We start from the raw sequence: 115020 nt of genomic DNA, 5'->3' as shown, positions 1-115020 counted from the left end.
AAAGCCAGGGCCACGAAGTGCAGGTCAGCGACCTGTACGCCATGCAGTGGAACCCGGTGGCATCGGCCGCTGACTTTTCCACGCGGGAGAATCCGGATTATCTGGTGTATGCCCTGGAGCAGCGCCTGGGCGTGAAAAATCAGTCGATTGCGGCGGACATCCAGGGTGAACTGGACAAGCTGCTGTGGGCCGACCTGCTGATCCTCAACTTCCCGATCTTCTGGTTCTCGGCACCGGCCATGCTCAAGGGCTGGATCGACCGGGTGCTGGTGTCCGGCGTGTGTTACGGCGGCAAGCGTTTTTACGATCAGGGCGGGCTGGCGGGCAAGCGCGCGCTGGTCACCGTGACCTTGGGCGGGCGCGAGCATATGTTTGGTGAGGGTGCCATTCACGGGCCGTTGGAGGAGATGCTGCGCCCGATTCTGCGCGGCACCTTGGCGTATGTCGGGTATGACGTACTGTCGCCGTTTGTGGCGTGGCATGTGCCGTATATCAGTGCCGAGGCGCGGCAAAATTTTCTGCTGGGATATGAACAGCGGCTGCAAGGGCTGGCGGATGAGCAGCCCTTGGTATTTCCGAAGCTGGCGCAGTTTGATGAGGCGTTGTATCCACTGTTCTGAACGCAACGATATTCAAATGTGGGAGCTGGCTTGCCTGCGATGCAGACACCTCGGTGTGTCAGGTACACCGAGTTGATGCTATCGCAGGCAAGCCAGCTCCCACATTTTGATCTGCGTGGATCAGTTGGGTTTGTGCTGTGCCCGCAACCGCTCAGCCGCACTGCGCAGCAATTGCTCGGTCCCGCTCCACCCCAGGCAACCATCGGTCACCGATACCCCGTACTTCATCGACGCACTCAACGGTTGGCAGCCTTCGAACAGATGGCTTTCGAGCATCATGCCGATCAGCGACGTATCGCCTTGCAGGCGCTGTTGCAGCACGTCGTTGAACACTGCCGGCTGACGCAGCGGGTCTTTGCCGCTGTTGGCGTGGCTGCAATCGACCATGATGCGCGCCGCGACCTTGGACTTGGCCAGGTCGTGCTTCACCTGCGCCACGCTTTGCGCATCGTAGTTCGGCCCACGGTGACCGCCGCGCAATACCAGGTGCGTGTCGGGGTTGCCCGGTGTCTGGATGATCGCCGGATGGCCCTGGCTGTCCACCCCGAAGTGACGGTGCGGGTGGGACGCTGAGCGCATCGCATCACAGGCAATCGCGACGCCGCCGTCGGTGCCATTTTTGAAGCCGACCGGCATGCCCAGGCCGCTGGCCATTTCGCGGTGGATCTGCGATTCGGTGGTGCGTGCGCCGATGGCGACCCAGCTGAGCAGGTCATCGAAGTAGCCGGCGGCCATGGGTTGTAGCAGTTCGGTGGCGACCGGCAAGCCCAGGCGCAGCATCTCGCGCATCAGTTCGCGCGACAGCGTGAGGCCGGCGGCCATGTCGTCGCTGCCATCCAGGTGCGGGTCGTAGGCCAGGCCTTTCCAGCCGATGGTGGTGCGCGGTTTTTCGACGTAGGCGCGGATTACCAGCAGCATCTGGTCGCTGACTTCCAGCGCGAGCTTCTTCAAGTTGCGCGCGTATTCCATGGCTGATTCGGGGTCGTGGATCGAGCACGGGCCGACAATCACCAGCAAACGCGAGTCTTGGCCATTGAGGATGGCGCGCACGGCTTGGCGATGGGCGTGGATCTGTTCATTCAGGAACGGGCTCAGAGGCAATTGGTGCTTGAGTTCAAGCGCGCTGGGCAGGCGCTGGGTCAGGGCTTCATTGGCGCTGGACAGGTTGGCAACAGGCAAGGCGGCGGTGGCAGAGTTCATATTCAAGGCTTCCTGGGCAAGCGGCGGGCTGTTCCCGCACGCTCTGCCCTACTGGGGTGTTCGACAATTGGCCGTATTGGCTACGTGTGCTGGCTTGCCACCAATAGGTGACCGATCGGAGGCGGCAGGCTGTCCCGAACGGAGCTTGCTAAATCGCCATGCAGTCGAAGTGTCGTAACGGTAATAGGTGGCGTAGTTCATGTCGTGAGTCCTTTTAGTGTTCGGTGTGAAGCAGAATTATTGGGGCCTGAAAAAACAAAACCCCCGGTCGGGGAGCCGACCGGGGGTTAGATTTCTCTGGTAGGCGACCCCTTGAGTAGTGGGCGCCGATTTCAGGTATCAGGCGCGCCAGTGGCTAAACCAATACCCAAAATAAAAGCTGACCAGTGCGCTCAAACCGCTCACACGGGTAGCCGACACCGAGCGCGGGGCGCTGGCAGCAGGGCAAACCTGAGTGTGGGTGAGTTGCAACATGGTGTGTCTCCAAATGATGGGGGGAGCTTACTAGAGGCACGCGTGTGGGTTCAATCAGTAATTTCTATCGCGTGACCTACTTACGGCTATGGGGTGAGTACCGATATGCTGTTCACACGTTAATAATGATTGCCAGGACGCGACCATGACTGCCTTGACCCTCGCCGCTGCTCAAACCACCTCCATCGCCGGCGACGTGCCGACCAACCTCCAGCGGCATTTGGCGTTTATGCAGGCAGCGGCGGAGCAGGGCGTGCAATTGCTGGTGTTTCCGGAACTGTCGTTGACCGGCTATGAGCCGGCCCTGGCAGCCCAACTGGCGATTGCTCCCGAGGACGCGTTGCTGGCACCGCTGCGCGAGATGGCGCAGGAACTGCGAATGACCGCAGTGGTGGGCATGCCGATTCGTCTGGCACCTGCGACGGGTGTGTTTGTCGCAGCCCTGGTGCTGGGCGCGGACGGTTCGCTGGCGGTTTACACCAAGCAACATCTGCACCCGGGCGAAGAGGTGGCGTTTGTCGCAGGGCAGGGCGGCGCAGCACTCGAATGGGCGGATGATCGGATTGCACTGGCGGTCTGTGCGGATTTTTCCCACGCCAGCCATCCGCGTCTGGCAGCAGAGGCCGGTGCTACGGTGTACGCCGCCGGTGTGTTGATCGGCGAAGGTGGGTACGCAACCGACAGCGCGCTGCTTCAGGGGTATGCCGCCGAGCATCGCATGCTGGTCCTGATGGCCAACCATGGTGGTCCGTCCGGCGGCTATACCTGTGCAGGGCGCAGCGCTATCTGGACTGCGGATGGGCGCCTGCTTGCCGGCGCACCGGGCATTGGCGAGGCCCTGGTGATTGGGCGTCGCGACGGCCAGCACTGGACTGGCCAAGTCGTAGCCCTCTGAAATGGTTTTTCACCTGCGCGCGGCGACGGACCGTGACCTGCCATTCGCGCGAACGCTGACCCATGAAGCCATGAATCGCTACTACCTGCAGTACGATTTGTTGTGGTCTGACCATGGCTTTGATGTCGCCTGGGCTTCGCGTGAAAACTGGCTGATTTGCCAGGGTGAAGCCGTAATGGGGTTTATCAGCGTCAGCCGTGACAACCGGGCGCTTTATATTCGCGAATTGCACCTGCTTGAGCGCTGTCGTAAACAGGGCGCGGGCAGTTGGGTGTTGCAGCAGATGGTACTCAAGGCGCACGCGCAGGGCTTGGGCCTTTTACGCTTGACCGTGTTCAAGACCAATCCGGCGAAGCGCCTGTATCAGCGCCAGGGTTTGAGCATTGTCGGGGAGGAGGATTGCTTTTGGCGCATGGAGCGCGAGTGTCAGGCTGGCGCTGTGGACTAAATCAAGCACAGCGTAGGAATAAGCGCATACTGCGCTCAGGACACGCTGCTTGGATCGCGGTGTTGAGCCACGGGCTCATCCACGATAATCCCTTCTTTCATGCCCAGCAGGACCGCTACTTTATGGGCTTCCCCACGCCGTCCCTTTTTACGCCCAGCGAGCACTTGATACGTGGTGGCCGGATCAACGCCATGTTCACGTGCGAACGCTTGAACTGACTTTCCTTGATGTTCCAGCCAAGCCTTGGCTTGTGCGGCAGTACGGATTCCGGGCATAGTTCAAAACCGTTCAAGTTTGTGTAAAACGAGATGAGTGTGTCACCTCTTGGGGTGTGCCAGATAGGATGATACATCCAAATGAGTGGAATCGGTTCGCGTTTAAGGCAAGAAAGAGAGCGACTTGGCCTGTCGCAAAAAGTGTTTGGTGAAATTGGAGGGGTTGAGGCCAATGCCCAGGGCAAATATGAAAATGGAGGGCGGGCGCCCAAAGCCGACTACCTGTCACGGGTAGCCGAAAAAGGCGTGGACATCTTGTATGTCCTGACCGGCAATGCCACGCCGATTCAATTGGAAAACCTCAGCCAGATCGAAGAGAAGGTGTTGGTCGATTATCGCGCCATGTTCAAGGAAGACCAGGATGCAATCCGCCGCCTGACCTCCACCCTGGCCGAACATTCAGTCGCGTTGAATGGGAAAATCAAACCGCAACCCCAGGATTCCTGACCTTTTACCCAGGAAACAGCGCTGCTCGTCATCCGATGGGCAGCCTTATCGCGTTGAAACTCTATATATATGACGCTTGCAGCTAGGTCTGCGCCTTGGTTTTTTGCTAAGGTGTTCAGCAACCTATAAGACCATATCGCGAGGTGTCTGCTTGATTAGGGTGCTAGTAGTCGATGACCATGATCTCGTTCGTACGGGCATTACACGAATGCTGGCTGACATCGATGGCCTGCAAGTAGTCGGCCAGGCCGAATCGGGGGAGGAATCCCTGATCAAGGCCCGGGAGTTGAAACCCGATGTGGTATTGATGGACGTCAAGATGCCCGGGATTGGCGGTCTTGGCGCCACGACCAAATTGCTGCGCAGCCATCCGGACATCAAGGTCGTGGTGGTCACTGTGTGCGAGGAAGATCCGTTTCCTACCCGGCTTCTGCAAGCGGGAGCCGCCGGCTACCTGACCAAGGGCGCAGGCCTGGCCGAGATGGTGCAAGCCATACGCCTGGTATTTGCCGGCCAGCGCTATATCAGCCCGCAGATTGCCCAGCAGTTGGCGATCAAATCGTTCCAACCGACCAGCGACTCGCCGTTTGATGCGTTGTCGGAGCGGGAAATCCAGATCGCCTTGATGATTGTCGGCTGCCAGAAAGTCCAGACAATCTCCGACAAGCTGTGCCTCTCGCCTAAAACCGTCAACACCTACCGCTATCGTATTTTCGAGAAGCTCGCCATCAGCAGTGATGTTGAATTGACCCTGCTCGCGGTACGCCACGGCATGGTGGACGCCAGCGCCTGACATGACCACACCGTTTGATCCGAGTGCCTTTCTCTCAACCTGCAGTGGCCGCCCTGGCGTGTACCGCATGTTCGACAGCGAGGCACGCCTGCTTTACGTGGGCAAAGCCAAGAACCTGAAGAACCGCCTGGCGAGCTACTTTCGCAAGACCGGGCTGGCGCCGAAAACCGCCGCGCTGGTGGCGCGTATCGCCCAGGTTGAAACCACCATCACCGCCAATGAAACCGAGGCGCTGCTGCTGGAGCAGACGCTGATCAAGGAATGGCGGCCGCCCTACAACATCCTGCTGCGTGACGACAAATCCTACCCCTATGTGTATTTGTCCGACGGTGACTTCCCGCGCCTGAGTATTCACCGAGGCGCGAAGAAGGCCAAGGGCAAGTATTTCGGCCCGTACCCGAGCGCCGGTGCGATTCGCGAAAGCCTGAGCCTGCTGCAAAAGACTTTTTTTGTGCGCCAGTGCGAAGACAGCTTCTACAGGAACCGCACGCGGCCGTGCCTGCAATACCAGATCAAGCGTTGCAAGGCGCCCTGTGTCGGCTTGGTTGAAGCGGCGGAATACGCCGAAGATGTGCGCCATTCGGTGATGTTCCTCGAAGGGCGCAGCAATGCCCTCACCGATGAACTCTCAGGCGCCATGGAGCAGGCCGCCAGCACCCTGGATTTCGAACGGGCTGCCGAGCTGCGCGACCAGATCTCGCTGTTGCGCCGCGTGCAGGACCAGCAAAGCATGGAAGGTGGCACCGGTGATGTCGACGTGATCGCCGCCTTCGTCAACCCCGGCGGCGCCTGCGTGCACCTGATCAGCGTGCGTGGCGGGCGAGTGCTGGGCAGCAAGAATTTCTTCCCGCAGACCGGTATCGACGAGGAAGTGGCCGAAGTCATGGCGGCGTTCCTTGGCCAGTACTACGTGAGTAGCCCCGAGCGCGACTTGCCGTCCGAACTGATCGTCAACGTGGTGCATGAGGACTTCCCCACGCTCATCGAGGCGATCCACGGATTGCGCGGCCGTGAACTGGACATCAGTCACCGTGTACGCGGCACCCGCGCGCGCTGGCAACAATTGGCCGTGACCAATGCCGAACAGGCCCTGGGCGCACGCCTGGCCAATCGTCAGCACGTTGCCGCACGTTTCGATGCCCTGGCCGAAGTCCTTAACCTGGATGAACCGCCCCAGCGCCTGGAGTGCTACGACATCAGCCACTCCAGCGGCGAAGCCACCGTGGCTTCCTGCGTGGTATTCGGGCCGGAAGGACCGATCAAATCCGATTACCGGCGCTACAACATCGAAGGCGTCACTGCCGGCGATGACTACGCTGCCATGCACCAGGCGCTCACACGGCGCTTCAGCAAACTCAAGGACGGCGAGGGCAAGCTCCCCGATATCCTGCTGGTAGACGGCGGCAAGGGCCAGTTGTCCATGGCCCGTGACGTGCTCAACGAGCTGGCGGTGCCTGACCTGATCCTGCTTGGCGTGGCCAAGGGCGCCACGCGCAAGGCCGGTTTCGAGACGTTGTACTTGAATGATGCCGCCCATGAGTTCACTTTGAAGGGCGACTCACCCGCGCTGCACCTGATTCAACAGATTCGCGACGAAGCTCACCGCTTTGCCATTACCGGCCACCGTGCCCGCCGTGGCAAAACCCGGCGAACCTCAACGTTGGAAGGGGTGGCAGGCGTTGGCCCGACCCGCCGTCGCGACCTGCTTAAACATTTTGGTGGCTTGCAAGAGCTATCCCGTGCCAGCATTGACGAAATAGCCAAAGCACCCGGTATCAGTAAAAAGCTCGCAGAATTGATTTATGCAAGTCTGCACAGCGAATAGAATGCCTTCTCACCTCGTAGCCAGTTGTGCCGATGAATATCCCTAATCTGATCACCGTTCTACGCGTCCTGCTTATCCCGATTTTCATTTTGTTGTTCTATTTGCCCTACGAATGGAGCTACGCCGCCTCCAGTTCGGTGTTTGCCTTCGCTGCTGCCACCGACTGGCTTGATGGCTACCTGGCACGCCGCCTGGAGCAAAGTACGCCATTCGGCGCGTTCCTCGACCCTGTGGCCGACAAGCTGATGGTCGCCGTGGCCCTGGTCCTGCTGGTGCAGGAACATGGCAACCTGTGGCTGACCCTGCCGGCTGCCGTGATCATCGGCCGCGAGATCGTCGTCTCGGCCCTGCGCGAATGGATGGCCGAAATCGGCGCCCGCGCCCACGTGGCCGTCTCCAACATGGGCAAATGGAAAACCGCCGCGCAAATGCTTGCGCTGGTGATTTTGCTGGCCAACCCATCGGACTTCTCGATGTGGGTGCTGATTGGTTACGCTTTGCTGCTGATCGCCGCCGGCCTCACGTTGTGGTCCATGCTTCAGTATTTGCGCGCTGCCTGGCCGCATCTGCGCACCACCGTTGAAAAGAAATAAAACTTTTTTGAATCAAGGGGTTGACGGGGGTTCTGGATTCTATAGAATGCACACCACCAAGACGCGGGAATAGCTCAGTTGGTAGAGCACGACCTTGCCAAGGTCGGGGTCGCGAGTTCGAGTCTCGTTTCCCGCTCCAAACACAAAGAAAAAGCCACTCTAACGAGTGGCTTTTTTTTGCCTGGGATTTAAGGAATAGACGCTTCGGCGTCTTTTTTTTGGACGACAGCGGGTAACCGCCGAGTTCCAGCGCCAATGTTCTGCGCGCATATTGCCTCAGTCGCCACTTATGTGTCGGCGCACGTCGAGCAGATCCTGTCGGATCAGGGTATCGGCACGGTGGGAGATGATCAGGCTGCCGATGGGAAATCGGGTTAGGAGAGTCGCTAAGGCGGGCATGGGAATACGTGGATTCTCCACGGAGATGGGCTTGGTACTCTAGCAAGGTAGAGCGTTTGAGGCCTCGGTCATAATCACGCTCACAACGCGACGACTTGTAGAACCATCCAGCTCACGGCAATGAGCTCAATTCTGTAGGAAAACAGGTAGCTACGTCGCGTCCCGCAGACTAGCGCGCAAGGATCTGGCTGGTTTCCTTGACCACAAACAGAAGGCAGCGCATCGCCTCACGATCCCTGTCCGACAATGAACGGTAGTAGTGCACCAGCCGCTCTTCCTCTCGATTGAGCTGGCGAGGTCGCAGGGATGTGCCGGTGGCTGTACGCAGTGGAGGAGAGAATGAGGCGTTTGACATGATCCTGGCTCTTCATGAGATGAATGTAGGCGTGGGCTTCTTGCCCAGAACATCTCAATAAATAACGTTAATCGTGGAAGTAGGCTCGTCATTTTTTGCGATTGCGAAGTCTTTCGGAAGGGGATGTCGGAAGGGGTTGGTAGAAGTGTAAGAGTGGTCTTTCGATAGAGGTAAAAAAGATACGCGATTGGGGAGCGGTTCTGTCAATTTGACGTCCATGTCTCATTCCGTCAGCGACACCTTTGCTGAGCCGGCATGTGGAATAGAGCCAATCTGGACTGCTTGTGGGAAAACTCGACAATCGCTTGTCGAAAGTTCCCGAGCGTGCTTCAGGGGCTAGTAAAAATTGATTGAGATGCCTCATTCTTGCGATGAAGGAGCTAAGTGCACGTTTTGTAGCACTTTGACCTCATGAAATGGAATTTATGTACTTTGGGTGGTGGTCTGTATCGCGCCGGTCAAGGATGTGGGTTCCAGTCTTGCTTGCTTTGCAGCAGTAACTGCTGTTGAAGAGGTATCTGGAGGGGTGGGTCATGGCTTCAAATAGCTTTCAAAATGAAGTGCCTAAAGCACGGGTCAACATCAAACTTGATCTGCACACGGGTGGGGCGCAAAGAAAAGTTGAGCTGCCACTTAAGCTGATGGTGCTGGGTGATTACAGCAACGGCAAGGAACAACGCTCGCTGTCCGAAAGAAGTAAGGTCAACATCAATAAAAATAACTTCGACAGTGTCATGGCTGAGTTCTCTCCTGGCCTGAAGTTTTCGGTGGCGAATACGCTGGCCAATGACGATTCAGAAGCCTCTGTCGAGTTGAAGTTTCAGCGCATGAAGGATTTCGAGCCGGAGCAAGTAGTGCGGCAGATCCCGCAGCTGCGTGCCCTGTTGGCCATGCGCAACCTGCTGCGCGATCTCAAGTCCAACCTGCTGGATAACGCAACCTTCCGTCACGAGTTGGAGAGCATTTTGAAGGATGACGCATTGAGCGATGAGCTGCGCGCTGAACTGGCTGCGCTCGCTCCGAGCGACGATCGTTAATCTATCTCGGTTCGCTTAATAAGGAAGTTATCACATGTCTGTTGAAAGCTCTAACGTGCAATCGCGCGACGCTGTTGTGTTGTCTGAAGAACGTTGCGGTGTCTACAGTTCACTGTTCAGTAAGATCAACTTGAACCCGGTATCAGAGCTGGGTGATATTGACATGTTTCAGTGTACGGAAGCGTTGTCGGAGGCTTCTGCCGATGAGCGGGTCACTGCTGCAGTCAGTGTGTTCTTGAGAGTGCTCAAAGAGTCGTCGCAAAAGGTTGAGCGTTTGGATAAGACGCTACTGGATGAGCACATTGCATCCTTGGATGCACAAATAAGTCGCCAACTGGATGCGGTGATGCATCACCCTGACTTTCAACGTGTTGAGTCGATCTGGCGTGGCACAAAGTCGTTGATTGATCAGACGGATTTTCGCCAGAACGTGAAGATTGAGTTGTTGGACGTCAGTAAAGATCACTTGGTGCAGGACTTTGACGATGCGCCGGAAATTGCCCAGAGCGGTTTCTATGCGCATACGTACACCCAGGAGTATGACACGCCAGGTGGTGAGCCCATTGCCGCAGCCATTTCCAACTACGAGTTCGATAACCAGCCGCAGGACATCACCCTGTTGCGCAATATTTCCAAGGTGGCTGCCGCTGCGCACATGCCGTTCATTGGTTCCGTCGGGCCAGCATTCTTCGGTAAGAAATCCATGGAGGAAGTTGCCGCTATCAAGGATATCGGTAACTTCCTGGATCGTGCCGAGTATATCAAGTGGCATAGTTTGAGCGGCAGCGATGATGCGCGCTATCTCGGGCTGGTCACGCCGCGGGTGCTGGGCCGTTTGCCTTACGGGCCGGACACTGCTCCAGTGCGCATTTTCAACCATGTTGAGAGTGTTAAAGGGCCTGACCATGAAAAGTACCTGTGGGTCAGCGCAGCCTTTTCCTTTGCTGCAAATATGGTCAAGAGCTTTATCGCCAATGGTTGGTGTGTGCAGATTCGTGGACCTCAGTCCGGTGGCGCGGTCACTGACCTGCCGATTCACTTGTACGATCTGGGTACCGGCAATCAAGTCAAGATTCCGTCCGAAGTGATGATTCCGGAAACCCGCGAGTTCGAATTCGCCAACCACGGCTTCATTCCGCTTTCGTACTACAAGAACCGTGACTACGCATGCTTCTTCTCGGCCAATTCTGTGCAAAAACCCGCGTTGTATGACACCGCTGATGCGACCGCCAACAGCCGCATCAATGCCCGCTTGCCTTATATCTTCCTCTTGTCGCGCATTGCCCATTATTTGAAGGTGATTCAGCGCGAAAACATCGGCACCACCAAGGATCGCCGTTTGTTGGAGTTGGAACTCAACAAATGGATCGGCGGGTTGGTGACCGAAATGACTGATCCAGGCGACGACCTGCAGGCCTCACACCCGCTGCGGGATGCGAAGGTGACGGTTGAAGATATCGAGGATAACCCCGGCTTTTTCCGTATCAAGTTGTACGCCGTACCGCACTTCCAGGTCGAGGGTATGGACGTGAACTTGTCGCTTGTTTCGCAGATGCCCAAGGCCAAAGCCTGATTCAGTCGTAGGGAAACGATGCCATGAAGATCGATCGCCCTCTATGGGCTGCCGGGGCGTTGCTGTGCCCGCAGCAATTCCAGCAGCAGGCGCGCTGGGAGGCCTGGGCCAACGAGCAGCTCGCTCGTCTGACCTTGGCCCATCCTTGGGGTGTCCAGGTTGTTGAGTTTGACCCGGAGGCTTTGCGGCTGGGCAAACTCAAGGTGACTCAACTGCGTGTGCGAATGCCGGATGGCACGTGGATTGACACTGAGCGGGTGGACCGCCTGCCTCCCGCCTTGGAGCTGGCTCAGCTCTTGGCTGACGACGATCAGCAAGCGTTGTTGCACTTGGCCTTGCCGCTGGAGCAGGCCAACGGCAACAACTGCCTGTTTGAGGGTGGTAGGGCTGATCGACCGATGCGCTACCGCCAGGTATGGCGCGAGGTTCAGGACATCTATGCGGATGAGGTTCAGTCAATCGGTGTGATGGAGCACGCACTGAGCCTGCGTCTGCATCACGATGACAATGCCGATTACCTGACCTGCCCGATTGCGCGTCTAGTGCGTGACGGGCAGGGCGCCTGGAGCCTCGACCCAGCCTATGTACCTCCGCTGCTGAGCTTCGCTGCGCATGCGGGGTTGGTGAGCCAGTTGGACAACCTGTTGACGCAATTATCGGCCAAGCGGCAACGGCTGATGGGCATGCGCCGCGAAAGCAATCAGCGCATGGCCGATTTTGCCGTGGCCGATGTATCGCTGTTCTGGTTGCTCAATGCCTTGAATACCTATCAGCCGGTATTGGCGGACCTTCAGGCGTTTCCCGCACGGCACCCCGAGCAGGTGTATCAGCAGCTAATAAAGCTGGCTGGCAGTCTGCTGACGTTCTCATTGGAGCACGATATCGACAAGATTCCAGCCTACCGGCACGAGTCTTTAGAGGCAGTTTTCCCGCCATTGATGCACACCATTTCTCTGTTGCTGGAAGCCAGCCTGCCGTCGCGGGTGATTGCCTTGGAACTGGAAGAACAGAGCGCCAATCGCTGGCAGGTCACGCTGAATGACCCGCGCTTGCGCGAGCGCGAGGGTGCTGATTTTTATCTGTCGGTGCGTTGCCGGTTGCCCGCCGCGCAGTTGCAGGACCAGTTCCCACGCCTGTGCAAAGTCGGCACGCCCGACGAGGTCAATTACCTGGTCAACGCCGCACTCGACGGCGTTCCCCTGCAATCCCTCAGTCATGTGCCGGCGGCGATTCCATTGCGTCTGGAAAACCAGTATTTCGCGCTGGACCTGGATCATTCCAAGGGGCAGGCGGTGTTGGACGAAGGGGTCTGTGCGTTCTACGTGCCCAGCACCTTGGCCGATGTGAAGCTTGAACTGTTTGCGGTACTGCGCTCATGAACCTGACGGCTTCCAAAGAACGCACAGCAGCGGCTGTGGACATCGATGCGCTGTTGCAGGACACCTACCTGTTGGTGGTCGAGTTGCGCCAGGGCGCCTCCGTGCCGCGCAGCCAGGACCTGTCGCAACTGTGTGTTGAGCAGGTTGAACACGTTCGGCAGCAGTTGAAAGCGGCGGGCCTGAGCCAGCGCAGCATCGATCACATCAGCCATGCGCAATGCGCGTTGCTCGATGAAACCGTCCTCACTTGCGCCGACGGTGACGCGCACGCCTCTTGGGCCAGCGAACCATTGCAGACCAAGTTCTTCAATCGCCATCAGGCGGGCGAGTTTCTGTACGAGGATATGCGCGACGTCTTACGCGAGCCTGCGCCCGATCGGCATGTGCTGACGGCCTTTCAACGAGTACTGATGTTGGGTTTTCGTGGGCGCTACCTTGATGTGAGTGATCCCGAGCGGGAGCAGTTACTGCTTGACCTCAGTGCACGGATCACGCCACTCCGGGTCAGTCAAAGCCTGATAACCCAGGTGCACGGCAGTGAGCTGATCGCAGGTCTGGCTTGGCTGCGCTCACCTCTGGTCCATGTAGTGGCCGTGGGGATGTTGCTTACGGCCACATGGTGGGGATTGGATCATCTGTTGAGCGATGCTGTTGCCTCGCTCTTGCCGGATCAGGGGTGAAGGCGAGATGACCTTGAACCTGCATCGAGTCCTTTGCCTGTGGGCAGGCGCTCTGACCTTCGCTTTGCTGGTCATCATGCCACTCGACCTGTGGGCGCGAGCGTTGGGTGTATTGATCACAGTGGGTTGTGTTGCGTGGGCGTGGGTACTGTTGGGGCGTCGTGCAGTTCAACACCGTGGATTGGTTTCATTGGCCGATAACAGGATCCTGCCTGCGGCAGCATTTCGTCATCCTGTCGTGCTGGTCTGCGGTGATAGCCTGGATGGATTATTCGACAGGGTTCCAGTCGAACAGATGGCCCTGCGCGTAACCGAACAAGGTTGCTATGTCCGTGTTCCAAGCCTGGAACAACTGCTGGCCGTCACCGATGGGATCCTGGAACTACGCCCAAGCTGGCGCGCGCAACTCAGTGTGATGTTCACCGTTAACCCCAGTGCGCACAGTGACCGTGCTGTACTTGCCGGTCAGGTGCGGGCCTTCAGCCACCAATTGTCTCTGGTACGTAAACGCGGCATTGCCCTGCCGTTATTGCTGGTGAGCTACCTGCAAACGTTGCACGGCGAGGAGCCTTGGTTCAGTTGGGACAATGATCAAGCCGACGCATTCGTGCGTGATGCGGGTGCTTGCGTCAGGTTGGATGAGTGGCAACAGCATACCGCCGACTCGTCCGTACAATCGGCGCGGATGCATACCGGTGTACAACTGAACAGTGTCGTGGCGTGGTTGCACGACGCAGTGCTGCCGTACCTTGCCACGCGCCGCTCCCCAGGGTTGGCGACGGTTTGTGCGGTCAGGTTGGTACCGGCTTTGCCCTCCGCCGCTGAGGGCAATCTGTGGCAGCAATGGTTGCGCAGCAGAGTGGCTCTGGCTGACAACAGGTCGGCAGTGACGGATGTGGTCTTACCGTTCCCGGACGCTTTGCTCAGCCTGCTCCCGTGCGGCTCGTCGCGTTCCCCGGTACACCGCGCAAGCATCGCTGCGCTGTGGTTACTCGCTGTCGCGAGTGTCATCGCGCTCGCCAGTTCTGCTTGGCAGAACACCTTGTTAGTGCGCCAGGTTACCGATGATATACGGCGTTATGCGGCCATTCCCCAGCCGACCCAGCGGGAACAAAAAGAATTCCTTTGGCGTGAAGAGGCTGTGACCATTCTTCGTCAGGACGCCCAGCGCCTGGACGATTATTACCGTCACGGCGTGCCCCCGGCATTCGGCTTGGGCCTGTATCGCGGCGAACGCCTGCGCGCGCCGCTGCTGGCAGTACTGGCCGCTCATGTTGAACCTGCGTCGACTGCGGCTCCCTTGCGCATTGCCAAGCCGGTGCGGCTGGACAGTCTGTCGCTGTTCGCCACCGGCAGCGCCCAACTCAAGCCGGGCTCGACGAAGATCCTGATCAATGCGCTGGTCGACATCAAGGCGCAGCCCGGCTGGCTAATTGTGATCGCCGGGCATACCGACGCCACCGGCGATCCGCAGAACAACCTTCGCCTATCCCACGCCCGCGCCGCGGCCGTGCATGCCTGGATGCAGCAGATGGGTGGCATTCCCGACAGCTGTTTTGCCGTGCAGGGCTTTGGCGCCAGCCAACCGATCGCCCGTAACGACACCGAGGCGGGGCGTGCAGCCAATCGCCGCGTCGATATCCGTCTGGTACCAGAGGCAGGGGCGTGTGCGCTCTCTACCGCCGGGCCGGACAGGCAACCCCCAGTCGCATCCCGCGACAGTTAAATTTCCGAGAAAAGGAGCTTCACATGGCAATTCCCATTTATCTCTGGCTGCAAGACGACGGTGGCGCAAACATCAAGGGTTCGGTGGATGTGCAAAAGCGCGAAGGCAGCATCGAAGTGGTGGCCCAAGACCACAGCCTGTACATCCCCACCGACAACAACACCGGCAAGTTGACCGGTACCCGGATACATACGCCGTTTCTATTTACCAAGGAAATCGATGCGTCCAGCCCATACCTTTACAAGGCGGTGACCACCGGACAAACCCTCAAGAGTGCTGAGTTCAAGTGGTATCGCATTGACGACGCCGGGGAGGAAGTCGAGTACTTCATCACCACGCTGGAAAACGTCAAGGTGGTTAAAGTCGCGTCGAAAATGCACGACGTCAAAGACCCAAGCAAAGAGAAGCACAACCACCTGGAGCAGGTCGAGTTACGTTACGAGAAGGTCACCTGGACCTACAAGGACGGCAACATCATCCACTCCGACTCGTGGAATGAACGTCAGAGCGCCTGATGCGTGTGGAGCAGTCGGTGGCTTTTCACCTGCTGCTCCCGGGGTGCTGGGTTGAGCGTCCGTTCGCGGGCGTTCAGCCAAACACATCGAATTGCAATTCCACGGCCGGTTTTATTGACGACACACCCAGCTCCCCGAACAAGGATGTAACCGTATGGCACCCAATTCCACTCGCTTGCTTCGCCGCCTCAACCCCTACTGCGCCCAGGCATTGAGTGCAGCGGCCTCGCTGTGCCAAAACCGGGCGCATGCGCAGATCACCATTGAACACTGGCTGCTCAAGTTGCTGGGGCAGGGGGACGGTGATTTGACCGTGATCGCGCGTCGTTACGAATGGAATATGGAGACGCTTTGGTACGGGCTGCTGGAGCATATCGACCGTCTGCCACGAAGCGTACAGAGCAAGCCGCAGCTGTCGGAGCCGTTGCAGCAACTGATCAAAAACGCCTGGTTGCGGGCCTCGCTGGACGACAACAACGACAGCCTGCGTTCTGTGCACCTGCTGAGCGCGTTGATGGAAACACCCAGCTTGCTGGTGTGTGAAGCCGCCTGGCCTTTGCTCAGTCTCAGCGAGGCTCAGTTGCAGCGTCTCTTGGTGTTGTTGGATCAATCGTCCGAGGAGCGGCCCGAGGTGCAGGCTTCTGCCGCGTCGGACAGCTCCGCAACGTCTTCAGATGAGCCCGTCATATTCCCACCCAGCGCAACGAAAAAAGTGGAGGCGTTGCAGGCGGTGCTGGACAGGTTCACCCATGACCTCACTGCCAAGGCAGCGCAAGGGCAGATCGACCCGGTGTTTGGCCGTGACGACGAAATCCGCCAGGTCGTTGATATCCTCAGCCGTCGGCGCAAGAACAATCCACTTCTGGTGGGCGAGCCGGGGGTTGGCAAAACGGCATTGGTCGAAGGCCTGGCGTTGAGCATCGCCCATGGCAGGGTGCCGGACAGTCTCAAATCGGTCAGTGTACGCACCCTTGACTTGGGGTTATTGCAAGCGGGCGCAGGCGTCAAAGGCGAGTTTGAACAACGTCTGAAAAACGTGATCGACGCCGTGCAACAGTCCGAACAGCCGGTACTGTTGTTCATTGACGAAGCCCACACCCTGATCGGCGCCGGCAACCAGGCTGGGGGCGCCGATGCAGCCAACCTGCTCAAGCCCGCCTTGGCCCGTGGCGAGTTGCGCACCATCGCCGCGACCACCTGGAGCGAGTACAAACAGTATTTTGAGCGCGACGCGGCCCTGGAAAGGCGTTTTCAGATGGTCAAGGTCGATGAGCCGGATGATGCCAGCGCCAGCCTGATGTTGCGCGGCCTCAAAGGGCGCTACGCCGCCCACCATGGCGTGCACATTCAGGATGCGGCCGTGCAGGCTGCGGTCAGCCTGTCGCGGCGCTACCTGACCGGTCGCCAACTGCCGGACAAAGCCGTCGACCTACTGGACACCGCCAGCGCCAGGGTGCGTATGAGCCTGGACTGCGAACCGCAGGCATTGATCCACCTGAGTGCCCGGCAAGTGGCCCTGGAGTTGGAGGGCCAGGCGCTGGAACAGGATCAGCGTCTCGGCGGGCACGGCGCCGATGAGCGTCTGGCGGTGATCGCCGCACAACACGCCGAGCTGCAGCGCCAATACATCGATCTGGAGCAGCAATACCGGAAAGAACTTGACCTGACCCAGCAACTGATCGATGCGCGTCAAACGCAGCCGCAGCAGCGGGAGACCTGCGCGCAGTTGCAGCGGCAGTTGAGCGATGTCCAAGGCAACCAGCCGCTCCTGTCGCTGGATGTCGACGCACGTAGCGTGGCCGAAGTCATTGCCGATTGGACCGGGGTGCCCCTGGGCAGTTTGCTCAAGGACGAACAGGCCAACTTGCTGATGTTGGAGCAGCAACTGGGTGAGCGTGTCATCGGACAGGCGCCCGCCCTGAGCGCCATGGCCCAGCGCCTACGCGCAGCCAAGACCGGCCTCACCGATGACAAGGCGCCGCTGGGCGTGTTCCTGCTGGTCGGCACCAGCGGCGTGGGCAAAACCGAAACCGCCCTGGCCCTGGCCGACAGCCTGTTCGGTGGCGAAAAATCGCTGATCACCCTCAACTTTTCCGAGTACCAGGAAGCCCACACCGTCAGCCAACTCAAAGGCTCACCACCCGGCTATGTCGGTTACGGCCAGGGCGGTGTGCTCACCGAAGCCGTGCGCCAACGCCCCTACAGCGTCGTGCTGCTCGACGAGGTAGAAAAGGCCCATCGCGACGTACTGAATGTGTTCTACCAGGTCTTCGATCGCGGTTTTATGCGCGACGGTGAAGGGCGCGAAATCGACTTTCGCAACACCGTCATTCTCATGACCTCCAACCTCGGCAGCGACCTGCTGCAAACCTGTGTGCATGAACAGCCGGATGCGCCGGACAGCGTGCTGCATGAACTGCTGCGCCCCATCCTGCGCGAACACTTTCAACCCGCGCTGCTGGCACGCTTTCAAACCCTGATCTACCGCCCGCTGCAAGCCGATGCACTCAAGCGCATCGTGGCGATCAAACTGGCCCAGGTTGCCAAGCGCCTGGAGCGCCATTACGGCCTGGCGTGCCAGATTGACAACGCCCTGAATGACGCACTGGTTGCCGCCTGCCTGCTGCCCGATTCAGGTGCACGCAATATCGACAGTCTGCTCAACGAGCAGATCCTGCCGGTACTCAGTCAACAGTTGCTGGAGCGCCGCGCGGCGCAGCAACGTACCCACGGCGTGCGCCTCGGCTACAGCGACGATGAAGGCATCAGCCTGCAGTTCACTGATGTTCAAGACACGGCTCAGCCCGTCGCCCTGGAGGTGTGAGCATGTCCAGCGAATTGCAAAACTTTTTCGACCACAGTCGGCATACCCTGAATGTGCGCAATGTCGGGGCTCGGCTCGATGTTCTGGCCTTTGAGGGCCAAGAACACCTGAGCCAGCCGTTCAGCTATCGCGTGGAATTCACCAGCACCGAGCGTGATCTGGCAGCGGAAAGTATGCTCGGCCAGGAGGCCAGTTTCAGCCTGCACGCCGCACCGCAAAAGCTGCCGGTCGCCGGGCTCAGCGCACCGGAGGTCAAACCGCTGCGCACCCTGCATGGCGTGGTCACCGGTTTCAAGCGCCAGTCCGGCTCCAACGACCAGGCTACTTATGCGATCACCCTGCAGCCGCGCCTGGCCCTGCTCGGTCGCGGCCAGCAGTTTCGCATCTACCAGCACCAATCAGTGCCGGAGATCGTCGAAAGCATTCTGCGCGGCCGCCATGGCTTGGAAGGTCAGGATTTCCTGTTCAGCCTGAAGCGTGAATATCCCAAGCGCGAACAGGTCATGCAATACGGCGAAAGCGACCTGGCCTTTATCGCCCGCCTGCTGGCCGAGGTCGGCATCTGGTACCGCTTCACCAGCGACGAGCGTCTGGGCATCGATGTGGTCGAGTTCTGCGACGATCAACGCCTCTACCAGTTCGACATCGAGCTGCCCCTTCGCCCGCAATCCGGGCTGGGCAGCAGCGGGCAGGATGCGGTATGGCAGCTGCAATCGCAGCACCAGGTGGTCGAGCAGCAGGTGCATTTCCGCGCCTACCAGCACCGCGATGCCAGCGCGCACCTGAGCGGTGAAATCGACCAGAGCCGGGGCGCGACCACCACCTATGGCGAGGCCTACCACTACGCCGAACCCTACTGTGTACTCGGCGATGCGCAGTCCCAGGACGAAGACCTGGAAGGCGAAAGCGGCTACTTCTACGCCCGTCTGCGCCACGAACGCTACCTGAATGGGCAGACCCAGCTCAGCGGCATCAGCAGCAGCGCCACTCTTGCGCCGGGGCAGGTGCTCAAGGTCTCCGGCGGCGCTCCCCAGGCCTTCACGCCCGGCGCAGTGATCACCGGGCTGACCACCAAGGCCGCCCGCGACCAAAGCTTTGAGGCCACCTTCCAGGCCATGCCCTATTCAGAAACTGTGTGCTTTCGCCCCGAACTGAAGGAAAAACCACAAATCGCCGGCACCGTCCCGGCCCGCGTCACCAGCCCGCAGGCCAACGACCCCTACGCGCATATTGACCTGGAAGGGCGCTACCGGGTGAATTTCCTGTTCGATCGCGACAGCTGGAAAGCCGGTGAAGAAAGCGCCTGGCTACGTCTGGCCCGGCCCTACGCCGGCGACACCCATGGCCTGCATTTACCGCTGATTGCAGGCACCGAGGTAGCCATCGCTTTCGAGCAGGGCGACCCGGACCGCCCCTACATCGCCCATGCCCTTCACGACAGCCAGCATGTGGACCACGTTACCCTGCGCAACGACAAGCGCAACGTGCTGCGCACCCCCGCCAACAACAAACTGCGCATGGACGATAACCGCGGGCAGGAGCACATCAAGCTCAGTACGGAACACAGCGGCAAGAGCCAGCTCAACCTCGGCCATCTGGTCGATGCCGAGCGCCAACCCCGAGGGGAGGGCGCGGAATTGCGTACCGATGGGCATGCCGCGATCCGTGGCGGCAAAGGCCTGTTTATCAGTGCCGACGCCCAGCGCCGCGCGCAGGGGCCGATGCTGGAGATGACCGCCGCCGTGGGCCGGTTGCAGCAGGCCGGTGAGCAGTTGCAGGCCCTCTCCGTGGATGCCGAAGCCAGCCAAGCCGATCCGGCGGATGTGCAGGCGCAACTGAACCTGCTGCAGCAAAACCTGGAACAGCTCAAATCGGCGGTACTGCTGCTGAGCGCCCCACAGGGCATTGCATTGACCAGCGGCCAGCATCTGCAACTAGCCGCTGAGCACAACCTGATGCTCAACGCCGGCGGGCAAGCCGATATCAGCGTGGTCAAGCGCCTGTTCATGGGCGTGGGGCAGGGGCTGAGCGTGTTTGTGCGCAAGCTGGGCATCAAGCTGATCGCCAACCAGGGCGCGGTAAGCATCCAGGCGCAGAACGACAAGCTGGAAGCCAACGCAAGGCAAGGATTGGAGATCACCAGTACCGAGGATGAAATCCGCATCGTCGCGAAAAAGAAAATCACCCTCAATGCCGGCGGCAGCTATATCAGTCTCGACCAGAACGCCATCGAGTCGGGTACAGAAGGGGACTACCTGATCAAGTCCGCGAGCGTTGACCGCCCCGGTCCCGCCAGTATGAAGGCTACTCATCCGGACTATCCGAAGCAGTTGGCCAAGCAAGCCTTGCGACTCAATGTTCCGCAAGCGCCGAATGCCTCAAGCCACGGCTGGGCGGGCATGCCGTACAAGCTCTATGCCGATGGCGCTTTGCTCCAGCAAGGAGTCATGGATACGTCCGGGCAGTTGCTGATTGATCATCAAGTGGTGACGCAGGGTTACCGGCTGACGATGGCCAACGGTGTGAACTTCAACATTCCCGTGCCCACTGAGTACCGCAATGCTGAACAGGCCTTGCTCGCCAATCGCGGCATTCACAACCACCCCTCCCAGACCGATACCGAAGTGAGTATGCCCTCAGCGCATACGGATCATCGCGCAGTGTATGCCGCGATGCTGGATGGGCTCAGTGACACGCAAAGGAACAGCCAATGACCCAAGATATCGTTGTGCCAGTTGCCCTGCAGCATACACAAGAGGCCTCCTGTACCTCGCCGTGGTTTGTCTGCGACACCGAATACCACCCTGTGGCCGCGACGTATCACCCTTTGGTGAACGGTGAAGAAGCCTTTAGGGCTGTGCATTTGGCCATAGCCCAGGCTAAGAAGTCCGTCGATATCATCTGCTGGGGGTTCCAGCCATCGATGTACTTTATTCGCGACGGCATAGCGCCCAGCATTGGTACGTTGCTCAAGACAATCGCCCGTGAAAAAGGTGTTCGTGTGCGCGTGCTGGGTTGGGAAATGCCGCTCAATTCTGCGGGCATGGCGGGTGAGGGCAATCTACCGGGCAAGGGGTTTATCCGAATCAGAGATCGCAAGTTGCAAAGCTCCACCAGGGCGCAATATCGCGAAGACCTCCAGTGGTTTGCCGACTGCGCGGTTGCTGACCGCAAGGCCGCTCAGCGAGGCATGGGCTCACTCCCCGTGTTTGTCAGCCGAGGGTTCAGCATGCGAGAAAGAGCTGAAATCGCCCGGCAGGTGAAGAGCGGCAGCCTTGATCCGGAAGTCAGTGCAAAAACACGAATCTTTTTGAAGTGGGCTGCTACTCATCACCAAAAGAGCGTGCTGGTCGACTACGAGCTGGCGGACCGCGCCGTGGGCTTTGTCATGGGCCACAATATGCTGGACGAATACTGGGACACCGATGCGCATTCCGCCTTGTTCCGGGAAAAACACACCAAGCCCGCCCCCAATCTCGGCCCTCGTGGTGTCCTGCCACGGCAGGATATTTCCAGCCGAGTCACCGGGCCAATCCTGGAACACCTGCACCACAACTTCGCGAGCGCCTGGCGCAAGGAAACCGGCGAGGACCTGTTGCAGAGCCGACAGGCCAAGCAGGTAGCCCCACAACTGGCGTTCGACAGCGGTACGCCCTTGGTCGCCCAGTTGCTACGCACCCAGGCGCAAGCAGGCAAGCGCGATATCGAAACGCTTCACCTGCAGGCGGTCAACAACGCGACCCAATTCATCTATATCGAAAACCAGTACTTCCGCTGGCCGCCCTTGGCTGAAGCCATCAAACAGGCTGCTCTCGTTCAGACGGCCGAAGGTCGCGACCCTGGCTTGCATGGCGCCTTGCATCTGTTTGTGATTACCAACGCCACCAACGACGGCATGGGGGCTGGCACCGTGAACACCCAGCGTATGCTCGAAAGCCTGGGGCGTGAAGACACCATCCCCGAAGTGACCAAGTTGCGGCGTATCAAGCAGGTAAAAAAAGACGCTCCGCCACGGCCCCGACCGGAGCCGCGTGACCATGTCGGGAAGCGGGAGCTTGACCAATGGCAAAGCGAGCTTGATGAGCAAATCAAGAAGATCACGGAACTCCCGATTAGCCCGACTCCGGTGGCCGGTCTGAAGGTGCATGTTTGCTCGCTGGTGGCACCTGACTCGCCAGCCGGTAAGGACTGGGTGCCGGTGTACATCCACTCCAAGCTGATGATCATCAACGACGTATTCACCACCCATGGCTCGGCCAATATCAACACCCGCAGCATGCAGGTGGACAGTGAGCTGAATATTGCCCATGAGTGGATGAGTGTGACGCAGGCGTTGCGGAGGCGGTTGTGGGATCTGCATACGGATAAAAGAGGCGCACAGGATGACCCGGAGGAGGCGTTCGATGCCTGGCAGGACATCATGAATAGAAACAAGAAACGCCAAAAATCGAAGAAGGCACCTTACGCTTCTCTCGTTGAATTTTATTACGGTGAAGCCACCCTCAAGGATCTCGATTGATGCGGCGAATCCTCTTGTTGTCAACGCTGCTGCTCGCGGCCTGTGAAACCAGTGGTGCCTCCACTTTTTTGAACAAGGACCCTAGTGTGAATCCGCTTAATGAGATTAAGGCCAACCTAGCTTTCAACTGCATTCATGAAAATATTCCCGCGCCGCCTTCTGAGGCTGATGTGCTGTTCCAGTACGCTCGCTGGTTACAAAAAAACAACCAGTTGAAGCAGGATAAAACTGTCAATGCCGAGATCGCACGCCTATATCGCATCGCTGCAGAGAATGGCCATTTCAAAGCCAATATCAATCTGCAGAATGGTTCCATGCGAGGTGATTTCACGCTCAGCGGCGAGGAGCATTTACGCCTGAGCCAGCAATTGATTGATGTGGATGTTGCGACGGGGTACTACTTTGTCGGTCTCTTCCTGAAAAATGGCTCAGTCGGACTTAACCAAGATGTAGCCATGTCATTGCGCTACTTCCGAAAAGCGGCTGACCAGGGCAATGCCCAAGCTCAGTACTATGTTGGCGAAAAACTCGAGCCTATCGATATTGCCCCAAAGATTGCGCTTCAGATGTATCGCTGCGCTGCCGAGCAGGGTGATGGAAAAGCAGCCGTTGCTCTGGCTGTTTATTTTCAAGATGAAGGGGAGTATCAGGACGCTTTAGAGTCATTCCAATTAGGGGTGGTTGCTGGCAACAGCAACTCAGCATCCCATCTTTCAAAGGGGTTCCGTGCACAACCCACAGATGAACTGTATTACCTCGGTCAACCGGAGGACCTTGAACGTGCTGAGCGTTACGAGAAAATCTGGCGTGTGCTTGCAAGATATTCCTACGCTGACCCAAAGGTCCCCGAGATCAACGACATCGTCCCCTTGCCCCCGGCCAAACTGCCGCCATGGGACGGCAAGCTGCAATGGCTGGAAGCCCGCCTGGCCAATGTAGCGCCACCAAAGCCAACCGAAGCACTGATCAACGAACTCGCCCGAGCCAAGCTGCTTGAACCGGTCACTGGCAAACCCATGCCGGGCTCACCCGCATTCATCAAGGCCAGCAGCCCCGCACCGACCTGCCAAAGCGGCCAGGCCTGCCCGCATACCGGCTACTGGCAAGCCTCACGCCTGACTGATGCATCGCAAGCCAGTTTGCAGGGCGGCACAATCCGCCATTTCGAAGAGGGCGAAATCCTGCCATTGCAAAGTGTCGAACGTCACCATCGCCGTTTCCTGCGCGCCGACATCACGACGGTCGAGGATGAAATTGTTGAGTGGAGGCTGCTCGGATGAAGTGTAGGTATCTGATTGTCGGCCTGTTGGGTGGGATGCTGTTGGGCTGCCAGGCTAATGCTGTGCGCCCGGAAGAATCGGCTTTGGTGCCACTCCCTGAGGTCAATGCCAAGCTGGCTTTTACCTGTGTGCATGAAACAATTCCCGCGTCATCCGCCGAGACCGACGAAGTGTTCCAGTACGCTCGTTGGCTGCAGAAAAATAACCAGCTCAAACAGGACAAAACCGTCGATGCGGAGATTGAGCGGTTGTATCGCATCGCTGCTGAGAACGGTCATCACAAGGCCAATATCAACCTGCAGAATGGTGCCTTGCGTGGCCACTTCAAACTGCGGGGAGAGGAGCATCTACGACTAAGTCAGGAACTGATCGATGCCGGAGTCGCCACGGGTTACTACTTCGTCGGCATCTACCTTAAGCAGGGCTCAGCGGGATTGCAGAAGGATCCGGAGATGGCGTTACGCTACTTCCGCAAGGCGGCCGATGAGGGTAATGCTAATGCTCAAGCCTATATTGGCGACAAGTTAGCGCCAATTGATATAGCGCCGAATATCGCACGGCAGATGCGTCAATGCGCTGCTTCGCAAGGGCAGAGTGAGGCTGCCGTCATGCTCTCCATGTATCTTCGGGATGACAAGAAATATAGTGAGGCTGTTGAGGTGTTGCAGATGGCCGTAGCTTCGGGCGATGAAAATGCTGCTGGGCGTCTATCAGATTCTTTCCGTGGCCCTAGTCCGGACAATCAAGTTGACTACTTGGAGCTAGAGCCTGATTTGGTGCGCGCCGACCGCTACAAACAAATATGGCGGATTCTTGCGAACTATTCCTACGCCGATCCCAAAGTCCCCGAGATCAACGAAATCCTCCCCTTGCCCCCAGCCAAATTGCCACCATGGGACGGCAAGCTGCAATGGCTGGAAGCACGCCTCGCCAATGTAGCGCCGCCAAAACCAACCGAAGCATTGATCAACAAACTGGCCCAAGCCAAGCTGCTTGAACCGGCCACCGGCAAACCCATGCCGGGCTCACCCGCATTCATCAAGGCCAGTAGCCCCGCACCGACCTGCCAAAGCGGCCAGGCCTGCCCGCATACGGGCTACTGGCAAGCCTCACGCCTCACCGACGTATCGCAAGCCAGCTTGCAGGACGGCACAATCCGCCATTTTGAAGAGGGCGAAATCCTACCGATGCAAAGCGTCGAGCGTCACCATCGCCGCTTCCTGCGCGCCGACATCACGACGGTCGAGGATGAAATTGTTGAGTGGAGGCTGCTCGGATGACGTGTAGGTATCTGATTGTCGGATTGCCCCTCGATTGGTCGGCGCTCCTGATAGGCACGGAAAATGGAAGGCCTGAATGAGCCTGCGCACTTTGATCGCCCGCTGCCTCGGCGAGCGCGACGCATTGTCCGTCGCCCGCGAACAGGTCGCCCAATGGCAACCCTGGCTACAACCCATCAGCACCGACTCCCCCGTCGGCGAAGACCCCGGCTACGACGATGACTTCCAGCGCATGCGCGAAGAGGTCAACAAGCTCTCCGGCGCCGATGCCGAGCAGGTGGCCCAACTGGCGGAAAAGCTGCTGATCCACAGCTGCAAGGACCTGCGTGTCGCCACCTATTACCTGTGGGCACGCTTACACAAGGACGGTGAAGTCGGCCTGGCCGATGGCCTCAGCCTGCTGGCCGCGCTGGTGGAACGCTTTGCCGACGCGGTGCTGCCCATCCGCCCCAACAGCCGCAAGATGGCCCTGGAATGGTTGGCCGGCGGCAAGGTGCTGGACACGCTGTCGCTGTACCCGGAAGTGGTCAAGGCCGAGGCCGAGCGCACTGCCGCAGCACTCGCCTGGCTGGAGCGCGGGCTGGGTGCGTGGCCGCAGGAGCAGCGTCCAAATTTGGAACCCCTGTATGCCGCCCTGTCCGCGAGATTGGCGCAGTCCGGGGGCATGGACGCCTTGGTGCCGCAAAATACTGCCAGCCATGAAGCGACGGCACAGGCGCCAGCGCCGCAGATCAAGTCCGGGCGTGATCTATTGGACAGCGGCCGGGCCTTGGCGGGGTACCTGCGTGACCAACCTTTGGGCTGGCTGGCGGCCCACCGCCTGATGAAGAGCTTGCGTTGGGACACGGTGCACCAGGCCCCACCGCAAGATACGAACAACAACACGCGCCTGACACCACCGCGCAGTGACTACCGGGCTCAGCTCAAACGTTTGTATCTGCAACAGAATTGGTCGGAATTGATCGAGCAGGTCGAGCGGATTTATGCCGAGGGGGTGAACCATTTCTGGCTGGACTTGCAGTGGTACCTGTATCAGGCCCTGAGCAAGCAGCCCGCGCCGCAGGATCGCTGGGCCGATATCGCCAAGCGTGACCTGGGCATGTTCCTTGAGCGCCTGCCGGGCCTGGAAGTGCTGTGCTGGAGCGACGGTAGCCCCTTCGCTGATGAGACCACCCGCGAGTGGATTGCCCAGCACGTCAGCGGCAACCAGCCCCAGCAATGGTTACCCGTACCCTCGGCGGCACCGGCCACTGGCGATACCGACATCCTGTCCCTGGAAGGCGAGGCCGTGGCCCAGGCTGACAGCGACGGCGTGGATCAGGCACTGGCCTGGCTGGCCGCACGTCCCGGTATCCACACCGGGCGCCAACGCTGGTTGCTGCGCCTGTTGATGGCGCGGGTGGCCGAGCAGTACAGCAAGAGCGACCTGGCCATCCATCTGTTGGCGGAGCTGGACGCCACGGCGCAACGCCAGGCCTTGGCCGAGTGGGAGCCCGAGCTGAATTTCGAGGTCAAGGCACGCCTGCTCAAGCTGCTGCGGGTCAAAGCCCAGCGCAATGACGCCGACAAACCCACCCTGGCGCGGCGCATGGAAACCTTGCTGGCGGCGCTGGTAGCCATTGATCCGGTACGCGCCGCAGTGCTTTGCGGCTAACCCTCCTACATCAGGATTCTTTCTGTGAGCATGGACAATCTAACACTGCGCTATTTCGATGCCGAAATGCGCTACCTGCGTGAGGCCGGCAAGGAGTTCGCGGACGCGTTCCCGGATCGGGCCGCGCAGCTCAACTTGGACAAACCGGGCGCACAGGATCCCTATGTGGAGCGCCTGTTCGAGGGCTTCGCCTTCCTGATGGGCCGCCTGCGGGAAAAGCTCGACGATGACCTGCCGGAGTTGACCGAGGGGCTGGTCAGCCTGTTGTGGCCGCATTACCTGCGCACCATTCCATCCCTGTCGGTGGTCGAATTGGCACCTGAACTGGCGCAGATGAAGCGCAGCGAGTTGATCGCCCAGGGCTTTGAGGTGCTGTCGCAACCCATCGGCCCGCAACGCACCCGTTGCCGTTACACCACCACCCAAGACGTGACCCTGCGGCCGCTGGCGTTGGAATCGGTGGGGCGCGGTCATGAAATGGATGGTCGCTCAGTGTTGCGCCTGCGCTTTGCCTGTGGGGCGTTGACGGACTGGAGCCTGATCGATCTCAGCCGTTTGCCGCTTTACCTGAATGCCGATGCGCCGCTGGCCAGTGCGTTGCATCAGGCGCTGACCCTGAATGCGCAAGCGATGTATGTGCGCTGGCCCGGCCAAACCGAACGCCAGCCACTGACCGCGCATTTTGTGCCCAAGGGATTTGCCGATGAAGACCGGCTTTGGCCCAAGGGTGACAGCGCCTTCAGCGGTTACCAGCTGTTGTTGGAGTATTTCAGCTTCCGTGAAAAATTCATGTTCGTGACCTTGTGTGGCTTGGAGCAGTTGAAGATTGCACCCGGTACCGCCTGGTTCGAGCTTGAAGTGGTGTTGCGTGAACCTTGGCCGGCCAACTTCGATTTGAACAGCGAACACATCCGCCTGCACGCGGTACCGGTGATTAATTTGTTTGCGCTGGAGGCCGACCCGCTGACCTTGGCGCCCTTGCAAACCGACTATCTCCTGCGTCCCATGCGCTTGCAGGACGGCCATACGGAGATCTATTCGGTGGACCGGGTCACCGCGTCGAGGAACGCCGAACGCCAGGACTACGTGCCGTTCACCAGCTTTCGCCACAAGGGCGGCATGCTGCGCGACGAGGCCCCGGAACGCTACTTTCATACACGCCTGAAGCGCGCAGCGAATGGCCTGCATGACACCTGGCTGATTCTGGGCGGCGAGGGCTTCGACAAGGACCGCCTGCGCGAGCGTGAAAGCTTGTCCTTGCGCTTGACCGGCACCCACGGCCAGTTGCCGCGCAAGGCGCTGCAAAGCACTTTGCTCGATACGGTGGTGCAGTCCACCCAGTCCGGTTTGCGCGTGCGCAACCTGTGTGCGCCGAGCTTGCCGTGCTACCCGCCGAACCGCGACCGCTTTCACTGGCGGGTGCTCAGTCACCTGGGCTCGAACTTCCTGCCGATGCTCGACAACGCCGAGGTGCTGCGCGGCACCTTGGCGCTATACGACTGGACCGGCAGCGAACTGAATCGCCGTCGTCTGGCGGCGATTGTCGAGGTCAAACATCATTTGGTGCAGCGTTTCGAGAAAGGCTTTCTGCTGCGCGGGGTGGATATCGAAATCACCCTGGATGCCAATGGCTTCTCAGGGGAGGGCGACATCAGCCTGTTCGGCGAGATGCTCAATCGCTTCTTCGCCTTGTATGCCGACATTCATTTGTACACCCAGCTCACGCTGATCCTGCAACCTACTGGAAAGTGCCTGCGATGGAACGAGAACCACAGTCAGCGAATTCCCGGCTGAAAGCCGGCGGTCTGCTCGATGCCCTGCAGGACCAGGTGGCCGAGGCCAACCTGTACCGTTTTTGCCAGTTGCTGGAACAGGCTTTGCCCGGTCATCCGCCCCTGGGTAGTACCGCGCACCCGGCCGATGACGCTGTGCGCTTTCGGCCCGATCCGGGCATGGGCTTTCCGGCCAGCGAGTTGAAGGCGATTGAAACCGATGATGCTCATCCGGAACGGCCGGCGACGATACGCACGCGTTTGCTCGGGTTGTATGGGGTCGACTCGCCGATGCCGACGGTGTTTCTGGATGACATCGCGCAGCGCCGGGAAGGGCATGAAGCGTTGGAAGCCTTCCTGGATATTTTCAACCACCGGATCTTCACCCAGTTCTACCGGATCTGGCGCAAGTACTCCTACCCGGCGACGTTCGAAGCAGGCGGCATCGATGCCACTTCGCAATGCCTGTTGGGCCTGATCGGCTTAGGGATTCCCGGCACCGCCCAGCAGATCGCCACGCCGGTCTCGCGCTTTCTGGCCCTGCTCAGTGTGATGCGCCTGCCCACGCGCAATGCTGAGGGCATCACCGCGCTGGTCAAGTTGCTGGCCCCCAACACCCAGGCACAGGTGACCCCGCATTGGCCGCTGAAAATTGCGCTGGGACAGCCGGCCAGCCTTTCCCGCCAACGTCCAGTGAGCTTGTCCCAGGGGACGCCATTGGGCAGCGCCGGCTTTGATGCCAACAGCCAACTGCGCCTGACGCTGCATACAGAAGATACGCAGGAAGCCGAGGGCTGGTTACCGGGTGGGCAACTGCATAGCGACCTGCTGGTGCTACTACGGGTGTACCTGGGGTGGCGCTGCACGGCCAAATTGCAGTTGTCACTTCCGGTGCACAGCCTGCCGCTGCCGATGCTGGGGCACGCTCCCATTCGGCTCGGCATGACCGGTGTGCTGGGCTTGGGCAGCGATGCCTGGCAGGCGGCAGAGCACGACACGCTCACGATCAACCTGGGCCGCTACCAAGGCCTTTCGATTAATCCCCACAACAGGGAAACACAGCATGTTGCGTACCCTTTTTAGTCTGGTGATGTTCGCGGCGCTCGGCGGGTGTGGTCTGGCCCAGACCGTCGCGGATGGCACGGCCTCCACCGCCAAGGCGATCTTCTACAAGCAGGTGAAAACCCTGCATCTGGATTTCAGTGCACGCACGGCACTCAACACCGCCGCCACGGACATGAGCGCCTTGTCGGTGCCGACCTTGGTGCGGGTGTACCAACTGCGCGACAGCAAAGCGGTAGAGCAGGCGACCTATGACGGGCTGCTGGGCGATGACAATCAACTGCTGGCAAGCGCGTTATTGGACAAACGCTCGGTGGTGGTGAAACCCGAAGAGGGCGCACAGTTGAACGTACCGATGGATAAGGACGCGCAGTTCGTCACGGTGGTGGCGTTGTTTCGCAGCCCCGATACCCAATTGAACACCTGGCGCCTGACGTTGACCCGCGATGATCTGGACCCGGATCGGGCGCGGGTCATCGAGCTGGGGGATAACCGCTTGACTCTGCGGCCCTTGGCCAAGGACTGAACCATGACCGAGTACAACCCCTCGCTGTACGAAATGCTGCTGCAAAATTTCGACGGTGAGTTGGACTTGCATCGCGTCAGCGAGGAGGACCAGCACGCCCTGTCGGTGCTGGACAACCTGCAGCGCATCCTCAACAGCCGCGCCGGTGCGCTCAGCCATCTGCCCGATTACGGGCTACCGGACATGGGCCTGATCCTGCAGGGGGTGCCTGCCACAGCCCATGGCTTGATCGGCACCATGACCGCCACCTTGCTCAAGTACGAACCGCGTCTGGCGGCGGTCGCCATCGAACTGCAGCCCCAGACGCTGCCGGGGCACCTGGAGTATGCGTTGGATGCGCAACTCAAAGATGGGCAGCACGTGAGCTTTGGCACCACGCTGGCGCCCGAAGGCAAAGTGCTGGTACGCCACTTGAAGCGACAGCATTACCTGACCAAGCCTTGAACCTATAACGGAAGGGAAGCCCGATGACGGCGTTGTTTGAGATGCGTATTCGAGTCGGCGGTGATCCGCGCGGCTTCAGTGAATTTACGGTATTGCGTGAGGAATTGGCCAAGCTCAGCCATCCTGCCTGCCCGGATGTGGACTGGGCCAAGGTGGAGCAAAGCTGCCTGACGCTGTTCCAACACAATGGCGCCGATCTTCAAACCGCCTGTTTTTACACCTTGGCACGCGGTCAGCGTTATGGGCTGGAGGGCATCACCCAAGGCGTGGTGTTGCTGGAAGCCCTGAGCCGCGAGTGGGCACGCCTGTGGCCGCCGATGGCGTCGGTGCGCCTGGATCTGCTGGGGTGGTTGTTCGATCAACTGCAACCGCTGATGCGCAGCATGGCGATGACTGCCCACAGTGTCCCGGCGCTCTCTCAACTGGACACCGAGCTGGCACGTTTGCATGCGCGTTTACTTCCTCAGGGCGCTAATCCTCTGCTGATGTTGCAGGCTCTGCGCCACCAGGTGGGCAGCCTGATCCAACGCCTTGAACAGAGCTACGCATCGAGTGAAAGGGTGCTGGCACCTGTCAGGGTGATGACGCCCACATTGGTGACACCTGTGGTGATCCTGCCGCCCCCTGACGTGGAGCCACGCAGGCGGCGTCTGGCCTTGTGGCTGTTTGCCGGGATGCTGATTATCGCCTTGCTCGCAGGACTCGGTTGGCGGACATGGCTGACAAATCAAGCCCCTCCACCCCTCATGCCCGAACCCGTGCGATTGGATAGCCTGTCGCTGTTCGATGCCGGCAGCGCAATCCTCAAACCAGGCTCGACCAAAGTACTGATCAATGCCCTGGTCGGTATCAAAGCCCAACCGGGCTGGCTGATCGTGATCGCCGGGCACACCGATGCGACCGGAGCTACAGAGCAAAACCTGGCCCTGTCCCACGCCCGCGCCTCAGCTGTGCGCGACTGGATGCAGCAGATGGGCGACATCGCCGACAGTTGTTTTGCGGTGCAGGGCTTGGCGGCCAATCAGCCCATCGCCAGCAATGGGACCGAGGCTGGGCGTACCGCTAATCGGCGTGTGGATATTCAGTTGGTGCCGCAGGTAGGTGCCTGTGAGCAGACCGCCTTGGCGGGGGAGAATGGTCAATCATAAAGGGCCGGCGCAAGTGTTCACCTGCAAGGCGAGTTCCGTTCCTTTCACGGTGCAATAGGTCTTGGCTATAGCCTGACTGTGGCAGGGGCACGTTGTCCTGACTTACCCCTTGCACGGGCATCGCCAGTTGCGGATGGAGTCGTCTTGCTGGTCAATTGCGACTGAGGCACCAGCAGTGCATTGAGCAAGCAGCGCACTGCCTCGCGATCATCGTCCGGCAGCGCGCGATAGTACTGCAGCACCCTTACCTCGTCGCGGGTCAGTTGCAGAGCACCTCGGGTGCTGCTGCAGGGAGTGGGGTTGACGGGGGGATGAATCATGATCGACATGGTGGGGTTCCTTTTGAGCTTCAATGGTGAGGCCGGTGCGTACCTGTGCTGTGCGCAGGTCTTGGCCGAGCGCGCCGGTAGTGGCCACTAGATAACGCATTTGACCGACCGTCGCCCGGCCTTTCTCGCCATCCGCGTGTTTTTCAGAAGCCGCTGTCGGCGATGCCGTACGGGCATCTCGGACATGGCTGACAACTGGAACAGAAGTGGCTTCGGTGGTGTAGGGCCGCTCAGTAGCGACAGGAGCCATGTGTTGTGGCACGCTCCGCGTGTGCATTGGCGTCAGACCGTGGCGATAGGCAATCAGTGAACCTGGACGGTTCGCGGGCGAGTTCGCTTGCAGAACCTTATTGGCGCTCTGAAGCAGCGCATGGAACAATGGGATTTAAGGAATAGACGCTTCGGCGTCTTTTTTTGTTTGCGCGTACAACCGCTGGAGTCCAGGTGATCCGGTGCAAACAAGTCTAGAGATAAAGTGATCGCGCGCGCATCGCCCCAGTCGCCGCAAATGTGCCGACGTACTAGGGCAGCGGGTCGAGCAAATCCAGTCGGATCAGGGCTTCCACACAGCGGGAGAAGGTCAGGCCGCCGAAGGGAAATCGGGGCTGGAGGGTGACGAAGGCGGGCATGGGGAGATGCAGATCCTCCACGGCGATGGGGCTTGGTACTCTAGCAAGGCAGAACGTTTCGACGGCAAGGTCTCGGTCACAATCACGCGCGTAATGGCGTTGCCTATGAGGGCGGCAGGCATGCTCCGGTTGGGTAGGGAAATCCATCGCGAGGGTGTTGGCGACAGGCTGCCGGCTAGATGTCTAACCTGCAGGTACTTCATCGTTCGCTGACCCATGCCGGTGTCACTTTTTATGGGTGAGGGTGTTCACCTCGCTGGTTTCCCTGACCGCAAACATCAGGCAGCGCACTGCTTCACGATCTTGTTCCGACAAGCAACGGTAGTAGTGGACCAGGCGCTCTTCTTCTCGATTGAGTTGTCGGGGCCGCAGGGCTGTACCGATGGCGGTACGTAATGAGGGGAAAAGTGAGGTATTTAGCATGATCCAAGTTCTTCATGAGATGAATGGAAACGTGGGCTTCTTGCCCAGAACAACTGAATACATAACGTTTATTGTAGAAAAGGGCTCGTCATTTTTCGTGACTGTTGGGTATTTCAGAGGGGGCCGTCGGAAGTGTTTGGAGAAGGTGTAGGAGCGATCTTTCAAGGCCGGCTGGATAGAAGTGTGATTGTGCAGGGCGCCTTGGGTGCGCGGCACTTCCTCGTGCAGCGCGTCGCGCTCGAAACCGCAGATCACCCGGCCATTGAGGTTGAGCTGGTGCAGGTGGCCGCTGCCGTAGTACAGGGTACGTGCGCCGATTGTCATCCCTGATCGCCCCGTGTGCTGCCGCGTGATCCCTGCCTTCTGAGGGAAGCACTGAGCAGGCAATGATCGCGGGGCGCCATGGATTTCCTACAGCCTGATCCGGGGCGTACGCTTGGCCTTGGCAGGGCGGCCGCCGCACTTTTTCATCCCAAGCGACTTTTTCAGAATCCGCTGTCGGTGACCCCGCACAGCCCTCTCGGACCTGACTGAAACCCGCCGCAGACAGGGCTGACGAGAGGAATTGCCAGCGGCCGCGAAGCGGTACAAAATTAGCCCATCGAGACGCCGTTTTTTTAACGAAAAAAGAAGACGTTTCAAGGAGATAAAGTGGGTTTGATCGTCTCGTTTTCCGCTCCAAACACAAAGAAAAAGCCACTCTAACGAGTGGCTTTTTTTCGCCTTCGATTTACTGAATAGATGCTTCGGCATCTTGTTCCGCTTATGCGCAAAGTAGGCGCAGTGCGCGCAGATTCGGAACCTCATCAATTTTGAACTAATCATAATGCCCATCCCCCTAACGCTGTGCAGATTGCCCTGGCTCAGGTCGACCTGAGTTATCTACCTATTACGCGCTAAGGTGTGGTGAATTATGAAGAGTGAACAAGTCGAAGGTGTTGCAGAAAAACTTGCCGGCAAAGCCCAGGGCGCCGTTGGGAAATTGTTCGGTGATTCGAGGCTGGAAGCTGAAGGTGCGGGTCGGCAGGTTGCTGGTCAGCTCACCCAGAGTTACGGCGACGCACTGGACAGCGTGTCTACGTTCGTAAAAGAGAAACCCGTTGCTGCGCTTGCAATCGGTGCAGTCGCGCTGCTGGTGCTGGACCGTCTCCTGCGCCGCTGAGTCATACGCCGCGATGCTGTCGCGGCTCCTTTCATCGGTTGAGCGCTTGTTCCAGGTGCTCAACGAACACGCGCACTCTGCGCGGAACATGCTGACGTGTCGGAAGCACCGCAGTGATGGAAAGTTGCTCGGGTACCGCATCCGCCAATGTGACAAGGGCCAGGGAGCCTTCGGCAAGTTCGTTTCTGATGTCCCAGTATGTCAACATCGCCAGGCCCAAGTTCTGCTTGCTCGCCGTGCGCACCGCCTCGACGCTGTTGGCTGAGAAACTGCCGTGAGCGCGATGAGTGACAGCGTCACCGTTTTTGGTGAACGGCCAGTAGGGCATGCCGTGCAACGCGATGCACTGATGATGGTTGAGGTCATCCAGCACTGCCGGTGTGCCCCATTGCGCCAGGTAAGTCGGGCTTGCGCAGACGACGCGCGGGTTGGGTGCCAGGTGGGTCGCCACCAATGTTGAGTCGCGCAACGTGGCGATGCGGATGGCCACATCAATGCCGAGCCCGGCGATGTCGATGATGCTGTCCGATAATGTCAGGTCGACCTTGAGGGTTGGGTTGTCAGCCAGCAGCGCTGGCAGCAGCGGCATGATAACGGTTTGGCCAAAGACGCTGGGCGCGGTGACCCTCAATGTGCCGCTGGCACTGCCTGTGCTGGATTTCAACGTGGCACGTGCCGCTTCGTTCGCCTCGAGCATGGTCTTTGCGTAAGGCAGGTACATTTCGCCTTCCGGCGTGAGTGCGACGGAGCGCGTAGTGCGGTGTACCAGGCGCACACCCAGGTCTTTTTCCAGGGCCGCCAGGCGTCGTGAGACGGTCATCGCCGACACCCCAAGCCGTCGCGCGGCCTCGGACAAGCTGCCGCTGATGGCGACGTTGGCGAACACCTCTATCTCGGGAATTTGCATGGTTATAACCGTTTCCGTTAAGGCGCCTTATTGCACGTGTGCGCTTCTAATGGACTATTGCCGCGCTTATCGTCATGGCTGGCGAATAAGTGAGGGAAAATCATGACAGCACTAAACCTGCGCAGTGTAACTCCATTCGATATGGGCGCTCTTAAACTGAAAAATCGCATGGCGCTTGCACCCATGACACGCGTCAGTGCGAGTGAGAGCGGCAATGCCACGCCTGCAATGGCGCGATATTACGAACGTTTTGCCCGTGGCGGTTTTGGCTTGATCATCACGGAAGGGATCTACACCGATCGGCAGTATGCCCAGGGCTACCTGAATCAGCCCGGTATCACCGACAACGAACAGGCGTTGGCCTGGGGCGCAGTGGTCGAGGCGATTCATCGCCATGAAAGCGCTGCCATCGCACAGATCATGCATGCCGGCGCATTGAGCCAGGCCAACCGTTTTGTCGAGCAGTCTGCCGGGCCTTCGGCCATTCGCCCGAAAGGTGAGCAGATGAAGTTCTATCACGGCGAGGGTGCTTATAGGGTCCCGCAGGCGATGAGCGATGAAAACATTGCGGATGCCATTGAAGGGTTCGCCCAGGCGGCTAAACGAGCTGTTGAGATCGCGGGGTTCGACGGTATCGAGATCCATGGCGCCAATGGCTATTTGCTGGATCAATTCATGACCGACGACTCCAATCAACGCGAAGATCGATGGGGCGGTAATGTTCGCCAGCGCTTGAACCTGACGCTTGAGGTCATCGCCGCAGTGAAAGGGGTGGTGGGGGCAATCGCCGGTGGGTGTGCGTATATCCCAGGGTAAGGTCAATGATTTTCAGCACAAATGGGCGGGTGGCAAGCGCGATGCGCAGGTGATCTTCGGCAGCCTGGCTGACGCGGGTGTCGACTTCATCCATGTGACGGAGCATCGAGCCTGGCAGCCGGCCTTCCCCGGTAACGAGGCAAGCCTGGTAACGCTGGCTCGCCGTTATGCGCCCGGTGTCGCGTTGATCGCCAATGGCGGCGTGCAGGACTCGCCCAGCGTTGAACAAACCCTGCAGGCGGGCGCAGATATTATCGCCGTTGGCAAAGCTGCCTTGGCCAATCCTGACCTGCTGCAACGGTTGCTCGATGGCCGTGCGCTCGACCCCTTCGACCCATCGCTGCTGGCGCCGCTTGCCCATATCAAGGGTCGCGAGTTGAATTAAACGCCGACCTCAGCCGTCCGGTTCGACGCTTTCTGGCTGTGCAGATCCCAACCGACGTTGACGTGAAGGTCGTGGTTGAAGGGCTGGCGCGGCGGTGCGCGATGGCAGGCTGGGAGCAGTCAACAGAACGCTTCTATTAACAAAATAAAATTGTGCTTGTGAAAAATTTATATTGATTTTTTTTAAGGTGGTGCGGCTTTAGCATAAATCCACCTTCAAAAAAGTCGTCGGGCAGCGACCACGCTGTCCGGCACCACAAACCAATAAAAAATTGTTATCGGAGTTCTGATGAGTCTTTCTCCTTTCCACCTCGCAATCCCTGTGTATGACCTGGCCGCCACACGTCACTTCTACGGTGAGGTGTTCGGTCTTTGCGAAGGTCGTTCCAGCAACCAGTGGGTCGACTTCGATTTTTACGGCCATCAGTTGGTCATCCACGAGCATCCCAAGACTGCTTCGCAGGAAAGCGTGCACAGCAATCCGGTAGACGGCCACGACGTACCGGTTCCGCACTTCGGCATCATCCTGGAGTGGGCGCAGTGGGAAGCCCTGGCCGAGCGTTTGAAAGCGCGCGCGACCAAGTTTGTGATCGAACCCTACATTCGCTTCCAGGGCCAGGTCGGCGAGCAGGCCACGATGTTCCTGTTCGACCCGTGCGGCAATGCACTGGAGTTCAAGGCGTTCAAGGATATGAGCCAGCTCTTCGCTAAATAATAAAAACTGGCGCGCGCAATAGAGTGCGCCGGGCAAACATAAATGAGCTGGAAGCTCATGACTCTAGCTACTGCTTAAAGCAGTCCTTTCATTCCAACAAAAAGGCTAGACATGAAACGTATCCCCTTAGTTTGGCAAATCGTTGCCGGGCTGTTGCTTGGCGTCCTCGTGGGTTGGTATTTCAATACCCACCCGGAAAATCAAGTGTGGGTCAGCACCGAAATTCTTAAACCACTCGGTGATATCTTCATCAAGATGATGAAGATGGTCGTCGTGCCGATTGTTTTCTGCTGCATGATCCTCGGCATTGCCGGGGGCGGAGATAACAAATCGTTTGGGCGCATGGGCGCAAAGTCGTTGATCTACTTCTTTGCAATCACCAGTCTCGCCATCGTGCTTGGCTTGTGCTTCGCCAACCTGTTCGAGCCGGGTAAAGGCACCGAAATCACGGGGATCGCCCATAACGCGGCTGCCGTGCACATGGAACCGTCGAAAGGCGCGCTGATCATCCTGCAAAACATCGTGCCCGATAACGTGATTGTCGCGATGTCGGAAGCCAAGTTGCTGTCGGTGCTGTTCTTTGCCGTGTTGCTGGGTATGGCGTTGAATACCTTGCCTAAAGCGAAGAGCGCACCGGTCATTGCGGTGGTGCAGGGCTTCTCCGATGCCATGTTCAAAGTCGTGTCGTTTGTCATGGCCTACGCACCGATCGGTGTATTCGGCATGATCGGCGCTACGGTGGCGACTTTCGGGTTCGCCTCGTTGCTGCCGTTGCTCAAGTTGATCGGGGTGGTGTACCTGGCGCTGATCACCTTTGCGCTGGTGATGCTCGGCGGCATTTGCTACCTGATCGGCGAAAACGTTCTCAAGTTGATCAAGTACTTCCGTGACGAGCTGATTCTGGCTTTCTCCAGCGCAGCCTCTGCGGCGGTCATGCCGCAGTTGATGACCAAGCTGGAAGCCTACGGCGTGCCTCGGCGCATCGTCAGCTTCGTGGTGCCGGTGGGGTATGCGTTTAACCTGGACGGTGCTTCGATCTTCCTTGGTGTGGCGACAATCTTCATTGCCCAACTCTATGGCATTGATCTGTCGTTGACTCAGCAGATTTTGCTGGTGGTGACAATGGTGCTGACGTCGAAGGGCGCCGCGGGTGTGCCTGGGTTTGCCATCATCATTCTGTCGGCCACCCTGGCATCTGCCGGGCTGCCGCTGGAAGGCGTTGCGTTGATCGCCGGGATTTTCCGGATCATCGACAGTGGCACCACCACCTTGAATGTGCTGGGTAATGCGATAGCCCCACTGGTCATCGCCAAGTGGGAGAAAACGCCCCTGGAGCGCAAACGCTCTATCGGGGTCGAACCTAACGCTTAATCAGTGACACACAAGAGCCTTCTACGTTAATCGCGTCGAGGGCTTTTTTTGGCTGGTAAATCAATAAAACAGTTGTTGCGTGTTGATTCTTTTCAGGCACTTGGGTGTGCGGTTCATATAGCGAATCACGCCCTGTCAGTTGCCACTGTGCTGCCATTATTTATAAAAAAAACAGGTGGTCTATGTACAAGAAATCGGTGTTTTACCGCACGCGTCGCTGCGTCGTGCTATGGATGATGTTGATACATCCATCTGGTGGCGGAGATCGAGAAGCGGGTGTTTGCTGATCGGGCGCAGTACCTGGGAGATCCGGATTTTTACGCCGTGCCGGTGCATGAGTTGATCGACGAACACTTACTTGGCAGGCCGTGCGTCGCAGGTCAATTTGTCGGTGCCTTCGGACACCGATAAGGTGGTCGCCGGCCTCAATATTGAATCACCGGAAAAACCCCAGACCACGCACTTTTCAATCGTCGACAGGTGGGGCAACGCGGTTTCCAACACCTACACGCTCAATGGCTTTTTCGGCTCTGGCGTCGTCGCGGAAAAAACCGGCATTTAGCTCAATGACGAGATGGATGACTTTTCGGCACTGGCGGGGGTGCCCAATCAGATGGGCGTCGTCGGTACCGACACCAATGCCATTGAACCTGGAAAGCGGCCATTGTCGTCAATGACACCGACAATTTTCCTGAAGGATGACAAGGTCGCCCTGGTCATTGGTACACCGGGTGGCTCACGGATTTTCACATCCATCTTCCAGGTTGTCAGTAACGTGTATGACTTCCACCTGGGGCTGAGATGCGGTGGGGGCGATGCGTTTTCGCCACCAGTTGCTACCTGCCAATACGATTTTCTGGGAGCCCTATGCGCCGATTTCCGGGCAACCGGCGGCGGACCTTGGCGTCGCTGGCTACTACTTGGCTAACCAGGGCTTCAACGGTGATATTCAGGCAGTTCGCGTTGAGCATGGCATGCCTGAGCCCGTGTCTGATCCCAGGGGCCGGGGCGTGACATCCATTGGCAAAAACCCTAAAGCCGGGCGAGCGATTCAAGTGGATTGGCATCGGCCTCGGCGCGCCTGAATGCCAGGATTGCATCTTCATGCACCGCTCCCCATTCACGCATCGCACTGATCAATGGAGCCAGGGTGTTGCCTAATTCTGTGAGCGAATATTCAACCTTGGGCGGCACCTCACGGTAGATTTCGCGATGGATAACCCGGTCAGTCTCCAGCTCTCTGAGTTGCAAGGTGAGCATACGCTGCGTCACATCGGGGATCAGCCGGCGCAATTCGTTGAAGCGCTTTGTTCCCGACATCAGATGGAACAGGATCAGCGATTTCCATTTCCCGCCGATCACATCGACGGTAAAGGAGACAGGGCAAGCGAATGCTTCAACTTCATTCTGTGGGATGCATTTTTTCACAGGAACTCCCCTTGGTATAAAAAATGTGCCTACCGCACAAAAATGTGCGTACTTACGCGTATGTTGTGCGTAGGCTAACATCATTCCGTATCGACCACTACGGAAATACTGAATATGAGCTTGTTGCTTTCCCCTCATGAAATAAAAGGCATGAAACTGAAAAACCGCGTGGTCATGTCGCCTATGTGCATGCACATGGCTGCGGATGATGGCTTTGTGACCGAGTGGCACCGAGTGCATTACGGCGCTCGCGCCCTGGGTCAGGCGGCACTGATTTTCCCCGAGACGCTGGCAGTGCACGCCGATGGTCGTATCGGAGCCGGCGACCTCGGTATCTGGAGTGATGCGCACGTCGTCGGCTTGAAGGCGCTGACCGAACTGCTTCACAGCTTTGGTGCCAAAGCCGGTGCTCAGATCGGCCATGCGGGGCGCAATGCTGACCTGCCCAACCTTATTCACATTGCGCCGTCGGCTATCCCGTTCACGGAATCCAGCCCTGTGCCTCGCGCGCTTGCGGCTGACGAAATTCCGGGTTTGGTGAAGCTCTATGGCGATGCCGCACGACGCGCCAGTGAAGCGGGCTTTGATGTGCTTGAGATCCATGCCGCGCATGGTTATTTGCTCAATGAGTTCCTCTCGCCACTCGCCAATACCCGCGACGACGAATATGGCGGCGATGCCAAGCGTCGCTATCGCTTCCTGCGCGAAGTGCTGGAGGAGGTCAAAACCCATTGGGGCGCTCGTCCTCTGTTTGTTCGTATCTCCAGCTCTGATTACGCCGAAGGCGGAAACACCCCCGAGTCATTCCTTGAATACGGTCGCTGGATGAAAGAGCAGGGCGTGGACCTGATCGACTGCAGCTCTGGCGGCATCAAGATGATCAAGGTTCAGACCTATCCAGGCTACCAAGTACCGGCCGCTGAGTTGCTGCGCAAGGAACTGCATATTGCGACGGGTGCGGTGGGTGTTATTCAGAGTGGTCGTCAGGCCGAAGAAATCCTGCAAAACGGCCGCGCTGACCTGGTGTTTGTCGGGCGGCAAATGTTGCGTGATCCATTCTGGGTGCGCACTGCAGCAGATGATTTGAAGGAAGTCATTGAGATTCCTGCTGCCTACACGCGTTACGGTTCTGTTTGGCTTGATACCAAAGCCTGAATGAGTCCGCGCCCCGAGCGGGCGGCGGGACGGTGCCAGTCCTCAATCCCATCCAATGATGCAGGAACAAAACCATGAGCAAACCTACTTACGTACACGAATACCAAGCCATCACCGAAGTGCTGAACAAGTACATCGAGGGCTGCAAGCAAGCCAAAAGCAGCATCATGAAGCCTGCGTTCAATGAGCAAGCGACCATGTTCAGCGTCGATGGCGACGGTAAGCTGGCCGGCGGCGCAATTCCAATCCTGTTCAAGGGGATTGATGAGGGCTTTCGCCCTTCTCCCGACGCACCGGCAGCCATCGTGCGCATTGAGATCGTCGGTACGGCGGCTAGCGCACGCATCGACGCCAATGACATGTCAGGTATTTCCTTCACGGACTTTTTCCATTTGTTGAAAGTTGAAGGCAAGTGGACGGTTGTCAGCAAGATCTTTCATACCCACGTCGCGCCTTGAACGGCTGTCGTCCTTGAGTCTTCTGTAGCTGATTGCTTTACGGCACTCAGCCATACAAATGGAAACGTCATGAAAACCCTTACCTCTGCTTTCGCTCTTACCGTCGTTACACTTGCGCCCGGTAGTGCCTGCGCCGCCTCGTACCCTGGAGTTGAGCACAATACGGCGAAACTCTTGCAATCCCTTGAAGGTGTCCCGACGCTCGACTCCATGACGCCGGTCGATGCTCGTGCCGCGCTGGCGGGTGCCCAGGCTGCTGCCCAAGTGGCCTTGCCAGCCGCTGAAGTCAGCGAGAAGACGATACGCGTCAACGGCAGCGATCTGAAGTTGACCATCGTGCGCCCGGTCGGTAGCCAACAGAAGACTCTGCCTGCGTTCATGTATTTCCATGGCGGCGGCTGGGTGTTGGGCGACTTCCCGACTCATGAACGGCTGGTGCGTGACCTGGTGGCAGGCTCGGGTGCGGTGGCGGTCTTCGTCAACTACAGCCTCTCGCCAGAGGCAGCCTATGGCGTGGCCACCGAACAAGCCTATGCCGCGACAAAATGGGTTGCCGAGCATGGCGAAGAGATCAAGGTAGACGGCACGCGCCTCGCCGTAGCGGGCAACAGCGCAGGTGGGAACATTGCCGCCGTGGTTGCCTTGATGGCCAGCGAGAAGGGTGGGCCCACACTGCGTTCGCAAGTGTTGCTGTGCCCGGTGACGGATGCCAACTTCGACACACCGTCGTACACGGAATTTGCCAGCGGCTATTACCTGACGAAGGACTTGATGGTGTGGTTTTGGGACAACTACACGCGCGACGCCGAGGCACGCAAGCAGATTTACGCTTCGCCGCTGCAGGCGAAGACCGAACAGTTGAAGGGCTTGCCACCGACGCTGATCCAGACTGCCGAATTCGATGTCCTGCGCGATGAAGCTGAAGCTTACGGCCGCAAGCTCGACGCTGCGGGAGTACCTGTGAAGACCGTTCGCTACAACGGCATGATTCACGACTTTGGGCTGTCGAACGCGTTCAGCCAGCTGCCGACGCCGCGCAGCGCAGTTGCGCAGGCATCTGAGGAACTCAAGACCCACCTGAGCAAGTAATTTAAAAAACATGAGCACAGCTCAATAATTACACTCCTTGTGAAGAGCGACTAAATGAACGTTATATCTATTAAGCAGTTGTTTTTTGTCGGCTTGATTTCGAGCGTCGGCGCGCTGGCTCACGCAGACGACTCACCGAGCAGTCCGCAATTGGTCAGTAGTAAAACAGTCAGCAAAGCTACTTATGTAGAAGACTATCAAGCGATCACCAAGGTGCTTGACGCGTATATTGAGGGTTGCAAGCAGGCCAAGAGCAGTATCATGAAGCCTGCTTTCAATGAACAGGCGACGATGTACAGCGTCGGTGCCGATGGCAAGCTGGAAGGCGGCGCGATTCCAATCCTGTTCGAGGGGATTGACAAGGGTTTTCGCCCATCTCCGGATGCGCAGGCTGCCATTACCCGTATTGAAATCGTCGGTAATGCCGCGAGTGCTCGCATTGACGCCAACGGCATGTCCGGCCTCTCTTTCACCGACTTCTTCCAACTGCTGAAAGTGGAAGGCAAGTGGACGGTCGTCAGCAAGATTTTCCAAACCCATGAAGCGCCTGGCGAGTAAGGGCAGCGCTGAATTCAAGTTCGAAGTCAAAGATGAACGTCACGAAGTACGCGTCAGCACTCATCTAGTTTTTCTTCACTGCATGCTCGGTAATCAGTTGAGCCAGTAGTTTCACTGGCTCAGTCAGGCCGCGGCGTGCGCGGTGCACCAAACCAATATCGCGATGGAATGTACGTTGTTTCAGATCGATTGCACGTATCTGCGCAGGCCATTCTTTACGGGTGGCTGTTTCTGGCACCAAAGCGACTCCGACGCCGTTTGCAACCAGTTTGACGATTGCATCCAGTTCGTCGAGTTCGCAGACTTCATGTAAAGAAAAATGAGTTTGTCGCAGAAACCGATCGACTTGACGTCCGCCGAAGGATGAACGGTCATAGCGGATAAAGGGTTGGGTTGATACCAACTCAGCCCAATCCTCGCCTGGCATATCAATCGGGACAATCAGCCGATACGGTTCGCGTGCCAGGGTTGTCCAGCGTAGATCGCTGTGAAGAGAGAAGGGTGGACGGATGATCGCCGCCATGTCGATTTCACCTGAATCGACCTGGTTTACCAATTCCATTGACAGCCCTGGAAGGACTCGCGTCCTGCACTGCGGGGATCGTTGGTGAAATTCTGCCAGGGCATCCGGTAAGAAGGAGCGCTGAACCGAGGCAATCGCGCCAATGGTCACCAAAACATTGGCGGGAAGGTCCACTGATGCCGTGCCCAGATCCTTGAACTGGCGCACCAGTTCCTGGCCCTGCAACAAAACTCGTCGGCCCATTTGGTTAAGCTGGGCGGAGCGACCAATACGGTCGAACAACTCCACGCCCAGTTCTGCTTCAAGGCGCTGCATCTGGGCGCTGACGGCGGCTTGAGTGAGGCCGATTTTGCTGCCGGCAGCGGCAAACGTACCTTCTCTCGCCACGGCGATAAGTGTTTTCAGTTCTTTGATCATTCCCAAATAATAATTATGTTTTGCGGGTAAATACATTTAAATATTTGTCGCTTAAACATTGCGTACATCTGCTTGCGACACAGGTGTAGAAGCGGCAGGCGCTTCATCAGGCGCCTGCCGCTTGAGCGTTTTTTTTGCTAGCATGCGCCGCATTATGAAGAAGCCCACCCAAGATATGCGCCAGCACATCATTGATGTCGCCAGGTCGCTTATGACCCAAAAAGGTTACACCGCCGTCGGCCTTACCGAGTTGCTCGCGGCCGCGGGTGTGCCGAAAGGGTCGTTCTACCATTACTTCCGTTCCAAGGATGAATTTGGCCAAGCGCTGCTCGAAGAGTACTTCGAGGAGTACCTCACCAGGGTCGACGTGCAATTGGCGAGCGAGGGCTCCGGCGCCGAGCGTCTGCTGATCTATCTACGCTATTGGGCCGAGACGCAGGCGTTTGATCACACTGATCAAAAATGCCTGGTGGTCAAATTGGGTGCGGAAGTGTGTGACCTGTCCGAAAACATGCGTGGCGTGCTTGAGAAGGGTACCGCCCTGATCATCGAGCGGATGAGTCGTTGTGTTGAGCAGGGTAAAGCGGACGGCTCCATAAGTGCATCCGTTGACTCAGCAACATTGGCTGAAGCGCTCTACCAGATGTGGTTGGGCGCTTCATTGCTGGTCAAGGTCAATAGAACACGCGAGCCTTTTGACGCTGCGCTTGATATGAGCCGGCGCTTGTTGGCTTAGTGTCGCTCGGCCGGCTGGGCCATGCTGCTCGATGGCACCAAATGAATGTCACGGGTTCGTCATGCCTGAGAGCAATTGCGCGTAAAGCTCTGGATAGCCTCGGTGACCGGCGTGGTGCCTTGGGTCAGTTCGATGATCACGCGACTCACGCCGGGTTGTTCGATGATCTGCAACAAGGCTGCGGCGACATCGTCGCGCGGTACGTCACCATAGGGGATAGCGAGGCCGGCATGGACCTTGCCCGTTCCGGGTGAGTCCAGCAAGGTGCCTGGGCGCAGGATGACCCAGTCGAGATCGGTTGCGGCCAAGTGCACGTCGGCGCGTTTTTTCACGGCCATGTAATTTTCGAAGGTCTCGGAAACCGATTTGCCACGTGATGCTTCTGGGAACGCCGAGACCAGAATGAAGCGCCGAATACCCGCCAACCGAGCCGCGGCCACAGACAGCTCCAGGCCATGACCGTCGATGGCATTTGTCATCTGCGCGCCGCCCTTGCCGCCGGCACCGGCCGCGAAGACCACCGTATCACTGCCCGCCATCAGCTTGGCCAGCGACGCTGTGTCGAGCTCAAGCAAGTTACCGGCAACGGGGCTGGCGCCGAGCGCTTCGAGCTCCTCGGCCTGTTCCGCATGCCGGTACAACGAACGTGGTCGATGGCCTTGTTTTGCCAGTTGTTGAGCAAGGCTTCGGGCCACTTTACCCGAACCACCGACGATAAAAACTGAGTGCATAGCTCCTCCAGATCAGGCGATGTTTCAAATTGGCCCGCTCAAGCGAACCTGCAAACGGTATTGACGAATGCCTGTTGAGCTAAATTTTATATTGGTCACTACAGAATGTGTCAAGCGCCGGGCAGTGCGTTTGGATTGGAGGGGTATTTGCGCATCTCCTTTGCGACCACCACGGTGCTGCTGGAGCAGGCGTGCGCGCGCATCAAGGCCGCGTGTGAACAGCTTGTTTGAATGCAGCGCCGGGTTTGGTCACGTTGAGAGGGAAGGGCTCAGCATCGCGACGGCTGTTGCGCCGATGCCTTGCAGATCTTCCCGGCTGGCCGCGTCATGCGCCTGCAGAGACATGCCTTCGAGCAATGTATTCAAGGCCGCGGCGAGCAAGCGAGTGTCGGTGTTCGGTTTGAGCTGACTTTGCTCCACCGCGCGATCCAGGCGCTGCTGCAGGTAATCGCGGCCTTCCTGACGCAGGGCCTTGAGGGTTGCGGTGACTTCACCTGCATCGTCGGAAACATTGACCGCCGCGAGTACCACCATGCATCCGCAGGGTGCTTCGGGTTCAGTCAGGATCGAGGCTGAGGTGTGAAAGAAGTCGCTGATGGCGCGCACGATGTCCGGCTCGGTGTCCATGCGCTCCCACGTGGCATCCCAGAAGGTCGCTTCGTAGTAGGCAACCGCTTCCAGAAACAATTTGGCTTTGTTGCCAAACGCCGCATACAGGCTGGGAGGGCTGATGCTCATCGCTGAACACAATTCCGCCACAGAGGCCGGCTCGTAGCCACGCTTCCAAAACACTGCCAGTGCACGCAGCAGAGCCTCGTCGCGGTCGAATGCACGCGGGCGTCCTTTTGCACGAGGAACAGGGATCAGGGTGGAATCAGTCATTGAGCGTAGCACCTTGGGGCGTATCGCCAGACAAACATGCCTGGAAGAGATTTCTGCCCTAATGATACACAAAATGAACTTCGCGATTGCGCAGCGCAATTTTGAGAGTTCAGATCAACCCTGAGGCCTGCACACAGGGCGGTACGTTGTAGCGTTCAAGCACGTCGCCAATACCGCTCAATAGCGGTATTACATGCTTGGCAATATCATCGGCGACTGCAGTGGGCACCATTTCTGCGTTTCGGCGAAAAAACAGTGGGTCCTGAAAAATCAGCCTGAGTTTGGACAGGCTGTTGCTGGCCGCGGGCTGTCCGATATTCAAACGCTCGGACGCCCTGGTGACACTTTTTTCCTGATAAAGCGCAGCGAAGATTACCAGGCAATTGAGGTTGAACTGCGCAAGACATTCGGTGTTGAACGTAGACGTGGGAGTAGGGGTGTTCATGGGCTTGACCCTGTCATTTGTCGTCGTTCGCCGTTGGTCGTAGAACGTAAGGATAGTCTAAAATTTACTAGACGACCGGTCTAGTATTAATTAGAGTGGCGGCATTATGAAAAAGCATCATTCTGAAACACGTCAGCATATCCTGGATGTCGCCAGGACATTGATGACGCACAAAGGCTATACCAGCGTAGGTTTGGCTGAGGTGGTGGCAGCGGCGAGCGTGCCGAAAGGGTCGTTCTACCATTACTTCAAATCCAAGGAAGAGTTTGGTCAGGCGTTGCTTGAGCAGTATTTTTCCGACTACCTGGAAACGGTTGACACGCTGTTGATGGGCTCTGCACCCGCCGCACAAAGGTTGTTGAGCTACTTCCAGTATTGGGCGCAAACCCAATGCTCCGATTTGCCTACCGACAAGTGCCTGGTGGTCAAATTGGGCGCCGAGGTCTGTGACCTCTCGGAGGGCATGCGCCTGGTGCTCGATCGGGGTACCCAGGCCATCCACGCCAAGCTTGAGCGCTGTATCGAGCAGGGGCTTGTCGATGGCTCGATCACGTCCACAGCGCCCAGCGCGACGCTTGCGCAATCGCTCTATCAAGTTTGGCTCGGCGCTTCGTTGATGATGAAGATCGGCAAGCGCGACGACGCCTTCGAAACCTCCCTGACTCTGGCAAAGCGACTTTTGTCGTAGCTATTTTTTATCAATTCACTAGACGACCGGTCTATTTAATCGAGGTCTATCATGACAGACAACGCCACGCTTACCGACTTATTCACGCCCATCAACCTGGGTGCGATGAAGCTCGCCAACCGTATTTTGATGGCACCTGTAACCCGTAGCCGCTATGCCGAAGATGGCATCCCCAACGAGCTGCACGCCGAGTATTACGCTCAACGCGCCACGGCGGGCTTGATCGTCGCCGAGGCCACCAATATTTCCGCGCAAGGCCGCGGTTACGCGGCCACTCCTGGCATCTGGAGCGAAGAGCAGGTTGCCGGTTGGAAGAAAGTCACGGATGCCGTGCATGCCGCCGGCGGGAAGATCGTCAGCCAGCTATGGCATGTGGGGCGGTTCTCCAGTGTCGAGCTGCAACCTGACGGTGCCGCACCAGTCGCACCTTCCGCGATCAAGGCTGAAGGCGACACCTATACCACCCACGGCTTCGTTCCGGTGTCGATGCCACGGGCGCTTGAAACCGATGAGATCCCCGGGATCATCGAGCAGTACAAACGTGCTGCCGAGAATGCCAAGCGTGCTGGTTTTGACGGGGTTGAGGTTCACTCGGCCAACAGCTACCTGCTGGATCAGTTCCTGCGCGATTCAACCAACCATCGCACTGACCGGTACGGTGGTTCTATCGAGAACCGTGCGCGCCTGACCCTGGAAGTCACCGAAGCGATCGTCAAGATCTGGGGCAATGACCGTGTTGGCATCCGCCTGTCGCCGGTCACGCCTGACGCCGGTAACACGCCGCCCGACAGCAATGTCATGGCGATGTACGGCTACCTGATCCAGCAGTTGAACGCCTTCGACCTGGCTTACCTGCACTTCGTCGAAGGCGCTACCGCCACCTCGCGAGAAGTGCCGGAAGGCGTCGATATGGACGCATTGAGCGCGCAGTTCAACGGGCCTTTCATCGGCAACAACAACTACGACCTGGACATGGCTATTGAACGCCGCGCCCAAGGCAAGATCGACGCCGTTGCGTTCGGTCGCCTGTTTATCTCCAACCCGGACCTGGTTGAGCGCTTGCGTCGTGGGGCCGAACTGACCATCGCACCGCGCGAGTCCTATTACGGCGGCGGCGCGAAGGGCTACACCGACTGGCCCGTCGGCAACTACTGATCCCCTTATATCCGCGATAACCGCAAAAACTGCCCGCACAGACGGGCAGTCACCAAAGAGAGGAACGCCCATGAACTATCTGCAGAATAAAACCGCGATCATCACTGGCGCATCGTCCGGCCTGGGTGCTGCATCGGCACGTGCCTTGTCCGAGAAAGGCGTTCGAATCGTCGCAGCCGCTCTGGACCAGCAAGGCCTGGATGCCATCGTCAGCGAGCTGAAAGGCACGGGCGGTGAAGCGGTAGGTCGCGTCAGCGACGTGACCAACCCTGAGGATATGAAAGCGCTCGCGCAATTCGCCCAGGACACGTTCGGTTCGGTGGATATCCTGATCAACAACGCAGGCTTGATGCTGTTTTCCAACTGGGTCGACCTGGCCACCGATGATTGGGAAAAGATGATCAACGTGAACATCAAAGGCTACCTGCATGGTATCGCCGCGGTGTTGCCGTTCATGCTGAAACAGAAGTCGGGCCAGATCCTGAATATGGATTCGGTCGCCGGTCACCAGGTCGGGCCTGCTGCGGGTATCTACAGCGCCACCAAATTCTTTGTACAGGCCATGACGGAATCAATGCGCAAAGAGCTGGGCGTGCAGCACGGCATCCGTGTCAACACGGTCAGCCCAGGTGTGATCAACACCGGTTGGGCCGATAAAGTCACCGACCCGGCAGGCCGTAAAGCGGCTCAAGAGCTGAATAAAATCGCCATCTCGCCGGACGATATTGGCCGCGCAGTGGTGTATGCACTGAATCAGCCTGAAAACGTCACCGTCAACGACTTGATCATTTCGCCGACCCGTCAGGATTGGTAAGCCATAAGCGTTGAAATCACCCGGCTCAGGCACTGGCGCAACGCCGTGTGCCTGGGCGCTGCAGTAGCCGCCGACAGGCTTTTTCAAGCGGCACTTCGGCAATGTGTTCGTGCACCGTAAATCGAGAAAAATCAAACCCCGCACCCATTGCTGGAGCGGGGTAAGGCACATTCACACGGTGGCGGTAGGGTTCAGGTAAACCTGAAGGCTTTCATGACCGCCGACGATGAGCGACTCGATGGTTGAGGTCCATTGCCCCTGAGGATCAGGCTCTCGCGTGTCGAAGGTTGCAGACCACAGGATCACAGTTTTTTGCTCGCCGGACAGCGGGATCAATCGCACGCTCAACACGTAATTGTCGACGGGCAGTGGCGCTTCAACGAAGCGATAGGAAAACTGCAGATTCACCGCGTCTACCGACAACAACTGCTCGCGCAGAATGGCGCCGTCCTGCAACGTCAGCCGACGAATGCAGCCAACCAGACCGTCCGGCTGACCGTCTTCGATGACGCTCTGTGGGATCGCCGGGTGCCACTGGCTGATTTTCCCGAAGCCCTTGAGTACATCCCAAACGCGTTCGGCGCCGCCGTCGACAACGGCGCTGTATTCAACTTTTGCCATGATTCATCACCTTAAGAAACAGCCTTGCGTTCAGGTCGTTCGGCTCAGCCTTCGAACTGGTGATACACCTTGGCGATCACCTTCCAGGTGCCGTCGATTTTGATCAGCGTCAGGTAGTCGTTGTAGTCGGCGCCAATCGCGTCCTTTTCCATGTCCACACGCACCACGGCTGTGGTCGGGGTGATCGCCAGCACATCCAGGCGTGTGCTGATATCCGGGGCCTTGCCATGGGTGCGGACGAAGTCGAACAGGTTGCTGATCGGACCGCCCAACAGTTTGCCGTTGGTGAAGCCGTACATCACCGCTTCCTTGTGGAAGGCCTGTTCCAGTACGTCCGGGCTGCCGGCACGCAGGCCGTCTGCGTATTGCTGGGCTACAGCGACAACGGCGTTGTAGTCCTGGGTCGGTACTGCTTTGATGTTTTTGCTCATGGTCAAACTCCTTTGCATGGTTTTGGCGCCAATGGGGCGCGGTTTAAGCGGGTGATGGTCAGCAACGCGATTGACGACAATGCCAAGCCAGCCCAACGCGTGACTGAACTCATTTTACGTAGTGGTCGCTACATATTTAACGCATTCTATAGTGATCACTATGTTAAGTGTCAAGGCATTTGCCATTAACGGGGCGGCGATGGGCGAAGCCGCCCTCGGGGGGGCCGCACGACTGCTTTCTGGCGGCCATTTGGTTATAGGGGTTTATTGAAAGTTGTCTGCCGACGATCAGGACGTCTCAACGTGATCGGCACCCGACAGGCGTATTGATTGAGACTGTTGGCAGAGCGGGGAGATTGGGAGGTCAGAGGTTTTCGTCGATAACGATCTTCATCGCCAGCGGCAGTACCGGTGGCGCATCGATTATCCCCTGCTGATGCAACAGGTAATCGATACAGGCTTGCACCTGGCCTTCGGGGTCTTGATCCAGTACCAGCGACATCACGCCCTGGCGCAGCAGGCTTGCATGCAATGGACTGGCCTCATGACCGATCCACACGGGGTGGATATTTGCCTGGGCCACGGCCGCCTGAATCCCCAGCGAGCCGCTGCCGGTGTCGTAGAGCCCCACCAAAGGGTGATCTGCAAGGCATTGCGCGACGGCTGCGCGAGTGAGTTCATCGTCGTCGAAGCACTCCACCGGGCCGATGACGCGCGTGTCGGGGGCATGCTGAGCCATCACGTCGAGAAAGCCTTTGGCGCGCTCCTGGTGAGCAAAAAAAGCCAGTGAGTTGACCACCAGCAATACCACCCCTGGTCGCTGGCCCATCCACTGGCTCATCAAACGCCCGGCACTGCGCCCGGCGGCGTGGTTGTCGATGCCGACGTACACAGCGCCTTGCACATCGGTGAGGTTGCTGGTGAGCAAAACCGTGGGCGTGCCGCCCTGCACAATCGCATTCAACGCCTGCTGCACGGAGGGTGTGTCAGGGGCGATCACAATCATGCCGTGGCGTCTGGAGCGCGGTTTGCGCAAGGCGTCGAGCAGTTGTTGCGGTGCTCCCTCCGCCCAGCGTTGATGGCGCAGGGTAAGGTGGGCGCTGAGGCGTTGGGCTTGGCGCTCGAAGGCTGCAGCCAGGCGCTTGAAGTGGTCGGTTGCGCTGTCGCTCAGCAACACATCCACGATCATTGGGCCGGTAAATGGCGCAGGCAGGCCCGGGCGGATCCCCAGGGCGCGTGCGACGGTAAGGACCTTGCGCCGTTTGACATCGGACACCTTGCCACGGTCATTGAGCACTCGGTCTACGGTGCTCAGGCTGACGCCCGCCAATTCTGCGACCTTCATCAGACCATGACGCTTGAGGGGGCTGCTCATGCAAGCACGCTTCCTGTGAGGGGTGGGCCTGTGAGTGTACCGGCAGGCCCGATACGGCGTCAGTGAGAGGTGCCGTCCGCGCTCAATTGCGCCGGCAATTTGCGCGCCTCGCGCACCTCGGCAACTTGTTTGGCGCTCACCTGCGGCGCGGCATTCCCCCAGCTGTTGCGGATGTAAGTGAGCGTTGCCGCAATCTGCTGGTCCGACAGTTTCCACGCGAAGCTGGGCATGGCGCCACTGGTGGGGTTGTCGAGGGTCACCGCGCCACGGCCGCCTTCCAGCACGGTGGTGATCAAACTCTGTGCATTTTCAGCCTGAACGCCGGGGTTGGCGGCCAGGCTCGAAGCCAGTTGATTGATGCCTTTGCCATCGCTGTTGTGGCACGCGGAGCAGTTTGCCCAATACACATTGGCGCCTTGCTGCAGGGTCTTATCGCTGGCGTTGAGTGGTCGCGGGCTGCGGGTATCCGAGCCCGGCAGGGTTTTAAGGTAAGCGGCGATGGCGTACAGGTCTTCGTCGCGCATATGTTGGGTCGAGTTGGTGACCGCTTCGGCCATCGGCCCGGATGCTACAGCCACGTGGTTGCTGCCGGTCTTGAGGTATTGCACCACTTGCGCATCACTCCAGCCGCCGATACCGACGTAGGGGTTGCCAGTGATTTGCGGTGCATGCCAGCCGGCCAGTTCGCCACCTTGCAGGTACGCGCCGCTCTTGTCACCGCCGAGGAAATTCTTCGGCGTATGGCAAGCTGCACAGTGCCCCAGGCCGTCGACCAGGTAGGCCCCGCGATTGATTTGCCCGGTAGCACCTGCCACCGGTTCGAACGGCGTGTTATCAAAGAACAACAGGTTCCAGCCCATCATCATCAGGCGGATGTTGAACGGAAACGGCAGTTGGTTGGACACGACTTCGTTGTCCACTGCCGGCACTGTCTGCATGTAGGCCCACAGGTCGCGCATGTCCTGGTCGCTGACTTTGACGTAGGCGTTGTAGGGCATCGCCGGATACAGGTTTTCACCGTGCCGGCCTTTGCCTTCGCGCACTGCACGAGTGAACTCCCGTTCAGTCCAGGCACCAATGCCCGTGTTTTTGTCGGAGGTGATGTTGCTGGCGAGCAATGTGCCGAACGGGGTTTGCAGTGCGTAACCACCGGCAAACGGTTTGCCGTGGTGCGGGTCGGTATGGCAGGCCGCACAGTCACCGACGATGGCGACATAGCGACCGCGCGTCACTGCCGGGTCCTCCTGGGCCTGGGTAGCGGGTGCCTTGATACCTGCACTGCTGTCGGACTGCAGGCCGGGCTGAGCAATGCTGTCGGCTGCATCGGCAACACCTGATGCACCGTACAAACCGATGGCTGAGCCCAGAGACAATACGGCGGTGGCCGTCAGGGCCATGCGAAGGCGTGGGCTCATGCTGGCATCTCCACCAGTGGCCCGGGTTTGGCCAGGTACTGATCGATGATCGCCTTGGCTGTCCACAGGCTCAGAGCACCGATGGTCGAGGTGGGGTTGTAGCCGGCGTTGTTGGGGAACGACGAGGCGCCCAGCACGAATACGTTGTGTACATCCCAGCTCTGCTGATAGCGGTTGAGCACGCTGGTTTTTGGGTCAAGGCCCATGACCGCGCCACCGATGGTGTGGTCGCTGGACGGCAAATACGGCCCGTAGTTGACGGCGGCGGCATCAAAGCCATTGACGATTTTTGCGCCCATGGCCTTGCCGATTTCAACGGCCTTTTCTTCGGTGAACCGGGCCATGCGCCGGTCGTTCTCGTTGTAGTCGAAGGTCACGCGAATCAACGGGTCGCCATTGGCGTCGTGGTATTCCGGGTCCAGGTCCAGGTAGCACTCGTCGTGGGAAAAACTGGTGCCCTGGTTGAAGATGAACGTGCCGTTCTGGAACGCATGGTTATAGGCCTTTTTCCACTCGCTGCCCCAGCGTGGCGTGCCTGGCGGTACGGCATCGGCGTTACCGATGGGGCGCGCGCCACGGGCGACCACGAGTATCCCTGCGCCGCCGATAAAGTCCTTGCCGGTGTGGTCGAAGTTGTCGCCGTTATAGTCGTCTACCTGGGCGGAGAGGGCACCTGCGCCAATGTACTGATTGAGCTGTTCGTCTTCGAAGAACAGGTTGGCCCCGGACACGGTCTGGAAGCTGTAGGCTCGGCCCACAACTCCGGTGCGGGTTTCGGGGTTGTAGGGCTTGCCGATTTTCGACAGCAGCAGCAAACGCACGTTTTGCATCTGGAATGCCGAGAAAATCACAATGTCTGCCGGTTGCTCCCATTCCATTTTATTGCGGTCCAGGTAGCTCACGCCGGTGGCGGTCTTGCCGTCTTCGGCGAGGTTGGCACGCAGCACGGCGCACTCGGTGAGCACGGTAAAGTTGCTGCGTTGCATCAATGCAGGGATCACGCAGGCATTGGGACTCGACTTGGAAAAATTGCCGCAGCCGTAATACAGACAGTAACCGCAATAGGTGCAGGGCCCCATGCGCACACCCAACGGGTTGGTATAGGCCTGCGACGCCTGGCCGGCAGGCACCATGAACGGATGCAGCCCGAGCTTTTTGGTGCCTTCGGTAAACAGGTCGGTCAGACGCGTGGTGGCCAGCGGCGGTAGCGGGAATTCACTCCTGCGGTTGCCTTCGAAAATGTTCGCGCCGTCGATCTTCTCGCCATTCAACACGCCAGCTTTGCCCGATACGCCGGCGATCCGTTCGAAGCGCTCGTAGAAGGGTTCCAGGTCGTCGTAGGTGACGCCCCAGTCCTGCACGATCAGGCCTTTTTCTATCTGCTGCTTGCCGTAGCGCTTGAGGGTAAAGCTGTATGGCTCGAAGTCGAACGGCAGAAAGCGCCACGCCATGCCGGCCCAGTGTGTACCTGAGCCGCCGACGTTGTAGCCCAACTCGTTCATGCTCCAGTCGCGGGTCGGCAGGGCGGTTTGCGAACGGTTGTTGCGGAACGTAGTGGTCTCGATGGCGGGCGGCAGCAGCATGCTGCGTCGGGTATCCCAGCGCAGTTCGTCGGTGTCTACCGAGGGTGGGAAGTCAGTGGCGGTCTCGAACCACGGGCCACGCTCGATGGCGACCACATTCAGCCCGGCGCGGGTCAGTTCTTCGGCAATCAGCGAGCCGCACCAGCCGAGGCCGACAATCACTGCGTCGACTTTGGGGCGTACATTGGCCATTCGGGAATTCCTCTTCTTTACAGCAAATCACGGTCAGTCGGCGATGATGGCAAGGCCTCATCACTCAAGTGTTCGGGTGGATCAGAGCGTGTTATCGATCAGGCTGGTGGGGATGATGTTGAGCTTCTGGCCCTTCTTGGCGATAACGTCTCGGAAGTCATAGCGCGCACCTGGGAAACCGAGCATTTTCCAACTCGCCATGCCTTTGTTGCCGCCGTAGATCGGGTCGGACAAGAAGCCTTCACGCACGTTGGCCAGTACTTGCTCGAAGATCTCCCTGGCGCCGTCGTCAAACTCCGGACCCACCTTGACCGCGTTTTTTTCGAAGCTGCGCAGCACCTGGTCCTGTTGCTCGCCGTGCAGTTGCAGGAAGGGTTTGCCGAACTGCGCCTGGCTGTATTCGTCAATCGCCACCAGGCCCTTGCGCCAGCGATCGGCGGGGGTGAGTGCCGACTGCGTGCCTTGCTCGTACGTACCTTTGACGAAACGTCCCAGCCGATACAGCGTGGCGCCCTTGCCGTAGTCACCCGCCAATTGGCGGTCGATAAACGTCGCGCAGCCGGCCTCCTTGCCGCCGATGGACAGCGCGTCCGTTGGGATCAACCGTTCGGCAATCGCTTCGGTGGTCTGGAATTCATGTTGATTGAAGAACGCCAGGCCGCCCTGACGTACGCTGGGCAACGCTGGCAGGCTGGCCGTGCCCGGTGCCCAGGGTTGGCCACCGGTGATTTCTTCGGCGCGTGCAACGGGTAATGTCGACGCAGCCGCCAGCGCGATGGCCGATGATAAGAAGTCTCTGCGCTGCATGGGGGTTCCTTAGAGGCTCAGGCACGTTTCCCATGCGCGCACGGCAGCGCCCGCAAGGCTTGGGGCCAGCGGCAATCACACGAACATGGGCGGCGCAAGAAGAACGAGCGGGGTGATTCAGAATGTTTCGAGAGGGGAGTTTAGGGTGCGTCAAATGACCGCGCTATTAAAACTTTTGACGTGAAACCCTCAAATTATCGACGCAAGAGAGGCGCCAATCTATTGATAAATAAATTGTTTTTACCCTGCGATGAAAATCTGACAGCCAATTGGTTTGAATAAGAATAATCAGCCTCAACCCACTGAAATCTGCCAATTCAAAGGTGCGGTATGAACAGTGTCGTTCCAAATCGCCTGAAGGCTTGGCGCCGATGTGGTCCGACGTGATGATGATTCCGGCCAAGGCCCCCGATCCGGCGGAGGCCCATGCGTTCATCAATTACATCCTGCGCCCGGACGTGATTGCGCGCATCAGCAACAAGATCGGCTACCCCAACCCGAACAAGGACGCCACCGCGCTGGTGGACGCCAGCCTCCGCAACGACCCCAACATGTATGTGCCGGACGAAGCACGCAAGACCCTGTTCGCCCTGGAGCCGATCCCGGCTGCCGCAGAGCGCATCCGTGGCGCAGCTTGCCGGCCCGTTGCAACTCGCGCAGCAGTTCGCTGATTTCGGCCCTGAGCGCATCGTTCATGGCCCGGTAGCCTTCGGGCAGTCCATTGCTGGCGCCGAACAGGATCAGCGGCAGCAGTTCACGCCACAGGCTGGGGTGCATGACTTCCAGGGCATAGCCGGTGAGCAGGCGTTCCAGGTGGCAGAGCGCTTCGACCGGGTCGTCTATTTGGTGGATCAGGCTGCGGGTGTCGCTGATCGCGCGTTGATCGGCATGGTGCAGGATCTCCAGGATGATTTCCTGCTTGTTGCCGAAGTACTTGAACACCGTCGGCGGCGACACTCCGGCCTGGCCGGCGATCTGTTCGATGGTGGTGTTCTGGAAACCCTGGCGCTCAAACAGTTCGATCGCGGCTTTACTGATAGCTTGCCGGCGCTCGGCTTTCTGACGTTCACGCAGTCCACTCACAGGAGATCCTTGTCACGAATAAAAAGAGGGGCGCGTGTCGGCCCCATACCCCTGCAAAATACTTAATTGGGTAAAGCTTTTAAAGCACTCATTGCCATTCAAGGGGTTTGCCGCTGGTGCTTCTTCATACGGTAAGCAAATTGAGCACGGCTGAGCCCCACGAGCCTGGCGGCCGCGGCCAGGTTGCCGGCGCTGTGTTGCAACGCTTCAGTGATCAGGCGCGATTCAAGGCCTTCGATGGAAACCCCCTGGTCCAACGGGTCGAGGGTATCCAGCAGCGTCGAGCGCGGCGCCTGCGCGGTATTTGACAGGCCGCCCTGGTCGTCGAGGCCATAGGGCTCGGCGGGCATCGGTTCGTTGCGAAACAGATGCACCAGGTCAATGGCCTGGCCTTCATCGCTGGCGATCAGGCCGCGCTCGATGAGGTTTTGCAGCTCGCGCACATTGCCCGCGAAGTCGTAGCGCAGCAACGTCTTCAGGGCGCGCATGGTCAGGCCTGCCGGGGTCCGGGCGTAGTCCTGGCAAAAGCGCGTCAGGAACGCATTGATCAGCAGCGGGATGTCGTCCCGGCGTTCACGCAGCGGTGGCAGGGCGATGGGGTAGACGTTCAGCCGGTAGAACAGGTCTTCGCGAAAGCTTCCGTCTGCCACAGCTTTACGCAGGTCGATATTGGTGGCGGCCACCACGCGCACATCCACCTTGATCCCGCGCACCCCGCCGACCCGTTCGATTTCCCGTTCCTGCAAGGCTCGCAGCAACTTGCTTTGCCCAGGCAGGCTGAGGCTGGTGATTTCATCCAGGAACAGGGTGCCACCCTCGGCCCGTTCGAATCGTCCGGGGCGCGAATGCGTCGCGCCGGTATAGGCGCCGCGTTCGACACCGAAAAGTTCGGCCTCCACCAGGTTATCCGGGATGGCGGCGCAATTGAGTGCCACAAACGGGCTGTCATGGCGACGACTGAGCTGGTGCAGCTGGCGCGCAAACATCTCCTTGCCCACGCCGGACTCACCGCTGATCAGCACCGTCGCGGGCGTCTGTGCAACCCTTTGCAGCGCTTGCATCGCCGCGTTGAACGCGGCGCTGGCACCCACCAACGGTTGCGGCTGGCGGGCTCCGCCACTGCTGGCTACGGGGCCTGCGAGCGCAGGGGTAGCAGGGCCAGTGACGGCCTGGGACACATTCAGGTAGCGCAGGTCCGGCTCGACATCACCCCATTGCTCGGCCGTCTTGCCAATCACGCGGCAACGGCGATGGCCCATGCCACGGCATTCCACTTCGCGGAAAATCACCATTTGCCCGAAGAGGCCACTGACGAAGCCGATGGCGTAGCCGGTTTCGGTCCAGCACACCGGGTCCTGACCGATGCCGTAGGCCCCCACATGTTCATCGGCTTCGCACGAGTGGTGCCAGAGAAATTCCCCTTCATAGAACCCCGAGTCGGCATCGAACTTAAAGTGCAGCGGTTCGACCTTGGTCATGCCTTCCAGGGTGTGCAGGTGAGTCCCGGCGCGAAACACCGCGGCGGCATCGGCCTGTGGCCAGCGCTCGCGGATCAAGCGCGCATCCCGTGCGCCGGAGGCATAACCGGTGCGGGTGAACAGGCCCCGGGCCTGGTCCAGTCCCAGGCGCTCGATGACCTCGGCGCGCAGGGCGCCGAACGACGAACTGTGCAGCAACAACATGCGTTGATCGTTGAGCCAGATGCGCCCGTCTTCAGGGGAAAAGAACAGGCAGTCGGCCAGTTCTGCGGTGGTGGGCGAGCTGCTGTCACTGAGTTGGCGACTGTCGCCACGCGCAGGGTAGGACGCGGTGGCCACCCGGTCGTCGGGCAGCGCGCTGTGGGGATTAGTCATTGTTATGCCCCTGCAAAGCGAGTGATCGATATGAGCAACTGTTCAGATAGTTATAAAACATAACCTTATCAATTGAACAAGTGGCAGAACCCGGGTTTTTTGCGGGTGAACGCCCCAGGCGGGTGAACGCTGCGTGGCAGGCCTCGACCCAGAGCCCTCGCCGGTTTATGTACGCGCCGTTGCGTGCAAGCGGCACAGCCTTTGCTCAAGACTGGATGCGGCGTTTGCACCCAGTGCAGACCATGACAATGACAAGAACCGGAGTTGCCAATGCCAGTGTCTGAAACCACCCCCTTTCTACAGCGGGCCATCGCGTCCGAATGCTTGTTCAACGGCGATTGGATTCCCGTGTCGGGATCTGTGATTGACGTGATTGAACCCGCCACCGGCGAACCTCTGATGCGCTGCGCCATGGCCAACGCGGCCGACATCGCCATCGCCTGCCGCAGCGCGGCCCTGGCGCAGCCGGCCTGGGCTGCGTTGGGCCCACGGGAGCGCGCCGAGGTATTTCGCACAGCGGCGGACCTGGCCCAGCGGTCCTTCGCCGAGCTGGCGCTGTACGTCGCCCGGGAAACCGGGGGCGCATTGTTCAAGGGCGAGCACGAAGTGCGTGAAGCGATTGTGCTGCTGCATCAGGCGGCGGGGCTGTTGTCCCAACCTCACGGGGTGGTGCTGCCCAGTGCAGCAGGCCGACTGTCCTATGCACGGCGCCAGCCCCACGGCGTGGTCGGGGTGATTTCACCGTTCAACTTCCCGCTGGTGCTGTCACTGCGTTCAGTGGCCCCGGCGCTGGCGGCGGGCAATGCAGTGGTGCTCAAACCCGACCCACAGACCCCGGTCAGCGGGGGCTTTCTCATTGCCCGGCTGTTCGAAGAGGCGGGCTTGCCCAAGGGCCTGCTGCAGGTGTTGCCCGGCGCGGCACCGGCGGGGGAAGCGCTGTGCCGCGATCCGAATGTGCGGATGATTGCGTTCACCGGGTCCACGGCGGCGGGGCGCAAAGTCGCTGAAGTGGCCGGTCGACACCTGAAAAAGGTTGCACTGGAGCTGGGCGGGAAAAACCCGCTGATCATTCTCGAAGACGCCGACCTCGACCTGGCCGCGAGCAATGCAGCCTGGGGCGCCTGGTTGCATCAGGGGCAAATCTGCATGGCGACCGGGCTGATTCTCGTGCATCAATCCATCGCCGAAAGCCTCACCCGCAAGCTGGTGGACAAGGCCCGGGCGCTCACTGTGGGCAACGCCGCCAAGGGTGAAGCGGCGCTCGGCCCGTTGATCAACCAACGGCAACTGCAGCGCGTGCACGAGATCGTCACTGACAGCCTGCAGGCCGGCGCACGGCTGGAGGCGGGCGGCAACTATGACCGGTTGTTCTACCAGCCCACCGTGCTCAGTGGCGTACGTCCGGGCATGCGCGCCTTTGAGGAAGAACTGTTCGGCCCGGTGGCCACGGTGGTCAGTTTCTCCAGCGACGAGGAAGCGATCGAACTGGCCAACCGCACGGAGTACGGCCTTTCGGCCGCCATCATCTCACCGTCGGTCGGGCGCGCCATGGCCATCGGTGAGCGGCTGGACTGCGGCCTGCTGCACATCAACGACCAGACCGTGGCCGACGAATGCATCAACCCGTTCGGCGGGCGCGGTGCCTCCGGCAACGGCGGCAGCGTCGGCGGGCCGGCCGACTGGGACGAGTACAGCCAGTGGCAGTGGGTCACGGTGAAAAATACTCCGCCTGTCTATCCATTCTGAGCCGCGGCCGTTCTGAGCCCTGGCTCATCGCCTTGATACACCCATGCCTATACAAAAATAAGAGGGCTTGAACATGAACCTGCACAACAAAACCCTGATTGTCACCGGTGTCGCTTCCGGCATTGGCGCCGAACTGGCGCGGCTCGCGCGTTTCCAGGGGGCCACGGTAATCGGTGTGGATCGCCATGAACCGCAGCTGACCCTGGATGGCTTCTTCCAGGCTGACCTGGGTGACCCTGTCAGCATTGATGCGCTGGTGGCGCGCCTGCCCGCGCGGGTTCACGGGCTGTGCAACATCGCCGGGGTGCCCGGTACGGCGCCCGTGCAAGCGGTGGCCACGGTCAATTACCTGGGGCTGCGGCACCTGACGCAAGCGCTGCTGCCACGCATGCCGGCGGGCGGCAGCATCGTCAATGTCGCCTCGGTGCTTGGCGCGCAATGGCCGCAACGGCTGGAGCTGCACAAGGCGCTGGCCGCGACACCCAGCTTCGAGGCCGGGCAGCAGTGGCTGGCGGCCAATCCGGTGGAGCAGGCCAGCTGTTATCAATACTTCAAGGAGGCGCTGATCGTGTGGAGCTTCCAACAGTCCCAGGGCTGGTTTCGCGATCAATCGGTGCGTATCAACTGCGTGGCGCCAGGGCCGGTGTTTACTCCCATTCTTGGCGACTTCGTCAGCATGCTCGGGCCGCAGCGGGTGGCCGAGGACAGCCAGCGCATGACCCGTCCAGCCATGGCCGATGAGGTGGCGGCGGTGATTGCCTTCCTCTGCTCGGATGCTGCGCGCTGGGTCAACGGGGTCAATCTGCCGGTGGATGGCGGGTTGGCCGCCACCTACGTGTAGGGCCTGCCACCGCGATAAATCCCGGTGCGGCCCCTCGTGCCGGGAGTCTTGAACAACAACAAAAATACAGGACATACAAGATGCTCAAGCCTATCTTGCGGACGGTTGCGGCCACGACATTTGTCGCACTGACATCGACTGCACATGCTTACGACCTGCCCGGACTCAACCTCGGCACCACCAGTTTCTACGACGGCTCACCAGCGCCGGCCGGCCCCGGCTGGTACCTGGAGGAGTACCTGACGTACTCCCGTTCCAGCCGTTTCAATGATGCCCACGGCAACAAGCTGGCGCTGCCCAGGCAGGACCTGGAAGTGGTGGCGCCCACCACACAGATCATCTACGTCGGCCAACCCCTGGCCAATGGCGCGATGCCCGGCTTCACCTTGATCAACACCTCCCTGGCCCATGTGAATGTCGACGATGGGCTGAACAATGCGGCGCTGAGCTCCCGTGCCGGCTTCGGTGACCTGACGGTCGGTGCCTTCCTGCAACTGCCAACCCTGAACCGCGCCGATGGCAGCCCGCTGTTGACCCAGCGTGTGGAGGCTGATGTCTCGATCCCGGTAGGGACCTATGACCGCAAGCGCTCGATCAACCCCGGCAGCAACTTCTGGTCATTCAACCCGTATTACGCGGCGACGTACTGGTTGAGCCCGAAATGGTCGGCGAGCGGGCGTTTCATGTACCTGTGGAATGGCAAGAATGATGATCCGCAGGCAGGCTTCGGGGATGTTTCCGATACCCAGGCCGGCCAGGCATTGCATGCCAACCTGACGCTGCAATATGCCTTGAGCCAGCAACTGAGCGTGGGGGGCAACGGCTATTGGTTGAAGCAGATCACCGACACCCAGGTTGACGGGCACGCCGTGAGCGGGCGCCGGGAAAAGGTCTGGGCCATTGGCCCAGGCCTAATCTATGCGTTCAGCAAGGAAGAGGTGCTATCGGTGAACGCCTACTTCGAACAGCAGGCGCAGAACCGTACCGAGGGCGACAAACTGGTGCTCAATTGGCTGCATAAGTTCTAGTGGGCGCCGTACGCACCATCACGCTGATGATGGTCAGTGCGGCAATCACCACCCCGGGGGACGTCGCCAGCAGTACCCCCGCGGTGCCGGCGCCGGCTGCGAGGAGTTGCCCCGCCGCCAGCGGCCCGGCCACCGAACCCAGGCGGCCCACGGCCACGGCAGCACCGACGCCGGTGGCACGCACCGAGGTGGGATACGCGGGCGGTGCCGAGGCGTACAGAACCAACTGCGCAGCCATCACGAACAAGCCGGCGGCAAAACCGGCGATGGCCATGGGCACGATGCCCACCGACAACCCGACCCCGGCCAACGCCGCCAGCAATCCGGCATACACCGACAGCACCACTTTGACGGCATTGCAACGGTCCAGCAGCACGCCGCCGAGCAGTGAACCCAGAGCGCCGCCGATATTGAAGAGCATCTGCACCATGCCCGCCTGGGGTTTGCTGAAACCCTGTTCCAGCAACAGCGACGGCAGCCAGTTAAGCAGCATGTACATCACGGTCAAGGTGAAAAAGTAGCTGAGCCACAAGGCCAGCGTGGTATGTGCGCGACCTTCGCCGAACAGCGCCTGGCCGGTGGAGGGGCGGGCGCCGTGGGTGGTGTCGAGCTGTTGGCGAAAGGCACTGGATTCAGGCAGCAGCAGGATCATCAACGGCACGGCCAGCAAGGGCGCCAGGCCGCCGATAATAAACGTGGTCTGCCAGTGCTCACTGGAAAACATCGCCACCAGCGCGGCCAATGCTCCCCCCAGCGGCACCCCGCAGTACATCACGCTGATGGCCGTGCCACGGTTGCGTTCGCTCACCGCTTCGGCGCACAGGGCGATCAGGTTGGGTAACGCGGCGCCCAGGCCCAGGCCGGTGAGAAAACGCACCAGCAACAAGCTTGAGTAGCTCTCGACAAATGCGGTGCTCAGGGAAAACAACCCGAACAGCAGCACGGCGCTCACCAGGATTTTCTTGCGCCCGATCCGGTCGGCAACCCAGCCACCGAAGAACGCCCCCGGCAGCAGGCCGATGATGCCGACGCTGAACACCCAGCCGAGCATCTTCGGATCCAGGGCGAAGGTCTGACGTAACCCGGCGGCGGCGGTGCCGGCGGCTTGCAGATCGAACCCTTCGATCAGCGCAACGATAAAGCACAACGCAATAGTCAGCGTCGAACGACGCGATGGACTGTCCATGGCAAACCTCATTGTTTTTGTTGTGGTGGCAAGCTTGAGTGGCTGCTGAGGATTAAGATAACAAATATAACTAAAAAATGAATCGCGGAATAAGATCAGTAAAAAAACAGAATAAATCCATTAAATTCAATTGATTGAGATACTTGTTTGTTCATGGCTGAAAAATAGATAGCTTTATTAATGTTCGATTATCGGTCAGTTACGGTTGACGAGTACCGTCGGCTGTTTCCATTCTTGGCTCGCGAGGCTGACAGGGCCGAGCGTGTGCCAACCCAATAACAACAACAAAAATGGACATCGAACATGCCAGAACTCCCTTTGGAGGATGCCGTTGCCGTGGCGTCCGTCTCCTGTGTGTCGAACAACACTCCACGCCGGCTGATGGCATTGCTGGCCTTGAGCGTGCTGCCCGGTTCGCTGTGGGCTGCAGGCTTTATCGACGACAGCCACGGCACCCTGACCTTGCGCAATTATTACCTGGACCGTGACTACAAGGACGACGGTGCGAAGACCGCCGCACGGGAATGGGCCCAGGCGTTCATCCTCAACCTGGAATCGGGTTACACCCCTGGCCCGGTGGGTTTTGGCCTGGATGTACGCGGGTTGATGGGGGTCAAGCTCGACTCTTCGCCGGACCGCAGCGGTACCGAGTTGTTGCCGGTGTCGGCCAGCGACAAGCGCGCCGCCGACGAGTACTCGCGCCTGGCCCCCACCGCCAAACTGCGGTTCGCCCAAACCACGGTCAAGGCCGGCGATGTGTCGATCTTCCTGCCGTTTGCCTTTGCCAGTCCGTCGCGGCTGCTGCCGCAAACGTTTCGCGGCACCACGTTGAGCTCCAAGGACATCGATGGCCTGACCCTCAACACGGGCTATATCGACCGCATCAACAAACGCGACTCCACCGACTACCAGGCCATGACCATCGCCTCACCCAACCGGCGCTTCAACGCCACCGCCACCACCTCGCACCTGGCTTATGTCGGCGGTGATTACCAGGTCAACAAAGACCTCAGCCTGCGGGTCTATCACTCGCAGATCGCGGACCTCTACCAGCAGGACACTCTGGCGCTGCTGCACAACTTGCCGGTGGGTGATGGCGTGCTCACCAGCGACCTGCGCAGTTTTTTCAGCCGTGAGGATGGCAGTGCCAAGGCAGGCAGGGTGGATAACCGCAACCTCTCGGCGTTGTTTGGCTATCGCCTGGGCGGCCATCGCGTCAGCCTTGGCTACATGCACTCAAGCGGGGAGACGGCCACGCCCTATATCTCGGGAACGGAGTTGATGGGCATGAGCGAACTGACCATGAGCTCGGACTTTCTCAACGCCAAGGAGCGCACCTGGCAAGCCATCTACGACTATGACTTCGCAGCATCGGGTGTGCCGGGGCTGAAGACTCGGCTGCGCTATGTGCGTGGCGACCACATCGAACTGGCCGCGTTGAACGCCGAGGATCGCAAGGAGCGCGAGTTCCAGATGGAACTGGGGTATGTGATTCAGAGCGGCCCGCTGAAGAACGTCGGGTTCATGGCGCGCAAGTCGATCTACCGCAATGACTTCCCCGGCGGCGCGGCGTTTCGCGATGAAAACCAGACCCGTTTCCTGGTGCTCTACACCGTGGCGCTCTGGTAGGCCGATCAGTCCTGGTAGACCTTCTTCAGCAAGCGCAGCAGCTCTTCACGCTCCTGGCCGTCGAGCGCGGCCGTGGCGTCGAGGTCACTCTGGGCGGCGATCGCCTTGAGTTCCTTGAGCAGGGTTTCGCCGCTCTTGCTGAGGAAGATCCCGTAGGAGCGCTTGTCCGGTTTGCAGCGTACCCGCACGGCCAGAGCGCGGCTTTCCAGCTTGTTCAACAACGGCACCACCTGGGGCGGCTCGATGGCCAGGGCGCGTGCCAGGTCGGCCTGCATCAGCCCGGGGTTCTGCTCGATGATCGCCAGGGCCGAGAACTGCGCCGGGCGCAGGTCGTGGTCCGACAACCGGCCGATCAGGTTCTGGAACAGCTTGAGCTGGGCGCGACGCATGGCGTAACCGATCAGATCGTCCAGGGCTGAATCCAGCGGCGGCCGTACCTCGTCGTTGTCGGGCAGGGCCTGGCTGGCGGTGGCGATGTTGGAAGGCTTGGCCATTGGCAGTGCAATCCTCAAAAGGTGCAGGTTAATAAGGCTATCTAGTTTGCCGGTGTTGGCGCGCTATGGCTATGCCGGGTTTTCACAGCACCTGCAACGCGTGGGTTTTAAGCAGAGAAAATATTGGTTATTCAGATTAATAGTTAATTGACATAACTATATTTGCGGTTTAATTTCGAATCATCTTCACACCCAGAACAAGAGCATATCGCCATGAGCAATTACGAAGGCCGTTGGACCACAGTCAAGGTTGAGATCGAAGAAGGCATCGCCTGGGTCATTCTCAATCGTCCGGAAAAACGCAACGCCATGAGCCCCACCCTGAACCGGGAAATGATCGACGTCCTGGAAACCCTCGAGCAGGACCCTGCCGCCGGCGTGCTGGTCCTCACCGGTGCGGGCGAAGCCTGGACGGCGGGCATGGACCTCAAGGAGTACTTCCGTGAAGTGGATGCCGGCCCGGAAATCCTCCAGGAAAAAATCCGCCGCGAAGCCTCGCAATGGCAATGGAAACTGCTGCGCATGTACGCCAAGCCGACCATCGCCATGGTCAATGGCTGGTGCTTCGGCGGTGGCTTCAGCCCGCTGGTGGCGTGCGACCTGGCGATCTGCGCCGACGAAGCGACCTTCGGCCTCTCGGAAATCAATTGGGGCATCCCGCCGGGCAACCTGGTGAGCAAGGCCATGGCCGACACCGTGGGCCATCGTCAATCGCTGTACTACATCATGACCGGCAAGACCTTTGGCGGGCAGAAAGCCGCGCAAATGGGCCTGGTCAACGAAAGCGTGCCCCTGGCTCAACTGCGCGAAGTGACCATCGAACTGGCGCGCAACCTGCTGGAGAAAAACCCGGTGGTGCTGCGTGCGGCCAAGCATGGCTTCAAGCGCTGCCGCGAACTGACCTGGGAGCAGAATGAGGATTACCTCTACGCCAAGCTCGACCAGTCGCGCCTGCTCGACACCGAAGGCGGTCGCGAGCAGGGCATGAAACAGTTCCTCGACGACAAGAGCATCAAGCCTGGCCTGCAGGCCTATAAACGCTGAAGGGCGCGGCCACCTGGCCGCGCCGTTGTACCCTGCTTGAACGTATTCCCGATAAAGACAATAAAGAGGAATCACCATGCTGGACGTGCCCCTGTTGATCGGCGGCCAGTCGTGCCCCGCCCGTGACGGTCGAACCTTCGAACGTCGCAACCCGGTGACCGGTGAAGTGGTCTCGCGGGTGGCTGCGGCGACCCTGGAAGATGCCGACGCCGCGGTCGCCGCCGCCCATGCCGCGTTCCCCGCGTGGGCGGCGCTGGCGCCCAACGAACGCCGCACCCGCTTGCTCAACGCTGCCGAGCAATTGCAGGCGCGCAGCAGCGAATTTATCGCCGCCGCCGGCGAGACTGGCGCCATGCCCAACTGGTATGGCTTCAACGTGCGTCTGGCGGCCAATATGCTGCGCGAAGCGGCGTCGATGACCACCCAGATTACGGGGGAGGTGATCCCTTCCGATGTCCCCGGCAGTTTCGCCATGGCCTTGCGTCAGCCTTGCGGTGTGGTGCTGGGTATCGCGCCATGGAATGCCCCGGTCATCCTCGCCACACGCGCCATCGCCATGCCGCTGGCCTGCGGTAACACCGTGGTGCTCAAGGCCTCGGAGCTGAGCCCGGCAGTGCACCGCCTGATCGGCCAGGTGTTACAGGACGCCGGCCTGGGCGATGGCGTGGTCAACGTCATCAGCAATGCCCCGGCCGATGCTGCCGCGATTGTCGAGCGGCTGATCGCCAACCCGGCCGTGCGCCGGGTCAATTTCACCGGCTCGACCCATGTCGGGCGGATTGTCGGCGAGCTCTCGGCCCGCTACCTCAAGCCGGCGTTGCTGGAGTTGGGCGGCAAGGCGCCGTTGCTGGTGCTCGACGATGCCGATCTTGACGCGGCTGTGGCGGCGGCGGCCTTTGGCGCCTATTTCAACCAGGGCCAGATTTGCATGTCCACCGAACGCCTGATCGTCGATGCGAAAGTCGCCGATGCGTTCACCGCCAAGCTGGCGGCCAAGGTCGCGACCCTGCGTGCGGGTGACCCCGCTGCGGCGGATTCGGTACTCGGTTCCCTGGTGGACGCCAGCGCCGGCACACGCATCAAGGCCCTGATCGACGATGCCCTGGCCAAGGGCGCGCGGCTGGTGGTAGGCGGCCAGCTGGAGGGCAGCATCCTGCAGCCGACCCTGATCGATGGCGTCACCGAACACATGCGCCTGTACCGCGAAGAGTCCTTCGGCCCGGTGGCCGTCCTGCTGCGTGGTGAGGGTGATGAAGCCTTGTTGCGGCTGGCCAACGATTCCGAGTTCGGCCTGTCGGCGGCGATCTTCAGTCGCGACACCGGGCGCGCGCTGGCACTGGCGCAGCGGGTCGAGTCGGGTATTTGCCATATCAACGGCCCGACCGTGCATGACGAGGCGCAGATGCCGTTTGGTGGGGTCAAGTCCAGTGGGTACGGCAGCTTTGGTGGCAAGGCGTCCATTGAGCACTTCACGCAATTGCGCTGGGTGACCTTGCAGAACGGGCCACGGCATTACCCGATCTGAGCAGTTGCTGCGACATAACAATAACAAGGCGGCTGTGATCCGCCTTGCTGGAGGACACCCTTGTGAGTTCCGAATTCCGACCGCAACCCCAGCCCGCACCGAGATACCGCGAAGTCTCCATCGGCCACGCACCAGTGGCGGTCACTGAAGAACACGGCGTGTTGCACATGCGCTCCCTGGAACCCCTGGCCGAGTTGCCGGCGCGCCTGCTCGATCGCCTGGTGCATTGGGCTCGGGTACGGCCCGAGCAGACGTTTATCGCGGCACGCCAGGCCGGTGGGGATTGGCGCCGTGTCAGCTACCGCGAGATGCTCGACAGCGTGCGCGCAATTGCCCAGGGCCTGCTCAGCTACGGGCTGTCGGCGGACAAGCCGCTGGCCTTGCTGTCGGGCAACGACATCGAGCATTTGCAGGTCGCCCTCGGCGCCATGTACGCCGGTATTCCGTACTGCCCGGTCTCGCCGGCGTACGCGTTGTTGTCCCAGGATTTCGCCAAGCTGCGGCATGTGTGCGACCTGCTGCAACCGGGCTTGGTGTTTGTCAGCGATGCGGCGCTGTACCAGCGCGCCATCGACGCCGTCTTGCCGGCCGAGACCCCGTTAATCTGCGTGCGCGGCCACGTCCCCGGGCGCAGCCAGATAAGCTTCGCCAGCCTGCTGCAAACGCCGGGCAGCGCCGAGGCCGACGCGGCGTTCCAGGCCACCGGTCCCGACAGCATCGCCAAGTTTCTCTTCACCTCGGGCTCGACCAAATTGCCCAAGGCCGTGATCACCACCCAGCGCATGCTCTGCGCCAACCAGCAGATGCTGTTGCAGACGTTTCCGGTGTTCGGTGAGGAACCGCCGGTGCTGGTGGACTGGCTGCCGTGGAATCACACCTTTGGCGGCAGCCACAACGTCGGCATCGTGCTCTACAACGGTGGCACCTTTTATCTGGACGACGGCAAGCCCACGGTCCAGGGTTTTGCCCAGACCTTGCGCAACCTCAAGGAGATTTCGCCCACGGCTTACCTGACGGTGCCCAAGGGCTGGGAAGAGCTGGTCAACGCCCTGGAACAGGACGCCGAGTTGCGTGAGCGTTTTTTTGCGCGGATGAAACTGTTCTTCTTCGCTGCCGCCGGCCTGTCCCAAAGTATCTGGGATCGCCTCGACCGCGTGGCCGAACAGCACTGCGGTGAACGCATCCGCATGATGGCCGGGCTGGGCATGACCGAAGCCGCGCCGTCCTGCACCTTCACCACCGGGCCGTTGTCCATGGCCGGCTATATCGGTTTGCCCGCGCCGGGCTGCGAGGTGCGCCTGGTGCCGGTGGACGGCAAGTTCGAAGGGCGCTTTCGCGGGCCGCATATCATGCCGGGGTACTGGCGGGCGCCCCAGCAAACCGCCGAGGTCTTCGATGAACACGGGTTTTACTGTTCAGGAGACGCGATCAAGCTCGCCGACCCTCAGCAGCCGCAACTGGGCCTGATGTTCGATGGGCGAATTGCCGAGGATTTCAAGCTCTCTTCCGGTGTGTTTGTCAGCGTGGGTCCGTTGCGCAATCGCGCGGTGCTCGACGGCTCGCCCTATGTGCAGGACCTGGTGATTGCCGCGCCCGATCGCGAGTGCCTCGGAGCACTGGTGTTCCCCAGGCTCTACGAATGCCGTCGGCTGGCGGGCCTGGACGCCGCCGCCAGCGACGCCGACGTGCTCGGCAGCGCGCCGGTGCGCCAGTGGTTCGGCGACTGGTTGCAACGCCTCAATCGCGAGGCCACCGGCAATGCCAGTCGCCTGGAATGGATTGCCTTGCTCGACGAGCCGGCGTCCATCGACCGTGGGGAAATCACCGACAAAGGTTCGATCAACCAGCGCGCCGTGCTGCAATGGCGCGCGGCCAAGGTCGAGGCGTTGTATCGCGGCGAAGAGGCGACGATCCTGCGCGCCGAGCCGAAACCTTGAACGGGCAGTATTCGGCATTTGCCGATGTGGCGATTTTCGAGGCCGTGCGCACCCCCTGGATTGACCTGGGTGGAGCACTGTCTCAGGTCTCACCCATCGACCTGGGGATCAAGGTTGGCCGTGAGGTCATGGCCCGGGCCGATATTGAACCGCAGGCGGTGGACAGCGTTCTGGCCGGCTCCATGGCCCAGGCCAGTTTCGATGCCTACTTGCTGCCACGGCATATCGGCTTGTACAGCGGGGTGGCGCAAGCGGTCCCGGCACTGGGGGTGCAGCGCATCTGCGCCACCGGTTTCGAACTGTTGCGCCAGGCTGCCGGGCAACTGCGGGACGGCGTGCAACTGGCCTTGTGTGTGGCCAGTGAATCCATGTCGCGCAACCCCATCGCGGCTTACACCCACAGGGGCGGGTTTCGTCTTGGCGGCGAGGTCCAGTTCAAGGATTTTCTGTGGGAAGCCCTGTACGACCCGGCCCCGGGCCTGGACATGATCGCCACGGCCGACAACCTGGCGCGCCGTTATGGCCTGGGCCGCGAGGCGGTGGACCGCTACGCCTGCGCCAGCCACCAGCGAGCGTTGCAGGCGCAGCGTGACGGCGCTTGGGTTGACGAGGTGGTGGCGGTCGATAACCAGGTATTCGAGCTTGAGGGATACCAGCCCAGAGGCATCAGCCTGGCGCCTCGGACCGCTGCCGTCAGCGAGGACAGCCACCCACGGCCCACCGACCTTGAGAGCCTGACACGCTTGCGCGCTGTGCATCCCGGCGGCGTGCAAACCGCCGGCAACAGTTGTGCCGTGGTGGATGGCGCGGCGGCGGCGTTGGTGGGCCGCGCCTCGGCCTGCACGCGTCCGGCCCTGGCGCGGTTGCTGGCCAGCGCGGTGGTCGGCGTGGCCCCCGAGTTCATGGGCATCGGCCCGGCGCCGGCGATTCGTCTGCTGCTGCAACGCCGCGGGTTGAATCTGGATGACATCGGCCGCTTCGAGATCAACGAAGCCCAGGCCGCCCAAGTGCTGGCGGTGGCCCATGAACTTGAGCTGGACAGCACCCGCCTCAACGTCCAGGGCGGCTCGCTGGCACTCGGGCATCCACTGGCTGCCACAGGCCTGCGCCTGGTCATGTCCCTGGCCCGGCAACTGCGTCAGCACAACCTGCGCTACGGGATTGCCGCGGCGTGTGTGGGCGGCGGGCAGGGCATGGCGCTGCTGATCGAGAACCCTGCTTTTCGCGCTTGAGTGCGTGATTCTTTTTTAGTCGATGAGGTGTCCCGATGTGGAGCTATGAGGCGCCCCTGCGCGATATGCAATTTATCCTCGAGCACTGGTTGCAGGCGCCCGACAGCTGGCGGCGCAACCCGGCGTTCGAGGCCCTCGACCTGCCGCTGGCATTACAAGTATTGGAGGAGGCGGCACGCTTCAGCCAGGGCGTGCTGGCGCCGTTGAACAGCCACGGTGATCGCCAGGGCTGCCGCTGGCAGGCGGGCCAGGTCAGCACCCCGGACGGCTTCGTCGAGGCCTATCGTGCTTACGTCGAGGGTGGTTGGCCGGCGCTGGCGTGCGCCGAAGAGCAGGGCGGGCAGGGCCTGCCGCAACTGCTCGACGCGGCGCTGCAAGAGATGCTCTACGCCAGCAACCATGCCTGGGCCATGTACACCGGGATCGCCCACGGCGCCTACCTGTGCCTCAAGACTCACGCCGCGCCTTGGCTGCAGGCACGCTACCTGCCGGAGATTGTCAGTGGCCAGGCGTTGCCCACCATGTGCCTGACCGAGTCCCAGGCCGGCAGCGATGTCGGTTTGCTGCGCTGTCGCGCTGAACCCCAGGCGGATGGCAGCTATCGCTTGAGCGGCAGCAAGCTGTTTATCTCCGGCGGTGAGCACGACCTCACGGCCAATATTCTGCACCTGGTGCTGGCGCGCCTGCCCGATGCGCCGCCGGGCAGTCGCGGCATTTCACTGTTCCTGGTCCCCAGGCAGCTGGACGATGGCCGGGCCAATGGTGTGCATTGCGACGGTATCGAACACAAGATGGGCATCAAGGGCAGCGCCACCTGCTCCCTGGTATTCAACGCCGCCCAAGGCTGGCTGATCGGTGATGCCAATCAGGGCCTGGCGGCGATGTTCGTGATGATGAATTCGGCGCGCCTGCATGTCGGCCTGCAAGGCCTGGGGCATGTCGAGGCGGCTTGGCAGAATGCCCGGCAGTACGCTGCCGAGCGTGTGCAGATGCGTGCACCGTCAAGGCCCAAAGACGTGACGGCCCAGGCCGCTGACCCGATCCGTTATCACCCGGCCATGCGCCGCGTGTTGCTGGAGCTGCGCACCACCAGCGAGGGTATGCGTGCCATCGGCTATTGGGCGGCGCACCTGCTGGATCAGGCCGAGCATGGCCAGGACGCCTCGGCTGCCCGGTTGGCGCCTTTGCTGACGCCCATCATCAAGGCGTTTTTTACCGAACAGGGCTTTCGTCAGGCCAGCAATGCGTTGCAGGTATTTGGCGGTTACGGCTATGTCACCGAGTTCGCCATCGAGCAAACCCTGCGGGACAGTCGCATCGCGATGATCTACGAGGGCAGTAACGAGATCCAGGCCAATGACCTGTTGCTGCGCAAAGTGCTCGGGGATGAAGGTCAAGCCTTTGGCCTGCTGCTGGCCGAGTTGCGTGCCGAGGCCGGGCAGGGCGTGCAGTCTGTCGAGTGCGCAGGGTTCTCCCGCGCATTGGGCGGCCTGTTCGACGCGCTGGCCAGTGTGGTGAGCACCGTGCGTGAACGCGCACAGGAAGACAGTGAATACCCCTATCGGGCCGCGCCGGATTTCCTCCAGCTCTGTGGCGTGGCGTTGCTGGCCTTTGCCTGGGCGCGGGCTGCGCGGGTCTCCAGGGCATTGCCCGAAGATGACCCATTGCGTGCCGCCAAGCTGCAAAGCGCCGGGTTCTTTTTCGATTACCTGCCGTCGCGGCTGGCGCAACACCTGGGTGCCATAGAGGCGGCGCGCGCCGCACTGGCGTTCGTCTGACGGGATCGGATGCTTGCGGTACTATGGCAGGCCACGTGTTCTGGAAGTTGCCTGGATGAGTAAGCCCGGTCAATTGGTGCTGGTTGCACTGCGCAAGATGATTGCCAACGGTGAGTTGGTGGCGGGGGAGCGCCTGATGGAAACCCCTACGGCGCAACGCTTTGGTGTGTCGCGCATGCCCGTGCGCATGGCGTTTCGTACCCTTGAGCAGGAAGGGCTGCTGGTGCCGTTTGGCGGGCGCGGCTATCAGGTGCGGTCGGTCAGCCCCAGTGACATTGCCGGCGCCGTCGAAGTGCGCGGTGTGCTGGAAGGCCTGGCTGCGCGGCAAGCCGCCGAGCATGGTCTTTGCGACGCGGCGCGTGCGGAGCTGGAGCGCTGCCTGGTGGAAGGCGACCAGCTGTTCGACAAAGGCTACGTGACCGAAGATGACCTTGAGGTTTACCACGACCTGAACATGCGCTTTCACCAGGTCATTGTGGAGGGCAGCCACAACCCGGCGATCACGGATGCGCTGGCACGCAATGATCACCTGCCCTTCGCATCGGTGACCGCGCTGGCGGTGGATCGTGAGGACATGGCTCGTGAATATCGGCGCTTCAACTATGCCCACATGCAGCATCACTCGGTGTTCGATGCCCTGGTCAATCGCCAGGGCGCGCGCGCCGAAGCCATCATGCGCGAACACGCCAACGCCACGTTGCGTTATGCCGAGATCTTCAGCTCAGCCACCGCCGACGCGCGCATGAAGGTGATTTTGCCCGCGTCGTGACACGGTTCAGATGTCGAGCACCAACAGTGGGGTTTTCGAGCGTGAGCAGCAGGGCGTGAACTGGTCGTTCAGCGCCTGTTCCTGCTCGGTGAGGAACAGGTCGCGGTGCTCCGGGATGCCTTCCAGCACACGGGTCAGGCAGGTGCCGCAGATCCCTTGTTCGCAGGACACGGCAATCTCGATGCCCTGGCTTTCCAGGACCTGGACCACGGTCTTGTCGGCGGGGATCGTGAAGACCTGGCCGCTGCTGCCGAGCTTCACTGAAAAGCTCACGTCGAGGCTGTTGTCCACGGGCGCCGCCGAGAAGTACTCGCGATGCAGGCAGTCCTCCTGCCAGCCTTGCGCCCGCGCGCTGTCTAGCACGTGTTGCATGAAGCCGCCGGGGCCGCAGACATACAGGTGCACATCGTCTGCGGGCGCAGCCAACACCTCGGCAGTCTTGAGGGCCGTGTGGGGCTGCTCATCGAAATGCAGGCACACGCGCTCGGCAAACGGTGACGTCTTGAGCCGCTGTACAAACGCAGCACGTTCACTGGCGCGGGCACAATAATGCAGGTCGAAGTCGGCACCTGCATGGGCCAGGCGCTCGGCCATGCACAGGATCGGGGTGATGCCGATGCCGCCGGCGAACAGCAGGCTGCGTCGTGCTTCATGGGCGAGGGGGAATAGATTGCGTGGTTCGCTGATCGTCAGGTGGGCGCCCTCGTGTACCTGCTCGTGCAAACTGCGCGAGCCGCCGCGAGAAGCCGGGTCGTTGAGTACGCCGATCAGATAGCGATGACGCTCCTCGGGGTGATTGCACAGCGAATACTGGCGCACCAGTCCGTCCGGCAGATGCACGTCAATGTGCGCGCCGGCACTGAAGGCGGGCAGCGGCTGGCCATCGACCCTGGCCAGTTCATAGCTGCAAATGTCCTGGGCTTCGTTATTACGGGATACCACCACCACATCGATCATGTTCGGTCCTCGCAGAGTTGTCGCGCCATTCAGGCGGTGGTGGTCGTGATCAGTTGTGGTTCGAGGGCGCGTTCCTTGGCAATCAGTCGCTCCAGGATTTTGCGCGACTGCACGCCGCCGGCATCGATATTCAGCTTGAGCAGGTTGCGTTGCGGGTGGGCCAGCAGGTTCACCTGCTGACGCTCGAGCATCTCCAGGTCTTCGCTGAAAATCTTCCCTTGGCCTTCGCGAATGCTGGCGGTCAGCGCCTCATCGTGAGGGTTGAAGTTGCGCGCCATGCCCCAGAAATACCAGATCGACGTCTCGGTTTGCGGGGTGATGAAGTCGACCACGATGCTTGCCGCCTTGTGTTCGGGCGCTGCGTGGTAGCCGCCCTTGCCGGCGTGGGCCACGCCGACTTCGATCAGCACGTGGCTGGGCGGGGTGAAGCGACAGATCTGCCAGCGGTCCACCGGCACATCGTCGGCGAGGTTGTTGCCGCGCAGGGCCATGCGCCAGAACGGCGGAGCCAGGATGTTTTCCATGTGCCGGGCGGTGACGACTTCGTCGCCTTCAACCGTGGTGACGGGCGGCGCTTCATCGATTTCCTTTTGGCCGATGCTGGAAGCGTGGACGTAGGTTTCGTGGGTCAGGTCCATCAGGTTGTCGATCATCAGGCGGTAATCGCACTGGATATCAAACAGCCCGCCGCCGTACGCCCACTGGTCACTCACTGCCCACTCCAGATGGTGAATCAGTGCCGGGTCGGCAAGGGCCTGATCGCCGGGCCATACCCAGATAAAGCCATAGCGTTCAACCGCGGCGAAGGTCTTGTTGCACGGAAAACCACGCACCCGCTGCCCGGGCATTTCGACAGTCTTACCGTCGGCCCCCATGACCAAGCCGTGATAGCCGCAAACCAGGTTGCCATTTTCGACATAACCCAGTGAAAGCGGTGCACCGCGATGGGGGCAGAAGTCCTCGAGGGCGACGACGCTGCCTTGCGGGCCACGATAAAACACCATTTTTTCACCGCAGATCTGCCGACCCAGTGGTTTTTGGGCGATTTCATCGGGTGTGCAGGCGACGTACCAAGTGTTTTTGGGGTACATGGCGACTCTCTGGCTGGTTAATTATTTTTGTTTAATGGATCCATTAAATTTCCAGAGCTGCTGTGAGTCAATGTATTAATCAGTTGTTTAAGGTCATTTTGGGCGATTATCGATCGATGTGAATTTATTGGATCCATTGAGCGGGAGGCGTTCAGTGTGCTGATGGCAAAAAAAGGCCTGCCAGAAAATACCCTGTGTAAATCATCAGGCGTCACCAAGCCCTTCTACGGACATCCGCTACTTTCTAGCGCAGAAATGGGAAGTTGCTGCGTCATTTAGTAGCAAATCGCTTTTACCCGCTTTGCGCAATTTCCCCCACCCGAACGGAAGACTTCATTTAAATCAATGGGTAATGTTCTGCGGGTGGTGTTGGCACGCGTTATGCTTTTTTGTATTCGTGGATAATTGGATACAAAAATACAAAGAGGCTGCCAATGCAATTTGCCCCCGCTTACGTTGACCGCCAGCCCCTCACTGCCGAGGAGGAGGCCTACAACTTCCTCCTCGACGCCATCTGCGGCGGTCGTTTCCGCAAGGGCGATCGCCTGATCGCCGAGGATATCGCCAGCGAGATCGGCATGAGCCGCATGCCGGTGCGTGAGGCATTCCGCCGCCTGGACGCCCAGGGCCTGGTGACGCTGCGGCCCAATCGCGGTGCCATCGTCAGCGGCCTGGATATCGCTGAGCTGCACGAGGTATTCGAGATGCGCAGCGCACTGGAAGGCCTGGCGGTGCGCGTCGCGGTCAGCCGTATCGGTGAGCGCCAGATGGCGGCTCTGGAGCGGCTGCTGGACGAGATGGATGACTACCGCGACGAGAGCGCCGCGTGGGTCCGTTGCCACCGTGCCTTTCACGAATACCTGTGCGGGCTCAGCGGCCGGCCACGCTTGCTCAAGCAGATTTCGGCGTTGTATTCGCTGGTGGAAGCGCCCATGCGCTTGTGGCTGCAGCACAGCGAAAAACCCCTCAGCGCACGCCAGGAGCACGCCGTAATCCTCGACGCGATTCGCGCCGGTGACGCCGCCGGTGCCGAAGCTGTGGTACGCGAACACATCGAAAGCACCGTGCCGCTGCTGATTCAATTTCTGCAATTGGAAAAATAAAAGAGGCGGGTCCCAACCCGCCCATGTTTAGACGTTGATTCCTGCCCCGTTATTTAACGAAGTGGAGTGTCTGGTCATGCATAAACAACACCGCGCCTTGCTGGTGGCTGTAACCCTGGGTCTCTGTACGCAATGGGCCTGCGCCGCAGTCCAGGTGCCTGAGCGCCTGAAGAGCGTCGACAAACTCACCTATTGCTCGGGGATGGATTCACCGCCCCTGGTGTCCTTCGACGAATCCCAGAAACCGCGTGGGCTCACCGTCGACCTGGGCCTGGAAATCGCCAAGCGCCTGGGCAATAAAACCGTGCAATGGCGGGTCATTCCGTTTTCCGGCCTGGTGCCGGCGCTGCTTGCCCAGCAGTGCGACATGATCGTCGACCAACTGTTCGACAAGCCCGAGCGGCGCCAGGTGATCGACATCGTCAACTACATGTATTCCAGCCAGGCGGTGGTGGTGCCCAAGGGCAACCCCAAAGGCATCAAGACCCTGGATGACCTGTCCACGCGCAAGGTGGCGGTGCTCAACGGCTCTACCATCAAGGCCCTGCTCGATACCCAGAACGAGAGCCTCGCCAAGGCCGGCAAGCCACCGATGAAACTGGTGGTCTACAACACCGACACCGATGCGTTCCAGGCGCTGCGCATCAGCCAGGTCGACGCCTATGGCACCACCGTGGAAACCGCCGGTTACTACGCGGCGATGGCCCCGGAGCTGTTCCAGGAAGGGGTACCTGCATTCAGCCGCATCCTCACCGGCCTGGGCATGCGCAAGGACGACCCGCAACTGACCGCCGCCGTGCAGCAGATCATCAGCGACATGCGCAGCGACGGCAGCTATGTGCAATTGCTCAACAAATGGCACGTCAGCAGCGACTCACTTGACTGAGGTTCTACCACAATGAATTTCAATTGGGATGTGTTCTGGCAATACCTGCTGCAGCCCAGTGGGGTCTACCTCACCGGGCTGTGGCTGACGTGCCTGATCAGCGTGCTGGCGATGCTGCTCGGCTGTGCGCTGGGCCTGGCGGCCGCGCTGTTGCGCCTGTCGAAGAACCCGCTGCTGCACCTGCCGGTACGCCTTTATGTGTGGCTGATGCGCGGCACACCGCTGCTGGTGCAGATTGTGTTTTTGTACACCGCACTGGCAGCGGGCGGGATCTTCCGCTTCGAGGACATCGAGCTGTTCGGGCTGATCATCCCCGGCAATATTCAGGCGGCGATCATCGCCCTGGGCCTGAATGAAGGCGCGTACATGGCCGAAATCATCCGCGCCGGCATCGGCGCGGTGGACAAGGGCCAGTACGAAGCCGGGCGTTCCCTGGGCATGGGGTTCGGCAAACTGATGCGGCGCATTGTGCTGCCCCAGGCGTTTCGGGTGATCGTGCCGCCGCTGGGCAATGAGTTCAATGTGATGCTCAAGAACACCACGCTGGTGAGTGTGATCGGCGTGCAGGAGTTGTTGCTCAGCACGCAGATGGTGACCTCGGCGACGTTTCGCGTATTCGAGTTGTACCTGGTCGTCGCGATTTACTTCCTGACCTTGACCACGCTGTGGGGCTTTTTCCAACGCTGGCTCGAAAACCGTTTCGGCCAGTCCGATCGACCTTCGGCGCCACCTCCGGCCGCCAGCCGCATGTTCGGTCGCAGCACCCTGAAACTGCTGAGGGGACGTTAACCATGGCGCACCAAAGTGAAGAGCTGATCATTGACGCACAGGATATCCAGAAGTCGTTCGGCGAGTTGCAGATCCTCAAGGGCATCTCCCTGCAGGTGCGGCGTGGCGAAGTAGTGGTGCTGATCGGCGCCTCCGGCTCCGGCAAGACCACCTTTATCCGCTGCATCAACCTGCTGGAAGACATCCAGGGCGGGCGCATTCGCGTCAACGGCCGTGCCATGGGCTATCGCGAACGCGCCGATGGCAGCCTGGTGCGCGATTCGGAGCGCAACATCGCCCGTCAGCGTCGCGACATCGGCATGGTGTTCCAGCGCTTCAACCTGTTCCCGCACATGACTGCATTGGAAAACATCATCGAAGCGCCGATCCAGGTGCTCGGCGTACCGCGTGCCCAGGCGCTGGAACAGGCTCGGGGCTTGCTGGCGCGGGTCGGCCTGGCGGACAAGGCCAGCCACTACCCGTCGATGCTCTCCGGTGGCCAGCAGCAACGGGTGGCGATTGCCCGTGCGCTGGCGATGAAACCCCAGGCGATGCTGTTCGACGAACCCACCAGCGCCCTCGACCCGGAAACCGTCGGCGAAGTGCTGCAGGTGATGAAGGAGCTGGCCGAGGAGGGCATGACCATGGTGGTGGTCACCCACGAAATGGGCTTTGCCCGTGAAGTGGCCGACCGCGTGGTGGTGCTCGACCAGGGCGAGCTGATCGAACAAGGGCCGCCGGAGCAGATTTTCAGCCGTCCCAGCCATCCGCGTACCCGGGCGTTTCTCAGCCGCGTGTTATGACCTTTTTTTGAAGAGCCTTTGCCATGTTGAAATTCTCCGCTCACGAATACCCCTACCCGTCGCAACGCCAGAGCGTATTTGCCCGTCGCGGCATGGTCGCGGCGTCCCAGCCGCTGGCGGCCCAGGCCGGCATCGAAATCATGCAAAAGGGCGGCAATGCCATTGATGCCGCCATCGCCACCGCCGCTGCGCTGACCGTTGTAGAGCCCACCGGTTGTGGACTGGGTGGCGATGCCTTTGCGCTGGTGTGGTGCAAGGGGCAGTTGCATGGCCTGAACGGCAACGGCCATGCGCCGGCCGCCTTGAGTATCGAGGCGGTCAAGGCGGCAGGGCATCAACAGATGCCGCTGTACGGCTGGACCTCGGTGACGGTGCCCGGTTGCCCGTCGGCGTGGGCCGAGTTGTCCAAACGCTTCGGTAAATTGCCGTTTGCCGATTTGCTGCAGCCGGCCATCAGCCTGGCGCGCGACGGTTTCCCGTTGTCGCCGGTGGTCGCCCATCAATGGCAGATATCCTTGAACGAATTCAGCCCGCACCGCGATGACGTGCTGCACGCCTGGTTCGACACCTTCCTCATCGACGGGCGCGCGCCCCGGGCCGGCGAGATTTTCCGCAACCCGGCCCAGGCCCGTACCCTGGAAGAACTCGCCGCCACCGGCTGCGAAAGCCTGTATCGCGGCGCGCTGGCCGAGCGCCTGGATGCGCATTCGCGCGCCAGCGGTGGTTACCTGCGCGCCAGCGACCTCAAGGATTACCGCGCGCAGTGGGTGGAGCCGATCCACATCAATTACCGGGGCGTGGATGTTTGGGAAATCCCGCCGAGCGGCCAGGGCCTGGTTGCACTGATGGCGCTGAAGATCCTCGAAGGCTTCAACTTCGATCACCGCGACAGCCAGCAAACCTGGCATCGCCAGCTGGAAGCCATGAAGCTGGCCTACAGCGACGGCCTGCATTACATCACCGACCCTGCGCACATGCGCGTGGCGGTGGCCGACCTGCTGAGTGACGATTACAGCACCCGTCGCCGTGGCCAGATCGGCGAACAGGCGCAGCCGCCCAAACCCGGCGCCCCCCATGCCAGCGGCACGGTGTACCTGGCGACCGCCGACGCCGAAGGCAATATGGTTTCGTTCATCCAGAGCAACTACCACGGCTTCGGCTCCGGCGTGGTGCTGCCCGACAGCGGCATCGCCTTGCAGAATCGCGGGCAGGAATTCAGCCTCGATGAGTCCCATGCCAATTGCCTGGCACCGGGCAAGAAAACCTTCCACACCATCATCCCGGGTTTTCTCAGCAAGGACGGCCAGGCCCTTGGACCGTTCGGCGTGATGGGCGGCTACATGCAGCCCCAGGGCCATGTGCAGATGGTGATGAACCTGGTGGACTTCGGCCTCAACCCGCAGGCGGCCCTCGACGCACCGCGCTGGCAATGGCTGGGCGACATGAAGGTCGGCATCGAACACGGCGCGTCCCGCGACCTGGTCAATGCGCTGGCGCGACGCGGGCACAAGGTGCAGACCGACAGCGACCTGACCGACTACGGGCGTGGGCAGATCATCCTGCGTGACCCGGCCACCGGCGTGTTGTGCGGGGGCACTGAGCCAAGGGCGGACTCACATATCGCGGTTTGGTGAGCGGCGACACAAGCGCTGAGCCAGACGGCTAATAATGGTGGGGGGATGAGTTGTTTGATCGTCGCGACGGCGAGTGGGCGCCGCCGCAAGCCTCAATGTGCACGTTGACTCATCAAATACGGCGAGGCTCCCCCTGCGTAATTTCGCGTATCAGGCTCAGGTAACGCAGCGCGCCCAGTCCCAGGGGGCGGTTTTTTACCCAGATGATATCGACCCATAACCGCATCTGACTCGGCATGTAGTCAAACACCACCTCCGTCAATGCGCCTGACGTGATCAGAGGGTGTACCAGCGATTTTGGAAGATAAGCCCAACCCAACCCTTGCTGCACCAGGTCCAGCGTGGCCAGATAATTGTCGCTGTGCCAAATCCGCCGCGACAGCACAACACGTGGGTCAGAGTCTGCAGGTCCACCTGTGGCGACGATGATCTGCCGAACGTTGACCAGTTGCTCCTCGCTCAAGGGGCTTTTCTTGCCGGCGGCCGCAGGGTGATCTGGAGCAGCAACCGCTACTAACAACTGGCTCCCCGCTTCAAGAAATGTTTCCCGCTCATCAAGCCCTGGTCGTTCAAATCCCAGTGCCAATTGCACACGCCCTTCATGGAGCATGCGCATTGCCTCCGGATGGGACGCGGAGCGAATCTCGATTTCCAGCGTGGGAAACTCCCTGGCGATAATCGACAGCGGACGATTCCATACGCCTGTTTGCAACTCCGGCGCCATCGCAAAGACCAGGCGCTCCTCCAACCCCTGATGCAACTGCAGGGCATGCGCATCCAGCAGGTTTATCTGGCTCGCGACCTGTCGTGCCTGGGGCTCAAGGGCCTTGGCGGCGGCCGTAGGAATGGCTTTGCGAGTTGATCGGTCAAACAGCAACAAATCCAGCTCTGCTTCAAGCTGCGACACCGCCATGTTAACGGCCGAGGGTACCCGGCCTAATTTTCGCGCCGCCGCCGAAAAGGATCCGCTGTCGATGACCGCGAGGAAAATTTTAAGTGACTCACTGGTAAACGCCATGGGAGTTGTCAGATTTTCTGATGATGATCGTCTTTATGTATCAGATTTATTCGCCTAGTTTCTACTCTCTTTCACATTAACTACGTGGGGCACACCCTGTTGGATACGCAATTGAGAGAGCATGTTGCACTCGTCAGTGGTGCCGGGAGTGAATCCGGGATCGGCATGGCTATCGCTCGCAGGCTAGGTGCATCCGGGGCAAAGTTGATCATCACTGCCAGCAGCAACCGCATTGTGGATCGGGTTAAAGCGCTGCGCCTTGAAGGGTTTGAAGTTGAAGGCAGGCCCACTGATCTTACCGATGAAAGTCAGGTGCGAGACTTCAGCCTCTGGGCAGAGTCAGTCTGGGGGCGGGTCGATATTCTGGTGAACAATGCCGGTATGTCCATGCACGGCAGCCCTGAGATTTTCTCGGAATTGGCGTCGATGGAACTGCATGACTGGAACCTTTCACTGGCCCGAAACCTGACCACTGCCTTTCTGCTGACCCGAGCCGTGTTGCCCGGTATGAAGGCGAGAAGTTACGGGCGCATTGTCAATATCAGTTCCACCACGGGCACCCGCGGGAGCAATCCGGGGGAAGCCGCGTATAGCGCCGCCAAGGCCGCGATGGTGGGCATGAACATGGGGCTTGCGCTTGAGGTCGCCAAGCAGGGGATTACCGTCAACAGCGTGGCCCCCGGCTGGATCACCACGGGCTCAACCACCCCCGTTGAAGCCGAGGCGGGGCGCTTCACCCCGATTGGGCGCGCAGGCAGCCCCCGCGAAGTGGCGGCGGCGGTTGCATTTCTGGCATCGCCTGACGCCAGCTACATCACAGGGGAAGTCCTTGTGGTGGATGGCGGGAACTGTCTGGTCGAGAACAAAGCCCCTCACGGCGATTATTAAGTTTGAATACGCTCCAGCGCGCTCAATCCACGCTAGTGGGCGGGGGGCTATAACCGAGATTTATAAAAGCGCGATGTATCAAAGAACAGTTGAGTTCTTTGAGCCGTATCCGGCTGTCATTGAGCGACGAACGTTTAATTAATTTGATAATTAATATGGGGTATTGATCATGTCGAAAAGTGGAATCAGTGAATCAGCGATTGCTGCTTTTACCGCCTCCGAGCGTGCCCGGTTTATACAAAACAACCCCACTTCACTGGCGCTGGCCGAGCGCGCCAAGGCGAATCTGTTCAACGGTGTGCCCATGCACTGGATGAGCGATTGGTCGATGCCTTCGCCGCTCTTCGTCCAGCGTGCCAAAGGGGCGCGCTTCACCGACGTTGACGGGCATGAATACATCGACTTTTGCCTCGGCGACACCGGCACCATGTTTGGCCATTCACCTGATCCTGTTGCCCGCGCCATAACCGAGCAGGCGAACAATGGCTTGACCACGATGCTGCCGGGCGAAGACGCGGTGGTCTGCGGCGAGTTGCTGGCTGAGCGGTTCGAGCTGCCTTACTGGCAAGTGACCGCCAATGCGACTGATGCCAACCGTTATGTGCTGCGCTGGGCGCGCGCTATCACCCAGCGCAAGGTCTTGCTGGTGTTCGACGGCTGCTACCACGGCACCGTGGATGACGTGATGGTGCGCTACCGCGACGGCAAGACAGTGCACCGTTCAGGCCTGGTGGGCCAAGCCTACGACTTGAGCCAATACAGTCGATCCATCCCCTTCAACGATGTCGCCGCACTGGAGGCGGCGTTAGCCCAGGGCGATGTGTGCGCGCTGATGTGCGAGCCGGCGATGACGAACATTGGCATGGTCCTGCCGGATCCGGGGTTCATGCAAAAGTGTCGAGAGCTGACCCGTAAATATGGCAGCCTGTTGGTCATTGATGAGACCCACACTATTTCCACCGGCCTCGGTGGGTGCACGCGCCAGTGGGATTTGAAACCCGACTTTTTCGTGGTGGGTAAACCCATTGCAGGTGGCGTGCCTTGCGCGGTGTTTGGCGTTAGCGAGTCAGTCGCCTCGGCCATGCGCGACGTCCAGAAGGCCATCAGCGAAGAGAGCGGCGGGCATGGCCACAGTGGCATGGGAACGACGCTGTCGGCCAATGCACTGGCGATGCGCTGCATGCGCGTCAGTCTCGAAGAGGTCATGACCGCGTCTGCCTACGAGCACATGCTGGCGCTGGCCTCAAGGCTGGCCCAGGGGTTTCGAGGGTTGTTCAAGCGGCACCAACTGAACTGGTCGGTAACAGAGTTGGGCGCGCGTTGTGAATTTCAATTCTGTGCCACACCGCCAAGAACAGGCGCGCAAGCCGAAGCGGCTTTTCACGACAGCCTCCAAATGGCGCTGCATCTCTATCTGATCAATCGCGCAATTCTTATCACGCCTTTTCACAACATGACCCTGTGCTGTCCGCAAACACGTGACGCGGATATCGACAGGCTGATCGCTGAGTTGGATAACGCGCTGACCACGCTGCTTGCCCTGCCTGGCGCGCGGGTTATGGCTTGATAACGGCACGTCTGAAAACGCCATTGTTCTTAAATACTGCCAGTCGCTTGAATGAGCGCTAAGAGGTTTGACATGCAATTTGCGGATAAAAAAGAGGCCCTGGATTATCTGGCCGCCCACCCTGAAGTGCTGAGCATCGAGTTGTTCCTTATCGACGCGAATGGCGTTCCACGGGGCAAACTGTTGCATCGCGACGAACTGCTGGCGATCTACGAAAATGGTCGGCCATTGCCAAGTTCCATTCTCGCCTTGACCGTGCAGGGTGAAGACGTAGAAGACACAGGCTTGGTCTGGGAGGTTGCCGACGCCGATTGTTGGACATACCCCTTGGCGGGAAGCCTGACCTTGCAACCCTGGCGCACCAACCCCACCGGTCAAGTGCAGGTGAGCATGCACCCGAGCCAAGGAATTCCCGCCGCACCGGCGGACCCGCGCCACGTACTGGTGAACACCATCGAGCGGCTGAAAGCCGATGGACTGCATCCGGTCATGGCGGTTGAGTTGGAGTTTTACCTGCTGGACCGACAACGCGACGTCAACGGTCGGCCGCAGCCGGCGTTGCAGGCCAATGGCGTACGCCCTGTTGCACCACAGGTCTATGGCGTTTACGAGCTGGAGCAGCTTCAACCGTTTCTTGATGACCTCTACGCGGCGTGCGCGCTGCAGGGCTTGCCGGTACGTACGGCGATATCCGAGTACGCGCCAGGCCAGCTCGAGTTGACGCTGGAGCATCGGTTCGACGCACTCCAGGCCATTGATGAAGGCGTACGTTACAAACGCCTGGTCAAGGGTGTGGCCAACAAACATGGGTTGCAAGCGTGCTTCATGGCCAAGCCATTCAGCGATCAGGCCGGCAGCGGTATGCACCTGCACGTCAGCCTTGCCGACGAGCACGGCAATAACCTGTATGCGAGCGAAGACCCACAGGGCACGCCACTGTTGCGGCACTCCATCGGCGGGATGATGGAGACCTTGTTTGACTCGCTGGCGATATTTTGCCCCCACGCCAATTCATATCGACGCTTCCAGACCGGTAGTTACGCGCCGCTGGCTAAAAGTTGGGGCGTCAACAACCGCACAGTTTCGTTCCGCGTGCCCGGCGGCCCTGCACTCAGTCGGCACATCGAACACCGCATTTGCGGTGCCGATGCCAACCCCTATCTCGCCGCTGCCGCGTTACTGGCGGGCATTCACTACGGCATCACGCATGAAAGCGATCCCGGCGCGGCAATTGTGGGCAATGGCTATGAACAGGCGACCGATTTTCTACCCACCGACTGGCTGACCGCGTTGCAGGCATTGCAACGTTCAACCTGGGCACGTGAGGCGCTGGGCGCCGAGTTCCTGAAGGTGTTCCTGGCGATCAAGTGGCGCGAGTTCCGTCAATTCAATGCTGAAGTCGGAGAACAGGACTGGCGCTGGTACCTCACTCACGCATAAATGTTGGCCCGTCAACGCGTCTAACAAAGCGCGCTGCATGTCGATATCAGGCGCTTGTGTGCCGCTATGAGGCTATTTTTGCGCCGGGAAGGCCGCGTATTGTGACCCGTCATTGGAGAATGATGATCGCCTGACCCTATAGTCAGTACGTCTTAACGTCGATCCAAGAGAACAATAAGAATGATCAACAGCCCAAGTTCGAAGGATGCAAGCGGCCAGCTGGCGCAGGGTTTCAAGCCGCGTCACGTCACCATGCTCTCCATTGCAGGGATTATCGGCGCAGGGTTGTTTGTCGGGTCTGGGCACGCCATTGCGGCGGCGGGCCCGGCGGTGATGCTGGCCTACCTGTTTTCCGGCCTGCTGGTGGTGCTGGTAATGCGAATGTTGGGAGAGATGGCGGTCGCCAACCCCGACACAGGATCCTTCTCAACCTATGCCGATCAAGCTATCGGCCGCTGGGCCGGCTTCACGATCGGTTGGCTTTACTGGTGGTTCTGGGTGCTAGTGATTCCCATCGAAGCATTGGCCGCCGGGCACATCCTCAACCAATGGTTCCCGCAGATCGACGCTTGGCTGTTTGCCTTGTTGTCGATCTTTTTGTTGGTGGTTACCAACTTGTTCAGTGTGTCCAAGTACGGCGAATTCGAGTTCTGGTTCGCGATGGCCAAGGTGGTGGCGATCATAGGTTTTATCGGCCTGGGGGGCGCAGTGTTGATGGGCTGGATTCCCGAACGGGAGGCCAGCGGTTTGAGTCGACTGATGGAGGAGCATGGAGGCTTTGCGCCTAATGGTTTGTCGGCCGTCGTCGGCGCATTCATAACCATCATGTTCAGTTTTATCGGCACTGAAGCCGTCACCATTGCGGCTGCGGAGTCCAGCAACCCGGCGCAGAATATCGCCCGAGCGACACGTTCGGTGATGTGGCGCATCGGCGTGTTTTACGTGTTATCGATCTTCGTGGTTATTTCCGTGGTGCCATGGAATGACCCGTTGCTGGCGTCGGTCGGCTCTTATCAGCGTGCACTGGAGTTGATGAACATTCCCCATGCCAAGCTGCTGGTGGATGTCGTCGTGCTGATTGCGGTGGCCAGTTGCATGAACTCCTCCATCTACATTGCTTCGCGCATGCTGTATTCACTGGGCAAGCGTGGGGACGCGCCAGCCTTGATGAAAAAGACCTCGGCACAGAGTGTGCCCAGGGCTGCTGTGATCGCCAGCACCATCCTGGGCGCTGGTGTGACCTTGCTCAGTTACTTCATGCCGGCTGGGCTGTTCCAGTTTCTGCTGGCCAGTTCGGGCGCCATCGCCTTGCTGGTGTACCTGGTGATCGCCGTTTCACAATTGCGCATGCGCAAAGTATTGCAACAGCGCAATATTCTGCTGACGTTCAAAATGTGGCTGTTTCCCTGGCTCACCTGGGCGGTCATTGTATTTATCTGTTGTGCATTGGCGGTGATGCTTTTAACCCCCGAGCATCGCTTCGAGGTGTCTTCGACGATCGGCCTGGCCTTGCTGATTTCACTGATCGGCGTCATCACCGCGCGGGATCCCCACCCTGTACAAAAACCGATTCCCGCCGTCTCGCGCCCATGAAAGCACGGCCGGTCACCGCTGCTGTTGGATCAGTTCGCCCTGACCTCGTTGGCGTCTGCGCTGGCGCCGCCCTCTATTTTTTCGAGCGCGTTTTGGCTGTCGTTGGCGTTTCTGCATCCGCCAGGGCATCGCCGCCGAGGCTACGGGTGAGTTGCACGGCGGCGTTCTGAAACAGCGGGTGCAGGGTTTGTGCTTGCTCGGCCGTCAACCGGCTGGCGGGGCCCGACAAGACAAGGGCGCCAATCAGGTTTTCCCCTGGACCGAAAATGGGCAGTGCCATGGATGACGCGTGCGGATCTGTCGCGCCTACGGAGTAGATCGGCTTGATCATCTTCGCCGCCAATGAGTAGGGCGTGCGCAGCGCTTCGGCGCCGGCCGCGCCGTCCATTGGGCGGGTGTCGCCGGGTTGCAGGTGCAGGCGCAAATGATGGGGTGAGTTGACTCGATACAGGCACATTCGGTAGGCGCCATGCCTGACGTAGAAGGAGGCTGTCTCACCGGTTTCCTGGGTCAGTCGGTGCAGCAGGGGCGTAATGTGACGCTCCAGGTCCAGCCCGTCCTGGTAGACAGTGTTCAAGCGCATGATCTCTGTGGCCAGTTGATAGCGGCCATCGGCCAGGCGAGTGATCAGGCCGTAATTTTCCAATGAGACCATCAAGCGCATGATGGTGCTTTTGATCAGCCCGGTTCGGTCGGCGAGCTCCGCCAGTTCCAGGGCAGTGTCACCTATTTTGAACGCGGTGAGCACGGTCAGCACCCGATCAGCCGAAGCCACCCCGGTGACTGCCGGGCGCGGGCGAATTTTTACCATTGGGTTGCTCCTTGTGAGTGGCGGTGTCGGGCGGCGCGTGAACAGGCTGCAAAATACTGCCATTGACGCGTGGGGGCAATGCACACGGACCATCAGCCTGGCGCTGCAAAAAAAAAACGCTGCTGGCGGGCGCGACCCGACAGCAGCGAGGGTGCAGCTTTTACAGGGGGCAGCCAGCCTTGGCTTCCTTCTTGAACGCCACAGGATCACTCGAAGGGTTCATGTGTTTGCGGCCGATCAACAGCACCATCAAAGCGCCCAGCGCGCACAGTGCCGCCAGCGGTAGCAAGGCCAGTGCGTGGCTGCCGGTGGCATGTTGGATGGTGCCGTAGACGTTGACCATCAGGCCCCCGCCGATCAGGTTGGCCATCGCGCCAACCGCCGCCAGGCCTGCCGCTGCGGTGGAGGAAGACAGCCACGTCGACACCAGTGCCCAGAACGGTCCTTTCATCGAGTAAGCGCCGATCAACACCATGGACATCATCAGCACCGTCGCCGACAGCGAAGAGGTCAAAAGCGCCAGTAACAGGCCAACGGTGATCAGCAACAGGGTGGTCGCGGTGTGCCAGCGGCGTTCGCCGGTCTTGTCGGAGCTGCGGCCCCACACAATCATCAAGATCGACGCCAGGCCGTAAGGAATCGCGTTGACCAATCCGATTTCCAGGTTGTTCAAGCCAAATGTCTTGAGGAGTTGCGGTGCCCAGACGCTCATGGTGCTGCCCGCTGCCGACGCGCCGGAATAGATCAGCGCCAACACCCAGATATGTTTGTGACGCAGCAGCTTCCACAGCGAGATATGCCCGATCGCGGTTTTGCGTCCGCGTTCTTCAGCCAGTCGCAGGGTCAACCAGGTGCGTTGCTCGTCACTCAGCCATTTCGCTTGCTCGGGGCGATCGGTCAGCACAAACAGGCAGGCGATACCCAGCAACACCGCCGGAATGCCTTCAATGATGAACAGCCAGTGCCAGCCGCGCATGCCGAACCAGCCGTCCATGCTCAGCAACAGGCCGGACAGGGGCGAACCGATAAAGTTGGCGCCGGGAATGGCGACCATGAAGATCGCGACCATGCGCCCACGGTACGAAGCCGGCAGCCAATAGGTCAGGTAAAGCAACACGCCAGGGAAGAACCCGGCCTCCGCAGCGCCCAGCAGGAAACGCATCACATAGAGGGAGTTGGCACCCTGCACGAACGCAGTGCCCGCCGAGACAAGCCCCCAGGTGATCATGATGCGGGCGATCCAGACGCGGGCCCCAAAACGTTGCAACGCCAGGTTGCTCGGCACCTCGACCAGGAAGTAAGAGACAAAGAACAGGCTGCTGGCGAAACCGAAGATTGCGGGCGTGAGCCCCAGGTCCTGGTTCATCTGCAGGGACGCCATGCCGATATTGCCGCGGTCGATGATCGCCAGCAGGTAGCAGAGGATCAGGAACGGCAGCAGTCGCCACGCCACCTTGCGCATGGTTGAACGCTCGATGGCGCTGATTTCGGTGGAGCTGATAGACATGACGCTCTCCCATTTTGTTTTTTTTGGAGAAGTGTTCCGGCCCGTGCCTCGCTCGGAGAAGCACGGGCTATATGAGTTCAATCACTGCGCATACAGGTGACGATTGACCACTGCGCGCGGGTCGGGCGCGATACCGTCCCAGAAATTGATAATCTGCTGCACCGCCAGCAGCCCCACGCGGTCCCGCGCTTCGGCGGTATTGGCGCCGACGTGGGGGGTCGCCACCAGGGTCGGCAGGCCCCATAACGGCGAATCGGCAGGCGGCGGTTCGGGGTTGAACGTATCCAGGCCGGCGCCGCCGATATGACCCGTACTCAGTGCCTGTACCAAGGCGTCGGTATCAATCAGCTCGCCGCGTGCGGTGTTGATCAGCAGGCTGCCTGGGCGCATGCGCTTGAACTGCGCCTCGCCGAACAGGTTGCGGTTCTGTTCCGTGAGCGGGCAATGCAGGCTGATAATATCGCAGCCCGCCAGCAGGGCTTCGAATTCACTGACCTGCTCAACGTTGGGCAAGTCGGGCAGGCTTTTCAGGTACGGGTCATAGACCTTGACCTGCATGCGCAGCGGGCCGACCAGGTCCATCAGGATCCGCCCGATTGAGCCCAGGCCAACCAGGCCGAGGGTCTTGCCTGACAGCTCGATACCTACCGAGTGGGCTTTATCCCAGTGCCCATCACGCATACGTGCATCCAGCAGGGCAGTGTTGCGCGCGACGCTGAACATCAGCGCCAGCGCGTGCTCGGCGACCGACTGCGCATTGGCGCCGAGGGCGATGGTCACGGGAATCTCGCGTTCGGCGGCGGCCGCAACGTCGATGGTGTCGTAGCCCACGCCGTGTTTGGCAATGATCTTCAACTGCGCGGACGCCTGGATCATTTCCCGCGTCAGGTGGCCCTGGCGGACGATGATTGCGTCCGGTTGCTCGCGCGCAATGATCGCAGTCAATGCTTCGGCGGCGGTGTAAGGGATGGTGGGTATCACACGCACGCCGTGTGAAGCGGCAAAGGCCATGGCTTCGGCCGTCAATTCAGGGCCGGTCAGCAGAAGGGTTCGAGTCATGTTGCGCACCTTGGTTTTTTTATCTGTGTGCAGCTGAGGTTGAGTGAGATGCCCCTCAGCGGTGACTGAAACTTATCATAATGAAACGTCGTTGCAATTAAAAAAGATTGGTGTAGAGGTGAATGCGCGATCTTTGTCGCCGTCGAGCGGCGCATATATTCTAAATAAATCACATGTTTAGCTCATTTTTACGCCTGATTTAGAGCGTTAAGGGTGTGAGGGCGAGGTGATGAGCTGCCTGCAGGGCTCTCTTGCAAGGCAAAAAATGAAGTGGTAATTTTAAAACGTCGTTTCATTTTAAGTGATTTCGTAATCACGCACGGCCTACAAAAAACACAAGAAGGTGTCCCCATGTCCATTGGTTTCAGAGTGCTCAAACAAGATCGCAAAGTGTCTGCCGAATGGGTTGAGCGCTATCGGACGGTGCCCGTCGCCAATATCAGCGACTCGATGAATCGCATGACTGCCGGCGGCGCCAGCCTGCGGAGCATGCATCGCCAGGGCGTATTGGTGGGGCCGGCGTTGACTGTCAAGGCCCGCCCTGGCGACAACTTGATGCTGCACTACGCCATTGATATCGCGCAGCCGGGCGACGTCATTGTGGTCGATGCAGGCGGCGACCTGAGTAACGCGCTGATCGGTGAAATGATGGTCGCGTATGCGGCCAGAAGAGGCGTGGCCGGCATTGTGATCAATGGTGCGATTCGGGACGCCGCGAGCATCGGCGCGGGTGACTTCCCATTGTTCGCCGCCGGCGTTACACACCGCGGCCCGTACAAGGATGGCCCCGGCGAAGTCAATGTGCCGATTGCACTGGATGGCATGGTGATCGAACCCGGCGACCTGATGATCGGCGACGAAGACGGCTTGCTTTGCGTGCCGTTTGACCAGGTGGGTGAAGTGTATGATCGTGCCCACGCCAAGCATGCTGCCGAACAAAAGCAGCTTGAGCAGATTGCCCTGGGTGAAAACGACCGAACCTGGGTCTTGAAATCTCTTACACAGAAGGGTTGCGAATTCCCTGGCTGATCCTTGACACCCTGGCCGTAGCATTCGGCCAGGGTTCACGGGTAAGGCGTCGCAGTCTTCATAACTCAAAGGCTTGCTGTGACTTCTGCTCCCACCTCCCGATGGCCCGCGCCGATTCGCGCACTGAGCCACCGCAACTTCCAGATCTACTTTGTGGGCCAGGGCCTTTCCACCCTCGGCAAATGGATTCAACAGGTCGCGCTGGCCTGGTTGGCCTATCACTTGACGGGCTCGGCCGTGTTGCTGGGTACGATCGCCTTTTTGACGTTGCTGCCGCAGTTATTGATCGGGCCATTGGCGGGAGCCTGGTCGGACCGCCACGACAAGCGCCGCCTGTTGATGGGCGTGCAAACCCTGCTTTCCCTGCAATCGCTGGTCCTGGCCGTGTTGACCTGGCAGCACTGGATGAACCGGGAGGTGATCATCGTCATGGCACTGATCCTGGGCTTGCTCAATGCCCTGGAAACCCCGCTGCGCCAGGCGCTGATCAGCAGTTTCGTCGATGATCCCAAGGACCTGCCCAACGCCCTTGTATTGAATGCGATGCTGATCAACGCCGCCCGCTTCATCGGCCCACCCTTGGCGGGGCTGCTGATCAACTGGAGTGGTGAGGCCGGCTGTTTTCTGCTGACGGCTGTCGCGTTTGGCATGTTGCTGATCGGGCTGGGCAGGGTGCAAAGCCGTTTGCAAGCCAAGGCCCAGGGTTCTACCGGAGAAATATTCCGTGAGGGGCTGCGATATTTGTGGCGCACGCTGCACATCCGGCGCCTGCTGATCAGCGTGATCATGGTCAACCTGCTGGCTTCCTGCTACACCGTGTTGTTGCCGATTCTGGCAAAAAACGTGTTTTCGGGTGACGCACAAACCCTGGGTTGGTTATGGGGTGCCGCCGGCGCGGGGGCGTTTGTCGCGACGATTTTTCTGGCGTTCGTCGGCGGAGCGTCGAACCTGCAACGCATCATTGGCATGGGGGCATGGGTGTGCGCGATATCGTTGTGTGCAGTAGCCGCCAATCCCCCGTTGTGGTTCACCCTGATCGCACTCGCCGGTCTGGGTTTCGGCATCACAGTGAGTAATGTCAGCAGCAACATGACCCTGCAAAGCGCCGCCCCCGAGGCGTTGCGGGGGCGAGTGATCGCGTTCTATATCGCCATGCGTTTCGGCTTTGAGGCCATTGGTGGGCTGTTGGCCGGGCTGGCGGCCGCTGCCTTCAGTGTGCAATGGACCTTGTTGCTGGCCGGTGCATTTTTGTTGGTGTATCAGGGGGCGAGCGCATGGGTTGACCGCAAAGCGCGTGAACGCCAGTGATGCTCGACTGTCTGCTGAAACGACTCCATTCCTGTTTTAGGGATTACGGTAAATTTCTACTCTGCAGCCAGGTAGTCATGACCTCGACCAGTTCGGTCTTGCACTCCACCGGCAACCAATGCCCACCGGGCAAGCTGGTTACGCTGAGGTCTGCGCAAGCCGCACGCATGGGGTCGCCCAACCGATTGCCCTTGATGGTATTCATTGGGTCGTAGTCGCCGTTCACAAACAGCACGGGCAATGACAGGCGGCCGCCATCGGGCGCTCGGTGCGCATAGTCGATGTTGGCATCGTCGTTCAAATACCACGCGCAGGGCGCGCGGAAACCATGGGTTTCGAAACTGTGCACCAGTGCAGCGAAGTCTGCCTGCGGCCATAGCGCCAGGTCGGGTTGAGTAGGTGGCGCCCGATGCGCCTCGCCAAACCGCCCACCTTTGCGGGTCACTTGCGCGTTTGATGCCACCTTGGTGATGTTCGCCGGGTCGCCGCGTCGATAAATAGACGCCAGCGATGCGGCTTTATCCGCATCAAGATCAGCGACAGCGCTCGCAAAGTGCGTGTTGTAGTAGCGGTAGTAATCCCATTGACCATCAGGGTACTGGTCCACCGGATAGAGCGCTCGGTCCACCAGCGGGACGAGCGTGGGCAGTGCGTTGGTGCTCGGGAAGTAGGGCACCGACACCAGCACCACGCCACGGCTGCGCTGCGGTTGATGGGCGGCCAGTTCACCTGCCACCACGCTGCCCCAATCATGGCCCACCCAAATGGCGGGTGCGCCACCGAGATGGTCATGCAGCTCTGCCATGTCGGCCACGATGTTTTCAAGGGTGTAGGCATTGAGGGCGCTGGGCGCAGAGGAGCCGCCATAGCCGCGCATGTCGGGTGCGACGCAGTGCCAGCCTTGGGCAGCGAACACTTCGATTTGCGCGCGCCAGATCAGGCTGAGCTCGGGCCAGCCGTGCAGAAATATCATCAACGGCCCATCGGCCGGGCCCGACTCCAGATAGTGCGTGGTATGGCGGGGCGTGCTGTAAACACGCGAAGTCAGCGTGGAAATGGACAAAGGCTATCCTCCTGCTTGCCGGCCGGTAGAGGCGAAGCGGCCACACTATACTGAGCGGTATGTTTCGCCGTTTGTTCCCCTATGAGAATGCCTTCATGTCATACAGATAGGATGTTGAACGGTCGCCACATCAGGTGTTTTAGCATCGCTGCGCCTATTTTTGGTGGTTACAGTCGCCTATCGCATCAGGATCATGAGGGTAGGTTGGCCGCATGCTTGCAGGGTTGCCCCGTCCTCTTTGTGTTTGTGTGGAGTCGCTGAATGCTTTTGCGGATAAAACTATTTTTCCTGTTCGTTCCACTGGCCCTGTTGGCCTGCGGGCGACTGGACATTTCATCAAGCCGCTACGAAACCTATGCGGCGGCGCTCGATGCCGGCGCGATAGGGCCAGGGCGGTGGCTGCCCAGCCAATTGCCAGCGTCGGCAGTTGGCATTCGTGAAACACACGATATTGATACGAATGAGGTCTGGTTTAGTTACGCGAGTGCTTCCAATAGGCCACCCGAGGAATGTAGCGAACTGCTGGCCGACCAATTGCGCCTGCCGAGGACCCGATGGGTCTACGAGGTTGAAGAGTTCTTCCGTGGCTTGAAGGATGTACAGGCGTCAGGCCGAGCAAGTTTCCATAGTTGCCACGGTGCAGGGTACGACTATTACCTGGTCATAGACCCAGAACGTAACCTGGCCTACGGCTGGTCACTGGGAGGTTACGGGGAAGGTTTAGGCCGGCCTGGGGCGGCTCGTTGATCATTTTATGAATTTTACGTACACCCTCTCAGGGTCGTGCTCATCAAGGTTCTCGATTTGCCCGCTCGGTATAAACCCGGCCTTGGCGAGCATGGCTTGGGACGCCAGGTTGGAGGCATTGGTTGATGCAAACAGCTTGGGCGTTTTGCACAACGCTTCTGCGCCCGCCAATAATTGCAGCGCCAGACCCTGGCGTTGATGCATCGGCGACACGACCACCAGCGCCACAAAATCGTAGCTGAAAAACTCATCAGTCAACACCAGGTAGCCCGCACATTCACCGGCCGTGACGACGACCAGGCATCGTTGGCTAATCACCGCGTCATGGATAAACACGCGCCGATGAGCGTGGGCTGTGGCGTAGGCGTCCAACTCCACCAGGGCGCGTACGTCATCAGGTGTGGCCTGGCGGATTAGCCGGTGTTCAGGGGCCGGCGGGTGTCGGTCTTGGGGCATTGGAATCACCGTTGGAGCGAATGGGTAAGGTGTGAGTGTTGAAGGCGTTTGCAGTGCTCAAAAAAGTACCATCGGCACGTGCATCAGCAGCATACAGGTAGCGCTGGCCTTGAACGCCTCCCTGGCCAGCGCTTTGCTGTCAGCGTGTCAAGCGCCAGGCCTGACGCGGAACGCCAGGAACACCGGGCCGGCCGGGAAGGTACTGACTTCCAGCTCATCGAGTGGATTGAGCGTGTTTGTTCGCACCCCTGCGTTGCTGTAAAGCGTGTGGCTGCCCGATGTCGCAATGTTGATCTTGCCGGCACCCGCCTGGATCAGCGTGGCCTTGAACCCTTCAGTCACATTGTCACCCAGGGTGAGTGTGACGTCAGTGTTGCTGATCACCAGGATCGACTTGCCTGAATCGGCCATGGTCAAGGGCCTGCTGGCCGTGATTGAGGCACTGGTGTGCACGTGGCCCCCGGCGTGGTAAGTGACCATCCTGGGGTCGGCGAAGACGCGCGCGAAGGTGCCGACATAGTTGACACTGGCGCGCATGTCATCGAACTGTTCCAGCACATAGGTGCCGATGCTGCCGGAGACGTCTGTGCCGGGGTCCAGCGCCCATTTGCGCCCGACCATCAGCCCGATCCGGGTGTTGGCACGCACACCGGCGCGTAGTTCTTCGAGAAACAGTGTGCTGATCTGGCCGCCACCCTTGCCCTGGGCATAGGTAAAGCGGGCAATGGAATGGCTGTCGCCCGTAGGGCTGCCCTGGGAGGTATCGACCTGGTAGTCGATGTAGTCTGCCGAGACGATGGTGCTGGTGGTGTTGGCGTTAGGCGCCCAGGTGAAATCCAGGACCCTGCCGGTTTTGATCTGCTCCTGGGAGACGGTGGCCTGGGTGGTTGTGGTGGAGCCTGACTGCTGCAAGTCGTCGTTCATGATACTCATCCTTAAGTAATGTGCGTGCTTGGGTGTGGGTCGACATGGCCCGACGCGCATGACCGCCGTCATGGCGCTGTTTTTTCTACAGCATAAGCGTGCGCTGCATGCTGTATAAATAAACAGTAGTTCGGGTTTTGTCGCTTCGCAACTGTGGCGAGGGAGCTTGCTCCCGCTGGGGTGCGAAGCGGCCCCAAAAATGGGCCTGCTACTCAGTCCAACGGGAGCAAGCTGCCTCGCCACGGGTCAATGATTGTCAGCTCGAACGCTTAACGCTCCGCACGCGCGTATTGCGCCAGCAGATCGGCCGCATCCTGGTAGCAACCCGCCAGTTCGCGTGCGCCTAAACGCGTCAATGCGTGGGCCGTGCGTCGGGCCTGGAGGGCATTGAGCGCAGGGTGAGCGGCAAACCGGGACAAGCGCCGGGCGCCACTTTGTGCGCAGCGTGCGAGCGGTGTGCCGGGGGGCAGATGCCGGGCCTGGGCTTGCAGCCGTTGCAGGCTTCGGCTCAGTTGCAGTGACAGATAGCCAGCCCTGTGAACCGCTGGGGCATCCGGGCCGGCCAGCGCCTGCAACGACACGATCCGGTGTTGTTGCCGGGCTTGCCACTTGAGCAGGTCCAGGCGCGCGCCATCGCGCAATAATTGTCGGGTGCTGGCGTGAACGGCGCGCTTTATTGCGCGCACGTGGCGCTCGGCGTTTCTGGGCAGGAGCTGGAACGCCAACAGGCAAATCGCCAGTGCCACCAGCCACGCGAGCGCCTGATTGGCAAAGTCGATGAAGTCGTATTGAGCTGTGCCGCCGGTGCTGACCAGCGTGTTAAAGGTGACCAGGTAGGCAATGCCCTGAAACGCGTGTCGCGGCCGGGTGGTGGCCTGAATACCGATGATCCAGAAGAGGCTCAGTACGACGATGAGCAGCGCGACGCCACTGATATGAGGCAGTAATAAAAACTTGCACACCGTCGCCGCCAATATGCCGTACAGCGTGCCCTTGAAGAACGCCGCAACGCCGCGAGTGGGCGCCGCAGTGGCCGCCAGCAAGGTGCAATAGGGGCCCAAAACCGCCAGCAACGACGGGCCCTGGTCCCAGGCCGTGAGGTACCAGACGGCGGCGGTGGCCAATGTTGCGACCAACGCGCGAATGCCATTGCGCAGTGCATCGCCATAATGGCGGTGGAAACCGACCGCACGGGCGGGGGCAGGGGTGGTGCGCTCAAGGCAGGCAAAGCACTCCAGGGCGCTGGACAGGTCTGCCAGTGGCTCGCTCAGCTGCGCGGGGTGTTCAGGTTCACCCTCAAGGCGGTCTTGCAGGGCCTTGACCTGCGCGGCGGTCGTGAAAAAGTCCGGGCGGGCTTCGGCCATTTGCTGCAGCGCCTGGCCCGTGTGAATACACGCCGGTAAAGCAGGCGCACAGGTCGGCACGCTGTGCAGGACGGCGGCATGCAAATACGCCAGCCCGGCCTGAAGGGTCGACAGTCGGGTGCGGATCAGCTGTGACTCACCTCGACCAACCCCGAGCAGGTCATCCACCTTGCCGATGTCGATGCCGAGTTGGCCTTGCTCGGCCGTAGAGGTCTCACGTTCACCGCTATAGTGAGCCGCCAGCAACCGCAGCGTGCGAGCGCAGACATCCCCAAGCACCTGCTTGAGTTGCTGCTCGACCGTCTTGCGTCCGAACAGCGTGGCCACCAGGCTCAAGCTCAACACGCCCAGCGCCACTGCCGATCCCCGTGTGACGATATGATCAAACGCTTGCGCCGGGGCGACGATCGCCGGGCCGAGCGCCAGGCAAACGGTGTAGCCGGCGACCACGGCCGCGGTGGCGTGGTAGTGCCGCAGCAAGGTCATGGCGGCGACACACAGCCCCAGCCACAGCCCGATTCCGAGGATAAACAGCAACATTTTCTGCGCAAACAAACCCGTCAGAAACACCGCCGCGACCAGCCCCAGCCCGGTGCCCAGCGCCCGATAGAGGCCTTTGCCAACCGCCGCGCCCTGTAGCGGATGAATCAGTAGTAACACGGTCGACGTCGCCGAGAAGGGGGCGTCCAGGTGCAGGTGCAAGCCCAGCCATAACGCCAGTGAGGCCGCCGCCAGGCTGCGAAACACGTAGCCCGACGAGCCGGGCGTCCACACCCCGGGCAGTACGGCCAACATGCGCGCCACCGGCCCCGTCATCACAGGTACTCCTGCAGCCAGCGAGTCAGTCGCCCATGCGGCTCGGCACCGGCCTCAGTCACTTCGACGCTGGCGGTCATGCCTGCCGCCAGCTCCACACCCGCTGGCACGCTGTCCAGTTCAATGCGTACCGGCACGCGTTGCGCCAGGCGTATCCAGCTGAACGTCGGCGCCACTTGGGGCAAGCCGCTGTCGCTGCGCAACTCGTTACCGTCGGCAATCCCGCGACCGATACTGGCGACATGCCCGGAAAGCAGCGGGGCAAACCCCATCAGCTTGATCGACGCTGGCGCACCCACCCGAATGCCTGGCAGCTTGGTCTCTTCGAAATACCCGGTAACCCAGAAACTGTGGCTGTCGACCACATAGATATTGGTGCTGCCCGCCACCGCGTAATCCCCCGGCTGCAAGCGCAGCTGGGTCACATAACCATCGACGGGTGAACGAAGGGTGGTGCGCGCCAGGTCCAGCTGCGCCTGGGCCAACTGGCTCTGGGCCGCGTCCACCCGCGCTTTGGCCACGGCCAGGTCCTGGGCGGCATTGTCGGTCTGCTCCCGCGCAATGGCGTCGCCGAGTTGCTGGCGCCGCCTGAACTGCGCGCTGCGCTGCTCGAACACGCTGCGCGCCTGGGCCAGCTCAGCCGTGCGCTGTTGCCGGGCCAGCAGGTAGGCGCGCTGATCGATCTGATACAGCAAGGCACCCTTGGCCACCCACTGGTTGTCGCCCACCTGCAACTGTTCGACCTGGCCGGACACCTCGGGCGCAATGCGTATGACCTGCGCGCTGACGCGCCCGTCGCGTGTCCAGGGCGCCAGCACATAGGCACGCCACAACTGGGTGCAGAAAAATACAGCAAGCAGCCCAAGCCCAAGGGTCACCAGCCTCTTGAGGATTTTATCGAGCGTCATGGCGTGGTCCTCACAGCTTCACTACCAGTATTGAAAGGACGATCACGGACACAAAGAACCGCGTCAGGCTGGGGTGCCAGGTCCAATCCAGCCAACCTCGCAGGAGGCGGTCGAGCGCCGCGTAAATCAGCGCGGCAGCGCCCAGGTAGAGCAGGAAAGGCGGCAGGTAGAGGTTGGCAATCGTGATTTCGCTGAGCATTGCGTGAGTCTCGCCATCGGCCTTCACGCTGAAGGCCCTGTTGACGATGGTAAGGAATGCTCGAGTGTGCCGATATTGAGTATGCTGCCAACCTATAATCAAATTCGGACACGCGAGTGGCAGCTAATGGACGACACCACGCTCTACACGGTTGAACAGTTTGAGTTTGATGCGCTGCATCAGCCCGCAGTCGCGATGATGCTGGGCACTCAGCGCCACAACGCCGAATACGCTGTACACCGCCACCGTAAAGGCCAACTGGTGGTGGCCTATCATGGCGGCATTGTGTGCACCGTGGAGGATGGCGTGTGGATGGTGCCGACAGGGTTCGGCGTATGGATTCCGGCCGAGGTTGCGCACAGCAACCGCATCACCGCCAACGGCAAAGTCGGGTTTTTATTCATAGAACCGGGGGCCGCCGCGCTGGCGCAAAAATGCTGCACCCTGGTGTTGTCGCCGTTGATTTTGGAGTTGATCAAGCACCTGGGCAGTCTGGAGCAGGATTATCCGCCGCACAGTGCGACCGCACGCTTGGCCAGCGTCCTGCTCGAACAATTGGAGCAGGCGCCCTCGGAACAACTGTACCTGCCGCTGCCGGCTTCGACGCAACTGCGCGCTATTGCGCGCAGCTTGGCGCAGGCCCCGGAAAACCGCCGCACCATGGCCGATTGGGCACATCAAGTGGCGATGAGCGAGCGGTCGCTGGCGCGTTTGATCAAGCGTGAAACCGGGCTGACATTTGGCCAGTGGCGCAAGCAATGGCAAATCATCGTGGCCTTGCAGAGCCTGGCCGAAGGCGAGTCGGTACAGCGCACCGCCGAGGCGCTGGGGTATGAGTCGGTCAGCTCGTTTATCAGTATGTTTCGCAAGACCCTGGGTTCACCGCCGGCACGTTATATCCGCAGTACGCAGCCCGCTAGTCGTGCGCTCAATACTGATCCACCAGGCGCTGCAACTGCGGGTCTCGAACCCTGAACACCTCGAACAGCCCCAGCGCGCGTAACGCAGGGAGCAGCGCCAGCAGGTCCTGCTCGGCGATGGTTCGCTGTTGTGCATCGGTGTTTGGATCACACCAGGCCCGGGCATTCACCAGAAAGGCGCCCACACTGCCTTTGCGGATGACAACGCCGTGGCGTTCAGTCTGATTCTGGTTATCGGGCAACAGTTCTTCGGCGCGCATGTTGTGTATTCCTGGGAGTTGAGGCTGCGACTATAGACGCGCCAAAGTGGCCTGGGTACGCTATTGAAGACAATCAATAGTCCATCAAGGCCACTTATGTCCGCTGCGCTGATTCCCTCTTCGGTATTAACGGCTGCCCATGGCCCGCTGGTTGTCGCCGTGGTCCGAGTGGACGCTGAACCGCGTATCACCGAGCGCCATTGCCATGCGCGTGGGCAGTTGCTGGGCACACGCCACGGCTTGTTATCAGTGGACGCCGGCGCCAGCCAGTGGGTGGTGCCGGCGACCCATGCGGTGTGGATCCCGCCGAATATCTCCCATGGCGCGCGCTCCCACGGCCCCTTCGCGGGGTGGAGTGTCTACGTGTCGCCGCAGGGCTGTGTCGAGCTGCCGGATACGCCTTGCGTCCTGGCAATCTCCGCACTTTTGCGCGAGGCGGTGATGCGCGCTGCCGCCTGGCAGGGCCCTGAGCTGGACGCTGCGCAGTTGCGCCTGGCCGGGGTGATTGTGGATGAGATCCGGACCTTGCCACGTGTGACCCTGGGCTTGCCGATGCCTCAGGATGCGCGCCTGCGCAAGATCGCCCAGGCGCTGTCCGATTGCCCGGACGACGAGCGTCACCTGCAGGGGTGGGCGGCCTGGGCGGGCATCGCCCCGCGCACACTGACGCGTCGGTTTGTGCTGGAAACGGGGTTCAGTTTCACCGCGTGGCGCCAGCGCGTGCGTTTGTTGCGCGCGCTGGAGAGGCTGGCGGCGGGTGTGCCGGTCACGCGTGTGGCGCTGGAGTTGGGCTATGACAACGTCAGTGCTTTTATCGCACTGTTTCGCCGCACGTTTGGGGTGACGCCTGGGCGTTACTTCACGGCGCATGAGCGTTTATAAGTAAAAAATCAATACCTGAAGTTAGCAGTTTGCACTTTTATTGATGGTTATTCAGCTGGTGTTCAGGCCGAATTAAACTGAATATACAGAGCGTATAACCTTTACAACTCTTTACCTTTGCAGTCTGGATGAGCGAAAAAACAACATGCTAGCCTGCGCGTTTTCGACAGGCAGCAGGCGCGCATGAAAAGGCTAAAGGAACTGGCTGTAAACAAGCCCTGTTCATCTATATTTATAGTGGCGTTTATTGTATTGGCTGCGCTGCAATACAAACCGGCCGTGCTCAACTACACCACACGCTTTGTCGACTTTGCCGAGTATATGCTCGCCCATGGCGTGACCCTGTTTCCCATTGCGGATGACCTGCAGCCATACCCTGATTACACGGTGCTCAATACACTGCTTGTGTACCTGGTTTCCTTGCCGTTCGGGCGTGTATCCATCCTGTCGATGGGGCTGCCTTTTTGCGTGGCGGCCGCCTTGATGCTGGTGTTTATTTACAAGCTGGGCGCCTTGCATGAAAAAAAATGGGGCGCCTACGCGGTGGTCTTTGCGCTGTTTACCTGGTCATTCCTGGACGGCGTGAATTCCTTGGCGCTGGACATCTATCCGGCGCTGTTCACCGTCATGTGTTTTTACCTGGCCTATACGGGCCAACGGCACCCGCACCGCTTTCACGTGCTGCCGGTACTCCTGGGCCTGGCGCTGGGCTTTGCCTTTCGTGGCCCTATTGGCCTGATCGGCCCGGCGGGCGTGGTCGCCTCCTATTATCTGTTAAGTCGACAGTGGCGCCTGTTGCTGGTGTTCTGCCTGCTCGCGGGCCTGGTGCTGGCCGCAGGCATTGCGCTGCTGAGCTGCGCGGCCTACCTGCAAGGTGGGCAGGCTTTCCTGCAAGAGGTGCTGGTCATGCAAGGGTTGGGGCGTTTTGGCACGGATCACGCCCCGCGTTATTACTTCTACTTCTCCGCAGGTTTGCTCACCTACGGCATCACTGCCTTTATCGCACTAAACGTGATGATCAAGAAGGGCAAACACTTCTTTGAACGCTCGCCGGCGCCGGCCACTCAACTGCTGCTGTACCTGACGGGTTGGCTGTTGGTGGTGATCGTACTGTTCACACTTCCAAGTTCCAAAAAAGCGCGTTACATCCTTTCGATTACACCGGCGATTTCATTATTGGCCGCCTATATCTTCGTGGATCGCAGCCAGCGCTTTGCAAGTACCCGCGACAAGTTGCTGAGGTTCTGCCTCAACTTGCCTGTGGTTGGCCTCGGCATGTTGTTACTTGCCTTTATCTATGGCCTGTATGCAGCCACGCCGCTGCGGCCTGACTATCTTGGCGCGTGTGCAGGGTTGATCGGCCTTATTATCATTCGGCCTTGGATACAGTTACGGTTTCATGCACATCCACAACGGGAATTCGTGCTGTTGTGTTTTGGTGCTGCCGCCTTTCTGGTCCTGGATATGTTCTTCTTCAATTCGATTACTTACCACCTGGAATTGGCCGATGAGCCGACCCCCAAGTTTCTGCCCTATTGGTTTTGGTAGGGCGTGGTTTTGGTAGGGCGTGGTTTTGGTAGGGCATGGTTTTGGTAGGGCATGGTTGTGGTAAGGCATGTTGCAATCGCAGCCAGACCCGGAATCAAGCCAAACAACCATGTCACGCGCCCACCTCAGTCGAGCATCGGAGGGGTCAACTGAACACTAACGTGTCAGGTTCGCGCCCGCGTGCCTGGCACGCTTGAAGGCGCCTGCAGCGGCAATGTCGAGTAACCGACGAAAGTTCGGGCATTGCGCGTGGTCGGGAGCAGGGCAGGCCGCAGCGTGGCGCAAGCCGCGGCTCATGGCTTGCAGTTGTTTGACCGTCGCGTCGAGTTCATCGGCCTTGGCCAGCAGCAGCGTTCTGTCCACCGTGGCCTGGCCATTGGGGGACAGCATGGCCTGTATCTCGTCCAGCGACAGGCCGCCCGCCTGGCCGAGGGCGATCACCGCCAACTGCTCAATCACCGCCGCGCCAAACTGACGGCGAGCGCCGGGTGGGCTGATGGCGGTGATCAGGCCTTTCTTCGCATAAAAACGCAAGGTGTGAGCCGGCACGCCCGTGCGTTTGACCACCTCAGTGATATCCATTGGCAGACCCTTGACTTGAAGTTGACTTCAACTTCTATGATGCCTGCGCAGGTCAAATGGGTCCATGAATAAGAGGTCGGTATGGCATCGCTGCACGTGATTGCACAGGTAATTTTGTTGGGGGTCGGCGCGACGCTCGTGATGGATATGTGGATGCTGTTGATGAAGGCGCTCAAGGTGCCCACGCTGAATTTCGCCTTCGTGGGGCGCTGGGTCGGGCATGCGTGCCACGGGCAGTTTACCCATCGCAGCATTGCCCAAGCGGCGCCCGTGCGGGGCGAAGTCGCCCTGGGCTGGATCGCGCACTACGTCACCGGGGTTGTGTTTGCGCTGTTGCTGGTGGGGATCGAAGGAGTCGCCTGGTTGCAGGCGCCCACATTCATGCCGGCATTGGTGCTGGGTATCGCCACCGTGGCTGTCCCGCTGTGTGTAATACAGCCTGCCATGGGCGCGGGGTTTGCCTCCTCCAAGACACCCACGCCGGGCAAGAACTGCCTGCGCAGTCTGATCAGTCATGCGGTGTTCGGCGTAGGGCTTTATCTGGCTGGAGTAGGTTCCAGCCACTGCTGGTAAGTGATACGGCTGATGTGCTCGGTCCGATAGTCGTCGAAGAAGGCGTGGTATCGGTTTTCCTCGGTGTGATGAACGCGAAAACCACACTTCGATTGAACGCTACAGGACTGGGTGTTATCGGCAAAGTAACCACACCAGAGCGCTTCGAGGTGCAGGGTTTCAAAGGCGTGCCGCATCACCTCCCGCACGGCTTCGGGGATCAGGCCTTTGCCCCAGTACGGCACGCCGATCCAGTAGGCGATTTCACCTTCACGCTCGCTGATCTCAAAGTTGCTGTGGCTGCCGATCAGGATGCCCACGCAACCCACCGCGCGGCGGTTCTCTTTGAGTTCGACGGCGTAGACCTCTGGGTGATTGAAAACGGTGCGGATGATCTCGGCACTGTTCTGCACACTGGTGTGCGGCGGCCACCCAGCGATGGGGCCGACACGGGTGTCCTTGGCATATTCGTAAAGGTCGGCGGCGTCTGCGTCTTGCCAGGGGCGCAGCAAGAGTCGTTGTGTGTTCAGTGGCATGGCCTGTGTCCGTCAGCGATGGGTTCGTTTGGCACAGCCTAGTGACAGGCGCCTGATCGGTACACGCCAGTACCTTGGCGATTTCGGTACTTATCGAAACTGCTGTGTGCGCTGGTGATAGGATTTACGCTCTTGCAGGTTGCAGTACTGAGGCCCAATGCATCACATACCGAAACTTTCCGCCCCCGACGACCCGCTACGAATGGGGGAGACCACACTGGCCGAAGGGCTGGGGCTGCCGCTCGCTTTCGGCCATGCGTACCTGACCGTGCTGGTGTGCCTCTGCGGCCGTGCGCGCTTCACGCTGAATTTCAAAGAGCATGCGGTGCGGCGCGGTGACGTGGTGGTACTGGCTGAGGACACGATTGCCTTGTTCAAACGCCGCTCACGTGGGTTTAACGTATTTTTTTGCCTGATACCCAAACGCTTTGCAACGGAGGTGGCCTACCCATTGCCAAACCCCTTGTTTGTGTTTTTGCACGACCATCCTCACTGCGTGCCCACCCAGCACGACAGGCCGCTGATAGCGGGTTGGGTCGCACAGATGCGCGACATCGCGGGCAGCTGTCCGACTTACCGACACATCATGCTGCGCAACCAATTGCAGACGTTTTTCCTGAAAATCGCCGAACAACTTCCCGCCCAGCCAACGGGGGGCCGGGCGTTCAGCCGCAAGGAAATGCTCAGCTGGCGCTTCTGGGAGTTGATCGGCAAACATTGCACCCGCCATCGAGAGGTACAGTTCTACGCCGATGCGCTGAGCATCACGCCGTTCTACCTGTCGCGGCTGACCAAGGCATTTTTCAATGACAGCCCCAAGGGCTTGATCGATCGGCAGGTCACGCTGGAGATCAAGGCGCTTCTTTCATACAGTAACCTGGCGATTGGTCGTGTGGCGGACGCTCTCAACTTCGCCGATGCTTCGTACTTGTGCCGCTACTTCAAGCGTCAAACCTGGGTTTCACTTTCCGGCTATCGCAGGCATCAGCATGCGGCAAGCGGGCAGGGCTGATCTGCGGCCCGGGAAGCAGTAATCAGTGCCAGGCAAGGAAGTCGTTTTAATGAATCAATATGATCTGATTATTGTGGGCGCCGGTATTCATGGTGCGGCTTTGGCCTATTACAGCGCCCGTGCCGGGCAGCGCGTGATGCTTATTGAAGAGGCCCGGCCGGCCAGCGGTGCCAGCGGCCACGCCTTCGGTTGGATCAATGCCCGTGCATTGATCCAACCCGTGCAGCATTTGGCGCAAAGCGTGATAGATGATTATCACCACCTTCAGGCTGCGTTGCCGTCGTTCCCGTTGCGTTGGTGTGCAGAGTTGACCTATGGCCTGGGCCTGGAAAATCTCCAAACATCAGCAGCGGGCCTGAGCCTTTCTGCCCTTCAAACGCGTACTGTTTCGCAGAGTGAAATCCGAGCACTTGAGCCCAACCTTGCTGATCCGCCTCTTCAAGCCCGCTGTACGCAGGCGGCAGGGGTCATCTCGCCGGTAGAAGCCATTGAGTGCCTGGTTCTGGCCGCTGAAGGTTTTGGCGTACGGGTTGTTCGCGACTGCGCAGTGCGCCAGTTGCTCGTTGAAAATGGCCAGGTTGTCGGCGTCCATACCCAGGCAGGCAATCGGTATGGCAATAAAACGGTACTGGCTGCGGGCTTGGGAGTGCTTGAGCTTTTGGCTGATCAAAACCTGCATCTGCCCATTCGACCGTCCCCGGCGATTCTGCTGACGTTTGAAGTGGCGAAGGAACTGCTCAATGGCATTGTTTCGAACGCCGACATGGAGGCTCGTCAGGGCGACACGCATACCTTGATTGCGGCTGAAGACTACATCGACGATACGCCGGAAAATGGCCCCGCTGCCATAGGGCTCAGAGCCCTCGACGCGATTCGTGGGCAGTTGAACGGGGCGCAATCCATAGTGCTGAAGTCCGTAGCGGTAGGGTGGCGGCCGCTGTCTGACGACGGCCTGCCTATCGTGGGGCCAGCGGGCGATGACGGCAGGCTGTATATCTTGAGCGCCCATCCAGGCCTGACCCTGGCGCCCACCTTGGCGCGGCTCTTGAGCGAAGAACTGATCACCGGCGTGCCTTCGCCATTGCTGAGCAAGGTTCGGCCGCTGCGTTTTCGGGTGTGAGCGTCAGAACCCTGTGCCGTCAGCTGCTGTTCAAGTCACTTTCAATATTCCATGACAGTTATCTACACAACCGTGATGCGACGCCGGACCTGTGGCAAGCCTGCTGGCCACAGTGGGAGGTGCTCGTCCTTTCGTGCTGCAGGTCAGTGCGTGCCCTGGGCGGCAAACATCTGTTGGGCGTGCGCGAAACACTTCTCGGCGATGGCCGAGCGCGGTTCGGTCTTGCGCATCACCAACCCCAACGGCGCGAGCACGCTGGCGTCCGGCAAGTTGATAAAGGCGAGGTTCTCGATCGGGGTTTCCATGCCGCTGTCCAGCGGCATGATCGCGCAGCAGAACCCTTCGTGGATCGCCTGGAACAGCTGATAGGTCGAATCGCTTTCGAGAATGGGCTGCGGGTCCAGGCCTCGGCTGCGGAAGCTCAAGTCAATGGATTTTCGATAGTGCATGCCATTGCTGATCATCCCCAGGGGCAATTGCGCGGCGTCTTCCCAACTCATTTCGGTGCCTTCGAACTGGAAGTGGCGCGTGTCGTACAGCAGGCCGACGCGGGTTTCACCCAGTTCGAAAACCTCCAGGTAATTGGGGTTTACGTGGTCCAGGTAGCACACGCCCAAGTCCAGTTGGTTGGTGCCCAGGGCTTCGATGATCTTGTCCGAGCTCATCGACGACAGGCTGAACTTGAGCTCTGGAAACGTCTGGGACAGACCCTGGATGTAGCTGATCGAGTTGAACCCGCTGAGCGGCACCAGCCCCAGGCGCAGGCTGCCCACCAACTGCCCGCGACACGCCGCCGCTTCGGCAAACAAACCGTCATGGGCGGCGAGCAGGGTTCTGGCCCACGCCAGCACGCGCTCGCCGGCCTGGGTGAAACCTTCGAAGCGCTGGCCACGGGTGACCAGCTCCAGGCCCAGCTCATCCTCCAGATTGCGCAGGCGCATCGACAGGGTCGGCTGGGTGATATGGCAGCGCGCAGCCGCCTGGCCGAAGTGCCGAGTCTGCTCCAGCGCGATCAGGAATTTGAGTTGCTTGATGTCCATTTAAAGCCCCAGCCTGGGAATAAGTGAGCGGTCATGATAAGTGCCCGTGCCTGCACCCGCAGCAGACCCTCTCATTGTAAGGCCTGCGCGTCCAATCACCTGCATTGACATGATCCTCACCAACGGATCAAAAGCCGAGCAGCAACCTGATGTAATGCGATCTGAATGTGTGGGCGGGCATGCGGCGGCGTGACCGGTTTTTTTGCGTCCCGTGAAACCTGTACACAATTTGAAATGTTTAAGTGGTTTAATGTTTATGTCGGCTTGCGATGGATCGCAGCCGCCGACAGACCTTTTGTCATTGATTCACCCAAGTTGCTACACCCAAGGAGCTACACCATGCAAGGAAGTATAAAGTCCAAACACTTAGCGTTTCTGTTGATACCGCTGGTTGCCGCCTGTACCACCCCGGACAGAACCCGTGAATCGGCCATCACCCCGCAAGCCCAGCCGCAACAGGCCTGGCAGTTCGACAACTGCTCGGTCGGCTGCCCCAGCGGCGGCAGCCCGCTGACGCTGAACCGCCAGGCGTACACCCTGAACAACAACGGTTCGACCAAGTTTGCCAACTGGGTGTCGTACAAAATCACCAAGACCACCCCCGCCAGCGGCCGCGCACGCGACTGGCAGACCGACCCGGACATCCCGACCGGCGAAACCCTCGACCCGGTGGATTACAACGGCGCCAATGTCGCGCTCAAAGTCGACCGTGGCCATCAGGCCAACCTCGCCTCGATGGCGGGCGTAGCGGATTGGCAAAGCCTCAATTACCTGTCGAACATCACGCCGCAAAAGTCCGACCTCAACCAGGGGCCGTGGGCGCACCTGGAAGACCAGGAGCGCAACCTCAGCAAGCAGGCGGGAGTCGACGCGGTGTACGTCGCCACCGGGCCGCTGTATGAGCATTTTGTCGGCACGCTGCCGGGCACGAACAAGGTGCACACCCTTCCCAGTGGCTACTGGAAAATCATCTTCGTCGGCAGCTCGCCTGAAGGTGGCATGTATGCCTCATTCGTGATGAACCAGGAAACGCCCAAGGGCGCCAATTTCTGCGATTACCAGGTGCCCGTGAGTCAAATCGAAGAGCGCTCGGGCCTGACATTCTGGAGTGGTTTGCCGCAGGCGGTGCAGGCTGCGTTGAAGGCCAGGCAAGGGCAGTTGCCGGGGCGCATGGGTTGCAAGCAGCAAGCGTTGTAATCCGTTAAGGATCAGTATCACTCCTGTGGCGAGGGAGCTTGCTCCCGCGCCACAGGTTGGCGTTTGCTGCGCCCTATCAAACTTCGGATAAATCATGCACGGCGAAATTTTGATACGACCCGTCGGGTTGGCGAGAGCGCAAAAACCTGGATGACGATTACTGTTTTCGTACAAAAAAACGGAAACACTCATCATGCTGCCGCGCACCGAGCCCTTAGCCAGACGACCCTTAGCCCGACGACCCTTGGCAACACGAGTCGACAGCCACGTCCACTTCTACACCGCACACGATCTTCAGCGCGTGGCTGGCCTGCTGCCCTATGGCCTGCCTGAACCACACCCGCTCAAGGCCTACCTGGATAAACTGATTGATGCCGGCACCCCCCCGGCGATCATCAACAACGTGCACCTGAGCATCCTGCCGGACTCGCAAAACGTTTTTGCGTCGTTTGATCAACTGCAAGCGCTGCAGGCGGCACACCCTCAGCGTTATGGCGGTATCCAACTGGCAGGAACGATCCAGGCGCAACCGGCCTATGCCACCCAGGCGCGCCTCGGGCACCCGCAGGTCATCGGCGCCCGCATCGTTTTGCACGATGCCCGGCCTGAAACCGTGGCAGAGGGCAGCTTTTGCGATGAGCAATGGCAGGCGTTCTACGCACGGCTACTGCCGCACCAACACCTGCATATCTACGCCAAAGAGGCGCAGACCAACTTGCGTGTATTGCGCCAGATCCCTGACCAGGTGCCTGTGCTTATCGACCATCTCGGCAGTTGCCATTATGAACGGGGCGCTACAGAACCGGCCTACAGCGCACTGCTCGCGGAAGCGGCAAGACGCGGCAACGTGGGGTTCAAAGGCCCGGGCTATCGCACCTCGGTCAACCCTGAGCAAACCGCTCGGTTCGTGACCCGGATCATTCGCGCGGTGGGTGCCGGCAACCTTTTGCTTGAGGCCAGTGACGCGCCTCATGTGGGTGTCGGCAGCAACCGCGTGGCTTATGCCGAGCAGTTTGATGTACCCCGCACCTTTGCTTTTGTCGAGGCCGTGGCACGGCATGTTGCCAAAGCCACCGCCATCCCTGCCAGCCAACTGCTTCGGGGCGCATGCGGCCAATGGCTGCGTTGACCTGCGCGCACATTCATACCTAGAGAGATCCAGCGATGACCACCATCATGACTAAAGCGATCAGCTTTGCTGTGCAGTACGGCGATGCAAGCCTGTACCTCAAAGGAACATTGTTTGAACCCGAGCACCTTGATGCTGCAACGCGTCAGCTGCCCCCAATCGTTTTCAACTCAGGTTTCACCGGCGGGGTCAGCATGTACGGTCAGCTGTTCGGCCACGCCCTGGCAGCCCGGGGCTATCGCGTCATGACCTACGACGTGGCGGGGTTTTTTACCAATAAGTCTGTGCGTAATACCCTGCAGTCAGCAGACGGCGAAGTCACCCAGGTCATGCTTGAAGACCAGAAGGACGAAGTCCTCGGCGCTGTTGCATGGGCGCGTGACACCTTTGGTCAAAGCCCGGTAGTGGCCTCCTGGGCGATGGGGGCGGTCGCCAGCCTCGGTGCGGTGGCTGAGCTCGCCGCTGCGGGAGGGGAGCAAGTGCGGTTCTGGGTGCCGATGAGCTACAGCAGCCTGCGTACACTGCAGGCGTTGCGTACCGACCCGGAGGCAACCGACGCCGCGATTCACCAACTGCCGGATGACGCGCCGATTCCGCCGTTCGATACCGGTACTGAATCGACCCGCCTGGGTTATTACCCACTGGATCCGCAGACCCAGGCCTACGTTGATCAGCAACTGAGCGGCTACACCCAAGCCGGCGGCGTAGACCGCTGGCCCGGCTGCACTCACGTGACGGCAAAATCCTATAAAGCCTGTTTGGCTTATGACCCGGAGCGGTACATTGGGGGCGCACAAGGCTTCCCGCCGGCGCTGATTGTGCACGGCGCTGAAAATACCCTGCACATGCCTTCAGAGTCCGTGCGCCTGCATCGGCGCTATCCGGGGGATGCGGGGCCGAGCGCGCTGATTATCCCGCACTTGCAACATGGCCAGCAGAATCAAGCCGACAACCCGTTGTTCAAATCGATGATCCAGAGCATCGACGAGGCCATCCGCACGCGAGCCTTGTAATGAAAGCTTGCAATCATTGCAGGCTCGCCGTGACTCAATCTGGCTGAATACAACGCCAGGCCCTTGCAGGGTGTGTTCAACACCCTGCCATCGGGCTGGCGTTGGAATCACCTTGATAAGGATCCGGCAATGGTAAACCCCAGCACAGCAGCGTCGCCTGCAACGGGTTACATCACCCAGCGAATCGGCCTGCTTATTCTTCCTCAGTTTTCCATGATGGCGTTGGCGGGTGCCAGTGAGCCATTACGCGTGGCGAATCGGCTCAGCGGCAAAACGCTGTATGAGTGGACGCTTCTTACGGAAAGCGGCGGGCCTGTCTGTTCCAGCAGCGGTATTGAGATACACACCGTCGCGATTGATCAAGCGCCCGCGGTCGATCGGGTGTTTGTGTTGGCCAGCCTGGATATCGAGCGTCAGAAGCCGCCGAAAATGCTGCGGTATTTGCAGCGTGCAGCGGCCCGGGGCGTCACTGTGGGGGCACTGAGCACAGGCACCTTCATTCTGGCCCGCGCCGGGCTGCTCGACGGCAAACGGTGCACCTTGCACTGGGAAACCATCGGCCAGTTTTGCGAGGAGTTTCCCACCCTCGAAGTCACCAAAGAGCTGTACGTCAACCATGACAACCGCTGGACCTGTGCCGGTGGCACGGCGGCGATCGATCTCATGCTGGCGCAGATCGCACAGGATCATGGCAATCAGCTGGCCGCGAACATCGCCGAACAATTCCTGCACGCCCGGATAAGAGCGCCGCAAGAACATCAACGGATGTCGATCCAGTGGCGGTTCGGCATCCATGACCGGCGACTCACGGCCGCCATTGCCGCCATGGAAGACAACCTGGAGAACCTGATCGGCATCGAAGAAATTGCCGACAGATGCAACCTGTCACATCGCCAGCTGGAGCGTTTGTGGCACCAGCACTTCGGGATCACACCGAAAAAATTCTACCTGGAACTGCGGCTCAACCAGGCGCGGCGACTGCTGCGTGAAAGCACCCATGCGATTGCCTGCATTGCCCATAGCTGCGGGTTCGTTTCCGCGTCACACCTGGGTGCCGCTTACAGGCGTGTGTGGGGATGCACGCCGGGGGAAGAACGGCGGAAATTTGATGATGCACATTCCTGAGGTGACGGCGGTTTTTTGATAGAAACCGTCGAGCCCAAGGCCCAAATAGCCTTCAAGGGCGCGGTAAGGTTCAAGGCAAGTGCGGTGCCTGCTTCCCGATGCACAGCTAATAACAATAACCAGGGCGTAAGAACGGTGGACCATGGAAACGTTGAATTTCATTCTGGAAAACAGCAGCCTGATCAGCCGGTTGCTGGGGCAGCACCTGTTTATCGTCGCGGTCGCGGTGGGGCTGGCGATCCTGACCGGTGTACCTGTCGGCATCCTGATCAGCGAGCATCCCCGGACGCGTCGTGGGGTACTCGCCGTTGCTGCGGTACTGATGACCATCCCTTCGGCCGCGCTGTTCGGCTTGATGATCCCGGTGCTGTCACTGATTGGCTATGGCATCGGCGTGGTGCCCGCCGTTATTGCGCTGTTTCTTTATTCGCAACTGCCGATTATCCGCAATACCACCACCGCGATCGCCAACATTGAACCGGCCTTGCGCGAGGCGGCGATCGGGATGGGCATGTCCGCCCGGCAGCGGTTGTGCAAAGTCGAACTGCCGATTGCGGTGCCGCTGATCATGGCAGGCGTGAGGATGGCGACTGTGATCAATATTGGTATCGCGGCGATTGCAGCCTACATCGGCGCCGGCGGCCTGGGCAGCCTGATCATTCGCGGTATCGCGCAATCGGACCCCCGGCAGCTGTTGACCGGTGCCCTGGTGATCAGCGCCATTGCCATTGCCGCCGATTATGCGCTGTACGCCCTGCAGAGCAGGCTGACGCCAAAGGGGCTGAGCAGGCACGCAGTGGCTGCCGGCCGAATGAAGGAGGCGACGACGTGATCCAGATCGACAACCTGAACAAACAGTTCGGCTCGATAACAGCCGTCGAAGATGTCTCGCTCACGGTGGAAGAGGGCAAGATTTGCGTACTGCTCGGCCCGTCGGGCTGCGGCAAGACCACGACGTTGAAAATGATCAACCGGCTGGTAACCCCCACCTCGGGCACCATAAAAATTGGTGGGCGCGATACTTCAGAGATGGACAGCGTCAGCCTCAAGCGCTCGATTGGCTACGTGATTCAACAAGTCGGCCTGTTCCCGAACATGACCATCGAGGACAACATCTGCGTGGTTCCCAACCTGCTGGGGTGGGACAAAAACAAAAGCCGCCAGCGCGCCGCCGAGTTGCTGGAAGTCGTTGCGCTGGACCCGTCGCTGTTCCTCAGACGTTACCCTTGCGAGCTTTCAGGCGGCCAACAGCAGCGTGTCGGCGTCGCCCGGGCGCTGGCCGCCGACCCTCCCGTGATGTTGATGGACGAGCCGTTTGGTGCGATTGATCCGATCAACCGGGAAGTAATCCAGGACGAATTCATGCGCATTCAGCGCCAGGTTAACAAGACCGTCCTGTTTGTCAGCCATGACATCGACGAAGCCGTGAAGATGGCCGACTGCATCGCACTGTTCCACAACGGCAAAATCGCGCAGTTCGGCTGCTCCGATGATCTTCTGGCCAGGCCCAGCAGTGAGTTCGTGGCCAACTTCATGGGCAGCGACCGCATCATGAAGCGCCTGCGGTTGCTGCGCTCGGTGGATGTCGCCAGCAAGGTCCCGCCTGCTGAGCCGTTGCAATCTGGCGGTGGCAGCAACGAAACGTCTTCGCGAGCGCAGTTGGTGGTCAAACCCCAGGATGACCTGGGTCATGTGCTCTCACAGCTCTTGGGGCGAGGCCAGAACTGGGCGCTGTGCAACGACGTTGACGGGCGTTTTATCGGCTATGTCCACCAGACCGACATCCTGGCCAGGCTGGTTGAAAACAGCACGCCGGTAGGGCGTTGACGATGCCCGACCTCATGCTCGGATTTTGGGCGGCGATGCAATTGCACTCGGGCGATATCACGTACCTGACGGTTCAGCATCTGCACATCGTCGCCGTCAGCGGCATCCTGGCGCTGGTCGTGGCGCTGCCCTTGGGCGTGTGGATGAGTCGGCCTTCGAACCAGCGCTATGCCATGGCGTGCATGCAATTGCTGAATGTGGGGCAGGCAAT

Annotated in this window: 104 protein-coding genes, 1 tRNA gene and 4 pseudogenes (2 of these 109 cut by a window edge); 74 read left to right on the top strand and 35 right to left on the bottom strand. The window is 59.9% G+C overall.

The window, feature by feature from the left end; genetic code table 11:
* On the top strand, positions 1-620 hold the 3' portion of the coding sequence (locus tag QF043_RS18140) for an NAD(P)H-dependent oxidoreductase (RefSeq protein WP_307419636.1). The gene continues 82 nt to the left of window position 1, outside the view; only the last 620 of its 702 coding nucleotides appear in the window; its start codon lies beyond the left edge, outside the window; the stop codon is at positions 618-620.
* Between the two features lie 120 nt (positions 621-740).
* Here QF043_RS18140 and QF043_RS18135 read toward each other — a convergent pair whose 3' ends face one another.
* Positions 741-1820: a 3-deoxy-7-phosphoheptulonate synthase gene (locus QF043_RS18135; RefSeq protein ID WP_307419635.1), complete on the bottom strand. Its 1080-nt coding sequence runs from the start codon at positions 1818-1820 to the stop codon at positions 741-743.
* Between the two features lie 619 nt (positions 1821-2439).
* On the opposite strand from QF043_RS18135, the gene QF043_RS18130 reads away from it, so the two are divergent.
* The gene (locus QF043_RS18130) at positions 2440-3189 is read left to right on the top strand and encodes a carbon-nitrogen hydrolase family protein (protein ID WP_307419634.1); all 750 of its coding nucleotides are present in this window, start codon (positions 2440-2442) and stop codon (positions 3187-3189) included.
* 1 nt (position 3190) lies between these two features.
* Positions 3191-3637, top strand: a complete 447-nt coding sequence (locus QF043_RS18125) for an N-acetyltransferase (protein WP_307419633.1) — start codon at positions 3191-3193, stop codon at positions 3635-3637.
* Positions 3638-3672: 35 nt separating this feature from the next.
* Here QF043_RS18125 and QF043_RS18120 read toward each other — a convergent pair whose 3' ends face one another.
* Positions 3673-3912: a DNA-binding protein gene (locus QF043_RS18120; RefSeq protein WP_307419631.1), complete on the bottom strand. Its 240-nt coding sequence runs from the start codon at positions 3910-3912 to the stop codon at positions 3673-3675.
* A gap of 81 nt (positions 3913-3993) precedes the next feature.
* On the opposite strand from QF043_RS18120, the gene QF043_RS18115 reads away from it, so the two are divergent.
* The 22 genes from QF043_RS18115 (at position 3994) to QF043_RS18010 (ending at position 31743) form a co-directional block, all read left to right on the top strand.
* Positions 3994-4359 carry a helix-turn-helix domain-containing protein gene (locus QF043_RS18115; protein WP_307419630.1) on the top strand — a complete coding sequence of 122 codons (366 nt, stop codon included), beginning with the start codon at positions 3994-3996 and terminating at the stop codon, positions 4357-4359.
* A 151-nt stretch (positions 4360-4510) separates the two neighbouring features.
* The gene (gene uvrY / locus QF043_RS18110; protein ID WP_003190387.1) at positions 4511-5152 is read left to right on the top strand and encodes a UvrY/SirA/GacA family response regulator transcription factor; all 642 of its coding nucleotides are present in this window, start codon (positions 4511-4513) and stop codon (positions 5150-5152) included.
* A 1-nt stretch (position 5153) separates the two neighbouring features.
* Positions 5154-6977: an excinuclease ABC subunit UvrC gene (uvrC, locus tag QF043_RS18105; RefSeq protein WP_307419629.1), complete on the top strand. Its 1824-nt coding sequence runs from the start codon at positions 5154-5156 to the stop codon at positions 6975-6977.
* A gap of 32 nt (positions 6978-7009) precedes the next feature.
* On the top strand, positions 7010-7570 hold the full coding sequence (pgsA, locus tag QF043_RS18100) for a CDP-diacylglycerol--glycerol-3-phosphate 3-phosphatidyltransferase (protein WP_056858037.1): 561 nt from the start codon (positions 7010-7012) through the stop codon (positions 7568-7570).
* Positions 7571-7633: 63 nt separating this feature from the next.
* Positions 7634-7709: transfer RNA gene (locus tag QF043_RS18095), tRNA-Gly, on the top strand.
* A 1148-nt stretch (positions 7710-8857) separates the two neighbouring features.
* Positions 8858-9361 (top strand): type VI secretion system contractile sheath small subunit, encoded by a 504-nt coding sequence (gene tssB, locus QF043_RS18090; protein WP_307419627.1) that lies wholly within the window; start codon positions 8858-8860, stop codon positions 9359-9361.
* 34 nt (positions 9362-9395) lie between these two features.
* Positions 9396-10934, top strand: a complete 1539-nt coding sequence (gene tssC, locus QF043_RS18085; protein ID WP_307419626.1) for a type VI secretion system contractile sheath large subunit — start codon at positions 9396-9398, stop codon at positions 10932-10934.
* Between the two features lie 23 nt (positions 10935-10957).
* Entirely contained in the window at positions 10958-12313 is a 1356-nt protein-coding gene (tssK, locus tag QF043_RS18080; RefSeq protein ID WP_307419625.1) for a type VI secretion system baseplate subunit TssK, read from the top strand.
* A complete protein-coding gene (tssL, locus tag QF043_RS18075) occupies positions 12310-12993 on the top strand; it encodes a type VI secretion system protein TssL, short form (RefSeq protein ID WP_307419624.1) in 684 nt (227 codons plus the stop codon). The genes tssK and tssL overlap by 4 nt, the downstream gene beginning before the upstream one ends.
* Before the next feature lie 295 nt (positions 12994-13288).
* On the top strand, positions 13289-14719 hold the full coding sequence (locus QF043_RS18070) for an OmpA family protein (RefSeq protein WP_307419623.1): 1431 nt from the start codon (positions 13289-13291) through the stop codon (positions 14717-14719).
* 23 nt (positions 14720-14742) lie between these two features.
* Positions 14743-15234 (top strand): Hcp family type VI secretion system effector, encoded by a 492-nt coding sequence (locus QF043_RS18065; RefSeq protein ID WP_307419622.1) that lies wholly within the window; start codon positions 14743-14745, stop codon positions 15232-15234.
* Between the two features lie 154 nt (positions 15235-15388).
* On the top strand, positions 15389-18058 hold the full coding sequence (tssH, locus tag QF043_RS18060; protein ID WP_307419621.1) for a type VI secretion system ATPase TssH: 2670 nt from the start codon (positions 15389-15391) through the stop codon (positions 18056-18058).
* Positions 18059-18060: 2 nt separating this feature from the next.
* Entirely contained in the window at positions 18061-20772 is a 2712-nt protein-coding gene (locus tag QF043_RS18055; RefSeq protein ID WP_307419620.1) for a type VI secretion system Vgr family protein, read from the top strand.
* Positions 20769-22577, top strand: a complete 1809-nt coding sequence (locus tag QF043_RS18050; RefSeq protein ID WP_307419619.1) for a phosphatidylserine/phosphatidylglycerophosphate/cardiolipin synthase family protein — start codon at positions 20769-20771, stop codon at positions 22575-22577. The genes QF043_RS18055 and QF043_RS18050 overlap by 4 nt, the downstream gene beginning before the upstream one ends.
* On the top strand, positions 22577-23857 hold the full coding sequence (locus QF043_RS18045; protein WP_307419618.1) for a sel1 repeat family protein: 1281 nt from the start codon (positions 22577-22579) through the stop codon (positions 23855-23857). Before QF043_RS18050 ends, QF043_RS18045 begins: the two co-directional genes overlap by 1 nt.
* The gene (locus QF043_RS18040; protein WP_307419617.1) at positions 23854-25137 is read left to right on the top strand and encodes a DUF6396 domain-containing protein; all 1284 of its coding nucleotides are present in this window, start codon (positions 23854-23856) and stop codon (positions 25135-25137) included. The genes QF043_RS18045 and QF043_RS18040 overlap by 4 nt, the downstream gene beginning before the upstream one ends.
* A 76-nt stretch (positions 25138-25213) precedes the next feature.
* Complete coding sequence (tssA, locus tag QF043_RS18035; protein WP_307419616.1) at positions 25214-26791, top strand: type VI secretion system protein TssA; 1578 nt, start codon at positions 25214-25216, stop codon at positions 26789-26791.
* A 24-nt stretch (positions 26792-26815) separates the two neighbouring features.
* Positions 26816-28585 (top strand): type VI secretion system baseplate subunit TssF, encoded by a 1770-nt coding sequence (gene tssF, locus QF043_RS18030; protein WP_307419615.1) that lies wholly within the window; start codon positions 26816-26818, stop codon positions 28583-28585.
* Positions 28549-29646 carry a type VI secretion system baseplate subunit TssG gene (tssG, locus tag QF043_RS18025; RefSeq protein WP_307419614.1) on the top strand — a complete coding sequence of 366 codons (1098 nt, stop codon included), beginning with the start codon at positions 28549-28551 and terminating at the stop codon, positions 29644-29646. The genes tssF and tssG overlap by 37 nt, the downstream gene beginning before the upstream one ends.
* Entirely contained in the window at positions 29627-30151 is a 525-nt protein-coding gene (gene tssJ / locus QF043_RS18020) for a type VI secretion system lipoprotein TssJ (RefSeq protein WP_105524199.1), read from the top strand. Before tssG ends, tssJ begins: the two co-directional genes overlap by 20 nt.
* 3 nt (positions 30152-30154) lie before the next feature.
* On the top strand, positions 30155-30595 hold the full coding sequence (gene tssE / locus QF043_RS18015) for a type VI secretion system baseplate subunit TssE (protein WP_307419613.1): 441 nt from the start codon (positions 30155-30157) through the stop codon (positions 30593-30595).
* A 23-nt stretch (positions 30596-30618) separates the two neighbouring features.
* A complete protein-coding gene (locus QF043_RS18010; RefSeq protein ID WP_307419611.1) occupies positions 30619-31743 on the top strand; it encodes an OmpA family protein in 1125 nt (374 codons plus the stop codon).
* 1393 nt (positions 31744-33136) lie between these two features.
* On the opposite strand, the gene QF043_RS18005 is transcribed toward QF043_RS18010, so the two are convergent.
* On the bottom strand, positions 33137-33448 hold the full coding sequence (locus QF043_RS18005; protein ID WP_307419610.1) for a hypothetical protein: 312 nt from the start codon (positions 33446-33448) through the stop codon (positions 33137-33139).
* 589 nt (positions 33449-34037) lie between these two features.
* Here QF043_RS18005 and QF043_RS18000 point away from each other — a divergent pair.
* Complete coding sequence (locus QF043_RS18000) at positions 34038-34286, top strand: CsbD family protein (RefSeq protein WP_065931481.1); 249 nt, start codon at positions 34038-34040, stop codon at positions 34284-34286.
* 31 nt (positions 34287-34317) lie between these two features.
* Here QF043_RS18000 and QF043_RS17995 read toward each other — a convergent pair whose 3' ends face one another.
* The gene (locus QF043_RS17995) at positions 34318-35193 is read right to left on the bottom strand and encodes a LysR family transcriptional regulator (RefSeq protein ID WP_307419609.1); all 876 of its coding nucleotides are present in this window, start codon (positions 35191-35193) and stop codon (positions 34318-34320) included.
* A gap of 102 nt (positions 35194-35295) precedes the next feature.
* On the opposite strand from QF043_RS17995, the pseudogene QF043_RS17990 reads away from it, so the two are divergent.
* From QF043_RS17990 to QF043_RS17975, 4 genes and pseudogenes are all read left to right on the top strand, one after another.
* Positions 35296-36394, top strand: a pseudogene (locus tag QF043_RS17990) (tRNA-dihydrouridine synthase).
* A gap of 288 nt (positions 36395-36682) precedes the next feature.
* Positions 36683-37108: a VOC family protein gene (locus QF043_RS17985; protein WP_307419608.1), complete on the top strand. Its 426-nt coding sequence runs from the start codon at positions 36683-36685 to the stop codon at positions 37106-37108.
* A 111-nt stretch (positions 37109-37219) separates the two neighbouring features.
* Complete coding sequence (locus QF043_RS17980; RefSeq protein ID WP_307419606.1) at positions 37220-38479, top strand: cation:dicarboxylate symporter family transporter; 1260 nt, start codon at positions 37220-37222, stop codon at positions 38477-38479.
* A gap of 243 nt (positions 38480-38722) precedes the next feature.
* A pseudogene (locus QF043_RS17975) lies at positions 38723-39564 on the top strand (gamma-glutamyltransferase); the annotation flags it as partial.
* Here the strand turns inward: QF043_RS17975 and QF043_RS17970 are convergent.
* Positions 39512-39907, bottom strand: coding sequence for a helix-turn-helix domain-containing protein (locus tag QF043_RS17970; RefSeq protein ID WP_305459133.1), 396 nt, complete (start codon positions 39905-39907; stop codon positions 39512-39514). The pseudogene QF043_RS17975 and the gene QF043_RS17970 sit on opposite strands and share 53 nt — an antisense overlap.
* Positions 39908-40021: 114 nt before the next feature.
* On the opposite strand from QF043_RS17970, the gene namA reads away from it, so the two are divergent.
* The 4 genes from namA (at position 40022) to QF043_RS17950 (ending at position 43167) form a co-directional block, all read left to right on the top strand.
* On the top strand, positions 40022-41062 hold the full coding sequence (gene namA / locus QF043_RS17965) for an NADPH dehydrogenase NamA (RefSeq protein WP_307419605.1): 1041 nt from the start codon (positions 40022-40024) through the stop codon (positions 41060-41062).
* Between the two features lie 74 nt (positions 41063-41136).
* Positions 41137-41520, top strand: coding sequence for a nuclear transport factor 2 family protein (locus QF043_RS17960; RefSeq protein ID WP_123413302.1), 384 nt, complete (start codon positions 41137-41139; stop codon positions 41518-41520).
* 69 nt (positions 41521-41589) lie between these two features.
* Positions 41590-42609: an alpha/beta hydrolase gene (locus QF043_RS17955; RefSeq protein WP_307419604.1), complete on the top strand. Its 1020-nt coding sequence runs from the start codon at positions 41590-41592 to the stop codon at positions 42607-42609.
* Between the two features lie 93 nt (positions 42610-42702).
* A complete protein-coding gene (locus tag QF043_RS17950; RefSeq protein ID WP_307421437.1) occupies positions 42703-43167 on the top strand; it encodes a nuclear transport factor 2 family protein in 465 nt (154 codons plus the stop codon).
* Between the two features lie 64 nt (positions 43168-43231).
* Here QF043_RS17950 and QF043_RS17945 read toward each other — a convergent pair whose 3' ends face one another.
* The gene (locus QF043_RS17945; RefSeq protein ID WP_307421435.1) at positions 43232-44107 is read right to left on the bottom strand and encodes a LysR family transcriptional regulator; all 876 of its coding nucleotides are present in this window, start codon (positions 44105-44107) and stop codon (positions 43232-43234) included.
* Positions 44108-44261: 154 nt separating this feature from the next.
* Here QF043_RS17945 and QF043_RS17940 point away from each other — a divergent pair, with 154 nt between their 5' ends.
* Positions 44262-44843 carry a TetR/AcrR family transcriptional regulator gene (locus QF043_RS17940; protein ID WP_305460035.1) on the top strand — a complete coding sequence of 194 codons (582 nt, stop codon included), beginning with the start codon at positions 44262-44264 and terminating at the stop codon, positions 44841-44843.
* A 59-nt stretch (positions 44844-44902) separates the two neighbouring features.
* Here the strand turns inward: QF043_RS17940 and QF043_RS17935 are convergent, their stop codons facing one another.
* The 3 genes from QF043_RS17935 to QF043_RS17925 form a co-directional block, all read right to left on the bottom strand.
* Entirely contained in the window at positions 44903-45574 is a 672-nt protein-coding gene (locus tag QF043_RS17935; protein WP_307419603.1) for an NAD(P)-binding oxidoreductase, read from the bottom strand.
* 249 nt (positions 45575-45823) lie between these two features.
* Positions 45824-46456, bottom strand: coding sequence for a TetR/AcrR family transcriptional regulator (locus QF043_RS17930; RefSeq protein WP_307419602.1), 633 nt, complete (start codon positions 46454-46456; stop codon positions 45824-45826).
* A gap of 109 nt (positions 46457-46565) precedes the next feature.
* Entirely contained in the window at positions 46566-46901 is a 336-nt protein-coding gene (locus QF043_RS17925; protein ID WP_307419601.1) for a LysR family transcriptional regulator, read from the bottom strand.
* 106 nt (positions 46902-47007) lie between these two features.
* Here QF043_RS17925 and QF043_RS17920 point away from each other — a divergent pair, with 106 nt between their 5' ends.
* From QF043_RS17920 to QF043_RS17910, 3 genes are all read left to right on the top strand, one after another.
* The gene (locus QF043_RS17920; protein ID WP_305459145.1) at positions 47008-47589 is read left to right on the top strand and encodes a TetR/AcrR family transcriptional regulator; all 582 of its coding nucleotides are present in this window, start codon (positions 47008-47010) and stop codon (positions 47587-47589) included.
* 51 nt (positions 47590-47640) lie between these two features.
* Positions 47641-48744, top strand: coding sequence for an alkene reductase (locus QF043_RS17915; protein WP_307419600.1), 1104 nt, complete (start codon positions 47641-47643; stop codon positions 48742-48744).
* Positions 48745-48814: 70 nt separating this feature from the next.
* Positions 48815-49558, top strand: coding sequence for an SDR family oxidoreductase (locus tag QF043_RS17910; RefSeq protein ID WP_056858021.1), 744 nt, complete (start codon positions 48815-48817; stop codon positions 49556-49558).
* A gap of 171 nt (positions 49559-49729) precedes the next feature.
* Here QF043_RS17910 and QF043_RS17905 read toward each other — a convergent pair whose 3' ends face one another.
* From QF043_RS17905 to QF043_RS17880, 6 genes are all read right to left on the bottom strand, one after another.
* Positions 49730-50179, bottom strand: coding sequence for an SRPBCC family protein (locus tag QF043_RS17905; RefSeq protein WP_307419599.1), 450 nt, complete (start codon positions 50177-50179; stop codon positions 49730-49732).
* A 44-nt stretch (positions 50180-50223) separates the two neighbouring features.
* Positions 50224-50610, bottom strand: a complete 387-nt coding sequence (locus QF043_RS17900; protein WP_056858019.1) for a nuclear transport factor 2 family protein — start codon at positions 50608-50610, stop codon at positions 50224-50226.
* Positions 50611-50974: 364 nt separating this feature from the next.
* On the bottom strand, positions 50975-51985 hold the full coding sequence (locus QF043_RS17895) for a LacI family DNA-binding transcriptional regulator (protein WP_307419598.1): 1011 nt from the start codon (positions 51983-51985) through the stop codon (positions 50975-50977).
* Positions 51986-52044: 59 nt separating this feature from the next.
* Positions 52045-53400 (bottom strand): cytochrome c, encoded by a 1356-nt coding sequence (locus QF043_RS17890; RefSeq protein ID WP_307419596.1) that lies wholly within the window; start codon positions 53398-53400, stop codon positions 52045-52047.
* Positions 53397-55175: a GMC family oxidoreductase gene (locus tag QF043_RS17885; protein ID WP_307419595.1), complete on the bottom strand. Its 1779-nt coding sequence runs from the start codon at positions 55173-55175 to the stop codon at positions 53397-53399. The genes QF043_RS17890 and QF043_RS17885 overlap by 4 nt, the downstream gene beginning before the upstream one ends.
* Before the next feature lie 81 nt (positions 55176-55256).
* Positions 55257-55982 (bottom strand): gluconate 2-dehydrogenase subunit 3 family protein, encoded by a 726-nt coding sequence (locus tag QF043_RS17880; RefSeq protein ID WP_307419594.1) that lies wholly within the window; start codon positions 55980-55982, stop codon positions 55257-55259.
* Between the two features lie 353 nt (positions 55983-56335).
* On the opposite strand from QF043_RS17880, the pseudogene QF043_RS17875 reads away from it, so the two are divergent.
* Positions 56336-56653: pseudogene (locus QF043_RS17875) on the top strand (extracellular solute-binding protein); the annotation flags it as partial.
* Here QF043_RS17875 and QF043_RS17870 read toward each other — a convergent pair.
* Positions 56610-57065, bottom strand: a pseudogene (locus QF043_RS17870) (TetR/AcrR family transcriptional regulator); the annotation flags it as partial. The pseudogenes QF043_RS17875 and QF043_RS17870 sit on opposite strands and share 44 nt — an antisense overlap.
* Positions 57066-57163: 98 nt before the next feature.
* Entirely contained in the window at positions 57164-58918 is a 1755-nt protein-coding gene (locus tag QF043_RS17865; RefSeq protein ID WP_307419593.1) for a sigma-54-dependent Fis family transcriptional regulator, read from the bottom strand.
* 270 nt (positions 58919-59188) lie between these two features.
* On the opposite strand from QF043_RS17865, the gene QF043_RS17860 reads away from it, so the two are divergent.
* From QF043_RS17860 to QF043_RS17850, 3 genes are all read left to right on the top strand, one after another.
* On the top strand, positions 59189-60664 hold the full coding sequence (locus QF043_RS17860) for a benzaldehyde dehydrogenase (RefSeq protein ID WP_307419592.1): 1476 nt from the start codon (positions 59189-59191) through the stop codon (positions 60662-60664).
* Between the two features lie 73 nt (positions 60665-60737).
* Positions 60738-61505: a coniferyl-alcohol dehydrogenase gene (locus QF043_RS17855; protein WP_307419591.1), complete on the top strand. Its 768-nt coding sequence runs from the start codon at positions 60738-60740 to the stop codon at positions 61503-61505.
* Between the two features lie 80 nt (positions 61506-61585).
* Positions 61586-62533, top strand: coding sequence for a transporter (locus QF043_RS17850; protein WP_307419590.1), 948 nt, complete (start codon positions 61586-61588; stop codon positions 62531-62533).
* On the opposite strand, the gene mhpT is transcribed toward QF043_RS17850, so the two are convergent.
* Complete coding sequence (mhpT, locus tag QF043_RS17845; protein ID WP_307419589.1) at positions 62511-63719, bottom strand: 3-(3-hydroxy-phenyl)propionate transporter MhpT; 1209 nt, start codon at positions 63717-63719, stop codon at positions 62511-62513. The two genes, QF043_RS17850 and mhpT, sit on opposite strands and share 23 nt — an antisense overlap.
* A gap of 303 nt (positions 63720-64022) precedes the next feature.
* On the opposite strand from mhpT, the gene QF043_RS17840 reads away from it, so the two are divergent.
* Complete coding sequence (locus tag QF043_RS17840; protein ID WP_307419588.1) at positions 64023-65348, top strand: OprD family porin; 1326 nt, start codon at positions 64023-64025, stop codon at positions 65346-65348.
* Positions 65349-65353: 5 nt separating this feature from the next.
* Here the strand turns inward: QF043_RS17840 and QF043_RS17835 are convergent, their stop codons facing one another.
* Positions 65354-65842 (bottom strand): MarR family winged helix-turn-helix transcriptional regulator, encoded by a 489-nt coding sequence (locus tag QF043_RS17835; protein ID WP_056858004.1) that lies wholly within the window; start codon positions 65840-65842, stop codon positions 65354-65356.
* Positions 65843-66055: 213 nt separating this feature from the next.
* Here QF043_RS17835 and QF043_RS17830 point away from each other — a divergent pair, with 213 nt between their 5' ends.
* The 6 genes from QF043_RS17830 to QF043_RS17805 all read left to right on the top strand — a co-directional run bounded on the left by QF043_RS17830 (position 66056) and on the right by QF043_RS17805 (position 74127).
* Positions 66056-66886 (top strand): p-hydroxycinnamoyl CoA hydratase/lyase, encoded by an 831-nt coding sequence (locus tag QF043_RS17830; protein WP_017139056.1) that lies wholly within the window; start codon positions 66056-66058, stop codon positions 66884-66886.
* 76 nt (positions 66887-66962) lie between these two features.
* Positions 66963-68411: an aldehyde dehydrogenase gene (locus tag QF043_RS17825; RefSeq protein ID WP_307419587.1), complete on the top strand. Its 1449-nt coding sequence runs from the start codon at positions 66963-66965 to the stop codon at positions 68409-68411.
* 62 nt (positions 68412-68473) lie between these two features.
* The gene (locus QF043_RS17820) at positions 68474-70348 is read left to right on the top strand and encodes a feruloyl-CoA synthase (RefSeq protein WP_307419586.1); all 1875 of its coding nucleotides are present in this window, start codon (positions 68474-68476) and stop codon (positions 70346-70348) included.
* On the top strand, positions 70345-71580 hold the full coding sequence (locus QF043_RS17815; RefSeq protein WP_307419585.1) for a thiolase family protein: 1236 nt from the start codon (positions 70345-70347) through the stop codon (positions 71578-71580). Before QF043_RS17820 ends, QF043_RS17815 begins: the two co-directional genes overlap by 4 nt.
* 35 nt (positions 71581-71615) lie before the next feature.
* Positions 71616-73358, top strand: a complete 1743-nt coding sequence (locus QF043_RS17810) for an acyl-CoA dehydrogenase family protein (protein WP_307419584.1) — start codon at positions 71616-71618, stop codon at positions 73356-73358.
* A 55-nt stretch (positions 73359-73413) separates the two neighbouring features.
* Positions 73414-74127 carry a GntR family transcriptional regulator gene (locus QF043_RS17805; protein WP_307419583.1) on the top strand — a complete coding sequence of 238 codons (714 nt, stop codon included), beginning with the start codon at positions 73414-73416 and terminating at the stop codon, positions 74125-74127.
* Positions 74128-74133: 6 nt separating this feature from the next.
* Here QF043_RS17805 and QF043_RS17800 read toward each other — a convergent pair whose 3' ends face one another.
* The gene (locus QF043_RS17800; RefSeq protein WP_307419582.1) at positions 74134-75084 is read right to left on the bottom strand and encodes a PDR/VanB family oxidoreductase; all 951 of its coding nucleotides are present in this window, start codon (positions 75082-75084) and stop codon (positions 74134-74136) included.
* A 29-nt stretch (positions 75085-75113) separates the two neighbouring features.
* Complete coding sequence (locus QF043_RS17795) at positions 75114-76175, bottom strand: aromatic ring-hydroxylating dioxygenase subunit alpha (RefSeq protein ID WP_307419581.1); 1062 nt, start codon at positions 76173-76175, stop codon at positions 75114-75116.
* A gap of 434 nt (positions 76176-76609) precedes the next feature.
* Here QF043_RS17795 and QF043_RS17790 point away from each other — a divergent pair, with 434 nt between their 5' ends.
* The 5 genes from QF043_RS17790 (at position 76610) to QF043_RS17770 (ending at position 81369) form a co-directional block, all read left to right on the top strand.
* Positions 76610-77278 carry a GntR family transcriptional regulator gene (locus tag QF043_RS17790; protein WP_056857996.1) on the top strand — a complete coding sequence of 223 codons (669 nt, stop codon included), beginning with the start codon at positions 76610-76612 and terminating at the stop codon, positions 77276-77278.
* Between the two features lie 76 nt (positions 77279-77354).
* Complete coding sequence (locus QF043_RS17785; RefSeq protein ID WP_307419580.1) at positions 77355-78164, top strand: ABC transporter substrate-binding protein; 810 nt, start codon at positions 77355-77357, stop codon at positions 78162-78164.
* 12 nt (positions 78165-78176) lie between these two features.
* The gene (locus QF043_RS17780; protein WP_003236553.1) at positions 78177-78953 is read left to right on the top strand and encodes an amino acid ABC transporter permease; all 777 of its coding nucleotides are present in this window, start codon (positions 78177-78179) and stop codon (positions 78951-78953) included.
* A gap of 2 nt (positions 78954-78955) precedes the next feature.
* Positions 78956-79735 (top strand): amino acid ABC transporter ATP-binding protein, encoded by a 780-nt coding sequence (locus QF043_RS17775; RefSeq protein ID WP_065888097.1) that lies wholly within the window; start codon positions 78956-78958, stop codon positions 79733-79735.
* Between the two features lie 23 nt (positions 79736-79758).
* Positions 79759-81369 carry a gamma-glutamyltransferase family protein gene (locus QF043_RS17770; RefSeq protein ID WP_307419579.1) on the top strand — a complete coding sequence of 537 codons (1611 nt, stop codon included), beginning with the start codon at positions 79759-79761 and terminating at the stop codon, positions 81367-81369.
* Between the two features lie 112 nt (positions 81370-81481).
* On the opposite strand, the gene QF043_RS17765 is transcribed toward QF043_RS17770, so the two are convergent.
* Positions 81482-82387, bottom strand: a complete 906-nt coding sequence (locus QF043_RS17765; RefSeq protein WP_307419578.1) for a LysR family transcriptional regulator — start codon at positions 82385-82387, stop codon at positions 81482-81484.
* A gap of 96 nt (positions 82388-82483) precedes the next feature.
* On the opposite strand from QF043_RS17765, the gene QF043_RS17760 reads away from it, so the two are divergent.
* From QF043_RS17760 to gabP, 4 genes are all read left to right on the top strand, one after another.
* Positions 82484-83275 (top strand): SDR family NAD(P)-dependent oxidoreductase, encoded by a 792-nt coding sequence (locus QF043_RS17760; protein ID WP_307421433.1) that lies wholly within the window; start codon positions 82484-82486, stop codon positions 83273-83275.
* A gap of 169 nt (positions 83276-83444) precedes the next feature.
* The gene (locus tag QF043_RS17755) at positions 83445-84842 is read left to right on the top strand and encodes an aspartate aminotransferase family protein (RefSeq protein ID WP_307421432.1); all 1398 of its coding nucleotides are present in this window, start codon (positions 83445-83447) and stop codon (positions 84840-84842) included.
* A 72-nt stretch (positions 84843-84914) separates the two neighbouring features.
* A complete protein-coding gene (locus QF043_RS17750) occupies positions 84915-86282 on the top strand; it encodes a glutamine synthetase family protein (RefSeq protein WP_307419577.1) in 1368 nt (455 codons plus the stop codon).
* 180 nt (positions 86283-86462) lie between these two features.
* Positions 86463-87875: a GABA permease gene (gene gabP, locus QF043_RS17745; RefSeq protein WP_373460709.1), complete on the top strand. Its 1413-nt coding sequence runs from the start codon at positions 86463-86465 to the stop codon at positions 87873-87875.
* Between the two features lie 73 nt (positions 87876-87948).
* Here the strand turns inward: gabP and QF043_RS17740 are convergent, their stop codons facing one another.
* The 3 genes from QF043_RS17740 to QF043_RS17730 form a co-directional block, all read right to left on the bottom strand.
* Entirely contained in the window at positions 87949-88686 is a 738-nt protein-coding gene (locus tag QF043_RS17740; RefSeq protein WP_307419576.1) for an IclR family transcriptional regulator, read from the bottom strand.
* A 160-nt stretch (positions 88687-88846) separates the two neighbouring features.
* Positions 88847-90193, bottom strand: coding sequence for an MFS transporter (locus QF043_RS17735; protein WP_307419575.1), 1347 nt, complete (start codon positions 90191-90193; stop codon positions 88847-88849).
* 81 nt (positions 90194-90274) lie between these two features.
* Positions 90275-91252, bottom strand: coding sequence for a hydroxyacid dehydrogenase (locus QF043_RS17730; protein WP_307419574.1), 978 nt, complete (start codon positions 91250-91252; stop codon positions 90275-90277).
* A gap of 351 nt (positions 91253-91603) precedes the next feature.
* Here QF043_RS17730 and QF043_RS17725 point away from each other — a divergent pair, with 351 nt between their 5' ends.
* Both QF043_RS17725 and QF043_RS17720 read left to right on the top strand, forming a co-directional pair.
* The gene (locus QF043_RS17725; RefSeq protein WP_065931442.1) at positions 91604-92281 is read left to right on the top strand and encodes an RraA family protein; all 678 of its coding nucleotides are present in this window, start codon (positions 91604-91606) and stop codon (positions 92279-92281) included.
* A gap of 78 nt (positions 92282-92359) precedes the next feature.
* The gene (locus QF043_RS17720) at positions 92360-93589 is read left to right on the top strand and encodes an MFS transporter (protein ID WP_307419573.1); all 1230 of its coding nucleotides are present in this window, start codon (positions 92360-92362) and stop codon (positions 93587-93589) included.
* Between the two features lie 43 nt (positions 93590-93632).
* Here the strand turns inward: QF043_RS17720 and QF043_RS17715 are convergent, their stop codons facing one another.
* Positions 93633-94652 (bottom strand): alpha/beta hydrolase, encoded by a 1020-nt coding sequence (locus QF043_RS17715; RefSeq protein WP_307419572.1) that lies wholly within the window; start codon positions 94650-94652, stop codon positions 93633-93635.
* 261 nt (positions 94653-94913) lie between these two features.
* Between QF043_RS17715 and QF043_RS17710 the strand changes: the two genes are divergently transcribed.
* Positions 94914-95399: a hypothetical protein gene (locus QF043_RS17710; protein WP_307419571.1), complete on the top strand. Its 486-nt coding sequence runs from the start codon at positions 94914-94916 to the stop codon at positions 95397-95399.
* Here the strand turns inward: QF043_RS17710 and QF043_RS17705 are convergent, their stop codons facing one another.
* The 5 genes from QF043_RS17705 to QF043_RS17685 form a co-directional block, all read right to left on the bottom strand.
* A complete protein-coding gene (locus QF043_RS17705) occupies positions 95400-95855 on the bottom strand; it encodes a GNAT family N-acetyltransferase (protein ID WP_307419570.1) in 456 nt (151 codons plus the stop codon).
* Between the two features lie 147 nt (positions 95856-96002).
* A complete protein-coding gene (locus QF043_RS17700; protein WP_307419568.1) occupies positions 96003-96779 on the bottom strand; it encodes a hypothetical protein in 777 nt (258 codons plus the stop codon).
* Positions 96780-97048: 269 nt separating this feature from the next.
* Positions 97049-98959, bottom strand: coding sequence for an FUSC family protein (locus QF043_RS17695; RefSeq protein ID WP_307419567.1), 1911 nt, complete (start codon positions 98957-98959; stop codon positions 97049-97051).
* Positions 98959-99867, bottom strand: a complete 909-nt coding sequence (locus tag QF043_RS17690) for an HlyD family secretion protein (RefSeq protein ID WP_307419565.1) — start codon at positions 99865-99867, stop codon at positions 98959-98961. The genes QF043_RS17695 and QF043_RS17690 overlap by 1 nt, the downstream gene beginning before the upstream one ends.
* A gap of 10 nt (positions 99868-99877) precedes the next feature.
* Positions 99878-100066 carry a DUF1656 domain-containing protein gene (locus QF043_RS17685; protein ID WP_307419564.1) on the bottom strand — a complete coding sequence of 63 codons (189 nt, stop codon included), beginning with the start codon at positions 100064-100066 and terminating at the stop codon, positions 99878-99880.
* Between the two features lie 126 nt (positions 100067-100192).
* Here QF043_RS17685 and QF043_RS17680 point away from each other — a divergent pair, with 126 nt between their 5' ends.
* On the top strand, positions 100193-101041 hold the full coding sequence (locus QF043_RS17680) for a helix-turn-helix domain-containing protein (RefSeq protein ID WP_307419563.1): 849 nt from the start codon (positions 100193-100195) through the stop codon (positions 101039-101041).
* Here QF043_RS17680 and QF043_RS17675 read toward each other — a convergent pair.
* Complete coding sequence (locus QF043_RS17675) at positions 100995-101246, bottom strand: hypothetical protein (protein WP_307419562.1); 252 nt, start codon at positions 101244-101246, stop codon at positions 100995-100997. The genes QF043_RS17680 and QF043_RS17675 overlap by 47 nt on opposite strands.
* A gap of 96 nt (positions 101247-101342) precedes the next feature.
* Between QF043_RS17675 and QF043_RS17670 the strand changes: the two genes are divergently transcribed.
* Positions 101343-102128 (top strand): helix-turn-helix transcriptional regulator, encoded by a 786-nt coding sequence (locus QF043_RS17670; protein ID WP_307419561.1) that lies wholly within the window; start codon positions 101343-101345, stop codon positions 102126-102128.
* A 183-nt stretch (positions 102129-102311) separates the two neighbouring features.
* The gene (locus QF043_RS17665) at positions 102312-103676 is read left to right on the top strand and encodes a glycosyltransferase family 39 protein (protein WP_307419560.1); all 1365 of its coding nucleotides are present in this window, start codon (positions 102312-102314) and stop codon (positions 103674-103676) included.
* Positions 103677-103832: 156 nt separating this feature from the next.
* On the opposite strand, the gene QF043_RS17660 is transcribed toward QF043_RS17665, so the two are convergent.
* Positions 103833-104258, bottom strand: a complete 426-nt coding sequence (locus tag QF043_RS17660) for a helix-turn-helix domain-containing protein (RefSeq protein ID WP_307419559.1) — start codon at positions 104256-104258, stop codon at positions 103833-103835.
* A gap of 81 nt (positions 104259-104339) precedes the next feature.
* Here QF043_RS17660 and QF043_RS17655 point away from each other — a divergent pair, with 81 nt between their 5' ends.
* Positions 104340-104831 carry a DUF2938 domain-containing protein gene (locus tag QF043_RS17655; RefSeq protein ID WP_307419558.1) on the top strand — a complete coding sequence of 164 codons (492 nt, stop codon included), beginning with the start codon at positions 104340-104342 and terminating at the stop codon, positions 104829-104831.
* Here the strand turns inward: QF043_RS17655 and QF043_RS17650 are convergent.
* Entirely contained in the window at positions 104795-105346 is a 552-nt protein-coding gene (locus QF043_RS17650) for a GNAT family N-acetyltransferase (RefSeq protein WP_307419557.1), read from the bottom strand. The two genes, QF043_RS17655 and QF043_RS17650, sit on opposite strands and share 37 nt — an antisense overlap.
* Before the next feature lie 157 nt (positions 105347-105503).
* On the opposite strand from QF043_RS17650, the gene QF043_RS17645 reads away from it, so the two are divergent.
* Complete coding sequence (locus QF043_RS17645) at positions 105504-106358, top strand: AraC family transcriptional regulator (RefSeq protein WP_307419556.1); 855 nt, start codon at positions 105504-105506, stop codon at positions 106356-106358.
* A 25-nt stretch (positions 106359-106383) separates the two neighbouring features.
* Positions 106384-107478: an FAD-binding oxidoreductase gene (locus QF043_RS17640; RefSeq protein ID WP_307419555.1), complete on the top strand. Its 1095-nt coding sequence runs from the start codon at positions 106384-106386 to the stop codon at positions 107476-107478.
* A 143-nt stretch (positions 107479-107621) separates the two neighbouring features.
* Here QF043_RS17640 and QF043_RS17635 read toward each other — a convergent pair whose 3' ends face one another.
* Positions 107622-108518 carry a LysR family transcriptional regulator gene (locus QF043_RS17635; protein WP_307419554.1) on the bottom strand — a complete coding sequence of 299 codons (897 nt, stop codon included), beginning with the start codon at positions 108516-108518 and terminating at the stop codon, positions 107622-107624.
* A gap of 339 nt (positions 108519-108857) precedes the next feature.
* Here QF043_RS17635 and QF043_RS17630 point away from each other — a divergent pair, with 339 nt between their 5' ends.
* The 7 genes from QF043_RS17630 to QF043_RS17600 all read left to right on the top strand — a co-directional run.
* Positions 108858-109715, top strand: coding sequence for a DNA/RNA non-specific endonuclease (locus tag QF043_RS17630; protein ID WP_307419553.1), 858 nt, complete (start codon positions 108858-108860; stop codon positions 109713-109715).
* 244 nt (positions 109716-109959) lie between these two features.
* Positions 109960-110844, top strand: a complete 885-nt coding sequence (locus QF043_RS17625; protein WP_307419552.1) for an amidohydrolase family protein — start codon at positions 109960-109962, stop codon at positions 110842-110844.
* A 47-nt stretch (positions 110845-110891) separates the two neighbouring features.
* The gene (locus tag QF043_RS17620) at positions 110892-111857 is read left to right on the top strand and encodes a S9 family peptidase (RefSeq protein ID WP_307419551.1); all 966 of its coding nucleotides are present in this window, start codon (positions 110892-110894) and stop codon (positions 111855-111857) included.
* A gap of 72 nt (positions 111858-111929) precedes the next feature.
* A complete protein-coding gene (locus QF043_RS17615) occupies positions 111930-112982 on the top strand; it encodes a GlxA family transcriptional regulator (RefSeq protein WP_307419550.1) in 1053 nt (350 codons plus the stop codon).
* Positions 112983-113124: 142 nt separating this feature from the next.
* Positions 113125-113814, top strand: coding sequence for an ABC transporter permease (locus QF043_RS17610; protein WP_307419549.1), 690 nt, complete (start codon positions 113125-113127; stop codon positions 113812-113814).
* On the top strand, positions 113811-114809 hold the full coding sequence (locus QF043_RS17605; protein WP_307419548.1) for an ABC transporter ATP-binding protein: 999 nt from the start codon (positions 113811-113813) through the stop codon (positions 114807-114809). The genes QF043_RS17610 and QF043_RS17605 overlap by 4 nt, the downstream gene beginning before the upstream one ends.
* 2 nt (positions 114810-114811) lie before the next feature.
* Positions 114812-115020 carry the beginning of an ABC transporter permease gene (locus tag QF043_RS17600; protein WP_307419547.1) on the top strand. 460 nt of this gene lie beyond the right edge of the window, so only the first 209 of its 669 coding nucleotides appear in the window; the start codon lies at positions 114812-114814; the stop codon falls past the right edge of the window.

This window comes from Pseudomonas sp. W3I7, assembly GCF_030816095.1.
Lineage (GTDB): Bacteria > Pseudomonadota > Gammaproteobacteria > Pseudomonadales > Pseudomonadaceae > Aquipseudomonas > Aquipseudomonas salomonii.
Note: the sequence above shows the minus strand (reverse complement) of the source record. Positions and strands in the feature narration are given on the sequence as shown.

Coding starts and splice junctions, on each gene's coding strand:
- QF043_RS17675 (WP_307419562.1), bottom strand. CDS start 101,246: ATGCGCGCCGAAGAACTGTTGCCCGATAACCAGAATCAGACTGAACGC.
- mhpT (WP_307419589.1), bottom strand. CDS start 63,719: ATGGACAGTCCATCGCGTCGTTCGACGCTGACTATTGCGTTGTGCTTT.
- QF043_RS17735 (WP_307419575.1), bottom strand. CDS start 90,193: ATGTCTATCAGCTCCACCGAAATCAGCGCCATCGAGCGTTCAACCATG.
- QF043_RS17670 (WP_307419561.1), top strand. CDS start 101,343: ATGTCCGCTGCGCTGATTCCCTCTTCGGTATTAACGGCTGCCCATGGC.
- tssA (WP_307419616.1), top strand. CDS start 25,214: ATGAGCCTGCGCACTTTGATCGCCCGCTGCCTCGGCGAGCGCGACGCA.
- QF043_RS17790 (WP_056857996.1), top strand. CDS start 76,610: ATGCAATTTGCCCCCGCTTACGTTGACCGCCAGCCCCTCACTGCCGAG.
- QF043_RS17780 (WP_003236553.1), top strand. CDS start 78,177: ATGAATTTCAATTGGGATGTGTTCTGGCAATACCTGCTGCAGCCCAGT.
- QF043_RS18070 (WP_307419623.1), top strand. CDS start 13,289: ATGGCCCTGCGCGTAACCGAACAAGGTTGCTATGTCCGTGTTCCAAGC.
- QF043_RS17700 (WP_307419568.1), bottom strand. CDS start 96,779: ATGAACGACGACTTGCAGCAGTCAGGCTCCACCACAACCACCCAGGCC.
- QF043_RS17895 (WP_307419598.1), bottom strand. CDS start 51,985: ATGAGCAGCCCCCTCAAGCGTCATGGTCTGATGAAGGTCGCAGAATTG.
- tssG (WP_307419614.1), top strand. CDS start 28,549: ATGGAACGAGAACCACAGTCAGCGAATTCCCGGCTGAAAGCCGGCGGT.
- tssB (WP_307419627.1), top strand. CDS start 8,858: ATGGCTTCAAATAGCTTTCAAAATGAAGTGCCTAAAGCACGGGTCAAC.
- tssC (WP_307419626.1), top strand. CDS start 9,396: ATGTCTGTTGAAAGCTCTAACGTGCAATCGCGCGACGCTGTTGTGTTG.
- tssL (WP_307419624.1), top strand. CDS start 12,310: ATGAACCTGACGGCTTCCAAAGAACGCACAGCAGCGGCTGTGGACATC.
- QF043_RS17770 (WP_307419579.1), top strand. CDS start 79,759: ATGTTGAAATTCTCCGCTCACGAATACCCCTACCCGTCGCAACGCCAG.
- QF043_RS17620 (WP_307419551.1), top strand. CDS start 110,892: ATGACTAAAGCGATCAGCTTTGCTGTGCAGTACGGCGATGCAAGCCTG.
- QF043_RS17840 (WP_307419588.1), top strand. CDS start 64,023: ATGCCAGAACTCCCTTTGGAGGATGCCGTTGCCGTGGCGTCCGTCTCC.
- QF043_RS17695 (WP_307419567.1), bottom strand. CDS start 98,959: ATGACGGGGCCGGTGGCGCGCATGTTGGCCGTACTGCCCGGGGTGTGG.
- QF043_RS17710 (WP_307419571.1), top strand. CDS start 94,914: ATGCTTTTGCGGATAAAACTATTTTTCCTGTTCGTTCCACTGGCCCTG.
- QF043_RS17995 (WP_307419609.1), bottom strand. CDS start 35,193: ATGCAAATTCCCGAGATAGAGGTGTTCGCCAACGTCGCCATCAGCGGC.
- namA (WP_307419605.1), top strand. CDS start 40,022: ATGAGCTTGTTGCTTTCCCCTCATGAAATAAAAGGCATGAAACTGAAA.
- QF043_RS17730 (WP_307419574.1), bottom strand. CDS start 91,252: ATGACTCGAACCCTTCTGCTGACCGGCCCTGAATTGACGGCCGAAGCC.
- tssK (WP_307419625.1), top strand. CDS start 10,958: ATGAAGATCGATCGCCCTCTATGGGCTGCCGGGGCGTTGCTGTGCCCG.
- tssJ (WP_105524199.1), top strand. CDS start 29,627: ATGTTGCGTACCCTTTTTAGTCTGGTGATGTTCGCGGCGCTCGGCGGG.
- QF043_RS17705 (WP_307419570.1), bottom strand. CDS start 95,855: ATGCCCCAAGACCGACACCCGCCGGCCCCTGAACACCGGCTAATCCGC.
- QF043_RS17690 (WP_307419565.1), bottom strand. CDS start 99,867: ATGACGCTCGATAAAATCCTCAAGAGGCTGGTGACCCTTGGGCTTGGG.
- QF043_RS17925 (WP_307419601.1), bottom strand. CDS start 46,901: ATGAACACCCCTACTCCCACGTCTACGTTCAACACCGAATGTCTTGCG.
- QF043_RS18125 (WP_307419633.1), top strand. CDS start 3,191: ATGGTTTTTCACCTGCGCGCGGCGACGGACCGTGACCTGCCATTCGCG.
- QF043_RS17935 (WP_307419603.1), bottom strand. CDS start 45,574: ATGCACTCAGTTTTTATCGTCGGTGGTTCGGGTAAAGTGGCCCGAAGC.
- QF043_RS17830 (WP_017139056.1), top strand. CDS start 66,056: ATGAGCAATTACGAAGGCCGTTGGACCACAGTCAAGGTTGAGATCGAA.
- QF043_RS18055 (WP_307419620.1), top strand. CDS start 18,061: ATGTCCAGCGAATTGCAAAACTTTTTCGACCACAGTCGGCATACCCTG.
- QF043_RS18115 (WP_307419630.1), top strand. CDS start 3,994: ATGAGTGGAATCGGTTCGCGTTTAAGGCAAGAAAGAGAGCGACTTGGC.
- QF043_RS18120 (WP_307419631.1), bottom strand. CDS start 3,912: ATGCCCGGAATCCGTACTGCCGCACAAGCCAAGGCTTGGCTGGAACAT.
- QF043_RS18065 (WP_307419622.1), top strand. CDS start 14,743: ATGGCAATTCCCATTTATCTCTGGCTGCAAGACGACGGTGGCGCAAAC.
- QF043_RS18050 (WP_307419619.1), top strand. CDS start 20,769: ATGACCCAAGATATCGTTGTGCCAGTTGCCCTGCAGCATACACAAGAG.
- QF043_RS17880 (WP_307419594.1), bottom strand. CDS start 55,982: ATGCAGCGCAGAGACTTCTTATCATCGGCCATCGCGCTGGCGGCTGCG.
- QF043_RS17635 (WP_307419554.1), bottom strand. CDS start 108,518: ATGGACATCAAGCAACTCAAATTCCTGATCGCGCTGGAGCAGACTCGG.
- QF043_RS17905 (WP_307419599.1), bottom strand. CDS start 50,179: ATGGCAAAAGTTGAATACAGCGCCGTTGTCGACGGCGGCGCCGAACGC.
- uvrC (WP_307419629.1), top strand. CDS start 5,154: ATGACCACACCGTTTGATCCGAGTGCCTTTCTCTCAACCTGCAGTGGC.
- QF043_RS17810 (WP_307419584.1), top strand. CDS start 71,616: ATGTGGAGCTATGAGGCGCCCCTGCGCGATATGCAATTTATCCTCGAG.
- QF043_RS17655 (WP_307419558.1), top strand. CDS start 104,340: ATGGCATCGCTGCACGTGATTGCACAGGTAATTTTGTTGGGGGTCGGC.
- QF043_RS17645 (WP_307419556.1), top strand. CDS start 105,504: ATGCATCACATACCGAAACTTTCCGCCCCCGACGACCCGCTACGAATG.
- QF043_RS17800 (WP_307419582.1), bottom strand. CDS start 75,084: ATGATCGATGTGGTGGTGGTATCCCGTAATAACGAAGCCCAGGACATT.
- gabP (WP_373460709.1), top strand. CDS start 86,463: ATGATCAACAGCCCAAGTTCGAAGGATGCAAGCGGCCAGCTGGCGCAG.
- QF043_RS17860 (WP_307419592.1), top strand. CDS start 59,189: ATGCCAGTGTCTGAAACCACCCCCTTTCTACAGCGGGCCATCGCGTCC.
- QF043_RS17850 (WP_307419590.1), top strand. CDS start 61,586: ATGCTCAAGCCTATCTTGCGGACGGTTGCGGCCACGACATTTGTCGCA.
- pgsA (WP_056858037.1), top strand. CDS start 7,010: ATGAATATCCCTAATCTGATCACCGTTCTACGCGTCCTGCTTATCCCG.
- QF043_RS17750 (WP_307419577.1), top strand. CDS start 84,915: ATGCAATTTGCGGATAAAAAAGAGGCCCTGGATTATCTGGCCGCCCAC.
- QF043_RS18135 (WP_307419635.1), bottom strand. CDS start 1,820: ATGAACTCTGCCACCGCCGCCTTGCCTGTTGCCAACCTGTCCAGCGCC.
- QF043_RS17725 (WP_065931442.1), top strand. CDS start 91,604: ATGTCCATTGGTTTCAGAGTGCTCAAACAAGATCGCAAAGTGTCTGCC.
- QF043_RS18040 (WP_307419617.1), top strand. CDS start 23,854: ATGAAGTGTAGGTATCTGATTGTCGGCCTGTTGGGTGGGATGCTGTTG.
- QF043_RS17650 (WP_307419557.1), bottom strand. CDS start 105,346: ATGCCACTGAACACACAACGACTCTTGCTGCGCCCCTGGCAAGACGCA.
- QF043_RS17660 (WP_307419559.1), bottom strand. CDS start 104,258: ATGGATATCACTGAGGTGGTCAAACGCACGGGCGTGCCGGCTCACACC.
- QF043_RS17910 (WP_056858021.1), top strand. CDS start 48,815: ATGAACTATCTGCAGAATAAAACCGCGATCATCACTGGCGCATCGTCC.
- QF043_RS17610 (WP_307419549.1), top strand. CDS start 113,125: ATGGAAACGTTGAATTTCATTCTGGAAAACAGCAGCCTGATCAGCCGG.
- QF043_RS17835 (WP_056858004.1), bottom strand. CDS start 65,842: ATGGCCAAGCCTTCCAACATCGCCACCGCCAGCCAGGCCCTGCCCGAC.
- QF043_RS17680 (WP_307419563.1), top strand. CDS start 100,193: ATGGACGACACCACGCTCTACACGGTTGAACAGTTTGAGTTTGATGCG.
- QF043_RS17775 (WP_065888097.1), top strand. CDS start 78,956: ATGGCGCACCAAAGTGAAGAGCTGATCATTGACGCACAGGATATCCAG.
- QF043_RS17955 (WP_307419604.1), top strand. CDS start 41,590: ATGAAAACCCTTACCTCTGCTTTCGCTCTTACCGTCGTTACACTTGCG.
- QF043_RS17915 (WP_307419600.1), top strand. CDS start 47,641: ATGACAGACAACGCCACGCTTACCGACTTATTCACGCCCATCAACCTG.
- QF043_RS17755 (WP_307421432.1), top strand. CDS start 83,445: ATGTCGAAAAGTGGAATCAGTGAATCAGCGATTGCTGCTTTTACCGCC.
- QF043_RS17960 (WP_123413302.1), top strand. CDS start 41,137: ATGAGCAAACCTACTTACGTACACGAATACCAAGCCATCACCGAAGTG.
- QF043_RS18010 (WP_307419611.1), top strand. CDS start 30,619: ATGACGGCGTTGTTTGAGATGCGTATTCGAGTCGGCGGTGATCCGCGC.
- QF043_RS17805 (WP_307419583.1), top strand. CDS start 73,414: ATGAGTAAGCCCGGTCAATTGGTGCTGGTTGCACTGCGCAAGATGATT.
- QF043_RS17795 (WP_307419581.1), bottom strand. CDS start 76,175: ATGTACCCCAAAAACACTTGGTACGTCGCCTGCACACCCGATGAAATC.
- QF043_RS17685 (WP_307419564.1), bottom strand. CDS start 100,066: ATGCTCAGCGAAATCACGATTGCCAACCTCTACCTGCCGCCTTTCCTG.
- QF043_RS17885 (WP_307419595.1), bottom strand. CDS start 55,175: ATGGCCAATGTACGCCCCAAAGTCGACGCAGTGATTGTCGGCCTCGGC.
- QF043_RS17785 (WP_307419580.1), top strand. CDS start 77,355: ATGCATAAACAACACCGCGCCTTGCTGGTGGCTGTAACCCTGGGTCTC.
- QF043_RS18045 (WP_307419618.1), top strand. CDS start 22,577: ATGCGGCGAATCCTCTTGTTGTCAACGCTGCTGCTCGCGGCCTGTGAA.
- QF043_RS18000 (WP_065931481.1), top strand. CDS start 34,038: ATGAAGAGTGAACAAGTCGAAGGTGTTGCAGAAAAACTTGCCGGCAAA.
- QF043_RS17765 (WP_307419578.1), bottom strand. CDS start 82,387: ATGGCGTTTACCAGTGAGTCACTTAAAATTTTCCTCGCGGTCATCGAC.
- QF043_RS17890 (WP_307419596.1), bottom strand. CDS start 53,400: ATGAGCCCACGCCTTCGCATGGCCCTGACGGCCACCGCCGTATTGTCT.
- QF043_RS17630 (WP_307419553.1), top strand. CDS start 108,858: ATGCAAGGAAGTATAAAGTCCAAACACTTAGCGTTTCTGTTGATACCG.
- QF043_RS17855 (WP_307419591.1), top strand. CDS start 60,738: ATGAACCTGCACAACAAAACCCTGATTGTCACCGGTGTCGCTTCCGGC.
- QF043_RS17740 (WP_307419576.1), bottom strand. CDS start 88,686: ATGGTAAAAATTCGCCCGCGCCCGGCAGTCACCGGGGTGGCTTCGGCT.
- QF043_RS17945 (WP_307421435.1), bottom strand. CDS start 44,107: ATGATCAAAGAACTGAAAACACTTATCGCCGTGGCGAGAGAAGGTACG.
- QF043_RS17940 (WP_305460035.1), top strand. CDS start 44,262: ATGAAGAAGCCCACCCAAGATATGCGCCAGCACATCATTGATGTCGCC.
- QF043_RS17920 (WP_305459145.1), top strand. CDS start 47,008: ATGAAAAAGCATCATTCTGAAACACGTCAGCATATCCTGGATGTCGCC.
- QF043_RS17865 (WP_307419593.1), bottom strand. CDS start 58,918: ATGACTAATCCCCACAGCGCGCTGCCCGACGACCGGGTGGCCACCGCG.
- QF043_RS17825 (WP_307419587.1), top strand. CDS start 66,963: ATGCTGGACGTGCCCCTGTTGATCGGCGGCCAGTCGTGCCCCGCCCGT.
- QF043_RS17900 (WP_056858019.1), bottom strand. CDS start 50,610: ATGAGCAAAAACATCAAAGCAGTACCGACCCAGGACTACAACGCCGTT.
- QF043_RS17985 (WP_307419608.1), top strand. CDS start 36,683: ATGAGTCTTTCTCCTTTCCACCTCGCAATCCCTGTGTATGACCTGGCC.
- QF043_RS18005 (WP_307419610.1), bottom strand. CDS start 33,448: ATGACAATCGGCGCACGTACCCTGTACTACGGCAGCGGCCACCTGCAC.
- QF043_RS17930 (WP_307419602.1), bottom strand. CDS start 46,456: ATGACTGATTCCACCCTGATCCCTGTTCCTCGTGCAAAAGGACGCCCG.
- tssE (WP_307419613.1), top strand. CDS start 30,155: ATGACCGAGTACAACCCCTCGCTGTACGAAATGCTGCTGCAAAATTTC.
- QF043_RS17665 (WP_307419560.1), top strand. CDS start 102,312: ATGAAAAGGCTAAAGGAACTGGCTGTAAACAAGCCCTGTTCATCTATA.
- QF043_RS17980 (WP_307419606.1), top strand. CDS start 37,220: ATGAAACGTATCCCCTTAGTTTGGCAAATCGTTGCCGGGCTGTTGCTT.
- tssH (WP_307419621.1), top strand. CDS start 15,389: ATGGCACCCAATTCCACTCGCTTGCTTCGCCGCCTCAACCCCTACTGC.
- QF043_RS18130 (WP_307419634.1), top strand. CDS start 2,440: ATGACTGCCTTGACCCTCGCCGCTGCTCAAACCACCTCCATCGCCGGC.